93 protein-coding genes, 1 tRNA gene and 3 pseudogenes (1 of these 97 running past the window's edge) are annotated in these 115343 nt (G+C 37.9%); 4 read left to right on the top strand and 93 right to left on the bottom strand.

What is annotated here, in order from left to right:
- The 15 genes from polA to BM086_RS10365 all read right to left on the bottom strand — a co-directional run.
- Nucleotides 1–765: the beginning of a DNA polymerase I gene (polA, locus tag BM086_RS10435; RefSeq protein ID WP_092326046.1), read on the bottom strand. Its footprint begins 1446 nt before the window's first position; only the first 765 of its 2211 coding nucleotides appear in the window; the start codon lies at nt 763–765; the stop codon falls past the left edge of the window.
- A gap of 6 nt (nt 766–771) precedes the next feature.
- Nucleotides 772–1098, bottom strand: coding sequence for an anti-sigma factor family protein (locus tag BM086_RS10430; RefSeq protein WP_092326044.1), 327 nt, complete (start codon nt 1096–1098; stop codon nt 772–774).
- Nucleotides 1099–1299: 201 nt separating this feature from the next.
- Nucleotides 1300–2727: a glycoside-pentoside-hexuronide (GPH):cation symporter gene (locus tag BM086_RS10425; RefSeq protein ID WP_092326132.1), complete on the bottom strand. Its 1428-nt coding sequence runs from the start codon at nt 2725–2727 to the stop codon at nt 1300–1302.
- Between the two features lie 11 nt (nt 2728–2738).
- The gene (locus tag BM086_RS10420; RefSeq protein WP_175560212.1) at nt 2739–4214 is read right to left on the bottom strand and encodes a DUF6937 domain-containing protein; all 1476 of its coding nucleotides are present in this window, start codon (nt 4212–4214) and stop codon (nt 2739–2741) included.
- Between the two features lie 151 nt (nt 4215–4365).
- Nucleotides 4366–5448, bottom strand: a complete 1083-nt coding sequence (locus BM086_RS10415) for an HD-GYP domain-containing protein (protein ID WP_092326040.1) — start codon at nt 5446–5448, stop codon at nt 4366–4368.
- A gap of 331 nt (nt 5449–5779) precedes the next feature.
- Nucleotides 5780–5862: transfer RNA gene (locus BM086_RS10410), tRNA-Leu, on the bottom strand.
- Nucleotides 5863–6082: 220 nt separating this feature from the next.
- On the bottom strand, nt 6083–8563 hold the full coding sequence (locus BM086_RS10405; RefSeq protein ID WP_092326038.1) for a methyl-accepting chemotaxis protein: 2481 nt from the start codon (nt 8561–8563) through the stop codon (nt 6083–6085).
- A gap of 476 nt (nt 8564–9039) precedes the next feature.
- Nucleotides 9040–9645 carry an NUDIX hydrolase gene (locus BM086_RS10400; protein ID WP_092326036.1) on the bottom strand — a complete coding sequence of 202 codons (606 nt, stop codon included), beginning with the start codon at nt 9643–9645 and terminating at the stop codon, nt 9040–9042.
- 18 nt (nt 9646–9663) lie between these two features.
- Nucleotides 9664–9966, bottom strand: coding sequence for a hypothetical protein (locus BM086_RS10395; protein WP_092326035.1), 303 nt, complete (start codon nt 9964–9966; stop codon nt 9664–9666).
- A 120-nt stretch (nt 9967–10086) separates the two neighbouring features.
- Nucleotides 10087–11736, bottom strand: coding sequence for a putative manganese-dependent inorganic diphosphatase (locus BM086_RS10390; protein ID WP_092326033.1), 1650 nt, complete (start codon nt 11734–11736; stop codon nt 10087–10089).
- A 58-nt stretch (nt 11737–11794) separates the two neighbouring features.
- Nucleotides 11795–12946: an ATP-binding protein gene (locus tag BM086_RS10385; protein ID WP_092326031.1), complete on the bottom strand. Its 1152-nt coding sequence runs from the start codon at nt 12944–12946 to the stop codon at nt 11795–11797.
- Nucleotides 12947–12958: 12 nt separating this feature from the next.
- Entirely contained in the window at nt 12959–14689 is a 1731-nt protein-coding gene (locus BM086_RS10380; protein WP_092326029.1) for an ABC transporter ATP-binding protein, read from the bottom strand.
- Complete coding sequence (locus BM086_RS10375) at nt 14686–16410, bottom strand: ABC transporter ATP-binding protein (RefSeq protein WP_092326027.1); 1725 nt, start codon at nt 16408–16410, stop codon at nt 14686–14688. The genes BM086_RS10380 and BM086_RS10375 overlap by 4 nt, the downstream gene beginning before the upstream one ends.
- 53 nt (nt 16411–16463) lie before the next feature.
- Nucleotides 16464–17936, bottom strand: coding sequence for an RsmF rRNA methyltransferase first C-terminal domain-containing protein (locus tag BM086_RS10370; RefSeq protein ID WP_092326025.1), 1473 nt, complete (start codon nt 17934–17936; stop codon nt 16464–16466).
- Nucleotides 17937–18001: 65 nt separating this feature from the next.
- On the bottom strand, nt 18002–18373 hold the full coding sequence (locus BM086_RS10365; protein ID WP_175560211.1) for a metal-dependent transcriptional regulator: 372 nt from the start codon (nt 18371–18373) through the stop codon (nt 18002–18004).
- Between the two features lie 146 nt (nt 18374–18519).
- On the opposite strand from BM086_RS10365, the gene BM086_RS10360 reads away from it, so the two are divergent.
- Entirely contained in the window at nt 18520–19566 is a 1047-nt protein-coding gene (locus BM086_RS10360; RefSeq protein ID WP_175560210.1) for an acyltransferase family protein, read from the top strand.
- A gap of 65 nt (nt 19567–19631) precedes the next feature.
- Here BM086_RS10360 and rny read toward each other — a convergent pair whose 3' ends face one another.
- The 37 genes from rny to BM086_RS10175 form a co-directional block, all read right to left on the bottom strand.
- Entirely contained in the window at nt 19632–21179 is a 1548-nt protein-coding gene (gene rny / locus BM086_RS10355; protein WP_092326019.1) for a ribonuclease Y, read from the bottom strand.
- A gap of 128 nt (nt 21180–21307) precedes the next feature.
- The gene (locus tag BM086_RS10350) at nt 21308–21925 is read right to left on the bottom strand and encodes a regulatory protein RecX (protein WP_092326017.1); all 618 of its coding nucleotides are present in this window, start codon (nt 21923–21925) and stop codon (nt 21308–21310) included.
- 65 nt (nt 21926–21990) lie between these two features.
- The gene (gene recA, locus BM086_RS10345; RefSeq protein WP_092326015.1) at nt 21991–23067 is read right to left on the bottom strand and encodes a recombinase RecA; all 1077 of its coding nucleotides are present in this window, start codon (nt 23065–23067) and stop codon (nt 21991–21993) included.
- Nucleotides 23068–23486: 419 nt separating this feature from the next.
- Nucleotides 23487–24023: a J domain-containing protein gene (locus BM086_RS10340; protein WP_092326013.1), complete on the bottom strand. Its 537-nt coding sequence runs from the start codon at nt 24021–24023 to the stop codon at nt 23487–23489.
- Nucleotides 24024–24110: 87 nt separating this feature from the next.
- The gene (locus tag BM086_RS10335; protein WP_092326011.1) at nt 24111–24509 is read right to left on the bottom strand and encodes a GerW family sporulation protein; all 399 of its coding nucleotides are present in this window, start codon (nt 24507–24509) and stop codon (nt 24111–24113) included.
- 19 nt (nt 24510–24528) lie between these two features.
- Nucleotides 24529–25650 carry a DUF2953 domain-containing protein gene (locus BM086_RS10330; protein ID WP_092326009.1) on the bottom strand — a complete coding sequence of 374 codons (1122 nt, stop codon included), beginning with the start codon at nt 25648–25650 and terminating at the stop codon, nt 24529–24531.
- 1 nt (nt 25651) lies between these two features.
- On the bottom strand, nt 25652–25978 hold the full coding sequence (locus BM086_RS10325) for a hypothetical protein (RefSeq protein WP_242952168.1): 327 nt from the start codon (nt 25976–25978) through the stop codon (nt 25652–25654).
- A gap of 57 nt (nt 25979–26035) precedes the next feature.
- Nucleotides 26036–27472 (bottom strand): peptidoglycan D,D-transpeptidase FtsI family protein, encoded by a 1437-nt coding sequence (locus BM086_RS10320; RefSeq protein WP_092326007.1) that lies wholly within the window; start codon nt 27470–27472, stop codon nt 26036–26038.
- Complete coding sequence (locus tag BM086_RS10315; RefSeq protein WP_092326005.1) at nt 27453–28820, bottom strand: FtsW/RodA/SpoVE family cell cycle protein; 1368 nt, start codon at nt 28818–28820, stop codon at nt 27453–27455. Before BM086_RS10315 ends, BM086_RS10320 begins: the two co-directional genes overlap by 20 nt.
- A 3-nt stretch (nt 28821–28823) precedes the next feature.
- The gene (locus BM086_RS10310) at nt 28824–31109 is read right to left on the bottom strand and encodes a peptidase U32 family protein (RefSeq protein ID WP_092326003.1); all 2286 of its coding nucleotides are present in this window, start codon (nt 31107–31109) and stop codon (nt 28824–28826) included.
- A 182-nt stretch (nt 31110–31291) separates the two neighbouring features.
- Entirely contained in the window at nt 31292–31705 is a 414-nt protein-coding gene (gene zapA / locus BM086_RS10305; RefSeq protein WP_092326001.1) for a cell division protein ZapA, read from the bottom strand.
- 81 nt (nt 31706–31786) lie between these two features.
- A complete protein-coding gene (gene ruvB, locus BM086_RS10300; RefSeq protein ID WP_092325999.1) occupies nt 31787–32818 on the bottom strand; it encodes a Holliday junction branch migration DNA helicase RuvB in 1032 nt (343 codons plus the stop codon).
- Between the two features lie 31 nt (nt 32819–32849).
- Nucleotides 32850–33470 (bottom strand): Holliday junction branch migration protein RuvA, encoded by a 621-nt coding sequence (ruvA, locus tag BM086_RS10295; RefSeq protein WP_092325997.1) that lies wholly within the window; start codon nt 33468–33470, stop codon nt 32850–32852.
- Between the two features lie 30 nt (nt 33471–33500).
- On the bottom strand, nt 33501–34532 hold the full coding sequence (locus BM086_RS10290) for a branched-chain amino acid aminotransferase (RefSeq protein ID WP_092325995.1): 1032 nt from the start codon (nt 34530–34532) through the stop codon (nt 33501–33503).
- A 39-nt stretch (nt 34533–34571) separates the two neighbouring features.
- On the bottom strand, nt 34572–35948 hold the full coding sequence (locus tag BM086_RS10285) for an AI-2E family transporter (RefSeq protein WP_092325993.1): 1377 nt from the start codon (nt 35946–35948) through the stop codon (nt 34572–34574).
- Between the two features lie 40 nt (nt 35949–35988).
- Nucleotides 35989–36813, bottom strand: coding sequence for an Mrp/NBP35 family ATP-binding protein (locus tag BM086_RS10280; protein WP_092325991.1), 825 nt, complete (start codon nt 36811–36813; stop codon nt 35989–35991).
- 44 nt (nt 36814–36857) lie between these two features.
- Nucleotides 36858–37841 (bottom strand): glycosyltransferase family 2 protein, encoded by a 984-nt coding sequence (locus tag BM086_RS10275; RefSeq protein WP_092325989.1) that lies wholly within the window; start codon nt 37839–37841, stop codon nt 36858–36860.
- Between the two features lie 48 nt (nt 37842–37889).
- Entirely contained in the window at nt 37890–38390 is a 501-nt protein-coding gene (gene leuD, locus BM086_RS10270) for a 3-isopropylmalate dehydratase small subunit (protein ID WP_092325987.1), read from the bottom strand.
- 14 nt (nt 38391–38404) lie between these two features.
- The gene (gene leuC, locus BM086_RS10265; protein ID WP_175560209.1) at nt 38405–39676 is read right to left on the bottom strand and encodes a 3-isopropylmalate dehydratase large subunit; all 1272 of its coding nucleotides are present in this window, start codon (nt 39674–39676) and stop codon (nt 38405–38407) included.
- A gap of 80 nt (nt 39677–39756) precedes the next feature.
- Complete coding sequence (locus tag BM086_RS10260) at nt 39757–42234, bottom strand: YfhO family protein (protein WP_092325985.1); 2478 nt, start codon at nt 42232–42234, stop codon at nt 39757–39759.
- 168 nt (nt 42235–42402) lie between these two features.
- Nucleotides 42403–43431: a ketol-acid reductoisomerase gene (gene ilvC / locus BM086_RS10255; protein WP_092325983.1), complete on the bottom strand. Its 1029-nt coding sequence runs from the start codon at nt 43429–43431 to the stop codon at nt 42403–42405.
- Nucleotides 43432–43520: 89 nt separating this feature from the next.
- Nucleotides 43521–44024: an acetolactate synthase small subunit gene (gene ilvN / locus BM086_RS10250; protein ID WP_092325981.1), complete on the bottom strand. Its 504-nt coding sequence runs from the start codon at nt 44022–44024 to the stop codon at nt 43521–43523.
- Between the two features lie 357 nt (nt 44025–44381).
- On the bottom strand, nt 44382–48044 hold the full coding sequence (locus tag BM086_RS10245; protein ID WP_092325979.1) for an SNF2-related protein: 3663 nt from the start codon (nt 48042–48044) through the stop codon (nt 44382–44384).
- A 253-nt stretch (nt 48045–48297) separates the two neighbouring features.
- Nucleotides 48298–49251, bottom strand: coding sequence for an FKBP-type peptidyl-prolyl cis-trans isomerase (locus BM086_RS21930; protein ID WP_092325977.1), 954 nt, complete (start codon nt 49249–49251; stop codon nt 48298–48300).
- Nucleotides 49252–49356: 105 nt separating this feature from the next.
- Entirely contained in the window at nt 49357–50028 is a 672-nt protein-coding gene (locus BM086_RS10235; protein WP_092325975.1) for a UDP-N-acetylglucosamine pyrophosphorylase, read from the bottom strand.
- 6 nt (nt 50029–50034) lie between these two features.
- Nucleotides 50035–52200: a DNA topoisomerase gene (locus tag BM086_RS10230; RefSeq protein ID WP_092325973.1), complete on the bottom strand. Its 2166-nt coding sequence runs from the start codon at nt 52198–52200 to the stop codon at nt 50035–50037.
- A complete protein-coding gene (locus BM086_RS10225; RefSeq protein ID WP_141107731.1) occupies nt 52193–53563 on the bottom strand; it encodes an ATP-binding protein in 1371 nt (456 codons plus the stop codon). The genes BM086_RS10230 and BM086_RS10225 overlap by 8 nt, the downstream gene beginning before the upstream one ends.
- Before the next feature lie 102 nt (nt 53564–53665).
- Nucleotides 53666–54751: an aspartate-semialdehyde dehydrogenase gene (gene asd / locus BM086_RS10220; RefSeq protein ID WP_092325969.1), complete on the bottom strand. Its 1086-nt coding sequence runs from the start codon at nt 54749–54751 to the stop codon at nt 53666–53668.
- 57 nt (nt 54752–54808) lie between these two features.
- A complete protein-coding gene (gene argH, locus BM086_RS10215) occupies nt 54809–56197 on the bottom strand; it encodes an argininosuccinate lyase (RefSeq protein ID WP_092325967.1) in 1389 nt (462 codons plus the stop codon).
- 433 nt (nt 56198–56630) lie between these two features.
- The gene (locus BM086_RS10210; RefSeq protein ID WP_092325965.1) at nt 56631–57938 is read right to left on the bottom strand and encodes an MBL fold metallo-hydrolase; all 1308 of its coding nucleotides are present in this window, start codon (nt 57936–57938) and stop codon (nt 56631–56633) included.
- A gap of 98 nt (nt 57939–58036) precedes the next feature.
- Complete coding sequence (locus tag BM086_RS10205) at nt 58037–59371, bottom strand: ABC transporter substrate-binding protein (protein ID WP_175560208.1); 1335 nt, start codon at nt 59369–59371, stop codon at nt 58037–58039.
- An 80-nt stretch (nt 59372–59451) separates the two neighbouring features.
- Entirely contained in the window at nt 59452–60291 is an 840-nt protein-coding gene (locus BM086_RS10200; RefSeq protein ID WP_092325961.1) for a carbohydrate ABC transporter permease, read from the bottom strand.
- A gap of 27 nt (nt 60292–60318) precedes the next feature.
- Nucleotides 60319–61191, bottom strand: a complete 873-nt coding sequence (locus BM086_RS10195) for a carbohydrate ABC transporter permease (RefSeq protein ID WP_092325959.1) — start codon at nt 61189–61191, stop codon at nt 60319–60321.
- Between the two features lie 18 nt (nt 61192–61209).
- Nucleotides 61210–62253 carry an ABC transporter ATP-binding protein gene (locus BM086_RS10190; protein ID WP_092325957.1) on the bottom strand — a complete coding sequence of 348 codons (1044 nt, stop codon included), beginning with the start codon at nt 62251–62253 and terminating at the stop codon, nt 61210–61212.
- Nucleotides 62254–62446: 193 nt separating this feature from the next.
- A complete protein-coding gene (locus tag BM086_RS10185; protein WP_092325955.1) occupies nt 62447–63850 on the bottom strand; it encodes a PhoH family protein in 1404 nt (467 codons plus the stop codon).
- A gap of 224 nt (nt 63851–64074) precedes the next feature.
- Nucleotides 64075–65988 (bottom strand): glycoside hydrolase family 36 protein, encoded by a 1914-nt coding sequence (locus BM086_RS10180; RefSeq protein WP_092325953.1) that lies wholly within the window; start codon nt 65986–65988, stop codon nt 64075–64077.
- 187 nt (nt 65989–66175) lie between these two features.
- Complete coding sequence (locus BM086_RS10175) at nt 66176–67819, bottom strand: SulP family inorganic anion transporter (RefSeq protein ID WP_092325951.1); 1644 nt, start codon at nt 67817–67819, stop codon at nt 66176–66178.
- Between the two features lie 228 nt (nt 67820–68047).
- Between BM086_RS10175 and BM086_RS20915 the strand changes: the two genes are divergently transcribed.
- Nucleotides 68048–68200, top strand: a complete 153-nt coding sequence (locus BM086_RS20915; RefSeq protein ID WP_175560207.1) for a hypothetical protein — start codon at nt 68048–68050, stop codon at nt 68198–68200.
- Nucleotides 68201–68395: 195 nt separating this feature from the next.
- Here the strand turns inward: BM086_RS20915 and BM086_RS10170 are convergent, their stop codons facing one another.
- Nucleotides 68396–69298: a hypothetical protein gene (locus BM086_RS10170; protein WP_092325949.1), complete on the bottom strand. Its 903-nt coding sequence runs from the start codon at nt 69296–69298 to the stop codon at nt 68396–68398.
- Nucleotides 69299–69687: 389 nt separating this feature from the next.
- A complete protein-coding gene (locus BM086_RS10165; protein WP_092325947.1) occupies nt 69688–70125 on the bottom strand; it encodes a hypothetical protein in 438 nt (145 codons plus the stop codon).
- Between the two features lie 355 nt (nt 70126–70480).
- Between BM086_RS10165 and BM086_RS10160 the strand changes: the two genes are divergently transcribed.
- Nucleotides 70481–72058: a helicase HerA-like domain-containing protein gene (locus tag BM086_RS10160; RefSeq protein ID WP_092325945.1), complete on the top strand. Its 1578-nt coding sequence runs from the start codon at nt 70481–70483 to the stop codon at nt 72056–72058.
- A gap of 77 nt (nt 72059–72135) precedes the next feature.
- Here BM086_RS10160 and BM086_RS20910 read toward each other — a convergent pair whose 3' ends face one another.
- The 38 genes and pseudogenes from BM086_RS20910 to BM086_RS21390 all read right to left on the bottom strand — a co-directional run.
- On the bottom strand, nt 72136–72312 hold the full coding sequence (locus tag BM086_RS20910; RefSeq protein ID WP_175560206.1) for a hypothetical protein: 177 nt from the start codon (nt 72310–72312) through the stop codon (nt 72136–72138).
- 108 nt (nt 72313–72420) lie between these two features.
- Nucleotides 72421–75672: a carbamoyl-phosphate synthase large subunit gene (gene carB, locus BM086_RS10155; protein ID WP_092325943.1), complete on the bottom strand. Its 3252-nt coding sequence runs from the start codon at nt 75670–75672 to the stop codon at nt 72421–72423.
- A 72-nt stretch (nt 75673–75744) separates the two neighbouring features.
- The gene (locus BM086_RS10150) at nt 75745–76593 is read right to left on the bottom strand and encodes a DegV family protein (protein WP_092325941.1); all 849 of its coding nucleotides are present in this window, start codon (nt 76591–76593) and stop codon (nt 75745–75747) included.
- A gap of 233 nt (nt 76594–76826) precedes the next feature.
- A complete protein-coding gene (locus tag BM086_RS10145) occupies nt 76827–77423 on the bottom strand; it encodes a low molecular weight protein-tyrosine-phosphatase (RefSeq protein WP_092325939.1) in 597 nt (198 codons plus the stop codon).
- Between the two features lie 158 nt (nt 77424–77581).
- A pseudogene (locus BM086_RS21925) lies at nt 77582–78782 on the bottom strand (tyrosine-type recombinase/integrase).
- A gap of 105 nt (nt 78783–78887) precedes the next feature.
- Entirely contained in the window at nt 78888–79085 is a 198-nt protein-coding gene (locus tag BM086_RS21920; protein WP_092325937.1) for an excisionase, read from the bottom strand.
- A 474-nt stretch (nt 79086–79559) separates the two neighbouring features.
- Nucleotides 79560–82352 (bottom strand): tetratricopeptide repeat protein, encoded by a 2793-nt coding sequence (locus BM086_RS10130; RefSeq protein ID WP_092325935.1) that lies wholly within the window; start codon nt 82350–82352, stop codon nt 79560–79562.
- 22 nt (nt 82353–82374) lie between these two features.
- The gene (locus tag BM086_RS10125) at nt 82375–83796 is read right to left on the bottom strand and encodes a hypothetical protein (RefSeq protein ID WP_092325933.1); all 1422 of its coding nucleotides are present in this window, start codon (nt 83794–83796) and stop codon (nt 82375–82377) included.
- An 18-nt stretch (nt 83797–83814) separates the two neighbouring features.
- On the bottom strand, nt 83815–84219 hold the full coding sequence (locus BM086_RS10120) for a tellurite resistance TerB family protein (protein WP_092325931.1): 405 nt from the start codon (nt 84217–84219) through the stop codon (nt 83815–83817).
- A gap of 689 nt (nt 84220–84908) precedes the next feature.
- Nucleotides 84909–85193 (bottom strand): hypothetical protein, encoded by a 285-nt coding sequence (locus BM086_RS10110; protein ID WP_092325928.1) that lies wholly within the window; start codon nt 85191–85193, stop codon nt 84909–84911.
- Nucleotides 85194–85345: 152 nt separating this feature from the next.
- A complete protein-coding gene (locus tag BM086_RS20900) occupies nt 85346–85501 on the bottom strand; it encodes a hypothetical protein (protein ID WP_175560204.1) in 156 nt (51 codons plus the stop codon).
- A 316-nt stretch (nt 85502–85817) separates the two neighbouring features.
- Nucleotides 85818–86600 carry a hypothetical protein gene (locus BM086_RS10105; RefSeq protein ID WP_092325926.1) on the bottom strand — a complete coding sequence of 261 codons (783 nt, stop codon included), beginning with the start codon at nt 86598–86600 and terminating at the stop codon, nt 85818–85820.
- A gap of 49 nt (nt 86601–86649) precedes the next feature.
- Nucleotides 86650–86955, bottom strand: coding sequence for a hypothetical protein (locus tag BM086_RS10100; protein WP_141107730.1), 306 nt, complete (start codon nt 86953–86955; stop codon nt 86650–86652).
- 53 nt (nt 86956–87008) lie between these two features.
- Complete coding sequence (locus BM086_RS10095; protein WP_092325922.1) at nt 87009–87794, bottom strand: hypothetical protein; 786 nt, start codon at nt 87792–87794, stop codon at nt 87009–87011.
- Between the two features lie 46 nt (nt 87795–87840).
- On the bottom strand, nt 87841–88047 hold the full coding sequence (locus tag BM086_RS10090) for a hypothetical protein (RefSeq protein WP_092325920.1): 207 nt from the start codon (nt 88045–88047) through the stop codon (nt 87841–87843).
- Between the two features lie 4 nt (nt 88048–88051).
- Nucleotides 88052–89926, bottom strand: a complete 1875-nt coding sequence (locus BM086_RS10085) for a KAP family P-loop NTPase fold protein (RefSeq protein WP_175560203.1) — start codon at nt 89924–89926, stop codon at nt 88052–88054.
- A gap of 719 nt (nt 89927–90645) precedes the next feature.
- Nucleotides 90646–91206 (bottom strand): DUF2087 domain-containing protein, encoded by a 561-nt coding sequence (locus BM086_RS10080; RefSeq protein WP_092325916.1) that lies wholly within the window; start codon nt 91204–91206, stop codon nt 90646–90648.
- Nucleotides 91207–91220: 14 nt separating this feature from the next.
- Nucleotides 91221–91577 (bottom strand): hypothetical protein, encoded by a 357-nt coding sequence (locus tag BM086_RS10075; protein ID WP_092325914.1) that lies wholly within the window; start codon nt 91575–91577, stop codon nt 91221–91223.
- 61 nt (nt 91578–91638) lie between these two features.
- Nucleotides 91639–92616, bottom strand: coding sequence for an aminopeptidase (locus BM086_RS10070; RefSeq protein ID WP_175560202.1), 978 nt, complete (start codon nt 92614–92616; stop codon nt 91639–91641).
- 245 nt (nt 92617–92861) lie between these two features.
- Nucleotides 92862–93422: an AAA family ATPase gene (locus tag BM086_RS10065; RefSeq protein ID WP_092325910.1), complete on the bottom strand. Its 561-nt coding sequence runs from the start codon at nt 93420–93422 to the stop codon at nt 92862–92864.
- A 1-nt stretch (nt 93423) separates the two neighbouring features.
- Nucleotides 93424–93603 (bottom strand): hypothetical protein, encoded by a 180-nt coding sequence (locus BM086_RS10060; RefSeq protein WP_026487987.1) that lies wholly within the window; start codon nt 93601–93603, stop codon nt 93424–93426.
- 360 nt (nt 93604–93963) lie between these two features.
- A complete protein-coding gene (locus BM086_RS10055; protein WP_092325908.1) occupies nt 93964–97668 on the bottom strand; it encodes a hypothetical protein in 3705 nt (1234 codons plus the stop codon).
- A 14-nt stretch (nt 97669–97682) separates the two neighbouring features.
- Nucleotides 97683–100973 carry a DEAD/DEAH box helicase family protein gene (locus BM086_RS10050; RefSeq protein ID WP_092325906.1) on the bottom strand — a complete coding sequence of 1097 codons (3291 nt, stop codon included), beginning with the start codon at nt 100971–100973 and terminating at the stop codon, nt 97683–97685.
- 47 nt (nt 100974–101020) lie between these two features.
- A complete protein-coding gene (locus BM086_RS10045; RefSeq protein ID WP_092325904.1) occupies nt 101021–102166 on the bottom strand; it encodes a protein kinase in 1146 nt (381 codons plus the stop codon).
- A 49-nt stretch (nt 102167–102215) separates the two neighbouring features.
- Complete coding sequence (locus BM086_RS10040; protein ID WP_092325902.1) at nt 102216–102410, bottom strand: hypothetical protein; 195 nt, start codon at nt 102408–102410, stop codon at nt 102216–102218.
- 154 nt (nt 102411–102564) lie between these two features.
- Nucleotides 102565–102996, bottom strand: coding sequence for a hypothetical protein (locus BM086_RS10035; RefSeq protein WP_092325900.1), 432 nt, complete (start codon nt 102994–102996; stop codon nt 102565–102567).
- A gap of 10 nt (nt 102997–103006) precedes the next feature.
- Complete coding sequence (locus BM086_RS10030; RefSeq protein ID WP_092325898.1) at nt 103007–104176, bottom strand: restriction endonuclease subunit S; 1170 nt, start codon at nt 104174–104176, stop codon at nt 103007–103009.
- A 41-nt stretch (nt 104177–104217) separates the two neighbouring features.
- The gene (locus BM086_RS10025) at nt 104218–105123 is read right to left on the bottom strand and encodes an AbiJ-NTD4 domain-containing protein (protein WP_092325896.1); all 906 of its coding nucleotides are present in this window, start codon (nt 105121–105123) and stop codon (nt 104218–104220) included.
- Nucleotides 105124–105138: 15 nt separating this feature from the next.
- A complete protein-coding gene (locus BM086_RS10020; RefSeq protein WP_330391579.1) occupies nt 105139–106638 on the bottom strand; it encodes a class I SAM-dependent DNA methyltransferase in 1500 nt (499 codons plus the stop codon).
- Nucleotides 106639–106650: 12 nt separating this feature from the next.
- A complete protein-coding gene (locus tag BM086_RS10015; RefSeq protein ID WP_092325892.1) occupies nt 106651–107709 on the bottom strand; it encodes a Fic family protein in 1059 nt (352 codons plus the stop codon).
- Between the two features lie 693 nt (nt 107710–108402).
- Complete coding sequence (locus tag BM086_RS10010; RefSeq protein ID WP_141107729.1) at nt 108403–108756, bottom strand: hypothetical protein; 354 nt, start codon at nt 108754–108756, stop codon at nt 108403–108405.
- Between the two features lie 76 nt (nt 108757–108832).
- On the bottom strand, nt 108833–109267 hold the full coding sequence (locus BM086_RS10005; protein WP_092325888.1) for a GNAT family N-acetyltransferase: 435 nt from the start codon (nt 109265–109267) through the stop codon (nt 108833–108835).
- A gap of 27 nt (nt 109268–109294) precedes the next feature.
- Nucleotides 109295–109780 carry an NUDIX hydrolase gene (locus BM086_RS10000; RefSeq protein ID WP_092325886.1) on the bottom strand — a complete coding sequence of 162 codons (486 nt, stop codon included), beginning with the start codon at nt 109778–109780 and terminating at the stop codon, nt 109295–109297.
- A 59-nt stretch (nt 109781–109839) separates the two neighbouring features.
- On the bottom strand, nt 109840–110301 hold the full coding sequence (locus tag BM086_RS09995) for an NUDIX hydrolase (protein WP_092325884.1): 462 nt from the start codon (nt 110299–110301) through the stop codon (nt 109840–109842).
- 45 nt (nt 110302–110346) lie between these two features.
- A complete protein-coding gene (locus tag BM086_RS21395) occupies nt 110347–110607 on the bottom strand; it encodes a hypothetical protein (RefSeq protein WP_242952167.1) in 261 nt (86 codons plus the stop codon).
- Between the two features lie 152 nt (nt 110608–110759).
- A complete protein-coding gene (locus BM086_RS09985; RefSeq protein WP_049946219.1) occupies nt 110760–111419 on the bottom strand; it encodes a flavin reductase family protein in 660 nt (219 codons plus the stop codon).
- A 79-nt stretch (nt 111420–111498) separates the two neighbouring features.
- Nucleotides 111499–113061: pseudogene (locus BM086_RS09980) on the bottom strand (PDDEXK nuclease domain-containing protein).
- A 6-nt stretch (nt 113062–113067) separates the two neighbouring features.
- Nucleotides 113068–113412 (bottom strand): annotated as a pseudogene (locus BM086_RS21390) (tyrosine-type recombinase/integrase); the annotation flags it as partial.
- Nucleotides 113413–113724: 312 nt separating this feature from the next.
- On the opposite strand from BM086_RS21390, the gene BM086_RS21245 reads away from it, so the two are divergent.
- On the top strand, nt 113725–114651 hold the full coding sequence (locus BM086_RS21245; RefSeq protein WP_207650979.1) for a CPBP family intramembrane glutamic endopeptidase: 927 nt from the start codon (nt 113725–113727) through the stop codon (nt 114649–114651).
- Between the two features lie 46 nt (nt 114652–114697).
- Here BM086_RS21245 and BM086_RS09965 read toward each other — a convergent pair whose 3' ends face one another.
- A complete protein-coding gene (locus BM086_RS09965) occupies nt 114698–115015 on the bottom strand; it encodes a CPBP family intramembrane glutamic endopeptidase (RefSeq protein ID WP_092325880.1) in 318 nt (105 codons plus the stop codon).
- Between the last annotated feature and the right edge of the window lie 328 nt (nt 115016–115343).

The following is a 115343-nucleotide window of genomic DNA, read 5'->3' as shown; positions in this document are numbered from 1 at the left end:
AGTACATTTAGGCGTTGCATCAAAAGCTGCTTTATTTTCAAAAGCCGCCATATCAAAGCCTTCCGTTCTGATCTTTATTTCATTTGGAGTAAATACTCTGTAACTCTCTTTGATATCAAAGGTAACAAGAGATACCTTCTCACTTAAGGCTTCAAGCTTTTTCCCCAGATAATCAGCAGTGATAAAATTCTCAACCCGAATAAAAAAGGCCTCTTCTTCTCCAAAACACAACGACATTCCAATAATGTCTTTTCGCTTATTGTCAGAATTCTGAACAACATCTGTCAAAAAATAATATGATACGAAGTTGTCTTTTTTACTTCCTGTTTCCATGGCATTTTGGAACAACGCATCTACTTCGCTTAAATCAGAAGTAGCCTTCATCTTAAGAGTAAACTGAGGAACTGCCTTTGCTTTTCCGTCAGGAGAAAACAGGTTAAGTTTCTCTTCAAGACTGCTTATGAATTCCTCATTTACAGGAACAAGGATTTCCTCTTCACTTACTGAAAAAAGCTTAAGTATCTCCTTAAGCTTTTCAACCTGCAATCCAACTGCTGCACTGTCCTTGTTTAAAGCATCCTCTGAGCCTTTTTCAGCTACTCTCATCTGCTCAAAGTCACCGCTTTTTAAAACATTTATCAGCTTAAACAAAGTTCCATAAATTCCGCTTATCTGATTACCGTCAGCATCTGTAAACACAGGAATGCTATTATAGGCATTACTCACATATTCATTCAATGAAATCTCTAATATTTTTTCTGACATAATCTCTCACCCGATTGCTATAGCTAATACAACTGTGGATACCGCAAGCGCTGCAACTAAGAATTCAAGGATAAGGCTGGCAAAGAAAAGATATCTTCTCATATTCAGCCTTTTTCTCGCATCACCTAGCATATTATCAAGCTCATACTTAAGGTTGAAATTATTTCCATCCTCAAGTCTCTTCATGCCAACTTTAACGAGGAACTGAATTGTCAGTTCCTCCTTGCACTCCGGGCAGTTATCAATATGATTCAAAAAATCTCCAAGTTCTTGATTATTAAGATCATCATCCAAAAATTGTGTAATGATCTTATCAGCATTTTTGCATGTCATAGTATCACTCTTTTTGTTGTGATTCTTCCAATATGTTGTATTAAAAAATGGCTGTAAACATATAGTGAACACCAGATATATCTGACGTTTACTATAAAACACTACAACATATAGAATACAATAAAACGCATAAAATTAAAAGGGTGGCAATCTGCGCACCGCCCTGAAAGCATTGGCAGAAACCACCCTTTTTTTGAAGGATTACATATCCTTAGTTTTTCTCTGAACAAGTTCAACTGATATTTCCTGAAGCTTTTCATCAGTCAGAATGTATTTTTTCTTAAACCAGAAGATTGCAAATACAAGACCTGCAATAGGTATAAGAGTCATTGTCATTCTAAGTCCCATCTTCTGAGCTGTATCAACACCAAGTGAATAGTCGATTGCTGTTGCAGAAGCTTCTGTGTCATTAGAAAGTGCAAGTACCTGAAGCGCAAGTGCAGCGATAAATGCTGATACACCGGAAGCAAGTTTTACAACGAAGGTCTGCATTGAGAATATAACTGACTCATCGCGGCGATTATTCTTAAGGTCACCGTAGTCAACAGTGTTTGCAAGGAATACAGTTGTGATTACCGCAAGCATTCCGTTAGCTCCAAAGATAAAGAATCCTGGAATAAAGAGTAATAATACATTAGTCATAGATGTTGATGCCAATACAAGAAGTGAAATATATCCGCAAATTGCCATTCCCATACTGATGAAATAAATCTTTATTGATGTAAAGAACTTTCTCAGGAATGGATACAAGAGCATCATTGCAAGTATCTGTATTCCACCGCCAAAGGTTGAGAACAGTGTATAATCATCTCTCCAGCCTGCGCCGCCAAAATCATATTTAAAGAAATAGATTACAAGGTTTGATGTAATGTAGATTGAACAGTTTACAATAACAATTGCTACAACTACAGCCATAGCCTGGTCATTTGAGATAAGTGCCTTGAACATTTCTCCAACAGTTGCAGTCTTCATATCAACTGTTGATTTCTCTTTTACATTAATGCAGCAGATTATTGTAAATAAAACAAACAAAATCGCTATAGCGATTGCGAAGTAAGAGAAACCAATTCTCTCTACTTCACGATCACTTATTCCTGTTCCGCCAAACATATGGCCAAGTGCAGATACTGATTTGACCGTGATGATGGTTATAACCGCGGATCCAACGCCTGCGCAGGAACGAGCCAAAGTTGTAAGGCCTTCTCTTTCCTTACCCCCTTCAGTAAACGCAGGAATCATTGACCAATATGGAATATCCATCATTGTATATGTAACACCCCATAAGATATATGTAACAGCCGCATAAGCTACCATGCCACTGGCATCAAGTGCAGGCGGAGCAGAAAACATAAGATAAAGAATTATTGCATTTGTAACAGTTCCAATCAAAAGCCAGGGTCTGAATTTTCCCCATCTTGTCTTTGTCTTGGCTACAACTGCACCCATGATCGGGTCATTAAATGCGTCAAACACACGGGCAACCATAAGAATAACACCCATTGCTGCAGCACTGACGCCTAAAATATCCTGAAAGTAATAAAGTACATATGATGCAGACAGCATGTACACCATATCTTTACCAACCGCTCCAAGACCATAGGATGCCTTGGCTGCACCTGACAGTTTCATTTTTTGTTCCATTAGTTATTTCCCTCCTTAAGCTTCATCGCAAGCTCTACTACTTTTTTCGCCCCATCATAAATACCCATTTTTTTGTTAAGAACTATGGATTCACACATCTCATCCAGAAGCTCTGTTTCAAGGAACTGGTCAAGCATCTGTACTGTATGCGGAATATCTCTGCACTCCAGTGTTCCATCCCCAATCTCAGCAGAGTGGATAGCCCCCCACATCTCATGCTTACCAACTCTCTTTATAAAGAGCTTCGGAACCGGATAAAAAGCAAGTTCACTAGGCTTTGTAACAAGGACGTCACAGCTTCTCATCAAAAGGTTTGTTGTATAAACAGCTTCAAAGATGTCTTTGTGATAAAAACCATGTATACCCGTAATGTTCTCTTCCGGATTCAATGCTTTTTCTGTGAAAGCAAGAGTATCATTCCAATCATCCATATGCTCTGTCTTTAAAGCAGCCATATCAGGAATCTCATTTATAAGCTGATCCCATACATTTCTGTAATCACCAACGTTGATATAAAGCATTGCTTTATTCTGTTTGATATAAGGAATGAGATGCCTTATTATCTCAGCAAATATTTCCTTCTGAGCTCCTGCTCCTCCAATTGTAAGAAGGAAACGCATCGGTTTTCCATTTTTCTTTCTGTTTAATCTCTCTTCACAGTCTTTTTCTATATTGCTGACAAGTTCATAATCAATATAATGACCTGTGTAAACAAGAGACTCCTGTGGCATAGGCTGACATACATTCTTTTTATTCATTCCATTTAAAATGCGGTAACCCATATACGCATTTTTACACTGAATTGTATGAACGCTTCCTTCAGACAAATGAAGCGCCATCGGCCAGTTATCAGGAATTGCATTAACTACATTCTTCATTCCTGCATGAATTGCAGCCTGTGCAGGCCATACATGAGTTGCAATAACCGGAATATCCTTAGGCACATCTTTATAAACAGGTGCCATAAGCTCTGCATTCTTCTGATCCTTTGCATTATAGGTCAGTGCTCTGAAGCCTTCGTAATTGGTAGGTTCCCACACCAGTTTATTAAAAATCGGATTCTTGGAAAGTCTTGAACCAAGTGAATAAAGCTCATTCTGATGTCCTATGACCTTGGTACATGTTGTCTCAGGATATGAATTAAGATCCATCCAGTAAGGTGTATATCCAAGATGTTTTGCATATGATGCCATAGCCATTGATATTCTGTAATGCCCAAAGCCCATACGGATATTTCCAACAATGATTCCCTTATCAGGATCAATTGCCTCGCCGGATGTTTTTTTAGAAGAAACTACTATATTCTTAACGCCAAGAAGGGGTCCTATTACGCTGTTATCCGTAACATTAGCCTTATAATCTGTGGCAGAATCATCACCATATTTTTTTATGTAGCCTTTTTTAGATTTAACTGCGCTATTATAGTCTTTGTCGCTAATCTTATTACCAAAAATAATTCTCGATCTGTCAGTCATGTTTTCTTCCATTCTGCCAACTTTGGCAAGTGATTATTTGGTTAAGGAAACCAAAACATATTACTTAGTTTCCACAATGAAATAATAACATCACTGGCTTAAATACTGCAAGAAACGCTTTTTACAAATTTCGTTTCCCGCTTTTGTGCAATTATACCAACGAGATAATGGATATACCTTTTTTAGCCTGTAGATCAATGTATTCAGTACCGCATTTGACCACAGGTTTAGAAAGATGAGTAGGATTAATAAAGATAATGTCTCCCACCTGTCCGGTGCTCAGCATTACACGATTAGCAATAAATGTATTAACTATATTAGAAAGAAACGTCATGATAACGTTAGGATCAAATTTTTCTATTCCGACTTCCTCAAACATCTCAATTACAGTGAAAGGACAGATTGCCTCTCTCGATGATCTCTTTGAAGTCATTTCATCATAAATATTTGCAACAACAACTATTGATGCAATGTCATCTATCTGCTGAGTCTTAAGTCCCAGGGGATAACCTGAGCCATCTCTTAACTCATGATGCATCAGCACACAATTTTTAATATGACTGTCGATATCTTTGTGAAGTACAAGCTCATAGCCTTTTTTTACATGCTCTCTTAGAATCATCTGCTCCTGCGGATTAAGAGGAGTTTTTTTATTCAAAAGATTCTGTGGCACCATAAGCTTGCCTATATCATGAATAAGGCCTCCTGCAGTGGCAAGCTGCACCTGTTCTTCAGGCAGTCTCATCCACGTAGCTATGGTATTGCTTATAAGTGAAACATTTAATGAGTGCATGTAGACAGCGTCACTGTTGTCTCTAAGATTATGAAGCATATCAAAAATGCCTGCTGTTCCTCCCCCCTCTACAAAAAGATGATAAACAGGATCAGTAAGTTTTTCGATATCCAGCTGCATAGTGCCATTGGCAATCATCCTGAAGGATTCTTCAAGCTTTTCTGCGTTTTCCTCGATATGCTCTTTGAATTTGATAAATTGCTCAGATCTTTTGAGTTTCTCAAGATAGGACAATTCCTCCTTAGGCTTTTCATCCTTTGGAGGCGGATTTCTTTTATAGTCCTCGACGAATATATTGTAAAGAGAATGTGCTTTAATACGGGCAATGTCCTTATCGTCAAGGACAGTCCCCTTAGGAAGCACCAAGCGGTCATCAATGGTATATATATTCTCGGACACAACCAGTCCAGGCTCTAATTTATCGACAGAAACAAGCTTCATGCAATTTTTCCCATATGTAATACCGAATCAATTTATACAGCTGTGCGTTACTATTATAACACTTTTGCGTCAAAATCGCATTAGAGTATTTGCATGAAGGTGGGAAAAGGATTTCGAAAAAGGTGTGATTTTTTTACCGGACGCCATATTACGGCGTAAGATCCAGAATTGAGCTTTTTTATGTAATAGGACTTATTCAAGGACAAAGAGTTTCTTTGCAACTCTTTGTACATCAATCGCGTCCATAACGGAGCATTTTCATTTCATAGGAGTGTGAACCAATTTCTTATAAAACAAAAAAACTCAGCAAAACATTGCTGAGTTCTAATAGTGCCGGTGGTGGGACTTGAACCCACACGCCCTTGCGGACAACAGATTTTGAGTCTGCATCGTCTGCCATTCCGACACACCGGCATATTTAATTATTATCGCCTAACATCTTGTGGCGTACAACTTCTTTAATATATCACAAGTATTGTATTTATTCAAGTATATAATTTCAAAAAGTAAAATGGGTCAAATGAACAGGTAAAAGGCCTGCTAAGTAACGCAGAATCTTAGCAGGCCTCTTGGGAGGGGGGGTACAAATATGCGTATCAAAAAAGTTTAAAGCTTAGCTTTGTACTTTTACTGATCACTGATTTTTTATCTTAAAGAATTCAAGATTTTCTTTAAGTTCTTCAGCAAGTCTCTTTAGTTCTGCAGATGTATCTGCAAGCATGGCTGTTTCATTGTTAAGCTGATTCATTGAAGTTGAAGCCGTCTCAGCTGAAGCAGCATTTTCCTGTGAAATTGCAGAAAGATTTGTCATAAGGTCAACCACTACTTCTCCTGCTTTATCACAAGACCTTGCCTGACCAAGAACATCCACAACAGATTCTCCGGTAAAGTCTATTCCTGTGCTGACTATACCAAATATCTCATTTGTTGAGTCAATATTGTTTTTCTGCTCTTCAATTCGTTCTGTGACTTCATTGATTGTTGCAACTGTACGATTTGATTCTTCAGACAGATCTGAAATAATGCCTTCGATAATTCCTGTAGACTGATTAGTCTGATCTGCAAGTTTTGAGATTTCACTGGCAACTACAGCAAAGCCCTTGCCCGCTTCTCCTGCTCTTGCAGCCTCTATGCTGGCATTAAGTGAAAGCAGATTTATCTGATTTGCCACTGAAGAAATAAGGCTGACTGCTTCCTGAATTTTGCCTACAGAATCATCTGTCTTTTTAACCTGCTCAACAATTCTTGAAAAGGCCTCATTTGTGGAATCACTTGATTTTGTCAGTCCTTCCATATTGCCGGTAGCTTCTTTTCCCTTCGCTTCCATATCAGCAGCCTTATCAGAAAGAGTTGCTACACTTTCAAGGATTTGCTGAATGTTATTCCTGATGTCAACAACCCTCTGAGAAGATGACTCGATATCCTTAGCCTGCTCATCAGCACCTTTTGAAATATCACTGATGGTCCCGTTTATCTCACTTGCAACGTCCTTGGTTCGCATTGCGCTTTCTTCAAGGGAAATACCCGCATCCGTCAAAACATCTGTTACTTTCTTTACATTGGAAATAGTATCTTCCAGTGTATCCATAAAATCATTAAGACTTGATGCAAATACCGCAAATTCGTCTCTTCCTGAAGAATCAGCTCTTGTTGATATATTTCCTGACGCAATCTCATTAATTGCCATGTCGAATGATTTAACGCTCTTGTTGATTCCGATACTGACTCTTGCAAGTATGTAGACAAGTATAACAATACCGATAATAAGGACAACGATGATGATGACATACACACTTGACCTGACTGCATTCATATTTTCTACAACTTTGCTCTGCATAAGGCTGCAAAGCTGATTCAAGTCAGAATTGATCGTACTGTTTTCTGATTTTATGGAAAGAGTCTTGGCATCAATATCTTTTATCTCATAAAACAGTGTTTTTAAAGAGCTTAAAGACTCCATGGATATATCAGCCAAAGCCGGGTCTGTTGTATACTTAGGGATATTTTCTTCAAGTTCATTGATTGTGCTCTCTATCTCATTTAGATTTGACGAAATATCTTTTCCTTCTACAACAAGTTTGGTATATGTCTTTATCATGTTTTGTAAGTCTGATAATCTTCCTGCAAAGCCATACACACCTGAAACCGCGCCACCATATTTTACTTCTACATCCACAGGAAATACTCCCTGGTCAAAATAAATATCATACTGAAGTATAGGATACGCAACCGGGTCATACTCTATCATGGAAAGAGTTGTAGATACTTCTTCCCATCTACTATTTTCAGCATCAAATTTGCCTGTGACTTTTATAGCTCTTTTGCCGTCAAAATCTGCCATTTCAGCATTTTCAAGGCCATCTCCTGCTTTTTCCATCAGTTCAACATTTGTAAGGTCAACAGGAATTGTTTCTTTTCCATTCGAGAGTTCTATATTCGTGATGTAATAGTTTGCTTTGTAGGTAAATGTTCCGCCCACACGAAAGATGAGGTTATTTCTTTTTCCGACTTCAGGAAGCTTATGCTTATAACTGACCTTGGAATACTCTTTGCCATCAGCCTTTACAACAGGTCCACTAAGACCAGCGGAAGCATTTTCCCACTGAATCTCTACCCAGTCGTTATTATTTACAAGGCTGGTAAAACTTGCGCCCAGTTCCTGATATTTATCTGATAATTCCTTGTATTTTCCAATTGAATCATCATAACCTCTTGAAGAATGAATACTCAGAATCTCATTATAATTTTCCTTTAGCTTATTAACATTTTCAATTATGGTATCAATGGAGGAACGATAACTTGCATCTGCTTTTTTCTCAAACTCTAATGACTCTGACTGCATTTGTTCCAGATTAGAGAGTGCATCATTTATATACTGTTCATCAACATAATATTGATATAATACGTCATCTGCCTGATTCTTGGCCTGAAGAAGATTTATATCATCGATTATTGACGCAAGTTCGCTGTTCTTTGCATTCTTAGTAATTGAGGTAACTCCTACCAAACCAATAATAAGTGCTGTTGCAATTCCCAAAGCACCCATTACAAATATTTTGCCCTTAACAGAACTTAAAGAACTCGCTTTCTTACTCTTCGTCTGATTTCCACTCATAATTATTCACCTCTCATATATGCGCACAGAAACATAATTACACCAGAATCACAAATTCCCCTTTATTACAATATTGTGTATTTATATTCAATATACAATATATCAGACATAATTCATAATAAAATTTCTGTGATTTTTTTATTGATTATATCGAAAGAAAACGCCACTAAATACTGATTAAATCTCATTTTAACAATTATGTATGATTATTCTCTCTCTATTCATTAATTGACCTAATATACTGTGTATTGATGTATATTTATACAATTGTTTGTATATATTGTATTTTTAATACACTTGTACTTCTGCAACATAATCCTATCACGGGAGTGAGCATCCATATTGGAACATTTTATTTCATAAGAAACCCAGCGTAATTTCGCATAAAACAAAAAGCAGTTTTGACTCATCCATCAAAATGATGAACACATCAAAACTGCTCTTTTGCATTCTTATTCTTTTATTATCTTTTTCTTTTATTTGCTTTTATAGATGTAGTATGCCAAAACGTGAAGAGCCTGTTTAAAGTCTCCGCCATTTATTCTACTTACAATATCCTGTTCAGTTAGTAGCTTGACATTTAAAAACTCAGTATCATCAAGATCCTGATCTTTTATCTTCCTGCAATTCTTAGCCAAATATATATGCACTCTACTATTTGACAATGTAGCATGAGCAGGCACTGTGAAAAGATGCTGCCACTCATCAGATATATACCCTGTTTCCTCTGCAAGTTCTCTCTTTGCAGTATCAAAAGCATCTTCCTCTGTAGCAATAATATTGTCGTAGGTAATATACGGAACATCGCTCTTTTCCTGAAACTCTATCCCGCCTGCAGGAAATTCCGTAGTTATTTCATCGATTCCATGCCTGTACTGTCTTACACAGATAAAATTACCATTTTCATCAAGCGCTACTATAATAACAAAACTATGCTTTGAATAATTGTAAATAGAACCTATTATTTCTCCATTGGGAAGAATATATTCGCATCTTCTAAAGTCAATCCACTCATCCTGAGCAAGATGCTCGACCTTAGATTTCTTCCACTCAAGATTTTCACCATTATTAGTTTCTGACATCTACTAAAACCCTTTCAATCAATTTAAAGATATGTTTAGCTCTCCTTCAGCAAAAAGTTCTTTTCCGTTAAAATTCACGTCCGTCACACAGGCTCTAAATCCCTTTTTGCCCAAAGTCTTTCTTCCGGTAAGTATCAGATGAATACGTTTATCCTCAGTCATGTATTCCTCTGACACCTCATCAGCATTATCTCTTTTTTCAAGAACACTCTTAAAATCCGAGATAAATGCCGGGATAATTACAGCGCCAATACTCTGTCCCTGATTTGGGCCATAAATTCCCATAATTTCATGTAGCATTCTCATTCTTAATTCGTCCATATGTACCCCCATACATTGTCAAATTAATTGTTCCTTCTCTATCACAAAGCTTTCTTTGTGCTTAACAATTTTTTTAAACAAGAAAAACTCACGCAAATATTTAGTTATTTGTTTACCAGATTACTGCTGAATTGTCTCAACTATTGATGGAAGAAGCTGTTTCTTACGAGATACAACTCCGCGCAGATACGCACTGTTTTTGCCGGTTTCATTTATTCCAAATGCCGCATTTAAAGTATGCTGAGCCTTTGCTCCGGAATAAACAACTTCAGATGATTCATCAATAATGTTTGTAAGCATAAAGAACAGCATATCAAGGCCGTCATCGTCTGCAACACTGTCAAGGTCCGGCATAATCTTCTCTTTGATCTCTGATAATTCCTCAGCGCTCATAGAGTTTATCTGCCCAATTCCGATGGTCATATCATCAACAGTAAATTTCTTGAAATCCTGATGCAAAATTTCTTTTGCTGACTTACCACTAAGATTAGAACCGGCATGGAACATCTCTTTTGCAAAGGATTCATAATCTATTTCTGCTATTGCAGCAAGTTCTTCACCAGCCTTCTTGTCAATTGCTGTGCATGTAGGCGATCTGAACATCAAAGTATCTGACAGAATTGCCGCTAAAAGCAGTCCTGCGATAGTCTTGTCTATCTCTACCTGATATTCTTTATACATCAGATAGATTATCGTACAGGTCGAACCAAGAGGCTGATTTCTGAAAAATACAGGGCCTGCTGTTTCGATGGTACGAAGTCTGTGATGGTCAATGATCTCAAGGATTTCAGCACTATCCGCGCCATTGACAGCTTGATTTTTCTCATTGTGGTCTACCAGAATAAGCTGTTTTTTCTTTGCTCCCAAAAAGTTTCTTCGGCTGATCATTCCGATATAATGATTATTCTTATCAAGAACCGGGAAGTATCTGTGTCTCATCTGAGCCATAGCTTCCTGAATATCTTCTATGAAATCATCCATATGAAAGCTTACAAGATTATCATGCTTCATGACATATTCAATTGGCATACTCTGGTTGATAAGTCTGGCAACAATAAATGTATCATATGGAGTCTTGATAATCTTAGTTCCATGCTCTTTTGCCTGAATCTGTATTGTTCTTGCCACTTCAGCGCCTTCACATACTATGATGCAGCCTGCATTCATCTCAATGGCACAAAGCTGCATGTCATATCTGTTACCGAGGATAACAACGTCTCCTTCCTCAATGACATTCTCCATCATATCAGGATTTGCAGCAGCTATAACTACTTTTCCTTTTGTCAAAACATCGTCGATTTCTCCTACAATAAGTTCTCCATCTATAGTCTCAACAATATTTCTGTAACAGGTGTGAGCCTGTGAAAGAATCTTTGGATCGATCACATCCATATAAGTTTCTACAATATCATTTGTAGTAACTATTCCTGTAAGCTCATCACCTTCAGTTACACAAAGTGTTACTACTCCGGCATCTCTCATCTTGGACCATGCATTTTTTAAAGAAAGATTTCTGCTTGAACCTTCAAGCATTCTTATCTCCATGTCCCTGACCTGTGTTCTTACATCCTTGACATAAGCAGGTGTCTCCACTCCAAAATGGTTAAGAACATACTGGGTCTCTTCATTTAAGTGTCCGGCTCTGCAGGCAATGTATTCACCACCTGTAACCTTTCGCTTAAGATTTGCATAAGTAATAGCCGCACAAATAGAATCTGTATCCGGATTCTTGTGTCCCATGACAATAACGGGTCTACTCTGATTATTCATAAAACAATTATTCTCCATATTTAAAAAACAAAATTTACACAAATAAAATATCAGGACTTTAATGTTGGTCATTATCATATTCATCAAGAAAATGATGTCTGTTTCCATCCTTGTCCTTATAACATATTAACGCATTAAGATGAACATTTTCTACACTTTTAAAAATATTTGCTTCAATAAAAGGACTCTTTTCACGAAGTTCTCTTATATAACTCTTTATTTCAGCTCTTTTGCTGCCTTTTTCAGTACCGCCACAACTTGCACAGCTTTCTGTCAATCTGCAGGCACATTGGATAAATTTAAGCTTATTATAATTCATCCACTTAATGATGTCTTCTTCCCTAACTAAATATAACGGCCTTATAAGCTCTAAACCTTCAAAATTAGTACTATGAAGCTTTGGCATCATGGTCTGAATCTGGCCACCATAAAGCATTCCCATCAGTATTGTTTCAATAACATCATCATAATGATGACCAAGTGCAATCTTATTACATCCTAATTCTTTTGCCTTACTATAAAGCGCGCCTCTTCTCATTCTGGCACATAAATAACAAGGTGAACCATCTTCATTAGCTACAATATCAAATATATCCGATTCAAAAACCGTAATAGGAATATTCATAAGTCTGGCATTGGATAATATGGTTTCATAATTGATGTCATTATATCCGGGATTCATAACAAGATAAACCACATCAAAATTATTTTTTCCATGCCTTTTTAATTCCTGAAAAAGCTTCGCCATGAGCATCGAATCTTTACCGCCAGAGATACAGACAGCTATCTTATCCCCCTCTTTTATAAGCTCATAGGTGTTGATTGCTTTTGTAAACTGGCTCCACAGCTGTGGTCGAAACTTTTTAATTATGCTTCTTTCTATATCTTTGCATCTTTCTTCGTTTTCAGCTGCTTCAAAATGCTCGATTTTATACCTGATATAGCTGTAAAATCCGCCTTCTATACTATATATCTTGTACCCAAGCGGTCCAAGTTCCTCACATATCTCCATTGAATGTTTTCCATTGTAACATAAAAGATAGATTGCCTTTTCTTTTTCAACTTTATCAAGATTATCCATAAACAGATTCCAGGGAATGTTTACTGCTCCCTCATAAGAATCCACATTAAAATCTTTTGTCTCTCTGATATCTATTATCTGTTTTTCAGATGAATCCGAAATCATCTGTTCAATAGTTTTTGTATACATATATTATTCCTATCACGCAAATTGCGAATTATAAAGCTTATAATAAAAGCCTTGTTTTTCAAGAAGCTGGTTGTGATTTCCCTGTTCAATAATATGACCATCTTTCATAACAAGAATCACATCTGCTTCTCTGATTGTCGACAACCTATGAGCAACAATAAAGCTTGTTCGCCCTGCCATCATCTTATTAAAGGCTTTCTGAATCCTTATCTCTGTGCTTGTATCAATCGAAGACGTTGCCTCATCAAGGATAAGCATGGGCGGAATGCTGAGCATAACTCTCGTAATGCAAAGAAGCTGTTTCTGTCCTTGTGAGAGGTTTCCGCCGTTTTCAGAGATAACTGTATCATAACCATTAGGAAGTCTTTTTATAAAGCTATGAGCATGGGATGCCTTTGCAGCATTCACAATATCCTCATCGCTAAAGCCTTCTCTACCAAGAGTAATGTTGTCTCTTATAGTCCCATTTCTTAACCATGTTTCCTGAAGCACCATTCCGAAACTGTTTCTTAAGTCAATTCTCTTGATGTCGCGAATGCTACGTCCATCAATAGTAATAGCGCCTTCATCAACATCGTAGAATCTCATAAGGAGATTTATAAGTGTTGTCTTACCACTTCCTGTAGGTCCTACAATGGCAACTCTTTGTCCCTTTTTGATGTCAAGGTTAAGATTTTCAATAAGTTTCTTACTCTTATCATAGGAAAAAGAAACATTATCAAGTTCAACATCACCATTTGCTTCAAAATATGCAGGCGCATTTCCAGAGTCAGGAATTTCCGTACTTTCTTCTATAAGCTTAAATACACGTTCTGCGCAGGCAAGAGCATTCTGAAGTTCAGTTACAACACCTGATATCTCATTAAAAGGTTTTGTGTACTGATTTGCATAGCTTAGAAAAATAGTAAGTCCACCGACAGTCATTCCACCTGAAATACATGCAAACGCTCCGAAAAGCGCAACAGCAGCATACACAATGTTGTTAATAAAACGAGTGCTGGGATTTGTCAGTGAGGAAAAGAAAGTTGCCTTAACACTGGTCTTTTCAAGTCTCTCATTTACCTCATCAAAATATTCCATGTTTTCATCTTCATGGGCAAATGCTTTAACTACTGACAGGTTACCTATCATCTCATCAATAAATGCAGTCTGGTCAGATCTAGCTTCACTCTGCTGTTTGAAAAGAGAAAATGATCTCGATGCAATAAACTTAGCCACAAATAGCGACAGTGGAGTCAAAAGCACTACAACTATTGCAATTTTAAAATTAAGATAAAGCATGAAAACTATCGTGCCTATGATAGTAACCACTCCTGTGAACAACTGGGTAAAGCCCATAAGAAGTCCATCTGAAAAAAGATCTACATCAGAAATGATCCTGCTTACAATCTCACCTGTCTGCTTATTATCAAGATACTCAAAAGGAAGATTCTGAAGTCTGTCAAATGCCTCTGTACGCACATCCCTTACAACCTGAAATGTGATTCTATTATTTGCCTTATTCATTATCCATTGAAAAACCGAGATAAGAATAACAGTAACAACCATTTTGGCAAGAATTGAAACAACCTTGGTAAAATCAACCTGCCCCTTGCCTATAAGACAATCAACTGCATTTCCGGCAAGAATCGGTACATATAATGTCAAAAGGGCTACTGCAACAGCAAGTAGCATCGACAACAATATAATCAGCCTGTATTTACCAGCATATTTTAATACTTTTTTTAACGTACCTTTTTTCATACTGCACCCTCCTTCTTAAACTGTGAATCATAAATTTCCTTATAAAGCTCACAGCTGTTAAGAAGCTGTTCATGAGTGCCTATTCCAGCAACATTACCATTATCAAGAACGATGATCTTGTCACAGGTCAAAACTGCAGATGTTCTCTGTGAAACAATGAAAGTTGTAGGAGCATTATCCATTGTTTCAATCGCTTCTCTTAATTTTTTATCAGTAAGATAATCAAGAGCTGAAGCGCTGTCATCCAGAATAAGAATATCAGGAGACTTTACCAATGCTCTTGCTATTGTAAGTCTCTGTTTCTGACCACCGGAGAAATTCTTTCCGCCCTGAGCAACCATATAGTCAAGTCCATTTTCTTTTCCCTCTACTATTTCTTTAGCCTGGGCGATCTCAAGAGCCTTTAAAATCTGCTCATCTGTGGCATTTTTATTTCCCCACTTCATATTGTCTCTTATAGTTCCATGGAAAAGAACCGCCTTCTGAGGAACAATACCGATTTTTTCTCTCAAAAGCTCTAACTTATATTCTCTTACATCCGTTCCATCAATCACTACGCTGCCTTTTCTGACATCGTAAAATCTCGGAATAAGATTTATCAAAGATGATTTTCCGCTACCTGTTCCACCGATAACGCCAATCTTTTGCCCTCTCTTTGTTGTAAAGCTTACATTTTCAAGGCAGTCTTCACTATCTCCGGCGTATCTCATAGAAACATCATTAAACACTACATGGTCTTCTTTTCTCTCAAAGGCTGTTACGTTTCCATCCTTCATGGATGATTTAAGTTCAAGAAGCTCCTGTACACGATTTCCTGATGCAATAGCCTTCGTCACAGTAAGAATAAGATTTGCAAACTTAATAAGTTCAACAAGGATCTGTGACATATAGTTATACAAAGCTACAATCTGTCCCTGAGAAAGCTCACCGGAATTAACATAGATAGCTCCTTTATAGATAAGATATGCAACAGAAAGATTAAGAATTGCATAAGTCACAGGATTCATAAGTGCGCTTACACTTCCTACAAACTTCTGCAGCTTCATAAGTTCATTACTCTTTGCGTGAAAGCGCTCTTTTTCTTTGTTTTCAAGACCAAATGCCCTGATAACACGCACACCGGTGTGATTCTCTCTGGTAAGTCTCAGCAATGTATCAAGGCCGCCCTGAATCTGGCCATATCTTGGAATGCTCCATAACATAATGATTCCTACAACGATAAAGAGCAATACAATTGTTACAAGAAAAATAAGAGCCTGGCGCGCATCAATCGTAAATGCCATGACCATTGCGCCAAAAACAACAAATGGTGAACGAAGCAAGAGCCTTATAGTCATATTGACGCCCTGTTGAACCTGGTTCATATCACTTGTCATTCGCGTTATCATCGCTGAAGTACCGACACTATCCATATCAGCGAAAGACAGCTTTTGAATATTGTCAAAAAGAGCTCTCTTAACCTTCTTGGCAAATCCGGCTGCCGCTTTTGCAGCAAAAAACTGCGCTGTTATGGCACTGATAAAGCCAACTGCGCAGAGTAAAAGAAGCAGAAGGCACATTTTTATAACGTAACCTTTGTCTCCACCGGAAATACCGTTATCTATCATTGCGGCGATTACAAGCGGAACCATAAGTTCAAAGGAAGCCTCAAGTAGTTTAAAAAGAGGCCCCAATATTGTTTCTTTTTTATAATCCTTCAAATATACTAAAAGCTTTTTCAATTATTCTCCTCTTTTGTGAATTACTTCAAAATATCAATTCACTCATTGTTCTTCTAATAATTTATCCTAAGACCCTTAGGATAATGATTTTTGAGCATACCACCTGCAGCCTTAGCCCAGCCAATGCTATATCCGTCAGCAGTGATGAGTGTCCAGCCCTTGGAAGCTTCACCATCTACCCTGATGGTCTGACCATTTAAATACATACGGATTTCATCAGAATCAGCAGCAAAAGATTCTGTATTCTTTACATCCTGTTTTTCTAATGCAAGCGCAAGAGCGTGTGACGGCTCAAATCTGTCTTTCTTAATAGTTCCAAGATGTAATCCGGGTCTCATGACCTTAAGTCCGCTTATTGATGGAAGTAAAGGATCTGCCAAATACAGCTGATCACCAAAAGATATTATATTTCCATCAAGGCTTCTACCGCTTTTTAATACTTTTTTATCTTCATCTGAAAAAGAAAATGTCTCTTTTGCAAATTCCCAAAAGATTCTTATAACGTCTTTCTTGGCAGTAGGATTCTTGCCTCCAGGGACAAACTTATCATTAACACTATTTAACCTCTCTCCTTCACGCTTTAGAACACACAAGAAATGGCCTTCACCCTTAAGCTTATGTGGCCATAATCTAATAGATGATCCAACCTGAGAGAGTGCTTCTTCTTTTTTTTCTAAAGAAACATCAAATTCTGACCTGCACTCATCAGACACCCAATCGGGATTGCCATTTGCCATGCCTTCAAACAGTTCAACTTTCTGTACTGAAAAATCCGGATGTTTTAAAATAAATCTAAATATGCTCTCCTCGTTTTCAATAGGAGCAAAGGTGCAGGTAGAAAAGACAAGTGTTCCACCCGGCATAAGCATTCTTGCAGCACCTTCCAATATCTCAGCCTGTCTTAGCCCACACTGTTTAACATTTTCAAGGCTCCATTCACCATAGGCCTCTTCATTTTTCCTAAACATTCCCTCACCGGAACATGGAGCATCAACTAAAATCCTGTCAAAATAACCTTCAAAAATTTGTGACAGATGCTGCGGTGTTTCATTTAAGACCAGTGCGTTTCTTATTCCCAGTCTTTCCACATTCAAAGAAAGGATTTTGGCCCGTTCCCTGTTTATCTCATTTGTAACAAGTATGCCTCTACCCTTCATTCTGTCTGCAATCTGAGTTGTCTTACCACCCGGAGCTGCACAAAGATCAAGTATTTTTTCACCAGGCTGAGGATCAAGATAATGAACAGGCGCCATAGCGCTAGGCTCCTGAATGTAATACATTCCAGCCTCATGGAAAGGACTTTTTCCTGGAGCAAAGGCATTGTCATAATAATAGCCATTTTCTTCCCATCTGACTTTTTCTAAAAGGCCTTCTACCTTCTCTTCAAATCCTTCATCAGCCTTAAGAGTATTGATTCTTAAGGCATGATATCGTTCCTGATCATTTCCAAAGCTTTCTATAAAACTCTCATATTCTTTGTCTGAGAGCAGATTTTTCATTCTATCACAAAATAATTCTGGCAGCATTCTATTTCCTTACAAAAGCCACTACTCTAACATCAATCTTAAAGTAGTGGCTACTTAAACAGCAGTTATGATTCTTTATGTTCCTTAATGTAACGCTTAATTCCCCTAAATGTTTCCGGACTAATGATATGCTCGATCCTGCATGCATCATTCTCCGCAATTGTCTCATTTACCCCTGTTGTCATCATGAGAAATTTAGTCAGATTGGTGTGTTTTTCATAGACACTTTTCGCTTTTTTCAGACCGGCTTCTGTTAAAACCAGTTCCCCATCGCTCTCAACAGTAATAAGTCCATCTTCCTTTAATATACCAACCGCCCTTGAAACACTGGGTCTGGAAAAATTAAGTTCATTCGCTACATCTATGGACCGCACTAAACCTTTTTTCTTTTTAAGCAGATATATAGTTTCGATATAATCTTCGCCTGACTCGTGCATCACTTATCTCCTTCTCTTTGTTTTATCTTTAATGTATTAATTCTATTGAATGCCCTGGCTTTTTGCAAGCATATAAGGCAAATATTGAAACTTTGTTCACATATGTTGTATTATTTTATGAGCAAACCAGAACGGAGTCAATGACTATGAAAAAAAGATATAACTTCATGAATGTTTTACGAGTACTGTCAATGGTAGCGATAGTCTTCTATCATATGATATTTACTCTTTATATATACGGAATCAGACAGCTTTCAAGTATAAGCTTTTTCTTCTCAAATGCAAATATGCATATTGCCAAAATTGGTGTCGGACTATTCTTCATGTTATCCGGTGCCGGTCTAATGCTTAGCAGCAGCAACAGTTTTGATTCAAAAACCTTTTATAAAAAGCGATTTATTAAAATTCTTATCCCATTTTACATCGTATATATCTGTTATTTGTTTTTTTTGTTGGCATCAAGGCAAATATCCATCAGCAATCCATTCGGTGACAGAAATGTAAATCCGCTCAGTTTTATATTCACGATACTTGGAATGGATGCTTATGTGGACAGTTTTGGAATCCCAACCTGTTCTCTTGGAATTGGCGAATGGTTCCTCGGATGTTTGATTATTATTTACCTGCTCTATCCCTTTCTTAGAACTGCCATGATAAAAAACAGAATTCTCACAATGGGAATAGCAACTATTTACTATGTGCTTATACTTATTTGTTACAGCTACATTCCATATGTAAATAAAGTTCCCATGTACACAAATCTTCTTGTAAAGATATATGACTTTATATTAGGAATGTTTCTTGTTCACTACATAGATAGAATTCCGAAATTATCGGTCTTTATAAGCTTAGTTACTTGTGCAGCTTTCTTATTTATTCCTGTCACTCTACCAGGGATAAACAGTTTCCAAATTCCGGCGCAATGTGTGGCTGTATTTATAATATTTGCTGCTTTGGATAAATATTTTGCCAAAGCTCCTAAACCAATGAAGATTATTGAAAAAATCAGTAGTATCAGCTATGAATACTTTCTTATTCATCATTGCGTAATACTCGAATTATCCAGGCAAGGCCAAAACACTTCCTACAGCAACATGAACATAGCAGTTCTGTTTTTGGAAGAAATAATTGTTACAATCCTTCTTGCACTTGTATTAAAGAAAGTATGTGAATTAATAACAAAAAAGCATTGAAAAAAGGCTATCTCAAAAATGAGATAGCCTTTTTAATACATTCATATCTAGCAGACAATTATCAATTATTTTGCATAATCTGTAGCTCTGCTCTCTCTAATGATATTAACCTTAATCTGACCAGGATATTCCATTTCATCCTCAATCTTCTTCGCAATATCACGAGCCATAAGCACCATATCTGCATCAGAAACCTGCTCCGGAACTACCATTACTCTGACTTCTCTTCCGGCCTGAATAGCAAAGGAATGATCAACTCCCTTAAAGCTATTGGTAATTTCCTCGAGTTCTTTTAATCTGGATGTGTAAGTTTCAAGTGTTTCTCTTCTAGCACCAGGTCTTGCAGATGATATTGTATCAGCTGCCTGAACAAGAACTGCTATTAGAGATTGTGGTTCAACATCACCATGATGAGCTTCAACTGCATTGATGACAATCTGTGATTCCTTATACTTCTTACAGATATCTACACCAAGCTGTATATGTGATCCCTCAAGTTCGTGATCAACAGCCTTACCAATATCATGCAAGAGTCCTGCTCTCTTAGCAACTCTAACATCAAGACCTAATTCTGATGCCAAGAGTCCGCATAGCTGAGCAACTTCAACAGAGTGTTTCAAGCAATTCTGACCATAACTTGTTCTAAATTTCATACGGCCAAGAATTTTAATAACTTCGGGATGAAGTCCATGAACACCTGCCTCAATAGCAGCATTTTCACCTTCTTCCTTAATCTTCGCAGCTACTTCCTTCTGTGCCTTTTCAACCATTTCTTCGATTCTTGCAGGATGGATACGTCCATCTACAATAAGCTTCTCAAGTGCAATACGAGCAACTTCTCTACGAATTGGATCAAAGCCGGAAATAACTACAGCTTCAGGTGTATCATCAATGATAAGATCAACACCAGTCATAGTTTCAAGGGTTCTAATGTTTCTACCTTCTCTACCAATGATTCGCCCCTTCATTTCATCATTTGGTAACTGAACGACAGATATTGTAGTTTCAGAAACATGATCTGCTGAGCAACGCTGAATCGCATTGACAACAATTTCCTTTGCCCTCTTATCTGCCTCTTCTTTAGCCTCAGCCTCCATGTTTTTAATCATGACAGCTGATTCATGTTTTACATCATCTTCTACGATTTTTAAAAGATACTCTTTTGCCTGCTCGGAGGTTAAGCCAGAGATTTTCTCAAGTTCCTGTAGCCTCTGTTCATTCAGCTTAGCAACCTCTTCACTCTTCTTGTTAAGCGCCTCTTCACGAGCATTAAGACTTTGCTCTTTCTTCTCAATCGCTTCCGATCTCTTTTCGACGTTCTCCTCTTTCTGCTGAACCCTTCTTTCAGAACGCTGAACCTCATTTCTGCGGTCCTTCACTTCCTTCTCAAGGTCATTACGTGTCTTCAGAGCTTCTTCCTTAGCTTCCAAAAGCTTTTCACGCTTTGTCTCCTCAGCAGTCTTGAGTGCTTCGTCGATAATCTTTCTTGCCCTTTCCTCAGCACTTCCGATTTTCCCCTCAGTTACCTTCTTGTGGTATGAGTTTGCCAAAAACCAAGTCACAAGTACAGAAATGACAAGAGTTGCTACTACTGCAATAATAATACCTGGCATTACAGGAGCACCTCCTTATTCAATTTTCATTGTACAATATTTTGTATAGTGTACTAAAAAAATACTAGATAAGCACACCTAAAAACAATTTTACAACACTTAAATTTTACCTTTTATAACATACAGTGTCAAGAAGTTCGCATAGCTCTTTTTATATCTGAAAGCTTATATCCTCTCCTTAAAAGAAAAGCAATGATTTTCTGTTGTGCTTTAATGTCGATTTCATTAGGATCATAGTGCTTTTTTATTAAAAGCTTCTGTATCTGCGCTATTTCTATATCCTCATCTTCTTCACCGGACACTTCATCTAAAATATCCAGGCACAAGCTTTTATCTATGCCCTTGGCCGAAAGATCCTGAATAATCCTGTTCTTGCTTCGTGAGGATATGTGATAAGTTATATAATCCCTTGCAAATCGCTCATCATCAAGATATCTGTAGGATTTTACATAATCTATCGCATCATCCACAAGTTCAGGCGGATATAAGCCTTCTGATAGTTTGTCTCTTAGCTGCTTTTCGGTATAATCTTTCTTCTGCAATAGATTCATAGCCCTTAGCCTTACTCTTTTCACAAGTAAAGTTCCAACTATTTCCTGGTAAGAAACATTGCCTATCTCGTGCTCTATTTCTATACCGAATTTTCTCAATTCACTATCATATAAAACAAAAGCAAATTCGCCGTCTATATAGACCTTACTGCGTTTCTTATCAAGCTTAACTATGTCTGATACAACCAAATTCATCCTCCTGCATAAATGCCCCGCAATAAATTGCGGGGCATACAATAATCTTAATACTAATTATCCTATTACTTTGATGCTTTTGCTTTCTTTGGTGTTTCCTTCTCGGCGCCATCACCGGTTTCCTTAGCAGGTACAACTGCTCCATTTGTTGGAAGACCATAATGTGCTCTTACCTTGGCATCGATATCAGCAAGAATTGCAGGATTATTCTCAAGATAAAGCTTAGCATTCTCACGTCCCTGGCCAATCTTCTCGCCTTCATACTGATACCATGCACCGCTCTTGTTAACAATATCTACGCCGGCAGCAAGATCCAAAATATCGCCGGTTGCAGATATTCCCTTTCCAAACATGATATCAAATTCTGCCTCTTTGAAAGGAGGAGCAATCTTATTCTTCACAACTTTAACTTTTGTTCTGTTACCGATATTCTCTCCATTCTGCTTGATAGCCTCAATACGACGAACATCCATACGCACTGATGAATAGAATTTAAGTGCTCTACCACCGGTTGTAGTTTCAGGGTTACCAAACATAACACCAACTTTTTCTCTGAGCTGGTTGATAAAGATAACTGTACAATTAGACTTACTTATAACAGCAGTAAGCTTTCTGAGAGCCTGAGACATAAGTCTTGCCTGAAGTCCCACATGAGAATCTCCCATATCTCCATCAATCTCTGCCTTAGGAACAAGAGCTGCAACTGAGTCTACAACTACTATATCGATAGCTCCGGAACGAACCATAGTCTCAGTAATCTCCAAAGCCTGTTCTCCGCTATCAGGCTGAGAAATATAAAGATTATCAACATCCACACCAATATTCTTGGCATACACAGGATCAAGTGCATGCTCAGCATCTATAAATCCTGCAATTCCACCTCTCTTCTGAACTTCTGCGATCATATGAAGAGTAACGGTTGTCTTACCACTTGATTCCGGTCCATATATCTCAATTATTCTTCCCTTAGGGATTCCACCAAGCCCAAGTGCTATATCAAGACTAAGTGAACCTGTAGGAATTGTCTCTATATTCATAGTATCTGATGAATCACCAAGCTTCATCACAGCACCTTTACCGAACTGCTTCTCAATCTGTCCAAGTGCTGCTTCTAATGCTTTTTGTTTTTCTTCTCTTTCCATACCCGTCTCCTTTAAGAACATCCGTTCTGAACTGTTTATATAATAAAACAAATGTTCGGATGTGTCAACTCAATTTTTTATATTTTAAAATAATGATTTCACCGGCAGAAATGCCAGATAATGACTCTGAATTAATTATGTAAACTCTCAAAGATAAAAACTTCACAAAAAATCCAAAATCAGATAGATTCCCCGCTTATAAAGCATGCCAGGCATATTCTGCACTAGCATTATTTTTTCAATCGAACAGGCTGACTACTACTGAATCATTTTCTCACGAAATGCACAGCATAGTTCTCATTTTTCGTCTGAATAGTAACAACTCCTGCTCAATTCCATACACAAACACATACAAGTCATTGCCTTAATTGGCAACGACTTGTATACAATACCATAATATAATATTCCACGCAACAAAATTAATTTATCATTGAAATATCAAACTGTCTGCAAAGAGTTCTGTATTCCTGGTTAATGAGCTGAACCATTTCCTGGTCACCGCTAATATTATCCGGATGGAACATCTTCATAAGATCCTTATATCGCTTTTTGAGCGCAATTGGATTATTGACGCCTCTAAAAAGAAGATCTAAAGCATCAAATTCGTTTTCTCTTTGATATGACTTTTCTCTTTCAAGCTTTATATATTCATTCTCAAGTTTCTTTTTATCTGCATTGAGCTGATCGAATCCGTTATTCAAAATACGAAGCCTCTGTTCAAAGAGAGCTTTGTCATTATTTAATTTTTTCTTTGCTGCATCCAGTTTAATCTCTTCAGCTTCCATTCTCTTTCTGAATGCTATTTCGTCGCGCTCAAGCTGCTTGTATTTATCTTCCAGAGCACTCTCATGGTTTTCCAATCGAACACTCTCTTTAAACAGCCATACACGAAGCTGTGAAAGATCATCCTCATTTCCGTTAATTATGATCTCTTCAATATTTTTTCTTTCTTCCATAAAAATCCCCCTAATGCAAAGAAAAAAGTACCCTCATTTACTTCTTATCATGCGGAAACTATCTATTACGTTCCTGTCATGACATTATTACTGCTCTTTTTCATCGTTCGGAAAAGCTATATCCACTGCTTCCGAATCCTCTACCATATCTTCTTTTTTTGCAGAAAAATGGTTCACAATATCAGGCACCATATCTAGAACCTTGGTAACAGCATCCTGATTTTTGATATTAACAAGTTTGGTGGTTCCGTCCTTTATAACAAGCACTGCGCTAGGTGACATTTTTGCAGCAAAACCTCCGCAACCACCATTCTTTTTATCTGCACTGCTTGCTCCTGCCCCTACTCCAAAAGAAACATCAACAAGTGGAACAATTATTGTATCTCCAACTTTTGTTGCCTCTCCGACAACTGTCTTAGCAGCCATGATCTTATTCATTCCACCAAGCAAAGAATCAACAACTTCATTAAAACTACTCACTCCCATACCTCCAAATCACCTGCAATCAGGACTTCATTATTTTCTTAAATCTCTTAATTACTTTTTTCACATCCTTATTAAAATAGCACACGCCCGCACAGTACAAAACTGTAAACATTGTAATATGCCCTTTAAGATGAGCATCGGCATAGACAACTTTTCTGTCAAAATCAGGACTAAGTCTGACTTTATCATATAGAACCGGATACATCATTCCATACACAGATATGATATTTGCAGTATCCGCCGGATCACCCATTCCAAGCTTTAAATCTATATCTACCTTATCCGGAAGAATCATTTTCATCATCCGAATAAATTTGTCTTTTACAACATCATACGCTCTCTTAAAAATCTCGTTATCAAGCGTTGTTTTAATCATTCCAATCTTATCACAAACTCTAGATATTGTATATCGGATTTTTGATAACACATTTTGTGGAGTCTCGATTATACGTTTTATCTTATTCACAATATCATAAAAGATCTCAATGGCAGCCTTATCATTAGCCTCTTGAGATTGTTCATCAGTTTCATTATTACAAGAGTCCCTATTCTCAGACCTATTATTCTCTTTTACATCTTCTGTATCATTATCATACGTAATAGCTTCCTCTGCATCATTGCCTTCTTTAGCAGAATCTTCTATAATCATATCCTTTTCATCAAAATTATTCGTAATAGCATCTTTCAGACTAGTATCGTCAATAATTGCATTTTCTTCTTCACTTACAACCTCACTATTATTATCGGAATCTATCTCTTTTTCATTACCTTTTTCTTCTTTTTGATCCCGATTTTCATTATCGCTTGTTTTTGCGACGGAATCTGCATTATCTTTTTTCTTGTCATTCTTGACTTTATTAGTTGAAAAAAGCTTGAATCCAAAAACTTTTACATAAAACTCTTTATTCTTAGGCAGTTCTATCCCACCGCTTACAATATGTAACAGCCATGAAAACCTGGCAGAAAACATAAATTTATTCATATCAAAACCATTGTCCGGATCAGTTTCAGGCACCAGTCCGTCCAACCGATATCTGACAGGAACGAACAAAATAAGTAAAAGAGAAATCAAAATCACGCCCAATAATACAAGCAGCGTAATTCCTATCACCTTAAGCACTTTTAGCAAAACAAAAAGCATATCAACTCCCCAAATAATCAATCAATCTTCCATCCATACCGGCATTTGAAGCTTCCTGAGATATCTTGAGAATGATATCAACTGCTTCATCATAACCAGAGGCAATACCATATATCATTACCGGATGCGCCTTATAATATAATTGCCTTAAAAAGGCGCAATGGATAATTTCAAGCTGATCACTTTTTCCCAAAGCCTCTGTAATGCAAAAAATCTTAAACTGCCCTCTTCCTGTCAGTAATTTCCACTTGACCAAAGAGTGCCATTTCACACTCTCTCCCCAGTATAGATGCTTATAAAAACGGCAAAAGCCACCTTCTATTTTCACAAAATCGCTCCCAACAAAGATAATAAGAACCAACTATTCATATATTAACACATTTACTTACTCAACTCCAAAATAAGCATCAAAAATTCTTTTTGCTATTGGAACAGCATAACTTCCGCCACTTCCGGCATTTTCCACGATGATAGTAACGCATATCTCAGGATCTTCAGCCGGTGCATATCCCGTAAACCAGGCATGGGAATCCGATGTTGAATCGGTAAACTCAGCAGAACCGGTCTTACCGGCAGCTGTATATGAAAGGTCTTTTAGCTTTGATGCCGTACCAGACAAGACAACCTGCTCCATCATCCCCTGCAGAATCTCTGCCTCTTTTTCTGACAATAGTCTCTTATACCTCTCATCAGAAAAAGCTTTTACAACTTTCCCGCTGTCACTTTTAATCGAAGATACCAGATATGGTTTCATAAGTACACCATCATTTGCAATAGCATCTGTGATCATGTTCATATGAATAGGGGTCACCTGAGTACTCCCCTGACCGATAGAAATCTGCATGACATCGGAAGTCTTAGTATCAAGTTTTATATCAACGCTGCTCTTTGAATAGTTCATGCTAAGTGGAAGCTCTGAATTAAACATAAGATCGCTTATGGTAGTCTTAAATATTTTTTTCTCAATACTAATTCCCATATTTGCATAGGAAGAATTACATGATTTGGCAAAAGAACTAATAAAATCAACATTGCCATGATTTTCACCATGGAAGCATTTTATAGTCTCATCTTCATACGAAAAACGGCCATTGCATGAATACCTGTAGTTCTTATAATCCTCCGGATGCTCTTTGATATAAGCCAAAGAAGTCACGATCTTAAAAGTAGACCCCGGGGGATATAGTCCCTGAGTTGCCCTGTTTAAAAGCTTTGCGTCCGTAGAAGTATCTGCCAGTAAACTGTTCCAGTCTTCACTTATTGTATTTGGATCAAAATCCGGTTTAGAAACAAGCGCAAGTATCTCACCTGTCTTGGGATTTGTGGCAACAATAGCTCCTTTACGAGCAGAAAGCGCATTATAAGCAACTTCCTGAAGTTTCACATCAAGCGTGGTATAAACATTATCTCCCGGAAATTTAAGTTTCTTTTCCTCAAGCTTAGCCTTTTCCTGAAGTTCTATGTTTGTATTTATCAGATAATAATTATAGTTACTCTCAAGGCCTGCCTTGCCGTTTGTGGAATATCCAACAACATGGGCAAATTCTTTTCCAAAGGGATAAACACGTTTTTCTTTTCCGTTTTCATCTGCTGTAGTATATGCCAGAACATCCCCATCACGGGATAATATTTTTCCTCTGGTATTTTGTGCCAAAAGAATCTGTTGTCTGGTGTTATAGCTGTTATTTAAGAGTTCCTGCTTGTTATTATATGCGTAATGGCAAATATAAATAAGCAACAGCCCAAATAACACAGAATAGAAAGCGCTAAGCACTATTATAGGATAAGACCTTTTCTCAGGTCTATGCTTCTTCCTCTGCACGCTGTCTTGCCTCCAATCTTCTGCGTTTCTTTTCCATAGCTTCGTAATGCTCTTCACTTCTTATCATGCATACGCCTTCCGCAATCATCATCATTATTATCGTGGTAAAAACAGACGTTCCACCGTAACTGACAAGCGGCAAAGTAACACCTGTAAGCGGGATAAACTTTGCGCCTCCGCCAATAGTCAAAAATGTCTGAAAAATATACGCAACAGCTATACCACTTACAATAAATCTGTAGAATTTATCAACAATATAATAGCCTTCTCTCATAAGCATGAGAAAAGTGCTGATACATATCAAAGCCATAAGCACAGCAAATAAAACCCCAAGTTCCTCTGCGATAGCTGAAAAGATAAAATCCTGTTCAACATAAGGTATCGACTGGGGCGAACCGCCATAAAGCCCAAGTCCGAACCAGCATCCACTACTTATTCCAAACAAAGACTGTGAAAGCTGATATCCGGACCTTTCTATATCCCCAAAGGGGTTGATAAAGGCTTTTACCCTGACCTGAATATGAGAAAAAAGCTTATAAGAAACGATACTTGCCAATATTCCAAAAGCAAGTCCAAGTGATAAATACCCTAAATTTTCAGTTGAGATGTATATGAGCGCAAGGTACACCACAAAAAATATCAGTGCGCTTCCCAGATCTCTTGAGAGAACAAGAATTATAACATGCACTGCAGCAGCAGCAGATATTAAAAGCAGGTCAAAAAAACCTTCTGCTTTATACATTGCAGCTGACATAAAAAACAAGAATATTATCTTAACTATCTCAGAGGGCTGAAACGTAATTCCCCCAACAGTATATGAAATCTTTGAACCGTTTGTCGCAGCACCAAGGATAAGCACAATACCAATTGCGGCAATTCCGGCTGCTGCATAAAGCCAGGTAAATCTTTTTAGAAAATTAAATCTAAAAACAAGCTCCGGCACAAAAAATCCGATAATAAATGAAAATGTAATGATAAAAAACTGCTTTATAGCCTTATCATAAGATAATCTTGTAACGATTATCAGCCCTATCATCAAAAGCATACAGCAGTTGTTCATGATAAGGCGATTTCCATCAGGATATAAGATATAAAATAGTGCAATTGCAGATGAAAAGATTATTATCTGAAAAGCAAAAAAGAATGCATATTTAATCTGTCCCGTCCTTGCAAGTATCTGAATAAAGCACGCCATCTGCATTGCAAACATACTTACAAGCTGCCCTACATACAACCATTTTCTTCTTTTTTCCGTCCTATATTTAAACGTCAGAAAAGCAAGGACTGTATATGAAAAAATAAGAAAAGTAATTACGTATTTGGATATTTCAGTCACATATATTTCCATTAGTCATTCTACTCCGCGCTTAAAGTGACCTGTGGTATATTCCATATCATCAAGTATCTTTCTATTTTCTTTGTTATCAGAAAGGAATGCATCCAGAATCCTTTGACTTTCCTTATAATCCTCAATAGAAAAATCAATTCTAAAATGGTCAAATAGCTGCATATTCCTGATATTATCAAGCTTTTTATGAAGTGATGTGGGAGCTGCATTCCAAATAATGTTATAGCAGTTGCGGCAATTTGTAGTAATCCTGATATCATTACCCATCCTGTCAGTCATTGACAAATTTTCTTTATTAAACTGATTCAGTTTCCCGCTGCACTTATCCATAGTCTTTTTAACACAACCGGCTGATATCATCATCGGAACACGCCCGTAAATCTGATAAGAAAGAGGAATGTTCATGTTTTCCCTAAGCCTTCTTACGAGTTCCTTACTCTCATGGATAGTTAGTTCGTAGGGCATCGTAAATTCTGAAATCTCAAAATCATGATTTTCAGGTAATTTATTGCATTCCATCAAAAGCTCAGCAGCCTGCTCATTCCAGACATATACTCCATAATCCGGAATAACTTTGCCGCTAAAATCAATCTCACTTAATATACCAAGCTGTTCGATATTCCTTACAAGAACACCGCAAAACCCTTTTTTCTCAGCATTTTCTGCAATAGAAATAATATCCTTAGTTCCGTCAAAGTTTTCTTTTCTGGTAACAAAGGGAAGTGCAACTATAAATTCGATATTCTTTTTGCCCATATCTAAAGAAAGCATCTCAGCAGTTTCCTTTTCCATTGAGAAAAAAAGATCGCTGTCCACGTATATTCTTGTGATATCTTCATATACCAAAGCCTTATCTACTGCAGCTTTTAACTGGTCACGTGTATTTACAAGAACATGATAATCATTCCTGCATTTTATTTCAGTTGATTTAGTGTCAGAACTATTTTCCGGTCTGTTTCCTATTTCAAGTGAAGCCTCACTGCTATTATCCAGAAGTCTTTCCAGCATCTTATCTGTAAGCGTTCTTCTAAGCTCGTTAAGTTCACTCACAGGAACAAAAATACCTGCAGGATTTCCCTTATCATCTATTGTGACACTAATCTCTTCAGCCTCAAAAGCTGTCCCGCCAAGTCTTGACAGTTTTTCCTTAATTGCGTCCACATCCATCGGCCTCTTTGAAGCAGGCATGATAATATTTCCTTGGATATGCTCTTCTAATTCTTCACCATTCCTGACAATGCTCATTGAAAGAGATAACGGTTCACCCATAGTAGCATCACAAAACAGTCTACACTTGATCTTAAGCTGGCTATTCAGATACTTGTCCTTAATATCTTTTAAAACCTCATCAGAAGTCCCATTATATGCAGGAGAAGATATTGTCACCATGTTTTTGCCATTGTGCTGATGATAATAACCTTCGCTTATTCCTGTCCTTAAATATAACGATTTAAGAATCCTTAAATCTTCATCCGAAACCTGTATTTCTTTTTCCGGATCAGCATAATAAAGGTCAATGTATTTTCTGTATAAAGAAGTAACTCCCGCGGCATATTCAGGTCTCTTCATTCTCCCCTCAATCTTGAAAGAATCTATGCCTGCTCTGATAAGTTCGGGAACCATATTTATCGTGCACATATCCTTTAGACTTAATGGATATACTTCTTTTTTATCAGATGACAATCTATATGGAAGTCTGCATGGCTGAGCACATCTTCCGCGATTACCACTCCTGTTGCCTAGCATACTGCTAAAAAGGCACACGCCGGAATAGCAGTAACACATAGCGCCGTGGATAAAAGCTTCAACTTCAATATCAGCCTGTTCCCTTATTGCCTTCATCTCCAAAAGGCTAAGTTCTCTTGCCGGGACCACTCTGCAGCATCCAAGCTTTTTCAAAAGTCTTGCGCCATTGACGCCCGTCACAGTCTGCTGAGTGCTGGCATGAAGCTCAATCTGTGGGAATTCATCTCTGATAAAGCGCATAACTCCCAGATCCTGAACAATAACACCATCAAGCCTGTTTTCCGCAAATGGAAGCATAAAATCATACAACTCATTAAACTCTCGTTCCTTAACAAGAGTATTAACGGTCATATATACTTTCTTATCATGCAGATGAGCATACCTGATTGCCTCAACAACCTGATCCTTGTCAAAATTGTCAGCATAAGCTCTAGCTCCAAACTTACTGCCGCCAAGATATACCGCATCAGCTCCCGCATTAAATGCGCCAACCATTGTTTCATAACCACCTGCCGGTGCTAATAATTCAACTTTCTCAACCATAAAAATTCCTCTTATAAATCAAAGGGTTGCCTTGCAACTCTTTTCGCGCCGAACGCAGATGTTTTACATCATCTTCATTTCACGCGAGTGCGCATCCATAACGGAGCGTTTTTTTTAGAGGAAATTCATAGAATTATCCTCCGAATAAAAATGAGCTGTCACACGGACAGCCCACAAAATCTTTATTTTTTACTTCCTGTGCCTTTAATCTGCGTCTCAAGCTGGATTATCTTCTTCGAAGAATCATCTAACTTGTTCTGCAGGCTCTTGCCATTTTTCTCAGTATTCTCAAGCTTTATCTGAGTAGCAATAAGTTCATGCTTAAGCTCATATAATTCTTTTTCCTTCTCGGCAAGCTGCTCTTCCATAAGCTCAATCTGCTTCTTTGATTTAAAATAATCATCAGCAATATTAAGCTGTAAAAGCACATTCTGGGTATCAACAGGCTGCCTCTTAAAACCATCAATCTTATTGTATTCTGATATCTTATTATTTATGTAAGAAGCCACCTTCTGAAGGTACTCCTCACTCTCATATCCGCTTAAGGTAAAAACTTTTCCCCCAATAATTACCTCAGTATCTGTCTTAGATGCCATAAATCTCCCCTCACTGCCTGTTTTGATTAAAATGTGCCAAAAACCAAACTCAAAAGCACATCCGCCCCTATTAATATAAAATTATATATCAGCACCGCCGGGTATTTCAAGCCCCAAATGCTGATAAGCAGCCCCAGTAACCACGCGGCCTCTGGGCGTTCTATTGATAAATCCGTTCATGATAAGATAAGGCTCATATACATCTTCAATCGTACCCGAATCTTCTCCGATAGCTGCTGCAAGTGTATCAAGTCCCACAGGTCCTCCACCAAATTTTTCTATCATAGTAAAGAGTAGATTCCTGTCAGTATGATCAAGTCCCATTTTATCAACATCCATAAGATCAAGAGCTGTAATGGCTATTTCCTCTGTTATCCTGCCATCATATTTTACCTGGGCAAAATCTCTGACTCTTTTTAAAATACGGTTAGCAAGTCTCGGCGTTCCACGGCTTCGTCTTGCCATCTCCATTGCTCCTTTTTCATCAACATCAACAGAAAGAACATGAGAAGATTGCATTATGATAGAGCAGAGCTCATCCAAATCATAATACTCCATCCTATGTATCATGCCAAATCTGTCACGAAGGGGAGCTGATAACATTCCCGCTCTTGTGGTTGCGCCTATAAGAGTAAAATGCGGAAGATCCAGCCTGATAGATCTGGCTGTCGGTCCTTTTCCAATCATGATATCGATTGCATAGTCCTCCATCGCCGGATAAAGAACCTCTTCCACCTGCCTGTTCAGTCTGTGAATCTCATCCACAAAAAGAACATCTCCTTCCTGAAGATTATTCAAAATAGCAGCCATATCTCCGGGCTTTTCTATTGCAGGTCCACTTGTTATCTTAATGTTCACACCCATCTCAACGGCAATGATTCCCGCCAATGTAGTCTTTCCAAGTCCGGGCGGACCGTAAAATAAAAGATGATCAAGACTGTCTCCTCTTTTCTTGGCAGCCTCGATGTATATCCTCAAACTCTCTTTTATCTTTTTCTGACCTATATAATTATCAAGGCTCTTGGGGCGAAGTGATCCTTCTATTTTTGCATCTTCAATATTTGCCTTTGTATCTACCCCGCGAGCTGTCGTTTTAATCGTTCTTTTTTCCATACCCGTAAATCTGTAAAAATCTCCTTGCCGCTCAGAACATTTCTTTAAGAGCTAATTTCAAGAGTTTCTCGGTATCTTCTGCGGCCTGCGGATTTGCAGACAACACCTTCCTAACCGCTTTTAAGGAATCCGAGGAATTATAACCAAGCGCCACAAGTGCAGCTACTGCCTCGTCTCTTGCAAGGCTTGCGCCATCAGAGCTCACATCAGAACTGCTTATATTAGACTCTGAAAGCATATCATCCTCAGACATTTTAATCTTATCTCTAAGCTCTAAAGTAATTCTCTCGGCGGTCTTTTTACCTATTCCGGGTGCTTTTGAAATAGATGCACTATCACCTGACATTATTGCAAATCTAAGGTCATCAGGACTCATTACTGAAAGAATGGAAAGGCCTCCCTTGGGGCCTATTCCATTCACAGTGATAAGCATCTTAAATAAATTTAGTTCATCTCTTGAAAGAAATCCAAATAATGTAAAAGCATCTTCTTTTACATTTGTGTAAGTATAGAGCTTAACAGTTTCGCCGATTCCCGGCATCTTGTCCATTGTTGAGCCGGAAACAAAAACATTTACTCCTATGCCATTAACATCTACAACAGCAAGTCCTTCTTCCAAATACTCAAGAATTCCATTTACATAAGCTATCAAATCGTTATTCCATCCTGCTTAAAACTTTTATTACTCAATAACGTGAATCCAGCCTTCAGGTGCTTCTACCTTGCCCATCTGAATTCCAGTAAGAGTATCATAAAGCTTCTTAATAACCGGCCCCATCTCTTCCATTCCGTTTGAGAAGCAGATTTCTTTTCCGTGATCGTTAATCTTTCCTACAGGACTGATAACAGCTGCTGTGCCGCAAAGACCCATTTCAACAAAATCTGATACTTCTGAAAGCTTAACAGGTCTTTCTTCCACATTAAGTCCAAGAATCTCTCTTGCTACATAAACAATTGATCTTCTTGTGATTGAAGGAAGAATAGAATCGGTATGTGACTTAGGAACAACAAGTCCACCATCCTTTGTTACAAAAATAATGTTAGCTCCGCCAGTCTCTTCAATGTATGTTCTGCTCTCAGCATCAAGATAAACGTTCTCAGCAAAGCCTTCTTCATGAGCTGTAACTATTGCATGAAGGCTCATTGCATAGTTAAGACCAGCCTTGATATTTCCTGTTCCATGAGGTGCTGCTCTGTCAAAATCAGAAATCTTTACAACGATAGGCTTTGCACCTCCCTTGAAATATGGTCCAACAGGCGTAACAAAGATTCTGAACTGATATTCATCAGCAGGCTTAACACCGATAACATTGCCGGTTGCAAACATAACAGGTCTGATATAAAGGGTTGCGCCACTTCCATATGGAGGAACCCAGTCCTTGTTTGCAGCTACTACTTCTTCAACAGCCTTGATGAATCTGTCTTCAGGAAAAGGAGGCATTTCAAGTCTTGTAGCTGAATCAACCATTCTCTTAGCATTCAGATCAGGTCTGAAAGTAACAATTTTGCCATCCTCTGTCTCATAAGCCTTAAGGCCTTCAAAACATTCCTGCGCATAGTGAAGAACTCCCGCATCTTCACTCATCACAATAGTGTTGTCTGTAGTAAGAGTTCCTTCGTCCCACTTTCCATCCTTATAATTGGAGACGTATCTCTTATCAGCAACCATATAGCTGAAACCAATATTTGCCCAATCCAAATTTTTCTTGCTCATTTTTAAGCTCCTCCCTTTCTATTAAAAAACAATACTGGATTATTGTTTTTTGTCTTTATCTGTTCTTTTATTCTTAAGACCATCAAAACGGAAAATCATCTTAAATGTTGACATATTCTTCCTTGCATTATGCTTCATATTGGCTTTATCACTAAGAAGTTTATACTCGCCATTTTCTATGTAAGCAAGATCGTTGTACTTGTTTGTATCTGTATCAAGTCCTTTCTTGATGAGAAGAATATTGGTAAGTCTTGAAATAAGCGCATAAAATACTGCAAATATCGGAACGCCTACCAAAAGTCCGATCACTCCCCACATTCCGCCAAACAATGTGATTGAAAAAATAACCCAAAAGCTTGAAAGACCTGTGGAATTACCCAAAATAGTAGGTCCTAAGATATTGCCGTCTATCTGCTGCAATATAATTACGTAAATAATGAAAACAAGTGCCTTGACCGGACTTATAAGAACCAGTATAAATGCTCCTAAGCCACCTCCAATGTATGGACCAAAGAATGGGATTATATTAGTAACACCAACAATAACAGAAATCAGGACAGGATAAGGAATCGCCATGATCTTGCATCCGATATAACAGATAATTCCAATTATTGTGGAATCAATCAGCTTTCCTCCGATAAAGCCCTGAAAAGTGTATTTTACAAATCTAAAGCCACTTATAAGTTCATTTGCAAAGTCTTCCTTAAACACTGCATAAGCAATTTTCTTGCCTCTTGTGCTAAAACGTTCTTTTGCATTTAGAACATATATTGCAACGATAAATCCTACGATCAGGTCAAAGAGCACTTTTATCACTGAAATAAAACTCTGCGATGCAAAACGGAAAATTGTATTTGCGTTGCTCGGAAGAAGTGGCAAAAGCTTTTTGGTCACATAAGAACTTAAAGTCTCATAATAATTATCAAGCTGTGAATCAATAATGTGCTGAAGCTCAGGATTATTAGTCAAAAATAAGTTTGAATACTCATCTACATTTCTGATATAAATAGGAAGATTACTTGCAATCTCACGAATACTGCTCACAATCTGAGGAATGATGACTCTGAAAAGACTGTAAGCAAGTGCCATGAAGATGATCATCGTTATAAGTATCGAGATTTTTCGCATCTGCGCTCTTTTTTTCGCATTTGCGTTGGCGCTTATTGATACATCTATTCCTCTTTTACTGTATATGGGCTTTAGTATTCTATTCTCTATTCCTTCCATCAAAGGAATCAGAATAAACGCAAATACAATACCTATGATTATCCCTGATAAAGTATCTCCTATCTGGGAAATATTCTTAACAATGGTCTTGCCATCAAAAATTACATAATATGCAAGCATCAGGCAAACACATACAACAAAAATTGTTATTCCCCATGTTACCTGATTTTTTTCCGGCTTCATCTTCATACCGCACTACTCCCAACTAAAAGTAGAATTCTTAAAATATTTATTCTGCCTGAAGCATTCCTTCAAGTACATATACCAGGCTGTCAAGATACTCACCCTCAATATCCTCAGCCTTTCCATTATCGCATAAGCCTGCAATTTCAGGATCGATTGGAATTCTTCCCAAAACATCTATGCCTTTTGAAGCCGCATATTTTTCTATTCCGCTCTCCCCAAAAACACTTATTGGCTTTCCGCAATGAGGGCAGTTTAAATAACTCATATTTTCAACAATTCCAATTACCGGAACCTTCATCATCTCAGCCATATTGATTGCTTTTTCAACAATCATTCCAACAAGCTCCTGAGGTGTTGAAACAACAATTATTCCATCAACTGGAAGTGACTGGAAAACCGTAAGCGGAACATCGCCTGTTCCCGGAGGCATATCAACAAACATATAGTCAACATCCCCCCAGTTAACATCTGACCAGAACTGCTTAACGATTCCTGCTATAACAGGTCCTCTCCAGATTACAGGGTCAGTCTCATTTTCAACAAGCATATTAAGCGACATTATCTTGATTCCGCCATCTGAAGATGCAGGTAAAAGACCTGTCTCATCTGCATAATTAGCTTTACCAATTCCAAACATCTTAGGAATAGAAGGTCCTGTAATGTCAGCATCCATAATTGCTGTCTTAAAGCCCTTTTTGTTCATAGCGCATGCAGCAAGTCCTGTAACAAGGCTCTTACCTACACCGCCTTTGCCGCTAACAACACCGATAACCTTTTTAACATGTGTATGTTCGCCCGGAGCTACTTTGAAATTGTCCTCCATCTGCTTTTTGAAGTCTTCCGGCTTTTTGCCATGTCCGTTTGCCATTATAAAAAATCTCCTAACTAAGTTATTTATTTTTTGAGTGCTTTTTATCTGTGATCACAGCTTTCAAACACTTTTTCATCCTTTTCATCTGCAAGGTATTTTTCAATTATAAATCTCGGCCTGTTCTTGGTCTCAAGATAAATCTTGCCAATATATTCACCAATAATTCCCTGTGAGATCATCATAAGACCTCCGATTGCCCATACTGAGAGAACCGTGGTAGTCCATCCGGGAATCGTATGACCGGTAAAATGTCGTATAAGACTATATATAAATACAAGAATGCTGACAAAAAAGATAAAAAAACCCAATCCGGTAATGAGCTTTATGGGCTTTGTGCTCAGGCTTGTAATTCCTTCAACAGCAAAAGAAAGCATTTTCTTCAGAGGATACTTGCTTTCACCGGCAAACCGTTCTGCCCGCTCATAATACACTGTTTCTGATCTGTATCCCACCATCGGTACTATGCCGCGAAGGAAAAGATTAACTTCACCAAACTCAGAAAGTCCTAAAAGTGCCCTTCTGCTCATAAGTCTGAAGTCGGCATGATTGTAAACAGTTTTTGCCCCAAGAGCATTGACAAGTTTATAGTAGCTTTCAGCGGTAAAGCGCTTAAAAAATGTATCTGATGCTCTGCTTGATCTTACGCCATATACAACATCAGCGCCATCATTAAACTTGTCCACCATTTCATCGATTGCATTTATATCATCCTGAAGATCTGCATCCATTGATATAGCTGCATCACACAAGTCCTTGGCTGTCATAAGTCCTGCCAGAAGCGCATTCTGATGCCCCATATTCTTAGACAGATTGATTCCCTGAAAAATAGGATTTTCCTGATGGAGCTTCTCAATGATATTCCAGGTATCGTCCTTGGAACCATCATTAACAAACACTATTCTGCTATCGTCTGAGATTTTTCCGTTCTTTATCAGGCTCTCAAGCTTTTCTCTTAATCTTTTGGATGTCTCGGGCAATACCTCCTGTTCGTTATAACATGGGATCACACAAAACAATCTGCTCATTAAAAAAACATCTCCTAACAATAAATAATAGTCTGACAGGGCAATTTCTTAATTTGTTGCAGCACCTGAATTAATATAATTTATAAGGCCCTCAGAATCAATTATCTTCTGCATAAACGGAGGAAATGCCTGTCCCTTAAAGCTCTCACCTGTTGTTTCATCGGTAATTACACCTGTATCAAAATCAATTGTAACAACATCTCCCGCCTTTATTGCATCTGCGGCCTCTTCACATTCAATTATCGGAAGTCCAATATTTATACTGTTCCTATAAAAAATTCTGGCAAAACTCTTGGCTATTACGCAGCTTACACCTGAAGCCTTGATTGCAATAGGCGCATGCTCTCTTGATGAGCCGCAGCCAAAATTTTTATCAGCTACTATAATATCACCATCCTGGACTTTTGTCGCAAAATCTTTATCAATATCTTCCATGCAATGTTTGGCGAGCTCGCCTGCATCAGTGCTGTTTAAGTATCTTGCAGGAATAATAACATCAGTATCTACATTATCACCATACTTAAAAACTGTGCCTTTTGCTGCTTTCATCTCTTTTTTCCTCCTTATAATCCCAACTCACAAGGCTCAGAAACCTTACCCGTAACAGCACTTGCAGCTGCAACTGCAGGAGATGCAAGGTAAATCTCGGAATCAATAGCGCCCATTCTGCCTACAAAATTTCTGTTAGTGGTAGAAACACATCTTTCCTTGGATGCCAGAACTCCCATGTATCCGCCAAGGCAAGGACCACAAGTAGGTGTTGAAACAATGGCTCCAGCTTCAATAAATGTCTTTATAAGCCCTTCTTCCATAGCCTGTAAATAAATCTTCTGTGTAGCCGGAATCACGATGCATCTCATACCCTCAGCCACATGACGCCCTTTAAGGACTTCAGCAGCAGTTCTAAGGTCATCAATTCTTCCATTTGTGCATGAGCCGATGACAACCTGGTCGATGGCAATATCATCAATTTCATCGAAAGTATGAGTATTCTCAGGAAGATGAGGGAAAGCAACCGTCGATTTTAATGTGCTAAGGTCAATAGTATATTCCGCATCATATTCAGCATCTTCATCTGCCTCATATACGACATATTTCTTTCCTTTTGCATGTTCATTCATATATTCAATCGCAATATCATCAACAGGGAAAATACCATTTTTACCACCTGCTTCAATTGCCATATTTGCAATTGTAAATCTGTCATCCATGGAAAGGTTCTTTATTCCTTCGCCGACAAACTCCATGGATTTATACAATGCGCCGTCTACACCTATCATTCCGATAATATGGAGTATCACATCTTTTCCACTTACCCACTTTGAAGGTTTGCCAACGATATTGAATTTGATTGCTGACGGCACTTTAAACCATGCTTTACCTGTAGCCATTCCGGCTGCCATATCTGTAGAACCGATTCCTGTTGAAAATGCTCCAAGCGCACCATAGGTACAGGTGTGAGAATCCGCGCCTATGATCAGATCTCCTGCAACAGTAAGTCCCGATTCAGGCAAAAGAGCATGCTCTATGCCCATCTGGCCTACTTCAAAATAATTTGTTATATTATTTCTTTTTGCAAATTCTCTTACGCATTTGCAGTTCTCTGCCGATTTAATATCCTTATTAGGAACAAAATGATCAGGAACCAGTGCTATCTTATCTTTGTCAAAAACACCTTCTTTAGTGAATTTCTTTAATTCATTGATTGCAACAGGACTGGTAATATCATTTCCAAGAACAAGATCAAGATTTGCCTCAATCAGTTGTCCTGCATGTACTTCATCAAGTCCCGCATGTGCTGCCAAAATCTTTTGGCTCATGGTCATTTTGCTCATAAAATCTCGTCTCCTTAATTAATATCAAATTTGTTATAGCAAATATAACATAGCACTATAATTTAGAAAACATAACGAATTTAATCACTTTTTGAATCATTTTTCTTGATATTTTTTAACACAATCAGCAAACATATTATAATCAGAACAAGCCCAAAGGAACTCAGGATAAGACCTTCCTTGAATCCTTCCGGAGTATAATCAACTCTTATCTCATGGCTTCCACCGGAAACAGGAATAGCCATAAGACCATAATCTGCTTTAATAATCCTGGTATCAACGCCATCTACAGTGCAGCTAAAACCTTCAGTGCATGGCACTGAGAAAAATACAAGAGTATTATCCCTCAGCATAGTGGTCTTTGCAGTAAAGCCATATGTATCAGTCTTAAACTCCGTGCAGGCGCTCTCAGCTCTTTTCGCACATTCATTAGTAAACTCAAGATATGACAAAGGCTCATCCGATAAATCCTCGGCCTTTAATTCTGTCATAGCCAATTTGTCGCCAAATTCAAGCGCATCCTCATCAGAAATGATCAGTGTTCTCACAAGGTCATAATCGTGCTCTTCTGCTTTTAAATCTTCCCATTCTGATTCGGTTATATAATAATCAAATGTAAATCCCATAGGAATAAAATTGAGATTTTCAAATACGTCAAATCCATTTTCATTTTTGAGGAAATAGTATCCGTCTGTTCCCTCTCCCTCATTAAAAATGCGGTTCTTGCTGACAAGTGCATTTTCAAAATAATATCTTCCCGAAAGTAGTGCTCTTGCTCCCGTCCTGCTGATCGGAATATTAGTTTCTACAGTGCGGGTTATCCCAAGACTTCCGTACAAAAAGTCAAAAATCTCTGAAGGAACTGTACTTAAAAAGCAGTGTAGGGACGGTATTCCCCAAACAATATCATAATTAGTTGAAGTACTATCAACTTCTCCTCTGGCAAAATATTTATGATCTATCTCCACTTTGTTAAAGAGCATTTGATTCTGCCATTTTTCTTTTCCTTTATCGCTTATGATACTGCTTCCGTTCTTTATAGGTATATAAGTTGAAATAACGCAGCTAATAATCACTGCAAAAAGTACAATAATATCTCTTATAACACTCTTTGCATGTTTAATGCCCTTTTTTTCTGCCAGTCTATATCCGAAATTCTTGGGAACCACAAAAACAACCAAAAGAAGTAAAAGGCATAGAATCGCAGTTCCTACCGCATCCCTGAGAAAAATGGCATTATTTTCTGTCATATTAAACAATACTGTGTTACCGGCATCATCCTTTGAAGGCAGAAAATATACTACGATAAATAGCAAAAACATAAGTACAGCAATGATCGCGCCTTTTTTAATCTGAGGAGATTTGCCTCTCTCAGCTGCCTGCGCAGTCATAAGGCACATAACAAGGATGGGCATATAATACCACCTTGCATAATATGCTGAATTAAACATTGAAAATGCTGAATTTAGTACAGGAATAAATGCTGTAATAAAACAGATTATCAGCATTGTCTTTTCCCAGTTTTTCTTTTTCCGGTTAAGCATAAAGTATGCTATGACGCCGGACATTCCAAACATAGGAACATAGGCTGCCAGGGATGCATTTTTTACGGTAGTTGTGTAAAAAAGTGTTCCTTTTCCAATGATATCAGGAAGCATTGACACTGCTTTTAGCATGTCCCATAACATTTTCATGCTGGGATAAATAAGCATATCATAGCCTTCTATATAATTATCAAGTCTGGTATTTCCTTTAATACCTGCATATGCCTGCAAAAGAAAGAATCCCGCAAGCATGATTCCCATAACACCGCCAATTAAAGCCTTGTTAAACATTCTGAGATTGTTGGCAAGTGTATTATGAATCGCATATCTTACAACATAATAGATCAGTAAAAAGACAACCTGTCCAAAGAAAAAGTAATAGTTGACTATGGACATAAAAGCTGTCATTAGCGCAAATGCAATAAGTCTTAATCCAAAAGGCTCTCTGTCTTCATCCTTCCCATCATCCGAGTGCATCAGATTTTCAAAGCATAATAGGTACAGCGGAAAAAATGCAACTGAATCCGTAAAGTGATTAAAAACAATGTTACATGCATTAAATCCCGAAAAAGCGTACAGATAACCGCCAATCATTGCATAACTTATTTTTCCAATATATCTTCTGATGTAAAGAAATGCACAGCACGCGGCAGTTGCATATTTTAAAGCCATTAAAAAAGGCATCAGATACGGAATTGCGCTCTCGTCAAAAAGCATCGTAATCCAAAAGAACGGACTGCCCCAAAGGTAAAACGAGAAATCGCCCGCCATGGTACCGCCAAGGTCAATATTCCAATTCCAAAAAAAGTCTCCGTTCTGAACCGCTCTGTGAGCTGCTATATAAAACGGTATCTGCTGTACGTTATAATCGCCGTAATAAAAAAATGGTAAACCTCTTTTTATAAATATAGGAAGGACTGCCAAAACATACATGAGAAATGAACTTGCAAACATAATAAGCGGTGTCTGCCATCTTCTCTCTTTTTTGTTGTAGTCCACAAAAGAAACTGTCATTCTATACTCCCGGAAAACAAAACCAATACCTTGTTTACTATTGAATAAAAGAGTGCCATTGCATGATGACACTCTTTTTATATTAGTCTAAATTTCTAACATTTTCAACGTAAGGGAGATTATGAAAATATAAGTCACTTTTTAGTCGGCAAAATAAGCAACTTGTTATTAGTTGTTGATAAGCTTGTCTGATTCATTGTTCCAGCTGTAAAGCTTTCTGATTTCTTCACCAATCTTCTCTGATGGATGCTCAGCGTGAAGCTTTCTCATAGCCTGGAAGTGAACCTGTCCGCCAGCCTCAGACATATCAAGAAGGAATTCTTTTGCAAACGTACCATCCTGGATGTCAGCAAGGATCTTCTTCATAGTTTTCTTTGTCTCGTCTGTGATGAGCTTAGGACCTGTTACGTAATCACCGTACTCAGCTGTATTAGAGATAGAATATCTCATTCCCGCAAAGCCTGACTGATAGATAAGGTCTACAATAAGTTTCATCTCATGTACGCACTCAAAGTATGCATTTCTTGGGTCATAGCCTGCTTCAACAAGAGTATCGAAACCAGCCTGCATAAGTGCGCATACACCGCCGCAAAGAACAGCCTGCTCACCAAAGAGGTCTGTTTCTGTCTCTGTTCTGAATGTTGTCTCCAAAAGTCCTGCTCTAGCGCCACCGATTCCTGCGCCGTATGCAAGTGCAAGATCAAGTGCCTTTCCTGTAGCATCCTGCTCTACAGCTACAAGGCAAGGTGTTCCCTTTCCAGCCTGATACTCAGAACGAACTGTGTGTCCAGGAGCCTTAGGAGCGATCATAGCTACGTCAACATCCTTAGGAGCCTTGATAAGTCCAAAATGAACATTGAAACCATGAGCAAACATAAGCATGTTTCCAGGCTGAAGGTTTGGCTCGATATCTTCTCTGTACATCTTAGCCTGCTTCTCATCATTTATAAGAATCATGATGATATCAGCCATCTTTGCAGCCTCTTTTGTATTGTAAACCTTAAGTCCCTGAGCTTCTGCCTTAGCTTTGCTCTTTGAGCCTTCATAAAGACCGATAATTACGTTGCAGCCTGAATCTTTTAAGTTAAGAGCGTGAGCATGTCCCTGAGAACCATAACCGATAATAGCAATAGTCTTGCCCTCAAGTAATGATAAGTTGCAATCTTCCTGGTAAAAAATACGTGCTTCCTGTGACATCTTTTTTCCTCCAATAAATTTAATAAGCTATTTAAGTAGCATAAATAACTGTGACAATATATCTTAATCTTGCAAAAGCAAAACTAAAATCATTCATCCAAATATATGATATGGTCTGTTCCTCTTCCAAGTCCTGCAATACCTGTCCTTGCAAGTTCAAGAATCTCTCTTCCCTCAAGAAGCTTTAAGAATGCATCAATCTTGGACTGGTTACCTGTAATTTCAATTATCAATGAATCCGGGCTTACATCAACAATGTTTCCTCTGAAAATATTGGCTGTTGCAAGTATGCTCTGTCTGTCTTCCGCTTCCGCTCTGACCTTGACCATTGCAAGTTCCCTGTAAACACTGTCTTCCGGGATGAGTTCATGAATATCTCTGACATCTACAAGCTTGGCAACCTGCTTCTCAATCTGATCCAGAATAACATCATCTCCGGATGCAACTATCGTAATTCTCGTAAATCTCGGATCTGCAGTTATGCCTGCTGTAATACTCTCAATGTTGTAGCCTCTTCTTGAGAATAAACCCGATATTCTTGATAACGTACCGGGATTATTATCAACCAAAAGCTGAAATACTTTTTTTCGCATTTTTGCTCTCCTTTGAGCCTTGATTTGTTCAGTAATTCCGCTTGTGCTTTTGCACTTTAAAGTGCAAATTTGTGACTATTGTTTTTTGTGTGATTTTTGTGATTTTTTGAATTGCAGTTGCTGAATCTGAACTAATTTAAGATTGATTATACCACTCTATTCGAACATGTCAACCATTTAATCTTTTAAACTTTAAATCGTAAATACTTTACAGTGTTAAAGTGTGGTCTGAATAATAAAAAGAAGCATTTCAAGTCTTACATTGCTTAGTTCAAAAACAATGCAGTCCTGAAACACTCCTTTTTCTCTTTTTTCAAATTTTAATTAACCAAACTATATGCTTGCAAATAAATGCCATCACCCTAAAAGTTCCATGAGCTGATCCTTTGACATATTCATGAGAGACTCGCTCTCACCATTTAATATTGCATCCGCAAGGTCTTTCTTTGCATTCTGCATTTCTATTATCTTCTCTTCAATTGTATCCTTTGCAATAAGCTTGAATACAGAAACTTTTTTAGTCTGTCCGATTCTGTGTGCTCTGTCTGTAGCCTGATTCTGAGCCGCAAGATTCCACCATGGATCATAATGGATCACCACATCTGCTCCAACGAGATTAAGCCCTGTTCCTCCTGCTTTCAGTGAAATAAGGAACAATGGAATGTCATTTTCATTAAATGCATGCACAAGCTTTATTCTCTCTTCCTTGGAGGTCTGACCGGTTATTTTGTAATACTCTATTCCTGCCATCTTTAGGTCTTTTTCCAAAAGCTCAAGCATTGATGTGAACTGTGAGAAAAGAAGTATCTTATGTCCGCCATCAATCGCGCTCTGCACAAGTTCGATGCAAGACTGTCTCTTAGCCGATTCTCCCTTATATCCTGCAGTAATAAGTTCAGGATCACAACATATCTGCCTTATCTTGGTAAGTTCAGCAAGAACTTTTAGCCTGTCTTTTCCTGACTTGTACTCTTCGCTTTCAAGAATGCGTTTCATGTGAGTTACCTGTGCATCGTAAAGCTTTCTCTGAGCAGAATCAAACTTAGAAAATCTCACTTCTTCCATCTTATCCGGAAGGTCTTTTAACACATTCTCCTTAAGTCTTCGAAGAATAAATGGTCCAACCATATTCTTTAGCTGCTTCGTGATCTCTTCATCCTTGTATTTGGTGATCGACGTTTCAAAATCACTCTTAAATCTGTCATAAGTATAAAGAAATCCCGGCATCAGGTAGTCAAATATGCTCCACAGTTCGCTTAATCTGTTCTCGATAGGAGTTCCGGTAAGTGCAAATCTATGGACACTTTTTATCACCTTGACTGACTTACTTGCAGCTGCAGATGCATTCTTTATGTACTGTGCCTCATCAATGATCTCATAATCAAACTCAAGGTTCTCATATAGTCCTATATCTCTTTTTAACAGATCATAGGAAGTTACAAGGACTTCAGGCATAGTCTTGCCTGATAAAAGCTTCTTTCTCTCTGCCTGAGTTCCTGTGACAGTCGCAACTTTTAAGTCCGGTGCAAAGCGCTTGAATTCCTCTTCCCAGTTATAGACAAGAGATGCAGGGCAAACTATAAGTGACGATATCTTTTTCTTATCTTTTTTGGCAATTTCCTTTTTGCTAAGTAAAAGAGTTATTACCTGCAAAGTCTTACCAAGTCCCATGTCATCAGCTAAAATACCGCCAAATCCAAGTTCTGACAAAGTGGAAAGCCACTTAAATCCGTATTCCTGATAGCCTCTAAGCACCTTTGTAAGGCTTTCCGGCACATCTATGTCAGCATCTTTTACAGCATTGAAGTTTCTCACCAGATTCTTAAAGTTTTTGTCTCTGTCAGATGCTATCTCATCATGCTCTTCCAAAAGCTTATTGATATAGATTGCACGATAAAGAGGCAGATGCAGCTTTCCATTTGTAAATTCCTTAGCAGAAATACCCATAGCCTGCATAGTTGCCACAAGTTCCTCTAAGGTATCATCCTGATCAAGCTTTATGAATTCACCATTACCAAGTCTGAAGAATTTTTTCTTTTTGCGATAGCTCTCAAGAAGCTCCAATAATTCATCCTCTGACATATCATCTGTTGAAACATTAAGATTCAATATCCCACTTTCAACAGAAACGCCCAGTCTAACTGTAGGAGTTTTCCTGATCTTAAGCTTTTCAAAGTCTTTGCTTGCCTTGATTTCTCCGATAGCCATCAGATTCCTAATCCCATCGCTGAGAAAATCGAAGGTGTTTTCGCCTGTCTTCTCACAGAAAAAAGACTCGCCATCATCGGTTGAAGGAAGATGCTCCATAAGCACTTTTATAGCCTTTTGTTCAAAGATAATGTCCCTGTCGTCCGGAAGCGGATAATCAGAATCACAAAGGCGATGCAGTTTTATCTCTTTATCATCGTAGCTTGCAGAAACACTGCCTAAGATATTATCTTCATCCACGTCAAGATAATAGGTTATATTGCACTCCGGTGGAAGGGCTTCATGCAGCTTTTGGGGATTTTCCTCTATAACTTCTATCTCAGGCGCTTCCATCATCTGAGGCAATATGCGGTAATAGAATTCTGAGATATTTTTCTTTCCAATGTTAAAAGAAGCCTTTGAATTATGTGCATTTTTCATAAGCAGCTTCATTATTGGAGACAGCTCATTAATTCTAAAAAGAACTCCTTTTTCTTCATCAATGATATAATTGTAATCCTTCCCCTTAAACATCTGAGGAAGAGTCGCATTAACGCTTATTCCTGTAAATCTCTCATTAGCGTCAGTGATGTTCTCAATATTTACCTGACATTTAGCTTTTCCATCACCGATAGACAGCTTTGACAGCACCTTTTCCCCTGCCCTCGAGTAACCTGTTATCTCATACGTTTTTCCATAAGCAATATCATAAAACTTGTCGAGAAGTTCAGGTGAAAGCTGTATCTTATCCTTAAGTCCGGCTTTCTCAAAACCATACGAAACCATGGTTTTGAATCGTTCCATAAGATAGTCTGCCTCAACCTTGGCATCTTCTATCAGGTCATAGATTTTTTCAGCATCTGCATCAAGATCAAAATCCATAAAAGAAATTGAGCTACTCTTACCAAGTTTTAAGCTCCCATATTTATTCCTGGCATCCATAAGCTCCGGAATACTCTTTAAAACATAAAGTTTTTCTATTCCAACTTTAAAGCCCAAAAACAAATTAAGATGATTTTCAAAAGAGCCGACTGAAATCTTAGGTTCAAGCCTTATCACCTTGCCTTTTTCTACATTTTCATCAATATTTTGAATGCTTGATATCTGCTTATAACCAGCTAGTATTTTTTCACCAAAAAGATCCGTGTCATCTCCGGGATTATATTTGGCAATATATTCATCCGCAAGTAAGAGAAGTGCCAACTGATGCTCACAAATATTCTTGTAAAAGCTGCTATAATACCCATAATAATCGTGATTGTTCTTATGGGCACCAAAACAATCTGAACTCATTATTTTTTCTTTTGAAAAAGTAATCCTTACAGATATAGGATAAGCTCTGTTGTCTGTAACTTCGCCCTCAAATCTGATTACAAGGTCTCCCTTTGCTTCATAATATGATTGCATGTAAAAAAGATCTGTATGTTTGATCTTTATCTTATTTTTCTTAATAAGTTCCCTTGCATCTTCTAACTTTTCGGCAGAAATCTCGGCAGATTCAAGGATATTTCTTATATTGAAATAGGTATTTCCATTATCAGATTTAAGATTCAGGTCATCAAGCGCACTATCAGGATTTTCATGGTCCCAATGAAACATAACTGCCGCTTCATGCTTGCAACGAAAGCCATCCCTTGCATAAGCGCAGTCACATGAAAATCTATATTTGCCTGTATTTAATCCATCAATTCTCACATTATAGACATGTGTTCCGACTACTCTTGCAACACAGCTATTACCAGTCTGTGCAAAGCCTTTTACTCTTCCATTATTATGATAATTGTTTCCCCTGTCTAAAATCTGGGACGTAAAATACCTGTTCCAATCTTTCATTTATTCTTTCCTTCGCAAACATTCAATATAACGTGCAATTCTTACACACAAGGGCAATTATATCATTTCGACAATGAATATTAAAGAAAAAGCTTCCGAAAAAGGGAATGAGATAATGAACGTTCTCACTCCTGAATCATTTTCTCACGAAATGTGAAGCATAGTGCACATTTATGTCTGAACATTAACGATAATAATTCAAAAAATGCCTGCAACAGAAAAACTCTATCGCAGGCATCCTAAAACAATTATTTTATTCTACAACTTCTACAAGTTCGATATCGAAATTAAGCTCTTTTCCAGCCATTTCATGATTAGCATCAAAAGTAATCTTTGTTTCGTCTTTCTCTTTGACAGTAACAGGAACAGGACGTCCATAGATGTCCTGAAGATAAACTTTCTGTCCAACTGTAAGATCTTCTGAACCGGGAAGCTCTGAAATATTCATGGTAACTATAGCATCAGGATCAAACTCGCCATAAGCTTCTGCCGGTTCTAAATGAATGCTCATTTTTTCACCAACATTCATATTTGCAACAGCAGCATCAAATCCATGAATCATCATTCCCACACCGCATACAAATTCAAGTGGAGTTCCTCTGTCATAAGATGAATCAAAAACAGTTCCGTCATTAAATGTTCCCTTATAATGTGTACGACAAGTCTTTCCAACATTCTTGCCTTCCATTATTGGTTCCATATGACAGCCACCGCAGCCACCACAACCACCGCCGCAGCCTTCTTCATCATCGCCACAGCTACCACAGCCTGAGCATCCATCTTCCTCGCTGTCGCCACAGCTGCCGCATGAACCCTCGTCATCATGATTTCCGCAGCCATGTCCATCATCATGATTTCCACAAGTATGACCTTCTCCATGATGGTCACAGTTCACTCCTGAGCTTTCAAGCTCGCCGCGAAGATAAGCTTCCACTGCCTCATCAGCATCTCCAGATGCGCCGGCGCATACATCTATGCCATTTTCTGTAAGAGCTGCATAAGCACCGCCGCCAAGACCGCCACAGATAAGTGTGTCTATTTCTTCTCCTGCTAATAGTCCTGCAAGAGCTCCGTGTCCGTTGCCATCAGAACCTATTATCTCTGATGAAAGCACTTTTCCATCCTCTACATTGTAAACCTTGAACTGCTCAGTATGTCCAAAGTGCTGGAAAATCTGGCCATTATCATATGTTACTGCTATTTTCATTAAATAAAAACCTCCAAATAATGCACTACAATCAACTACAAAATATCTGAATCATTTTCTCGCAAAATGCGCATAACAGTAACAATAATCTCAGATTTTCATTGATTAGTCAACCTTTTTTACAATGTGATCCTTATCCTTAAAAATGTGATAAGCAGGAATGCATCCACGAACAGAAGAAAGCGGATAAATATTGCACCATCTTCCAATTACAGTTCCTGGATTAAGAACACTGTTACAACCAACTTCAACATTATCTCCAAGCATGGCACCCATTTTCTTAAGTCCGGTCTCAACCTGATCATCAGCTCCATTCTTAACTACTATAAGTTTCTTATCACTCTTGACATTAGATGTGATGGAGCCAGCTCCCATGTGGGCCTTGAAACCAAGAATAGAATCACCAACATAGTTATAGTGTGGAACCTGAACCTTATTAAAAAGAATGACATTCTTAAGCTCTGTTGAGTTACCTACAACTGCTCCTTTTCCTACGATTGCGCTTCCTCTGATGAAAGCACACTGTCTAACCTCGGCATCTTCATCAATGATGCAAGGTCCTCCGATAAAAGCTGAATCAAACACCTTTGCACTCTTGGCAACCCAAATATTCTCGCCTCTCTTTTCATATTTATCAGAAGGAAGTTTATTTCCAAGTTCAATGATATAATCCTTGATTCCTGCAAGAAGCTCCCATGGATACTCCTTGGTTTTCATATAATCCGCTGCAATAGTTTCGTTTAAATCATACATGTTTGAAATCTTGAATTCTTCCATAACTTATTATCCTTTCTCCTGTTCATCTTTTTTCTTACTCTTTGTTCTTGTTTTTGTACTTTTCTTGGTTGCATCTTCCTTATAATTCGATGATACATAAGCAAATCTTGACATAAGCAGATTTCTGTAATCATTGTTTTTTACAAGATTTGTGCGTTTGCTTACAAAATCATCAAGTTTACTCATATATTCTTCTTCCGAAATATTACCCTCTGCAACGCCTGTGAGACCTTTTTCCCAGCTTGCTGTAAGTGCCGGATTAAGCATTGGTTTCATTGAACAGGCAACAGTCTCATAAACCATTTCTCCCATCTGAGTAGGTGTGATTATCTGAGTTTTCTTATTAAGATTTAAGTATTTTATATTTACCAGTTTAGTTAATATTCCTGCTCTGGTAGCACTTGTTCCAATACCAGAACCTTTTATCTGAGCGCGCAGTTCCTCGTCTTCTATGAACTGACCGGCATTTTCCATTGTAAGAATAATTGTTCCGGAATTATACCTTTTGGGAGGAGAAGTCTCACCTTCTTTTATACAGAACTCAGAAAGTTTTAGTAAATCTTTCTTTTTCAATTTCTGAAGATATTCAAATAATTCCTCATCAGTCACTGTCTGTTCCTCATTGTCCTGAGCCTGCGTATTTTCTCCATCGTCTTCGTTTCTCTTCTTATTCTTAAAAAAAGAATAATCCATAACATGAAGATATCCCTTGGCAGTAAGTATCTTAAAGTTAGCAAAAAAGTGCTCTCTTTTTCCCGGATTTGCAATATTCTCGGCAGATACTTCAAGTGCCACCTTCTGATAGGTCGCCGGTGGATAAAAAATAGCAAGAAATCTTCGAACAATTATCTCGTACACCTTCGCAGATGTCGGGCTAAGTGTAGAAAGCGCAGAGAGTCCCTGTCCTGTAGGAATTATCGCATAGTGGTCGGTAATAGCCTTATCATTTACATATCGGCTTTTTTCTATTCCCTTATGTGCCTCATGCTGAAGAATGGACTTTGCAAAAATACTGCAGGTCTCATACGAAGTAAGTCCCGAAATATTCTTATCTATCACCTTTGCAATTGCACTTGAAAGCACTCTTGCATCAGTTCTTGGATAGGTAGTCAATTTTTTCTCGTATAATTCCTGAGCCACAGCCAGCGTTTCATCCGGATTTATCTTAAAGAATCTCGAACAGTCATTTTGAAGTTCCGCAAGATTGTATAAAAGAGGCGCATTCTTAACTTCTTTCTTTTTCTCACATTTTTCTACAGAAACATCAATAGGAGTCTGAAGTGCCACTTCTTTTCCATCACTGTCTTCCTTAAATTCAGCTCCGTTCATGCCAACTAAAGATGCAATCAGTTTCTTTGCACTTTCCTCTGTCTTAAATCCCTTTTCACTATATAGTTCCGGTGAATTGTCAAAATAGGAATCCGGAGTAACTCTCCACTCCGCATCACATTTTTTACCATTAATATCCACGCCGCCTATAACGCGGTAAAATGGTGTTTTAACAAATTCTCTGATTTCTCTTTCCCTGTCTACAACTATTCCAAGCACACAGGTCATTACCCTGCCGACAGAAATAACACACTTTTCTATATTCAAATAGTTTTTTATCGAATATGCATATTTTAATGTAAGAGCCCTTGAGAAATTGATTCCCATCAGATAATCTTCTTTTGCCCGTAAAAAAGCTGCTGCACCAAGGTTATCATATTCACTGTCATCCTTAGCTTCTCTGATGCCTCTTAGGATTTCTTCTTCAGTCTGAGAATCAATCCAGACTCTCTTTCTTACCTTGCCTGTAACTCCTGCCTGCATGTCAACAAGACGATATATATATTCACCTTCTCGTCCTGAGTCAGTGCATATATATATCGTCTCAACATCAGCCCTATTAAGTAATTCCTTTACTATTCTGAATTGCTTAGAGACATTTCCAATGACTTCATATTTAAAGTCAGTCGGAATAAATGGAAGGGTGTCAAGTGCCCACCTCTTATACTTTTCATCGTAGACTTCCGGGTAGCTCATGGTTACCAGATGTCCAACGCACCATGTAACTATTGCCTCGTCAGACTCCAGGTAACCATCTCTCCTGGAAAAATTGATTTTCAAAGCGGCTGCAAATGCCTGTGCGACACTTGGTTTTTCCGCAATATAAACTGATTTATTAGCCATTTGTTAATTCATCTATGCCGATCAACTTAAGACTTTCAGGTGATTTCACGGCAGCATTCTTCAGCCATGAATCAAAGCCTGTCGTTGAAAAAAGATAGATCACATCTCCCTCAAGTCTTGCTTTTCTTGCGTCAGAATGCAATTTAACATAATCCGCATGGGTAGCCATTCTCTCCCAGAAACTCATTCCGAAAGCAGTGTCACCCACATCGCTCTGTGCAACAAAATCTATGTTGCCTTCCTTGCCAAGCCATGGACCCTCATCCTCAATATTAAAAGGAAACTGTCCCTGCTCTTCAATGTTCAGGATATATTCTCTGCAGACATTCTTGAAGTATTCACTAACATAAGTTTGCATTCCCGCAGATATAAATATATCATAAAATTGCTCCGGTGGCATTAACATAAGATTACTTTCATTCGGATAGATAAATTTAAAGTAAAAATCTATCAATGGATCAGCAATTTTGTACACACCTTTCATAACATTTTCCCTGCCGGCATTTCCAAATGAAAATGCTTTGTACGCAAAGTCATGATGAATAAGTGTCTTAATATAAACTGAGATCTTCGCACGGGAAAAACCTGTCGCATGATAAATATCATTCAGTTTATTAACTCCCCTTGCCATCTCTGCCAAAAGAGTATGATAAACAGAGGTTTCCCTTAAATTCTGCTCAGTAAGCCTTACAGCCTCATTTCTTAAGAATGCTCCCTCACACAAAAAATTCTTACAAATATTTTCTTTAAAAGAAAGAGCTTCATCAAAGAAATCCCAAAGTCCTGTCTGACCGCCCAAAACAGAGTAGGTCATAACAGCATCCAGATAAGACATATTTGGAAAATATGCTCTCATCTCCTTGAAACTAAGAGGTTTTATTTTCTTAAAACCAGCGATTGAACCTGCCAGATCCCCAAGCTCGGAAACCATATTGTTTTCAACCCAGTTTATATCATTGCTGATAAGTAAAACAAGAATCTGCTTCTTATTGTTCTTCACGAAGGAAACCATTTTCTTCATGAACTGATCAGAACCTCTAACAATATTTTCAAAATTCCTTATCATCAGCACAAAAGAATTGGTATCGGATTTTTTATCGATAGCGTCAAAAATATCATTAAAATCCGGGTATTCGTCGAGTATCGCTCCATCATTGCCCAGTTCTTTCCCCCATAGATAAAGTTGCTCTTTGGTCGAAGCAGATCTGGCAGAATAAAAGCAATAACTCTTATCCTCGATAAAAGAAGTAAGTAAAGTAGTCATATCAATATTCTTGTGTCCGTAGACCACAAGAATATTTGATACTCCACTTTCATAATATCTGTTTAGAAAATTAAGGTCATTTTGTCTTAGTGCTTTCATACGCGCGCCCAACCATGCTGTAAAACAATCACACACAAACAGATGATCTCTTGTACTGACACATACATTTTAAAAATCACAGCACACTAGAATCTGCAACCATCACTTTTTATTTATATATCCACTTGCCTTCAATAATTCTGCACATTCAACTGCACCACCTGCTGCACCGCGAAGTGTGTTATGTGAAAGGCCTACAAACTTCCAATCGTAGATTGTATCTTCACGAAGTCTTCCGATACTTACTCCCATGCCGTTCTCATAGTTAACATCCAAAGTAATCTGAGGTCTGTTATCTTCCTGCATATACTGAATAAACTGCTTAGGAGCGCTTGGAAGTCCAAGTTCCTGTGGAAGTCCTGAGAATTTCTCAAGTTTTTCGATAAGTTCTTCTTTTGAAGGATTCTTCTTAAACTTAACAAATGCTGCAGCTGTATGTCCATAAAGAACCGGAATTCTGATACACTGACATGTAATCTTAACATCATCAGCTGGTACGATCACGCCGTTTTCAATCTTACCCCAGATTCTGAGAGGCTCTTTCTCAGATTTTTCTTCTTCTCCTGAAATAAAAGGAATAACATTTCCAACCATCTCAGGCCACTCTTCGAAGTTCTTTCCTGCACCTGAAATTGCCTGGTATGTTGTTGCAACCACCTCATATGGCTCATACTCTTTCCACGCTGTAAGTGCCGGTGTATAACTCTGGATTGAGCAGTTAGGCTTAACAGCAATGAAACCATTTGTTGTGCCCAGTCTTTTTTTCTGATACTCAATAACATCCATATGCTGAGGGTTGATCTCAGGAATGATCATAGGTACATCAGGAGTCCATCTGTGTGCAGAGTTATTTGATACAACAGGTGTCTCTGTCTTTGCATATTCTTCCTCGATGTGTTTGATCTCATCCTTGGACATATTTACAGCCGAGAGAACAAAATCAACATCTTCAGAAACGCCCTTTACATCTGTAACATCTTTAACAACAAGATTCTTTACTGAATCAGGAATAGCGCCATCCATCTTCCATCTGTTTCCTACAGCCTCTTCATAAGTCTGTCCTGCGCTACGTGGGCTTGCTGCAATAGTCTTAACTTCAAACCATGGATGGTTATTAAGAATAGAGATAAATCTCTGTCCTACCATGCCTGTTCCGCCTAATACAGCTACCTTTAACTTGTCACTCATAATAAAACTCCTCCTAATATATGATTATTCTTTTATTAACAAAAATTAGCAAAACTCTTACGACAAACTAAAGCTTGTCAAAAACTCATCATTTATACTCATAACCTTTTTCATTGCATCAGGACTTGGAGCGCCGATTGTCAGACGCTTCTTGACGCAAGTTTCAAGGCTTATAGCATCATAAATATCTTCTTCAAAGCTTTCAGAAAAAGTCTTAAGTTCCTGAAGACTAAGATCATCTATCGCACATTTTTTATCGATGCAGTGAAGAACAAGTCGGCCAATCACCGAATGAGCATCTCTAAATGGCATGCCCTTATTAACAAGATAATCAGCTGCATCGGTTGCATTCGTAAAGCCCAGCATCGCGCTCTTTTCCATAGCAGCCTTATCAAATTTAAGTGTAGCAAGCATATCTGTAAAAAGAGTAAGACAATTCTGTGTATTATCAATCGCATCAAAGAAAGCTTCTTTATCCTCCTGCATATCCTTGTTATACGCAAGTGGTATTCCCTTCATAGTTGTCAAAAGTGACATCAGATCACCATAGACGCGGCCTGTCTTTCCTCTTACAAGTTCAGCAATGTCCGGATTCTTTTTCTGAGGCATTATGCTGCTTCCTGTAGAATATGCATCATCTATGATCACAAAATGATACTCATTGGAATTCCAGATGATTATTTCCTCACTAAACCTTGAAAGATGCATCATCACAGTAGAAAGCGCAGCCATAAATTCTATAAGGTAGTCCCTGTCAGATACTGAATCCATACTATTTAAAGTCGGACCGTAAAAGCCAAGAAGCTCTGCAGTGTACTCTCTGTCAAGCGGATAGGTTGTTCCTGCAAGTGCACCTGCTCCTAGAGGACAATAATTCATTCTGTTTAAGATATCCTTCATTCTAAGAAGGTCTCTCTTAAACATTTCAAAATATGCACCAAGATGATGCGCAAGTGTTACCGGCTGAGCCTTCTGAAGATGAGTAAAACCAGGCATATATGTCTCAAGATTATCCTTCATCATTCCATCAAGAACTTTGAGGACATTTAGTAAAAGTTCGGACATTCTGATAACTTCAGACTTGGCATACAATCTCATGTCAAGCGCAACCTGATCATTTCTGCTGCGGCCAGTGTGAACCTTCTTGCCTGCATCACCGATTCTCTCAATAAGATTTGCCTCTAAGAAACTGTGAATATCTTCATATTTGTTAGTGATCTCAAGCTGACCGTTTTGTACATCAGTAAGTATTGAATCCAGTCCCTTGCAAATGGCGTCCTTCTCATCATCACTGATTATTCCCTGTTTAGCCAGCATCTGGGCATGTGCTTTGCTTCCGGTTACATCTACTTCCAAAAATCTCTTGTCAAAGGATATTGATGCATTAAAATCCCAAGCCAGTTCATTAATACTGCCGGTAAATCTTCCACCCCAAAGCTGCGCCATTTCTATTCTCCTCAAAATGTTATATTCAAATATTTCTCTTAAAATGTATAAAAGATGAATAATCCAGCACTTGTTCTGTATACATATTCATTTTTGATACTTTTATGAGTTAAAGTTCTAAAAAACTATAAAGAAAACTTAACATATTCAAAAGCGCTAAACAACCCTAAATATTGCACAAATCTTTTTAATATATATACAAATTATTGTGAATAAAAACAAATGTCCGCCCACAAAAGACATTTTATATGTTTTTAAATACGTAATATGTAAGAAAAAATACATACCATGAAGTTGCAAGCAACTCTTTGCACGCCAGTCGCATCCATAACGGAGTTTTTTTATTGAACAGGCATTTCCTATTCAACAAAAAGACAGTTATACCCGACACAGTTCTTTATATGAACCGGGTATAACTGTCCTTTAATTAAATTCAGAGTGAAATAACATCACCAATTTCAGGAAGTATTATTTTCCCTGCCTTCTCAGACTTAAGCTGTTCAGGTCTAAAACTATGAAGCGGTATAAGAATCCTGGGCTGTATTTCATCCACAGTCTTCCTGAGATAATATGGTTCAGCATGACCTCCAAGTCCACATCTTTCAACATTTATCCCTATAGCATCAAGCATCTTGTAAAAAATTCCAAAGGAAGGATCGTAATCTCCAAGCGGAGCGCCATCCATATGCAAATACTTTGATATAACTGGCGCAAGGTCAAAGAGTTCATAACTGTCCTTGTAATCCTGCTGAAGGACATATGCTTTAGGATTTTCCAAAAGATCTTTTCTTGTAACAACAGGATGATCTTTTATGCGTGGAGCCGATATTGTTCCGCCTTCAGGTAAATAAACAGAAAAATCATCCTCATAGAATGCTGCAACATATTCAGCCTGGATCTGATCAAGCACCAGAGTTCTGCCATTTTTCTTTATAATCTCGCAAAAATGATGAACTCTCTCCACATTACGGTTGTAATTATTTATGACGATAAGTCCCTCTTCATTTGCAGAATAGTCAGCCACTTTCTCAAGTAATGTATATTCACTGCTCTCTCTTTCAGGTTCTGTAAGGGAAAGAGTATCAACATCAGCAAAGCTGATAGTAACGCCTTCACTTATCATAACATCGGCGCCTTTACATTTCTCAGCAAAACCTCTGCTTATTTCAGGATGGTAGCCGTGGAAACGGTAGTCTCCCGTGTAACAGATTTTTCCTTCTTTCGTCTCTATCAAAAATCCACATGCGCCAATAACATCATGGTCAACCTGGACACATGTGACCTTAATATCTTCAACCGTAAATGATGCGTCGTAATCAACCGGAATCACATTTGAGTGTTCCCTGTACTCAAGCTCACCCATAATTCCCATTTCATGATATAGAGTTGCAGAATCACTGCTCATATAAACAGGCAGTTCCTGCGCCAATGCGCCAAGACCTCCCATATGATCAATATGCATATGTGAGATTATCACAAAAACCTGCTTATCAGTGTCGCCATAAGCTTTTTTGCCAAGCTTATCTGCAATATTTTTTTCATAGACACCATCAAGTGAATTTAAAATTCCAAGCTTTATATAATCAAGTACCTCATTTCCTTTTCTGACAGATACCTTTGAATCAATTCTGTCAGAATTGGAATAACCAAAATCAAAAATACAGATTGCCTTGTCTGTCTCAACAGCAACAACTGTTCCGCCTATTTCCTTTAATCCACTATAAAATCTTAAATTAGTCATTTATTTTCCTCATAAGTAAAAACTTAAACAGAAAAGGGGAGCTAAAGCTCCCCTCCCTAAAGATGTAAAAATACCGAATCCATCAGTATTTGCAATAATTAATACTGAGCGTTGATTGCACCAACTACAGTATCAAGCCATGTCTGAGCATCAGCCTTGTCATAAACAAGTGATTCAACAGTTGAAGGAACTGTGCTTCTGATATCATTTGATGCATCAAATGTAGGTGAGAAGAAGAAGTCCTTAGCCTGTGCATAGCAAGCAGCTGCGCAAACATTCTCTTCCATGTATGCCTTGTAATCAGCTGTCTCATAAGAAGACTGTCTGATTGGAAGGTAACCTGTTCCTACTGCCCACTTTGTAACTGCATCTGTGCTTGTGATGTACTTGAGGTATTCCCAAGCTGCAAGCTGCTTGTTTGAATCCTGTGAGAACATAACAATGTTTGTTCCAGCCATGTTAGCTGCCTTCTGAACGTTTCCTGGAAGTGGAGCTACACCAAGATCCCATCCTTCAGCCTTGATGTAAGAAACACCTGCTGAAGATCCAACATAGCTAGCGATCTGCTGGTTGCTGAGAACGTTTGAGAAGTATCCATCCTCACCAACAAGACGAGCATAACCATTGTTGTAAAGACCTGAAAGGTATGTAAATGTCTCAAGACCCTTATCATCGTTGAACTTAGCACCTGTTGCATCAACATAGTCGCTTCCGTTCTGGTGAAGAGAAGCCTCAACTGCACCAGCAAGGTCATCATAACCGATGAAGGCAATGTTCTTTGAATCCATAACTGTCTTAGCAGCAGCCTCAACATCAGCCCATGTCTCAGGAACAGCGATTCCTAATTCATCAAGCATTGTCTTGTTGTAGAAAAGAACATAAGTTGACTTATTGTAAGGAACAGCGTGGATGAATCCGAATTCTGAACACTCATCACGATATGCTGAAACGATGTCATCCCAGTTGTCAAAATCATTTGCTACAAAATCATCAAGCTTAACGATTTTGTCAAGGTAAGGTGTAAGCCAGTTATTATAAGCCTGTGCAAGATCTGGAAGAGCATCTGCTGCAGCGCTTGCCTGAAGCTTTGTCTGAAGATCGCCATATGCGCCCTGGTTTACAAGAGTAACCTTAATTCCATATTCGTTTGAGTTGTTGAACTCATCTGTGATTTCTGAAAGAACTGACTCAAGATTACCATTCATAGCATGCCAGAAAGTAATTTCTGTTGCCTCAATATTCTTAGCCTCTGTTGTAGCTGCAGCCTCTTCTGTTGTAGAAGCTGTATCAGCTGCTGGTTCAGCTGTCTCAGATGTCTGCTCTGTTGCCTGAGTGTCTGTTGTTGTCTCAGCAGCAGTTTCTCCGCAGCCTGCAAGCATTGATGTTGCCATAGCCATAGCAAGAATGCTTGCACCGATTTTTCTTAACTTCATTTTCATAATCCTCTCTTTCTTTTGTGAAGCGTTAAATCTATCATAAAAGGCATAAAGCCTTAAATGAACAAATATATATTTTATCCCTTAAGTCCACTTCTTGTAACACCTTCAATAATATATTTTCTAAGGAAAAGATAAATAATTATTATCGGCATAACAAGCATGCAGGATGCAGCCATTATAAGCTCTGTAGAAGATCCTGCTTCTGTCTGGAAACGAACAAGTCCGTTTGAAAGGACACGCATTTCCTGAGAATTAGTAACAAGCAATGGCCAAAGGAATGCATTCCATGAACTGATGATATTAAGAATGGCAATTGAGAAGATAGCCTGCTTGTTCATTGGAACCATGATCTTGATCATATATTTAAAATCGGAACATTTATCTACCTTAGCAGCAAGATACAGTGATTCAGGAACCTGCATAAAGAATCTTGTAAGAAGATAAATATAAAAAGCGCTTGAAACCCACGGAATGATCATAGCCTTGTAAGAATCAATCCACTTAAGTTTAATAATTGTCTCGTAGTTTGTTATTATAAGCATTTCACCGGGAATCATAAGTGTTGCAAGGAACAGTGAAAAGACGGTCTTCTTTCCCGGGAAATTAAGTCTTGAAAAAGCAAAAGCTGAAAGCACTGTAGTAACAAGGACACCACAGGTAGTGCACAATGTCACAATAAGTGTATTAATAAAATATCTTGCGAAAGGAGCTGCAGCCCATGCTTCCTTATAGTTACCCCACTGAGGAACTGCAGGAAAAAGTGATGGTGGAACCTGCACAAGTTCTGATGGAGTCTTAAGAGATGATGAGATCATCCAGATGAAAGGCAACACTGTAAATATTGAGCCTAAGATAAGCACTGTGAATTTAAGCACTACGCCTATGACATTAGCTATATTTCTTTTACTTGTCATTTTTATATCCTCATTTTACTAAAATAATTATTTCTTATTTCCGCCTGTAACTCTAAGCTGAATTCTTGTAAATATCAGAATGATCACAAAAAGTACCACGCTACCTGCAGCAGCAACGCCATATTTATAACTGTTGTAGAATTTGTCATAAATATAATAAACAATTGTCATCGCCTTATTTGCAGGGCCTGCTTTTCCCTGGAAAAGAGAAAAGACTTCATTATATACCTTGAATGCACCAATCATACCAATAACACTTGAATAAACAATCATTGGCGCAAGCTGAGGTACAGTAATACGTGTAAACACCCTAAGCTTAGGAGTTGAATCAATTCTTGCCGCACGATACAAATCCTCAGGAATAGTCTGAAGACCGGCAAGGAAAATAAGGATATTGAAAGCCATACTCTTCCATATAGCAAAGATAATAAGAGCAGGCATAGCGTACTGTGGAAGATTCAACCACTGGATAGGGCTGATTCCAACAAGTCCTAACATAAAATTGATAAGACCGTAGTTACTGTTAAACATCCATCTCCACACAATACCAATAGCTATTACACTGGTAACATATGGAAGGAAATATATAGTCTGAAACAATGCCTTAGTCTTTTTACAACTATTGATAAGTACCGCAATGATAAGGGAAAGAAAAATTGAAGCCGGTACAACGCAAATAACATAAATAGTTGTATTCTTTAAAGACATAGCAAAATCAGGATCAGCAAACAATGCTTTGTAGTTCTCTATTCCAATAGAAGAATAACTACCATTGATAATGCTGTAATTTCCAAGAAAACTCATGATGATTGCTCGAACCAAAGGATAAATGGTAAAGCAGAACATGATGATCATGGAAGGAAGAAGATACAAATATCCCTTAAAACTCTTTTTATCCATTATGCACTCTCCTCCAAATCAGAATCTGCCAATCAGCTTCTCATCCTTGTCAAATACAAGGATATGGCCTTCACGAACCAAAGCTTTGATTGAATCGCCTTCTGAAACCTGCATATATGAATGAACAAGAACACGAACAACAGACTGACCAAGCTTTGTGAACAAAAGAAGGTCTCTGCCTGTCATACGAAGGTTGTCAACTTCGAAACTAATTCCACTATCATCAATATAGAAAGATTCAGGTCTGATTCCTGCATGGTAATGACCATCAGCAAGCTCAGCACCCTTTCTAAGAACAACATCTCCTGCACTGATAACTCCATCCTTAACATCAACTTCGATGTTATTGATCTCAGGAGTACCAAGGAAATTTGCAACGAACTCATTTGCAGGATTAAGATACATAACCTGCGGAACCTCATACTGCTGAAGAACGCCTTCTTTCATAACAGCAATACGGTCAGATATACTCATAGCCTCTTCCTGATCATGTGTTACAAAAATAGTTGTAATCTTAACCTCCTGCTGGATACGTCTGATTTCCTCTCTCGTAGCAACACGAAGCTTAGCATCAAGATTAGACAATGGTTCATCTAGAAGAAGAACCTGTGGCTTCTTAACCAAAGCTCTTGCAATAGCAACTCTCTGCTGCTGACCACCTGAAAGCTCACTTGGCTTTCTGTTCATATACTGGTCAATCTTAACAACCTTGGCAATCTCAAGTGCCATTTCTTTTGCTTCAGCCTTTTTTACACCACGATTAATAAGCGGGAATGTAATATTATCCTGCACTGTCATATGTGGATAAAGGGCATAGTTCTGAAAAACAAGTCCAATCTCACGGTCTTCCGGAGCAATAGATGTTACATCTTTGTCACCAAAATAAATTCTTCCATCCGTAGGAGTTGTAAGTCCCGAAAGCATGAAAAGCGTTGTTGACTTACCGCATCCTGAAGGTCCAAGAAGGCCTACCAACTCACCATCTTTGATGTTGAGATTCATATGGTCAACTGCATTAAGGTTGCCATATGTCTTTGTTAAATTTTCAATCCTAATGTCCATTTTTACCTACCTACAATTCAAAAAAATCACAATTACAAAAATCACACACAAGATTATACTATATAACATTAAAATATAAAATAATTATTAAAAATTTATCAATAATTGTTAAAATAGGACAAAAAAAGCGGGCGAAACTCTCTAGGTTTTCGCCCGTTTCCACAAAAGAGATTTTGTAAAATATTATATTACATCAAGAAACGTTTTTAAAATCGTCTTTATCTTTCATTCTGTTTATCGCATCCATTGCAAGCATACTTCTCTCACACTCAGAAGATGAAAGAGATATCTGCCACGTATAAGGACTGCCCTTCATATGTTCTGATGCATAGGAAAGACCATTTGTCCTCTCATCAAGGAAGGGCCTGTCTATCTGATTAGGATCTCCCAAAAGAATTATTTTTGTATTTTTACCTGCTCTTGTGATAATTCCCTTTGCCTGCGTCGGAGTCATGTTCTGCGCTTCATCTATAATAAGGAAAGTCTTAAGAATAGATCTTCCTCTAATGAAGTTAAGAGCTTCACATTGCACGATTCCTCTTTCAAAGACCTCATCAGTCTTTCCCTGAAGCTCTTTTTCATCTTTATACCGTTCTTCTTCATTGGAATCTATCAGCTGCTCAAGATTATCGATTATAGGTCTCATCAGCGGAGATATCTTCTCCTGCTCATCTCCAGGGAGAAATCCGATATCATCATCAAACTGTGAATTCGGCCTGCATACAAGAATTCTCCTGTATTCCCCTGTTGGTCTGTTTATCATCTTCTCAAGTCCAACCGCCAAAGAGTAAAAAGTCTTCGCTGTACCCGCCATACCCTTTACAATTACAAGAGGAGCCACATCAGCAGGCTGCATAAGCGCTTCCTGTAAAAAATATTGTCCTGCATTTCTTGGCTTCACACCGTAGGGCTGGCTCTTTTCGTAATCAAGTTTTTTAATCACATTTCCGCAAACTCGCCCCATCTGTGTCTTTCCAACAGACTGGTCTGCTCTTACTATGACAAACTCATTTTCATAAAAAACAGGTGAGTATTTTTTCCCGGATTCATCACAACAGTATACCTTATCGATAGGTATCCCTTTTTTCTTAAATTCCTTAAAAGCCTCCTCAGGAGCAAAAACATCTATTCTTCCGCTATACTGCTCATTTTCTCCTGCCACCTGCTCAGTGGTAAAATCCTCTGATTTCAAGCCAAGAATCTGTGCTTTGATGCGCATCAGAATATCTTTTGTGACAAGAATAACCTGTTCTTTATTTGTCTCGCTAAGTCCCTTACATACTTTAAGAATACGGTTATCAGATTTGTACTCTGCCATATCCTTGGGAAGTTCAACATCCTTACAGTTCTTTTCAACTCTTAGAAAGCCCCCGTTATCCAGCTTGACGCCTTTGATCAGGTCGCCTTTTCCCCTTAGCTGTTCCAGAATTCTAATAGTTTCTCTAACGTTGATTCCCCTCTCACCTTCGTCTCTTTTGTGTGCATCAAGTTCCTCAAGAACAACCATCGGAAGAACTACTTCATTATCCTCAAAGCATTTGAGAGAATTTGGTGACTGAATCAAGACGTTAGTGTCCAAAACGTAGATTTTCTTCATGCACAGGCCTCCCCGCTATTTGTATAATTTGTAATATCATTATACCATATGTAGTGGTTTGTGGATTATTATTTCATGGTTAAGCCCTCAGTTTTTTATCAGTCATATAATCACTCAATCGATCAATCTTGTCCAGTAGTCCCTCAACCATGCTAATTTTATACAACAACATCAAAGAGCATGTCCAATTACTAAATTAGTCTTCCGTAAAGCAGGAAAATCCATCAAGCATTTTCATCTACCACAATTGCCTGCGCTGAGAAGTCACAGTGCGCATCACCATATTTAGAGATTATCTTTCCTTCAGGAATCTTGATTCTATTATTCTCAGCAAATTCCTCCATAGATACAGAAGCTTCAAATCTATGATAAATAAGAAGGCTTCTACTTTCATAACTTCTTATCACAAGCTGCCCACCTGTCGGCTTATTGTAGCTCTTGGTTTCTGCCTTAATAACAATAGTCTTTCCGTTTTTGATAATGTCAGCAATCTCTTTATAATAGCTGATAGCCTCATCAATCAGCTGCCACTGATGATCATTCATATCATAAATATCGCCGCTAAGCCCCATTCTTCCAAGGAATGTCGCGCACATAGAATAAAAAATTCTCTCATCCGAATCTTCTTTTCTCATAACAGCCCATATTTGGCTCTGTTCAGGTCTTATAACTCTCTGAACATTTGCAGCTATTATAGGAAGAGAAAGTGTTTCGTGAGCATCAGAAAAGCTTGCCATGGACGCTTTTTCCATGAAAGCAGGCTCAAGTCTGTGTCCTCCGCTTGAACAGTTCTCAATAACAAGTTCCGGAATCTCTTTTACCATGCGTTCAAAGAAATCAAGGCTTCCCTGTACCTTATTTCTAAGATTTTCTCCCATAGAATCAGGCCCATCACAGCCGATTCCCATGGTGTCATTATAATCAACCTTGATATATCCAAAGCCGTTCTCTTTAAGATTATCAATGACATTTTTCTTTAGATATTCCTTGACCCATTTATCTTCCATATCCCAAAATCTGGTTGAAGCAACAGACAACGGAAAACCATCTTTTTTTACCACATGATCAGTCTCTGCATAGGCAGGTGCAAGGGGCGATACAACTTCCGGCTCGAACCAGATTCCAGGAATCATTCCTTTGGATCTCACATAATCAGCAAGTTCCTTAAGTCCATTTGGAAATCTCTTCTTATTGATGCTCCAATCGCCTCTGTTTTCCCACCATTGTCCATTATCATCAGCGTACCAGCCAGAGTCCATAACAAGGTATTGAATTCCTTTACCTTCAAGCTTATCTGCTATTTTCTTGAGATTTTCAATCGTAGGCTCTCCCCAGGTTGTGCAATACTCATTAAAAACAATCCCCATATGATCATCGACGGGACTAATATGAGGCTTCTGCGCTCTGACAAGTTTATCGCATACATCTTCAAGAGAAGTACCTTCTGCTATCAGCGCCCTTGGTGCAGTAAAAGACTCACCTGCTGCAACTTTCTTAGTCCACTGTCCAAAATCTCTGTCCGCTATTCCGCCTGCAACAGTTACCACATCTCCGGTCTTTACCAGAATCTCAATCTGCCAGGAACATGGAGCATACATCTCTATGCCGATGAACTTTCCTGTCTTGGTATCTTCAAGGGCAAGGAAAGGAAAATACTTTCTTACCGGCATTGTTCCCACATTTCCAAACTTTTCTACTCTGTAACCATGGTTGCTCCAGGAGTGCTCCATATTTAGATCAACGAGTTCATCAAATTTAACTCTGCCCTCAGCACTCCAAAAAGACTCTAATCTGTATATCTTATCTGCCGGAATATCCTTAAGCTTAAATGATGTCATATATTCAAGAGTAACTTCTTTTTCCGTATTATTGATAAAAGATGTTACAACTTCAGTTGCTTCAGATTGGTCACTCTCTACGTTCTCAGAAAGAAGCAACAGTCCATCCTCTGATTCGTTTTTTACAATAATCCCTCTAGAAACAGTCCCATTTTCAGCATTTGTGCTTCCACCAAAAATGTCTTCCCTTGTCTCATGCATTCTCTCTGCAGTGCCACTCCCAAGCATAGAGAGACCGCATGAATAATTCCCCGCGTAATCATCACCAATTATCTTAATTTCACCACTACTTATAACCATACATTTCACCCCATTTAATCATTTAATAATAAAGAAAGTCCCTCAAGATATTCTCGCACTTTTATTGAATTGATATTTCAATAAGAAAGAATGTCAATAACGGAACTCTAGCACTTTTATTGAATAGGTATTTCAATAAAAAACAACCAGCTATTATTATAAAATAGCCGGTTGTTTTAAGTCTATATTATATTTGAGCAGCTCTCTTTAACGCGTCATCGATATGAGGCTGGAAGTTATCTCTTCCAACAAGATCTACAAAGCCATCTTTTTCCATGGTATTCATAGGCTGTTCATTAACATGTGAAAAGACAAGCTGAACGTTATTCTTTTTACATTTATCATAGAGCTGTTCCAGAGAATGCATCGCTGTAGCATCGATGGCAGGAACACCACGCATACGAATAACCAGTGCTCTTGTGAAATCTTTAAAGCTGATCTCTGCAATCTGCTCGGCATCACCAAAGAACATCGGACCACTTATCTCATAAACACGAACGTGCTTAGGAATATCTTTAAGTCCAGGACCATCCGGGTCATCTTCAGGATCATAGTATTTCCAGCCGCGAACCCTTGATTCTTCGCTCATTCTCTTCATGAAAAGAACGCATGCTGCAAGCATTCCGATTTCAATAGCAACTACAAGGTCGAATACAACTGTAAGAACAAATGTTATAACAAGAACAAAAACATCACTCTTAGGAGCTGTTTTTAATAAATGTATGAATGTTTTATACTGGCACATATTGTAAGCAACCATGAAAAGAATCGCTGCTATAGTTGGCATTGGAATAAGCGCAGCATAAGGCATAAGGATTACAAGCACAAGAACCAGACAGATTGAGTGGATCATACCTGCAATAGGTGTTCTACCGCCATTCTTGATATTCGCTGCCGTACGGGCAATTGCTCCGGTTGCAGGGATACCACCAAAAAGAGCTGAGCCAATATTACCAACTCCCTGCGCAACAAGTTCCATATTTGATCTGTGCTTGCTGTCGATCATACTGTCAGCAACAACGCATGAAAGCAATGATTCAATAGCTGCAAGAATAGCGATTGTAAATCCGTCGCCAGCCACAGATCTAAGAGTGTTAAAATCAAATGAAGGCAATGTAAGTGTAGGAAGCTGTCCCTTAATCTCATACAGATCGCCAATAGTATTTACATTAAGGCCAAGCAATTTTACCATCAAGATACCAACGATAACTGCAATAAGAGAACCCGGGATTTTCTTGCTTACCTTCGGCCAGAAAATCTGAATGACAAGGCAGATAAGGCCAACGATAAGTGCCTGATAATTAAAGGTTCCAATATTCTTTATTATAGCGGATACCTTTTCAGTAGTTTCTACTGTAGATGTTCCCGCAGGATAAACAAGTCCAAGAAAGTCCTTGATCTGTCCAATTGCAATTGTCACCGCAATACCCGCTGTAAATCCGGTAGTAATTGTATAGGGAATAAATTTAATAAGAGATCCGAGTTTAAAAACTCCCATTAATATAAGAAGAACTCCGGCAAAAATAGTTGCAAGAGCAAGTCCGCTCATACCCTTGGTAGCCACAATTCCTGCAACTATTGTAGCAAAAGCCGCCGTTGGTCCGGCAATCTGTACTCTGCTTCCGCCAAGGAATGAAATAATAAATCCAGCAACAATCGCAGTGTATAATCCCTCTTCAGGACCAACGCCTGAAGCAAGCGCAAGAGCAATTGATAATGGCAGTGCTATAATAGCTACAATAATTCCGGAAACAAGATCCTGTGCAAATTGCTTTCCGTTGTACCCTTTCAGCACCGTAAACAACATCGGTTTCAATTTTTCGTTTTCCATAATTTCCTCCATAAAAAAATCCATCAAACAAAAAAATAATAGGGATTCTTTTTTGCCAAATGGTATTATACGATTTATTAAAATAGCGGTCAATTATGATTTTTATCTAAACCAAATGTTAAATTTGTTTAAAAATGTATCATTTTTGTAAGATTTGTTTACTATCCTGCTAAACATATGTATCATTAATTATAGATTCATTAACCTTACAAGAGAGGGGGCGCCATAATGAAAAAATGGACAGAACCAGAGTTTATCCTTGTTGATGTAAAAGAGACAGAGGACATGATTCGAAGCAGACTCGCATTAAATCTTGGTACTCTTGTACCTCCTGCAGATGATCAGGTAATTCCTTTATCCGGTCAAAATGATGGTATATGATTAAGCTTTCGTGATCAGTTGAACTATTTTTATATTATAATTAATGAATTGCATAGTAGGAATTATTCTTTTTGATTTGTTATAATTCAAAAAGGGTAATTCCTATTTTTATGCAAACTCCTATTATTCTATTGGTAAAAAAATAATACAGTAAATTACGTAACATGTTTCTAAAGCAACTGATTTATCAAGCGGTTACATCATACATAATTTCTCAATCATGCCAGTCACTTCTTCTATTGTATCCCGTTCTCTTGGTCGGATGATAAGGTATACCGGAAGTAACGAAGAAACCAGTAAACACATTCTGGTGAACTCTTTCTCATTCTCCCATCCCCCTTTTAGAGGATGGATAAAAAGATTACTTCTCAACAGGACAAAATGCTCAAAGCCTGTCAGTTTCTCCATGACTATATCTTTTACATCTCCGGTCGTTATAACAACCAAAAAACGGATAAACTGCGGATGCTTTTCAAAATCATGTTTTACCGGTACAAGATATTTATCTCTTTCTTCATTAATATTAATAATTTCCGATACATTTATATTTCTTTTTTCGATTTCATTAAAACACAACTTTTGATAAGGAAATGTATGATAAACTAATGGCTTATTATTCGCTATCGTAACAGCAGCAACATCATCTGCCATAAATCTATATCCCTTTTCCAAAAAATTTCTGGTCACAGTCGACTTGCCTGCCCCGGAATTTCCCGAAATAAGAATTGCTCCCTTATCATTAGAAACAACACTGCAATGAATCGCCATAATATTTCGCTGAAATAGAATAATCGAAAAGCAATAACCAAGAATAAAAGTCACAGTTTCCATAAATGAGTGGTCTTCACTTCTCTTATATTTGATTTCATTTCCATTTTGTATCAGAAAGAAACCATATTCACAAGAAAATGCGGTGAACTTCTTTGTAATATAATATTCTCTGTGTAAAGAACCATTATCTTCTATGAGTCTGTTAACTTCTTCTGTTACATCTTCCTCAAAGATATTAACGTCTATATTGCCTGAATCAGTTCTGACCAACTGAGGGATTTCCTGCTGCGACTGAACAACCAATCCATATACTAAATATTTGTGCATGCATGCTCCTTAAGCCCTTGTGAAATAATTGAATATATACTTATCCATTTTTTATACCAGTAAACGTTTGAAATAAATAAATATACATATTTTTTTCACATTTTTCTTAGGATTGTTCACTTTTTGAACACATTTAGGGTTTATAGTATTAATCAAGTTAGTGATGTAACTTGGCTCGAATTCCTAAGAGAGCCTAATCACTATCTCCCCCTCATAAGAAAATCGCAGGCACTCACGTCCCCCCGTGGGTGTTTTTGCGTTATAGGAATAATTTTAAAAAATTTATAATTATTCATTGTGGTAATTCTCTACCATGGTAAAGTACCAGATGACAACTACCAGTATATATATCGAACTTGTTCCCCCGTTTTATTACCATTCAGTACTCATTATTCTCCATATTTCCCATAAAGTTTCATAAGTTCTGAAATTTCTTCTGCTGTAAGATTGTCTGCGGCATACTTTACAAGCGATTCCTTATCTCCATTCGTAACATACCCCATGACTTCTCCAACAGTTTCGGAGTCCATATGATTCTCAATTATCTCGCTAACCACCTGCTTGTCTTCTTCCGTCAAAGACTCCAGAACCTCAGCAACCTGCGGATTTTCCACTGCTATTTTCTCTGCATTTTTTGTGATCATATCCACAGTTTTTTCAGCTGCAACTTTTTTCGCTGAATTTTTTATTACCGGCAAAGCATAATTTATGAACATCAAAATAACCACTCCGGCAATAATAAGTGTGATCATAACTTTCTCAAAACAGCTCTTGTTTACTGGCCTTGCAGGTTTTGTACATACTTTTTTACGATTATTTTTTGACATTTTTTCTACTTCTCCCACTCTTTTTTTAGAATAAGTCATATTTCTTTTATAGTTCAGTCACAATTTGGAAACAGTTACCATGTATTATATACATATCAGAAGGAAATAACTTCTGAACCCCCAACAATACTTTTTTTCATACACGGGTTGTCTGGTTCCCCACTAGACAACCCCTCCTCCCAAAACACACCACCTTCTTAGTAAGGTGGTTTTTTTATTATACTCCATTTTAATATATATTTTCCTTCTCTGATAGTCTGATAATATGAAAATTTTTCGCTATTTTTGGTATAATTATCTCTAGTGTAGATGCTTTTTTCAATATTATCACAGTTTTTTCAGAATGGAGAATGGTATGTATAAAGAAGGTAAGATCTGGGTGGCAAACAATGATAAGGATGAAAATGTTTTTCTTTTGCCCAAAATGGCTAATCGTCATGGGCTTATTGCCGGCGCTACCGGCACCGGAAAAACAATATCATTAAAGGTTCTTGCTGAATCATTCAGCGATATGGGAGTCCCTGTCTTTCTTGCAGATGTCAAGGGCGACTTATCAGGCATGGTAAAAGAAGGCGTCGATTCAGAAGACATGCAAAAGCGAATTAAAAAATTTGGTCTTGAAGAAGCCGGTTTTGATTATAAAAAATATCCATCCACATTTTGGGATGTTATGGGCAAAAACGGTATTCCTCTTAGAACAACCGTCTCTGAGATGGGGCCGCTTCTCCTGTCAAGAATTTTAGGGCTCAATGAACTTCAGAGCAACATTCTTTCTATAACATTCAAAATTGCCGATGACAACGAACTTTTGCTGATAGACACAAAAGATTTAAAGGCAATGCTCAATTATATTTCCGAAAACACTAAAGATTTCGCAGCAGACTATGGAAATATCAGTAAAGTCTCCATAGCTGCAATTGTTCGTGCCATTGTTGCTCTCGAAATAGAAGGCGGTGATAAATTCTTTTTTGAACCGGCACTTGATATAAAGGACTTCTTCACTGTAGGTGAAGGCGGACGGGGCATGATCAATATTTTAGACAGCACAAGTCTTATAAATAACGGAAAGCTATACGCAACTTTCCTTCTCTGGCTAATGTCTGAATTATTTGAAACACTTCCGGAGGTCGGCGACCTTGATAAGCCTAAGATGGTCTTTTTCTTTGACGAAGCTCATCTGCTCTTTGACGATGCTCCCAAGCTTCTCATGGATAAGATTGAACAGGTGGTAAAACTCATCCGTTCAAAAGGTGTTGGCATATACTTTGTTACTCAGAATCCAAGAGACATCCCGGATGGTGTACTTGCTCAACTTGGAAATAAAATTCAGCATGCGCTTCACGCTTATACTCCTTCCGATATGAAGGCGGTCAAAGCCGCAGCTGATTCATTTAGAGAAAATCCTGACTTTAAAACAGCTGATGTTATTCAGCAGCTCGGAACAGGCGAGGCTGTATGTTCATTTTTACAGGAAGATGGTACTCCCGGCATAAGTCAGAAAGTCAAGATTCTTCCCCCTCAGAGTTTTATGGGAAGCATAGATGAAACCACTCGTGAAAAAGAGATTAAAGGAAATGTTTATTACACTAAATACTTTGAGCCTGTAGACCCTGATTCCGCCTACGAATTCCTGCAAAGAAAAGGCATTGCTGATGCCAAGGAAGCTGAAAGGCTCAAGGAAGAAGCAGAAAAAGCGAAAGCAAAAGAAAAAGAAGAAGCCGCAGCTGCCAAAGCAAAGGCTAAGGAAGATGCTGCCGCTGAACGCAGAAAAAAGCAGGCAATGAAAGCTGTAGGTAACTCAGTTGCCGGCACAGTCGGACGCGAAGTAGGAAAAACTGTGGGCGGCAAATTGGGTAAATTTGGAAAAACTCTGGGTGGAAACCTGGGTGCAAGCCTTGGAAGAGGCATTCTTTCCACATTCTTCAAATCCTGATCAAAATAACATAAATAGAAAAGGGACAATCCTTTCGATTTCATGCAATCGCAAAGTATTGTCCCTATCTTTTTCCATTATTTTTTGTCAGCAATCATTGCAAGGGTGAGTGAAATATCATTCAATGTCTGAGTCATATTCTGAATCATAAGCTGCGTTTTCAGCTGATCTGATATATCCTCTTTTTTAAAGCGATCTGTCATCTCTTTTATTCTTTTTTGTTGTAATGCTGAAACCTCTGAAACTCTGCTCATTATTGCACCACCTTTCCAAAAAATGATATAACTAAACGAATGTCCATTATTTTCTATTCGTTATCATGATTATTATACCATGTTTTGGGATGGAATTGTGACCAAAGATCAAAGCTGCTGATGATACTCCTGAAGTGAGCTTATATTACTGCATCCCTTTTCTTTCACCTCTGAAATGCCTTCTGCAGCGGCCTTTGCGGCAGCTACAGTTGTAATATATGGAATACGTGCCTTAATGGCAGCGCGCCTGAGATATCCGTCATCATGCTCAGCATCACGCCCTATTGGAGTGTTGATTATAAGCTGAACTTCTCCATTTTTTATAACGTCTTCAACGTCCGGACGGCCACCCTCGTAATTCTTCATTATTCTTGTCGCCTTGATTCCGGCTTCTGTGATGATCTCATACGTTTTTCCGGTAGCATAGATTGTAAATCCGTTATCCGCAAAGCTCTTTGCAAGGCACGCAGCTGAAGGCTTATCCTCATCGTTTAGTGAAATAAGCACTGCCCCTTCAAGAGGAAGTTTAAGGCCTGTTGCTTCTTCGGCTTTAAAGAATGCTTCGCCGGATGTTTTGGCAAGTCCAAGGACTTCTCCTGTTGAACGCATCTCAGGTCCAAGTACCGGATCAACTTCAGGGAACATATTAAAAGGAAATACAGCTTCTTTTACCCCATAATAAGCAGGTTCTGCATTCTTCTTGCTATTTATCAGATTCTCGACAGGTGATTTACGTCCTGTAAGCTCTGATGTAATAATATCCGTTGCAATCGGAACCATACTTATTCCGCAAACCTTGGAAACAAGCGGAACTGTGCGGGATGCCCTTGGATTAGCTTCAAGAACATAGACAGTATCATCCTCAATGGCATACTGCATATTCATAAGTCCGACAACGTTCATCTCAACAGCTATTTTTCTGGTATATTCCTCAATTGTCTTTAAGTGTTTTTCAGAAATGTGCTTTGACGGAATAATGCATGCTGAATCTCCTGAATGAATACCGGCAAGTTCAATGTGCTCCATTACCGCAGGAACAAAAGCCTGTTTTCCATCACTGATGGCATCAGCCTCACACTCAAGGGCATTATGAAGGAATCTGTCGATAAGGATTGGTCTGTCAGGAGTAACTCCAACAGCAGCCCTCATGTATTCTTCCATGCTCTCTTCATTTCTTACTATCTCCATTCCTCTTCCGCCAAGGACAAAAGAAGGACGAACCATTACCGGATATCCGATTCTGCCAGCTATTTCTTTTGCAGTATCAACATCAGAAGCCATTCCTGACTCAGCCATTGGAATCTCAAGTTTTTCCATCATCATTCTGAACTGGTCACGGTCCTCTGCAAGGTCAATAACTTCAGGTGTTGTTCCTAAAATATTAACGCCTTCCTCTTTGAGCTTGTCAGCAAGGTTCAGCGGAGTCTGCCCACCAAATTGTGCAATAACGCCAAGAGGCTTCTCGTTTTTGTAAATCTGAAGAACATCCTCAAGGGTAAGCGGCTCAAAGTAGAGTTTATCTGATGTATCATAGTCTGTCGAAACTGTCTCAGGATTGCAATTGACAATTATCGTTTCAAATCCCAGCTTCTTGAGCGCCATGGCAGCATGAACACAGCAATAATCAAATTCAATGCCCTGCCCGATTCTGTTTGGTCCGCCGCCAAGGATCATTATCTTTTTATTGTCAGTAGTTTCACTTACACGCATCTGATTTTCAAGTGAAGCGCCATCCTGATAAGTTGAGTAGTAATAAGCGTTTCCATCAGTACCGTAAACATGAACTCCATCCCATACTTCATTCATCCCGGCATTCTGACGCTCTTTTCTGATAGCATCCTCAGAAACCTTGAGAAGCTTTGCCAGATATCTGTCGGAAAATCCATCTCTTTTTGCCTTAATAAGAGCTTCACCCTCAGGAACTTTTCCTTCAAATTTTGATAAAAGATCTTTTTCCTCATCCACAAGTTCTTTTATCTCATTTAAGAAATAATGCTTAACCTTGGTAATCTCAAAAAGTTCTTCTACTGTGACACCTTTTTTCAAAGCTTCGTACATAAGAAAATATCTTTCAGAAGAAGCATTTTTTAAGTTGCGTAAAAGATCTTCAACTGACATTTTCTCAAACTTCTCGATGCAGCCAAGTCCAAAACGGTCTTTTTCCAAAGAACGGATTGCTTTCTGAAAGGCTTCCTTGAAATTCTTACCGATACTCATTACTTCGCCAACAGCTCTCATCTGTGTTCCAAGCTTATCCTCAACACCTTTGAATTTTTCAAAAGCCCAGCGTGCAAACTTAACAACCACATAATCGCCATTAGGTACATATTTATCCAAAGTTCCAAACTTGGAATCCGGAAGTTCTGCCAAAGTAAGTCCTGTGGCAAGCTTAGCTGAAACTAAAGCGATAGGGAAACCTGTTGCCTTACTGGCAAGAGCTGATGAACGTGATGTACGGGGATTGATTTCAATAACGATGATACGTCCGGTCTTAGGATCATGAGCAAACTGAACGTTGGTGCCACCAATAACACCGATATGCTCAACAATCTTATATGCCTGACGCTGAAGTTCTTTTTGAAGCTCCTCATCTATAGTGAGCATAGGAGCTGTACAAAATGAATCTCCTGTGTGAACGCCAACAGGATCAACATTTTCAATGAAACATACTGTGATCATATTGTTGTCTTTATCACGGACAACTTCAAGTTCAAGTTCTTCCCATCCAAGAATGGATTCTTCAACCAGAACCTGATGAATAATGGAAGCCTGAAGGCCACGTGCGCAGACTGTCTTAAGTTCCTCCTTATTATATACAAGGCCACCACCGGCGCCGCCCATAGTATATGCAGGCCGAAGTACAACCGGATATCCAAGCTCATCTGCCTCTTCTAAAGCCTCCTCAATGCTATAGCAGGCTTTGGAGCGAGCCATTTCTATTCCAAGCATATCCATTGTATTCTTGAACTCGGTCCTGTCTTCTCCACGCTCGATGGCATCAACCTGAACACCGATTACTTTTACGCCATATTTATCAAGAACGCCTGCCTTATATAATTCTGCGCAAAGATTTAGTCCTGACTGTCCGCCAAGATTAGGTAAAAGAGCATCCGGCCTTTCTTTTTCAATGACAGCTGAAACACGTTCAACGTTAAGAGGTTCAATATAAGTCTTATCCGCCATCTCCGGATCGGTCATTATTGTAGCCGGATTTGAGTTGACCAAAACAATTTCATAACCAAGACTTCTAAGTGCCTTACAAGCCTGTGTACCAGAATAATCAAATTCACAAGCCTGTCCTATTACAATCGGTCCTGAGCCGATGATCAGTACTTTATGTATATCAGTTCTCTGTGCCATGATGCTCCTCCACTATTCATTTTTTCATTATCTTTTCCATTTTATTATTCTAAAGAAAGGAATACAAGATAATTATTTCTCAAAATATGCAAAAGCTATCGCCCCGGGACCTGTATAGGTTCCAATAGTAGCGCCGGCTACAGCATACTGAATATCATCTTCATGCCCTTCATACAAAGCTTTTGAATCCTGGACATATTTTTTTAACATCTCATCAGAAAATCCGGAATATGCAAGGCAAGTAGGTTTATCATAATCAATTCCGCCTGTCTTCTTAACAAATTCCATCAACATGTTGTGACCATTCTTGGAACCTCTGGCTTTCCCTATGACTTTTACCACGCCGTCCTCAATTGTTATTACCGGCTTTATCATAAGAATATTTCCGGCAAAAGCAGCAACTGAAGATATTCTTCCACCAAGTTTCAGATATTCAAGCGTATCAAAAACAGCTATAACATGCGCTTTCTTTATCTCAGGCTCCATGATTTCCAAAATTTCTTTTGCATTTTTTCCCTGATCTCGTAATTGAACTGCTCTCTGCACGATCACATATTCAGAAATACAGAACTGCTTCGAATCCACCACATGTATATTTTCCGAAAAGTCCTGCGCTGCAAGGCATGCGCTCTGATATGATCCTGATACTCCGGATGAGAGAGAAAAATAAATCAGTTCATCACCGCATTCATCGGCCTTTCTAAACTCCTCTGAATATACAAATGGTGAAATCTGGCTCGTTTTGGGCACTTCATCAGTCTCTATCAGTTTTTTATAAAAATCTACACTTGATAAAGTCACTCCGTCCAAAAACTCTTCATCCCCAAATCTGACCGTTAAAGGAAGCACCTTGATTCCCCACTCTTTTGCTTTCTCCTGAGGTATATCACTTGCTGAATCTGTAATAATCCTGACTGCCATTAAAAACTCCTTCCCAAAAAGCATTTAACTCTTATATAACAATTTTATCTAAACGACTTGTTTGCGTTGCATTAGTCAATAAACTATTGTATGCAATGCAGTTTCCGCATATTCATGTTATATTGCCATTTAACTAATCCGAATGTCTTTACGTTTCCAAACTGCCAAACAGAATACCATAAAAAAATAAGGGCTGCAACTAAAATAGTTACATGCCCTTATTAGTTAATGTACTAACCTCGTGGAAAATCATCATATCTTTGAAAATCATTTTTGTATGTCATATCATCGTCGAAATCATATGAAACATCTTGGTTATAAGACAATTCATCCCTAAATCTCGGATCAACCATTATTTGCCTGAGCAGTCCATGACAGCCTTCGCTGCAATCATTCCATGTGGCATCAAAATTTCCTGTATACCAGGGATCTGCAACATCGCCTTCCCTCCCGGCAAATTCAAGCATTTTTCTGACCTTTCCCTCCGGGTCACCCCTGAACAAACTATTCAGATTTCTGATATTTGCGCAGTCCATTCCTATAATGAAATCAAATTTGTCATAGTCTGTCCTTGAAGTAAGCCTGGCTCTCTTCGCACTTACACCAAGTTCATTATCTTTTGTCCCAATACCATGCTCCGCCAACTTGGCTCTCGCAGGCGGATATACCGGACTTCCAACGCCATTCCATATTTCATCAGTATGTGTGGCTGATGATTCAATATGAAATATGTCTGATAATCCTTGTTTGTTTACAATGTCTTTCATAATAAATTCTGCCATTGTGGAACGGCAGATGTTGCCGTGGCAAACAAATAAAATCTTAATCATTGCTAAACTCCTGTATTTTCAACATTCTTTAGTTTTTATATACCTTTTAACTCGGCATATAATACGCATAAATCGCATATTATTTCCAGCAAAAGTATAAAATGAGGTATAAAACATTTCATTTTATACCTCGGTTTTTTCTTGAAATAATGGACTTTTTACATGACTTTTAATCTGGCGATTTCTGCTTTTGCATCATCAAAATTAACATGTGTGTATACGTTCAATGTTACGCTAATATCTGAATGTCCCATAAGGTATTGAAGAGTCTTGGGATTCATACCAGACTTAGCCATATTGGAGCAATAAGTGTGCCTACATACATGAGGAGTAACTTTAGGCATCTGCACCTTATAGATACCGTTATACTTATCAACTATATGCTTAAAGTAATGCTCCCAATGCAGCGAATAGGTTATACTTCCTGCTTTATCAAAAAATAAAAAGCCTGTATAACCATTAACCATCGGTTCAACCTTTGGTGGTTTTCTATTAGCAATAATCTTTCTAAAGCATTCCTCAACATCTGGTAACATAGGCAGTACCCTATTGCCACTTAACGTCTTAGTTTGTTCAATGTAATAACCAACACCAGATTTCTTCTGGAGCTGACGGTTTATATATATCTTATGCTCATCGAAGTCTATATCATTAACAGTAAGTCCGCAAAATTCCGAAATTCTCAATCCAGTATTAAAAAGAATGTAGATGCCTTCATAGTATCTGCAAAAATGTCTATCCTCTTTTACAAACTTGAGAAATTTACGTTCCTCATCTCTAGTAATAGCTTCACGCCTAACACTATCGTTTACAACAGCATCCACAAGTTGAAAAGAAAATGGATTCTTTCGAATCAAGTCATCATCAACAGCAAGCTGAAAAGCTGGTCTTAACACACCTCTAATCGTATGTATGGAGCTATAACTACGCCCGTCTTTCTTTTGTAGTTTTATTAACCATGTTTTTTGCATCTGATATCCTTACTGTATCAATTCGCTTTTTCCCAAAAGCATCCTTCTTCAGAATATTAACGACAGTTTTATACCCCGCTCGTGTTGTAGGCCTAACCCCCGTCTTTGTTGCAATATACTTTTCAACAAGACTCAGAACAGAAAGATTATTTCCCGCTGGAACAATATGGTCAAATATATCTGCTTGAATCTTCTTTTCTTTTTCACGCAAAGAAGTATCACGTTTCTTGCCTGCTGGTGTCGCATCATTATGGTCTAATCTCCAGCTATAAACAGCTTTTTCTTTACCATTTTCGTCAACATACTTGAACCTATAGCGTCCATCGTACATTTGCATCTCGCCATTATGTAAAATACGTCCTCTTTTGTCTCTCCTTCTCTCACTCATAATATAAGCCTCCTTTCCAAAAAAGAAGACTATCTTGGTTATCTTACAATTCTAACATCAGATAGTCTTCTTTGCCATAGTGCCACGTTCTTTATGCCAGCTCTTTTATAACGTTGTTGTATTATTAAGAAAATCTTCAAACAAAACTCTTTTAATCCTATAATGTGAGCCAATCTCAAGTAAAAAATCCTCGTTCTGATTTTCTCTAACAATCTCATATAATTTCTTAATACCGATTCCATAATATACTGATGCCTCTTCAATATTTAAAGAATATTTACTCCAAATTGAAACATGGGTCAATTTTAAGTGTAAATCAATAATATGTAGGTAAAAAATAAATAATTAATATCAGCTATTGACGGTAAATAATAATTAAAACGAAAAAAGAACCTTATGGGTTAACCACAAGGTTCATAATCACAAGCATTATTCTTTTCTATAACTATGCAAAGCTTTTATTGCATCTTCAGCCGTTTCATAATAATCATGAACATAATCTCCTGCAATATAGTAGCCCGGTTCTGGATAATCACCACTTCTTTTACTACACCTTATCGAAAAAACTAATATCATCTGTGCTACCAAGAAAATCGATAGGAAACTTAGATAATTGTTTCCAACATAATAAACTCAATTAAGACGACACTATAATTATTCATAATTCTCCATTAGAAAAATCCAGAGCGTTTCATGCACTCTGGATTCTTAATAAAATCACGGAACCATACTAGTTCCAGTTCACTTCTAAATAATATAAAACAGCATATAGCTGCGTTAGCCAAAAAGGTTTTGAAGTCTTTCTGCTGCGCCTTTACCCCCGCCATTCGCCGCCTTTTGATACCAATATCTAGCCTTTTTCAAATCTTTTGTTGTTCCTCTACCATAATAATAGCAATCCCCTAGAAAAGCTTGCGCCTGTACATGTCCCATTTCTGCAGCTTCTTCAAACCATAGAAATTCTTGTTCTTTATCAGCAGGTACTCCTTTTCCATCATAATACATAATTCCAATCATATAAGCCGCATTGGCAATATTGTGTTCTGCTGCCAAATTATACAATTCTATGGCTTTTTCATAATTTGTATTAGTTCCATTACCATTATAATACATATTTGCCAGATTATACATAGACCAACCATATCCGGCTTTGCACCCTATCTGGTAATATTCCATAGCTGATGAGTAATCAATATCAACCCCGAGTCCTCTATAATACATATTTCCTACTTCGTTTGCCGCTCCTGCTGAGCCTTGTTCGACAGCTTTTTTATAGTATAAAAGAGCTTCTCCATTATCCTGAGGCAGACCATTTCCATAATAAAAATGGTCAGCTAATTTCTGAGTTGATCTCCAATATCCAGCTTCTGAGCTTTTTCTTAACCATTCAATTCCAGATGAAATATCTTTCACATCCTCATATGCTCCAAAATATAAGTCTGCTATTTCATTCTGAGCAAAAGCATCTCCCGCTTCCGCCAGTTTTAACAATTCATCGAAGTTATCTTTAAATACCTTCTGTCTATCTTCTGACTGCTTCGGATAAGTATATCCAACATTAATTCTTGCCAGAATATCTCCCAGCTCTGCCCCTCTTAACCTACATTTTTTTGATTTAACTGGGTTTTGGGCAATATGACCATAAGGCTGAATATAATACTCTCCAAGAAAATACATGGATCTTGAATTTTTGTACTCTTCTCCTAAAGTCAAAAACAGCTCAAACGCAAGATCAATCTGTCCCTTTATAAATAAGCTTTCTGCCATCGAAAGCAATTGTCCTTCATCCATACTATCCGAAAAGATTTTTGCCTGCGTTTTTGCTATCGCCGGATCATAATCTGATGTATATCCTGATTTTAATCTAACGACTCGTTCTAAATCTTCCTGTATGTCTTCACCACCATTATCAATAGCTTCACGGTAATATTTTTCTGCAAGCTCATAATCTAATTGTTCTTCTGCAATTAAACCAAGGAAATAAGTAGAATCAAGATAACCATTTGCTTTAGCTCTGGAAAACCACTCTTTTGAAATAGCTAAATCTCTCTCTGGTACTCCATCTCCAACAAAATAGTGCAGACCCACCATATGTTGCGCGTAAGAATCATCTTGAAGCGCAGCCTTCATAAACCACCTTAATGAAGTCTCAAAGTTTTGTTCGACGCCATCACCATTATAATATATCATTGCCAAATTAGTCATAGCACCCACAGAACCATGATTGGCAGCTGATGTATAATATTTTATCGCGAGATCGTAGTCTTGCTCTACGCCATCGCCAAATTGATAGCTAATAGCCAGATTATACTCAGCCTTACAATATCCGTTTTCGGCACCAATTTTATAGTAGCTGATAGCTAATTCATGATTTCCTCTGTCGTAAGCTATATTCCCGAGTTGCTTTATGGCCTCCTGATTTCCATTATCAGCAGCTCGCTTATAATATTTTTCTGCTTCATCGATATCTTTATTTTTTCCATTTCTTCCAAAATATAAATCATCTCCAAGCGCAACAAGACTGTCAACTTCTTCTTCAATTTCATCAGTCCAAGAGTTTTCGTCGAGAGTATCTTTGATTTCCAGCATTTTGCAAGATGTTTCGCTATAGGTTGAAAACGCGTCATCCGCCAGCTGTCCATTTGTAGTCAAAATTGGTGTATCAACAATACTCTTTGTTGCACCAGCCAAAGCCCTTGTTACTGCGATAAGTGCTATTTCATCATAGGTAAAATCTGAACTTGAAAGAGTATCCGAATGTGCTGAAGCGCACTTTTCTTCAATAAGTCTTCCTAATTTCTCTGTACACATTGAAAATTTTTCATCTAACGCAAGTAATAATGCGCTAAACATTTCTGATCTTTCTTTTATCGCATTACACAATACAATTGACATATTGATTTTCTCAATCGCTGCATCAGCTTGTGCTTCAATTTTTCTAGCCTCTAGCATGTTATCATCTGCTTTCATGCTGGCCGAAATACCAGTAAAAAGGACAACCGGTGCTGCAACTGCTGCCAACGGTGTTGCAGAAATGCCGAATGCCAATGCCGATCCTGCAATTTCAACTGCTGCACCTATTTCACCAAAGGTCAAAAAAGTCCCCGCTAATCCTAGTGTACTAGTTACCAAGCCCAATGACCCACTTGCAGCCAATCCCACAAGTGTACCCGCTACGGCACCCATTGTCCCACTAGACAATGCATTAGTATATATATTGCTTATTTCCTGTACTCTAAGAGCCCCAGCCTCATCAATCATCATATTTGATAATTCATCCAGACCAATGGAATCAGATATTTTTACATCTTTTATCTTCTCATACGCCTTTAAAAACTCAGTCATTGAACTGTCTAAAATGTCTTTTTTATTCTGCCCCAAATTCACCAAAGCTGTCTCAGTTAAACCTCTTTCATTCTCAAGCTTCTGCTTCGCATTCTCATAACGGCGTTTTGCATTTTTAACTTTATACTCTGCGGCCTCATTAGTTTCTTTAGCACTTAAGTGGCCACTCACCCCAAAGACACCTGCTCCAATAGCAGCAGCTCCTAATAAAATAGGTAATGGCATAATCTAAATCCTTTCAAATTATTTAAAAAACATCAACTGTATCTGAATCCAAAAAGTTCTTAAACTCAGATACTGTTCTATACTTTACACTACCACCCAGTTTTTCTGTTATTTCATTTGCTGCAGCAATTACTGCATCTGAATCCCCTACATCAAAAGCGAACTGCATTGAAGACAAAGCATCATCAAAGCATTGTCTGTTCTCCGCAAAATACCTTTGCAAATAGGCTTCAAGTTCTATTCTATACTGTCTCGTCTGCTCTGCAGCCTTGTGGCATTCTGAAATAATCCTTTCCCGTTCCTCGTTCGCAAGTTCTCTTGATTTCAGTTGATTTATAAGATTTTTATAATAAGAACTTGTGAGCATAGATCCCACCAAAGCACCAATTGCACCGCCGACTATGGGAATCGGAATAAGTGTCTGTCCAACAGCCATGGAATATCCCATAGTAAACATGTTTAATCCTTTATCACCAAGCTCTATCAAACATTCTTCTGTTGAGATCTCTCCAGTCCCATATCTTCTTAGCGTATTTCCAGTCACAACAACTGCAGTAATGACTTTTCCGGGAATATTAGAGTTTGCCAAGCTACGGATCAATTCTGAAGATGAATCCGATAAAGTATGTGAAACAACAGTCAGGCCGCCACCCATTACATAACCAGTTCCAGCGGCGACGCCTACAGCTTTCGCTGTATCTCCCAAGGCTTCTTCCTTGGTTTTTTCCCCTTTAATAACAGCCACAATATTCATTATTCCAGATATTGTTAACGTCGTAATTCCAGCTTGCTCTGCACCGGCTATTCCTGCCTCATGTCCAGTTTTAATAATATTTGAAACCTTAGATTTTTTGAGCTGAGCTTTTATGGATTGTTGTGCTTGTTTATCATCACGGATTGCTTGCTCTTTTCCACCTTCTGTAAGTTTGACACCTTTCTTTTCTAAATAGTCTTCATCCTTCACATACACATCATTAGTTCGACTTCTTTTCGCATTATTAAATCTTCTGGAAACAACCCTAAGGTTATCATCACTATTTGCAGCGTCTCTTATGTCATCTGTAGTGTTCCAAACATTGTGCCTTGTTTCTTCAAATATTTTTTCCAACGGCCTTACATGATCTGATTCAGCCAAATGTTTTGTCCATTGGTCCCCATATAGTGCTTTTGCCTCTTTTTTCGTTAGACACAGCCTGTCGCCAGTATACGGATCATATACATCCGTCCCACCACTAAACATTTTATTTTTTGCCAAAAGTTTAGCTTGGCCATCGTCATAAATTGTGCGATTTCCAGTATAAGTTTCTGGCTTCGCATAAGTTACTGCCGCTTGCTGAGTGGATTGAAAAGCGCTTTCCGTTGCTGAGTAACCAATTCCTACACCGATTCCATTTTGATTCGCAGTCTCTTTTTCTTTTTGCTCGCCTTTGGTAACCATTTCCATGCTAACCCTTCCATCTTTTTAACCCAGCACCAGCTGACTGATTTTGCTTTGGCAGTTAAGATATTCATTTACGACCGACTCACATTCTGAATCATATCCATCTTCAAGTCCGAATTCTTCCAGCATTGTCTTTATGAAGTTTCTTTCTGTAACATGGTAATTACCATCTGCCAATGCCAGACCAATCAATTCAAAGACCACAATCCTTTTCGCCTCTATATCCGATATCTTGCTCATTTCCTCAAGAAGAACCGAATTACTTTTAACCATGCTCGTTTTGTCAAAAAAGATATGCATTTCATCGCAATAAGTTGAAATCATTGCCTTTTCACTCTCGCTATAATCCCCATCGGTTGTTGCAAGGTTAAAGGCTAATCCTAAAAATATTGCCTTCTGCTGATTGTTTAACCTTGAAAGATACATACTAAATTTTCTCCTTTTCTTTTAGTAATCTACATGCTTGTTTATTTAATTCATAGTACTGCGGTCTTGATATTATTTCTGCATAACAGTTCTCATACATTGCATCAACATTGCATATTAATGGTCGATGTTCATAAACTTTACATAATCGAGTAGCTTCATCAAAATATTTACAAATTCCGTCTCCACGATCCAACCGAGCATATATTTTATTCAGTCTTAAATTTTGACAGCAAATGCCACATTGATCACATTCGAACTTCATAATTTAGATACTCATACTTTCTTGGTTTCCATTTTTCAGCTTTCGACATACACTTTTATACGGTGCTGCTTCAGCCGTAAGATCGACTTATCCCCTTTCAAGGAGATTTAAAAATTTCTATAATTTTAGAATATCCTCTCTTGGGAAATTAGCTATATTTCTTCAATTTCTATGTTATCAACTGATTAATAAGTTTTAATAAACTCATTAACAAATCTTTATTAAATTGATTTCAGAAACATCTAATCACTCCAATCTCATCAATACAAAACAGCATGCCAGTTTGGCATGCTGCCATTTGATCAAGCTCTTTTCTTAATTTAACCTGTCAATTTTTTATATGTTGTAAATCTGTAGAACGCAACATATGAATCATATGTTATCTACACAAAAAGCACCGCCATAGCGATGCTTTTCGATTTTTTCACTTTATTCCAAGTAGTATTTTTGCCATTTCCTTGGGATACAATCGTCTATCCTCAAGTATTTTGAAAACCTCTTTGGAATCCGGATCCTTCCTAAGATCAGAATACGCTGAATGCTTCCTAATGACTTCGACCATATACATCAGCTTATCTACTACCCCTTCTAAAGGTCTAGCCCCACTTAGTATCTCAGTTGCATCCTGTACCGCCACAATTGCATCTGCAGCAATAATGAGGTTTATCATATCCTCAAGGTCGATAGTGGTATTTTTGACATTTTTCATTGTGAACTCCTTTCGAATCTTGTTATAAGTTGCAACAAGTATTTCAGCCTTATACAAGAAAAGAAAAACCGAGTAAAAAGCAGTTATTCATCCACGAAAAAGACACCTCCGAAGAGATGCCTTTCCGTGGATGTTTTTAGTTTGTGTATTCCTTACTTCCTACTTGATGAATAAGCAGAATTGTTAGGATTACACTGATTGCTATGATTGTTCATGCCAGCAGTGTGAGCAGAATTATTCGGGTTTCCCTGATTGGAATGGTGATTATTCTGGCTCACTGTATGGCTAGAAGTGCTGTATTTACTCATTTCAATACCTCCTTCTTAATTTAGTGTGCCTTATTCCCAATCTCATGAGGGCCGAATTATCACAGATGAAAACATATGCGTCTCCATATAACCCGGAATCCTTCAAACTGTCCTAAGACAATAGAAACTACAAATTTATTCTATCACTTTTTGCCATAAGCAATCACATTGTTTTAGAAGGTTCCTATTTGGGCCATCTTTTATTATTGCCACCATATAACACTCTTATTTCTTCTTTTTACTCCAAATCAGCTTAGGCTCCCTTTCAGATGCTGTAATTCTCTCACTTTCTTTGTATTGAATCTTGGGTTGTTTGTCACTTGATAAGTTTTAGTGAACCATTCGCCGTAATGATTTTTAAATTGTATGGCAATAGGAAGTAGAATGTCTCCTCAGTATAATCCTCCGCGCTAACACAGAAATAGTTGCCGCCAATTTCTGTTAATACTTTATTAGGATCATACTCCATTGGGGAAAGAATTCCTAATGAATCTGGTGTGCCATGCTGTCCTGAAGTAACTGTTTTAGATTTGTGTTGCCTATAGTCCTCAATATTGTATATCTCATTCTTAGTTATCGTGGATATATCTTCATATTTATCATAATCAACAACAACTTCTCCATCGATATCTTTTATATAAGCTGGGAAAATTGCGTAATCATATTCTACGCCTACAGAAAGTGACCAGTCTGGTTCTTCCACCAACTGCTCCTTAATTTCGTCCTTTAACTGAATTCTGTAATCTGTTACGTATCTGAGTTTTTTTACACTCCCATATGCATCCAGATCTCTATAATCTTTTAACACTAACCCTATATCATAATAATCTAAGATATTATCAGGAGTTAAGTCTATAATTACAACAGCAGGCTCTGGACGTAATTCGTCAATATATTTAACCGCCCCATCATAATCATCAGACTCTAACATGTTAAAAAGCTCTTTGTATTTTGAATAATCATCAGCAGTAGCTTCTGTCGTGGGCGCTTCTGTGGTCATTACTTCTTCCTGCGACATTTCTTGATGTTGCGGTTCTGTTCCGCATCCTACCAATACAATTGAAACTACCATTGATAATATTAAAGACAGCTTTTTCATTTTTCTCCTTATATACTTACAGCATTTTCAAATATGGTTATCTACATATTTACTTTGCATGATCAATATTCACTCTGCTAAGCCATTCATGCATGACGTCATGAGCCACTTCCCCGTAATCACAGTATCTTAGATAAATCTGACAAAAATCAGAAAGCTCTATATCTGTCTCTTTATCAACTGCCATCTGGTAGTATACAGAGCCATCCTTTACAGGAAAGACATAGTCATACGCAAGATTTGTTTCTCCCCTTTTAAAACAAAGATATTTTGATGCCATGTCAAGAAAAACGCTTCCAACAAATATATTTGCAAAATCATCTATCCATGAACCGCCCTTTGTCTGCTTTATCATCCTGCATACGTTATCTCCATTATTTACAAAAGACGTTATCATTTTATGATTGTTTACTCAATTTTTGACCATCTACCTCTTCCTAGTTTTTTAGCCCCCTTAAAGAAATACCAAACCAAATGATCAAAACCATTCCTACTTATTTTCTCTTTAGATTGCTCAATAACATCATCGATTGCCTGTCTATATACCACGTAATCAGTAATATCTGTATTATTTAAACCATAGTGCTTCAAATATTTTGGCAGATTATCCCTAATAACCGAATCATATATAGGGTAATTATCCTGGTACTCGTCGCCATCAAACATAAAAAAGCACAAATAGTGGCAAAATTTGCTGGCAAAAGATGGATTAACCCTTCCATGATGCTTTCCATCTTTAGGATTTGTTTTCTCCGATATTCTATCAAACAATTCGAAATTGGTATCCTCTGGATACTTCAAATATTCAAGTAATGTCGGTATTTCTATCTCAACTATCCTTTTTGTAATTTCTTCTCTTCCTACTCCATCTGAATTGATATGAGTACTATTCTCGACATCTAATCGTTTTACAATCTCACTAATTATTCCATTATATCTCGCATCATAAGAACCCCCACTATTATCTATATATTCTTTCATTTTTGTAATCATATACGCTGATGATTGTTCGTTTTGGGGATTACTTGCTGCACTGTATGCAGAATCTGTATGAAACATTGCTTCAGCTCTGGCAACATTATCAGGTGTCAGTCTGACAAGACGATCTCCAGTCACTTCTGAGACAAAAGAATCAAGCATATAATCTTTAGATGCTTCAAGCTCCATCTGTATGAGATTATTTGTCTTTTTCATTGTTCTTTCTCCAAAATTAGCTTATTCCCAGAATCCTCACAACATTTTAACTATTATATTGTGACCATTGTTCATACTTATTAGCACAATGATAGCTTGCCTTTGTACTCTTATCATGCTGCATGCTTTTCCTATTTCCACATATTCCTTCATCAGAAGAACTCTTGCATCTTACACCATTTCTTGTAGTTTCTCTGCTTCCCTGCCAAAACTCACAGGTTCCGCAACACTTCCTATCAAGTAATGTACTCATATAATCACACCTTTCTAAATGCACATTTTCTTTTACTCATCGAATCAATTTCATCGTCACTAAAGACAGTTATTTCTTTTTCAATCATTTCTGGATTTATTTTTATATATTCACCCAATTTTAGCAGATTGATCATTTTATCAATGGAAGTTTCGCTCCAATATCTGCTGATAAAATATGATTCCCCCTCATATTCTATCGGAGGGAAAGTAACTTGCATCCCATCAACCCCGTTTTTAAAGGATGGAAGTCCATTTAGTTCTTTTATGCAATCCTTATAATTCCACACAAAATAATGAGTTAAGAAATGTGAAAATCCTTCATTGTTGTCCTTGAAAACACGGTTCACATCGGATCCAGCCATTATTGTAGTTTCATCATCAATTAACCAATCCCCTGAAATTCGATTATCAGATAATTGTTGCTTGAATTCTTCCATCGCAGGATGATTTGTCATAAGATACTGTTTAATCATCACATAAGCAAGTGAGCCTAGCATTGCTGCATTTCTTAATTGGCTTCTAAATGAAACTGTTTCTATTTTTGAAAGCGTTTTAATTTTAGCGTAGTAATAGGTACGTTCTTTAGATTCTGCTCCAGTAGGCTCAGTATCTGTAGCTGTAATTGAAGAAAATTTTAGCACATCCCTAAATAGCCCTATCTCTTTGGGATCAATGCCACCTTTCCCATCAGAATCAATGGTTTGATACATAAACTCTGCAAAGTTTATAAAAGAAACCTTAGCCTTATCATCCAAGCTAAATGACTTGAGCAAATCACTTTCCTCATTTTGGAAGTCTTTAAGCATCTCTGCATCAAAATCGTCCTTATTTCTTATCATGTAATTGTATACATTTTCATAACGGCTCTGTAGGCACAACAACACAAAAAGCATATTCCGCTTAACATGATCACCAAATATTTCAGGCGTAATCTGTTTTAACAAGAAAAATGAATTAAATAATCGCTTCATGCTTCTGGGATTACTGCCTATCGAAGTCCCTATTAGGTTTACATATAGTTTTAGTGATGTTTCATCTACACTAACCCCGATATGTTCAAGATTTATTCTCACATACTCTTTGATATCATAATCAGAAACAGGCATCTTAAAAGGAACCTGTATGATTTTGTCGAAGAAACTCTTTCCTTTTTCTTCGTCAAAGTCATTTCCATATTTCTTTCGAACTCCTCTAACAACAACACCATAATCTATAGCAAGAACAAATACACAATTCTCGCAATCCAGAAAATTCTTCATAACCTCAAGTAGTTCAACGGCCTTTTCAGGTGCTAATCGATCAAGGTCATCTACAAATATCACAACTCTATCAGCTTGTGATTCCTCAAGGTTTTTTTCAACTATCTTTTCAAAAATCTTATTCATTCGTTCAAGAGATTTTGTAAAATCTTCTTTGAATAGTGCATCAGTTAGTCTGCTGGAATCGGCTGCGCCTTGAGAAAAAACACCTGAGGCAATATTGATAATTCCTGCCAACACATCTTTTGCAGAATTTTTCAGTGTCTCCGTATCCTTACCACCAAGCCCAGTAATTAATTTGCTCATCATAAGAAGTGGAAGCTTTTCACCCAAATCAAATTGAGAGAACTGCCATGTATTAAACCAGATACAATGCTTTTCTTTATCATCCTTTGTCTTATCGCTGATCTCGTTGTAAATCATCTGCATAACACTGGTTTTCCCTGTTCCCCAATCTCCCTGAATTGCAATCGTCATTGGGGTTTTACATTCCCAAATAAAAGATGTTAACCCATTAATGTATTTGCTGATATTAAACTCATCTTCAACTGCTGGAACATCTATACATCCATTATTGGTTGATGCTAATTCTTCTTTTTTATCTTTTTTCCAAGACATTATGACCTCCAAAAATGTCATCTAAACATTTTTCAGCTTTAGACATACACTTTTATACGGTGCTGCTTCAGCCGTAAGATCGACTTATCCCATTTCAAGGAGATTTAAAATTTCTATAATTTTAGAATATCCTCTCTTGGGAAATTAGCTATATTTCTTCAATTTCTATGTTATCAACTGATTAATAAGTTTTAATAAACTCATTAACAAATCTTTATTAAATTGATTTCAGAAACATCTAATCACTCCAATCTCATCAATACAAAACAGCATGCCAGTTTGGCATGCCGTCATATGGTCAGGTTCTTTTCTCTCTTCATTTATTTGTTGTAAATCTGTTGTACGTTCATTGTTCAAGCTTAAAAATCCCACGTAAATACAGCGTTTCCGCCTTCAAGTTAGTACCCTGCCGTGGCAGACGAATAGAATTCTTATCATTTATCTATGCTCCTTGAAATTCCTAGATATTCCCTGTAATGCGCACCGTTGCGGGATAAGAAAAGTGTTCATATATCACGGTGACAGAACTATAATATCACAGTTTGTGTAATAACTACGAATATCTAGGAAAATCATGGACATCAAAAGTAGTCAAAAAGTAGTAAGTCACATTTTTGATTCTGAGATATCCGGAGAAATGAAAAAGAGACCGTAATGGTCTCTTTTCTTGCTTAGCAGTTTGACTTCATTTGATATTTTCTTTCTTCTTATAATATGAATCAATCCTTCACTCTATTGAGAATATACGCCCCGTCTTTTCTCTCCAAAATTCCTTCTGCAACCATATCCCTCCTGATAGTGCAAAAGTCATCATGGAAATCAGCGATGATCAGATTCACTTCTTTCTTCGTATATTTTTTGCCCTTCTTAAATGCTTTTCCAATTTCTTCAAGAACAATCTTTTCTTTCTTGCGCTGACTGGGGATAGATTTTAGCTTGCCGTATTCAAAGAAAGCATCTATTACCTTTTTGCGGTATGCATCGTCGCGCTCTTTTTGCAGTTCACTTTCAGATGTCTTTTGACTCAATATATCAATGATATTCACCTCAAAAAGTTCCTTATTAATGGAGTACATAGTATAGTACTGATCTTTGTAAGACTTAACCGCCCCGGCATCTTCGAGTTTTTTCAGGTGAAAAGAAACTGTGGCAGAGGTCAGTTCAAGGCGCTCTGCAAGGCGCTCAACGTACATGTCTTCTACCATAAGCGACTTTAGTATTGACAGTCTTGACTTATCTGCAAGGCACTTAAAAAAAGCAATTGCTTCTTTATCTGTCATGAATACCTCCCGTTTCAAAACAATTCATCAAATTTCTCAATAATGCTGTCAGCTACTTTAAGCTTAGCTTCTTCAATCATGATCTTCTCTGCATCATTATGCTCTTTAGCTTTAGACAGAGAATTTCTCCACAGCGCAGGGACATTAACAGATAGCTTTTTAAAGCCGTCTATGAAGCCTCTCTCATCTCCGGCCGCCTGCTTATATGGCACATCTATGAGTGAAGTAAAAACATCATAAATGTTAAGAGCAGCCCTATATGTTCTGGCTTCATCTTCTCTGTCGTCAGCAATTAGATTGTCTATCTGCAACTGTGTTTTCTGCTTTTCATTTGCCATAAATTCTTTTAATTCTTTAATCTTGTTTTCCATAATGTAAATTTCTTGTACCTCATAATTTCTATTTTTCAGTAGATAACCATTTGTCCGGCTCTTAATAAACTTCTCCAATATCTACAAAATCCATATGGAACCTGGCCTTATTAGTTCCACCAAACAAATAGTTCATCCCTAGTCCGATATGAAATGTTCCAAGTGCGTCCTCATCAAGAGCAGCCCCTTTTCCGGAATATGTAACCGCCGGATTCATGCCAATTCTTAGCTCGCCGACTATCCTTGCCCCTTCTTCCTGCCCGGAAAGAAGTTCATTAAGTGCGTCACAGTCAGAGTCTGTTACTCTTCCATTCTTTATTGTTATTGTTATATTGTCAAAAGAGCCAACATCTTCAATAAACAGATTCTTATAAAAAACAGTTCCGTTTGTCTTATCTTCTGATGGCGCTATATAAATCTCGCCGCACGGAAAAGCGCCTTCTCCCGCATCGATGATCCACTCTCTTCCGGTAACATCCATAGTAAGTGTACTATCTTCACCGGTTCTTATTGTTATGATATTTGAAGTAAAGCTATCGATCTTCTTCTGGCATTCTAAAGCAAGTGCTTCGTAGTCAATATTCAAAGCCTTATCAATCCTGACCTTATATTCTTCATAGTCTTCTCCTGCAAGTGCAGCATTAGTCTGTGACGGCATAGTAATCTGAATAAGCTTTTCGTGACTGCTCATGAATGAAAAAAGTGATCTAAGAACCATAGAAAAATCTGCATATTTATCTTTTTCAAGTCCCCTTGGCGGCATTCCGGCAGGTCTTTGAAGAACATCTATGACCATTGTACAATCTTTAAACGGCTCAAAAAAGCTGTCATCTATATTTTCAGAGCCTTTACACGCAAGCTCTATAAGGAATTCCTCTGTGAAGCTCAGCGTCTTGTATTTTATTCCTTTACTATTTAACTCGTTTTCAAACAATTTAAGGTCACTATCATCTCCCTCACTCCAATAATTGAGCAGGACTACATCGTCAGCAGCTATCTTCATAGCGTTTATCATTTTCTCAATAGTATTTTGATTCATGTCTATTCTCCAATCCATTTCCTTTTCGATACTTATCTAATTATTATATTATTTTTACATCAATAAATTTAAGTTGTCAATTTTATTTTGATATCTATCTAATTATTTGCATTAAAAAAAGGCCAATCCTAAATCAATTTGGATTAGCCTTCCTATAAACTGCGTTTTATCAATAATATTAGGTTTTCTTTATTAAGAGTTTTCCAAGAATAGCTATCGCCAAAGCCTCTTTTTACCCGACATTATTATATGCAAACTTTTTCAAACCAGTCCGGAACTTTATGAGATTTTCTTACAAGCATACCATCTTTATAAATTGCAAATCTCCTAAACCCTTCAGTGTTATCATAAAGAGCGACCAAGTTGCATATTGGAATAATCTTTATTAGGTTTTTAAAAGATTGCTCATATCTTCTTTCTATATCCGCCTCACTTACTCCATGGCCTCCATTAGCAACTCTTTTCGCAACTCTTTCTTTTGCTAGTTCAGCACTGGATAGTCCAATATAATGCACCTCAATTAAGTAACCATTATCTCTCGCCTTTGCGATATTATTAAGAATAGAATTGCCACAAAGCGTAGTCTCCTGATTGAAGCTTACACCATCCTCTATATAATGCTTTAACCTCTCTACTGCTGTTCTACCAGCATTCATCACGTCAGAGGCATTCCTCCAATCACCGCCAGCTTCTACTAATATTTCATCAGCATTAACTCTATATTCAGATTTCTGAAGCTGTTCTGCATCATAAAGAGTAGTTTTTCCCGCTCCGTTGACGCCAGCAACAATAGTGTACTTTTTCATTTCAGTTTGTATTCCTCTCTAGTACTTCTTGCTGCTTTTTTTGAAGAAGATAGTCTCCTATCATCTCATAGAAATCCTTCTCGTCTTCTGTCTCGCTCTCTAGCACAAGCTGTAATGTATCTTGAGCATTAAGCTTTATTATTTCCTTGTAAATTTCTCCATATTTCTTAACATCACACATAGCATTTACCTCGCATTTGCTATATTTTACCATAAATATTATTCATAATGTCGGAAACAATTTTCAATCAACCCAAGAGTAGTTTTTTGGTAGTCTCCTATGCACAAAAGCACGTTAATTCTGCGCCATCCCTAAATAATCCAGCTTATCCTTTATCAACTTTACCCTTGCCGTGGCAGACGAATAGTATTCTAATCATAGCCTAAACCCTCATATTTCCTTACTATTTTTCATGTCCTTATACAATTTAATTTGGCATATGATACTCAAAAAATTGCATATCATGTCACCCAAACGGTATAAAAACAATGCCCAAGATTTGTTTTATGGTGACCTGGTTCCCCGTATCCAAGGAATCCTTTACGCATAATCAGCCTCTTCAAGATACTCCCTTAGTTCGACCTTTCTTTTATATGCCTCCAGGTCTCTTCGATATTCATCGATGTATTCCCTATGCTCAATATAGGCAACACCCTTCATTTTGTCTGTGAGACCCTTAAGAAATTCTATCTTGTCTAATATCAAAGGCACTTCACTACCTGACCACGAAGCTGACATTGGAAACAAATGAATCTTCTTGAAATCTTCAATGCTCTTGTTTCCCTTAATATACTCAAGTATGAACTCCTGTTTCCACTGAGGCATAACGTTAACTACCACGTCAATTAGCTTGCTACATTTATCTACATCCGCATAATTCTCATGCAAACTATCAAGAAGCCACTGCCGCTTTCTGTTTTTAACAACATCCTCTTCTCGTTCTGCTCGACCAAAAAGCAATCTAGCTGGATGCTCTATAAAAAAAGCCATGTCATCATCTACAATAACCGAATATGCATAGTCGATACACTCTTTCCACTTCTCAGTATCCCAAATCTGATCAAATATCTTTTGTTCATATCCATCACGACGTGAATGGTCTTTTACCCAATCTACATACTGTTTCCATATGCTCGGTCTTTGTTCAAAGATTTTGATAAACAGTTTTCCACCGTAATCCAAATGATCACTAATTTCAAGAGCATTCATGTAGATTTGGGATAGTGTATCATAATTATCTTTGAATAGATCCAAAATAGCATTTATATCATCATCCCGATAAGCATATCCCAAAAATGCTGCTGACAGGCTTGCTTTTTCTGCTATTTGGTTAAGAATTCTATTCTTTAGTCCATTATCTCTTTCACCATACCTTAATAATACCCTAACCGAAGGTACTATTGGATTATTTCCCGCCAAATTCTTTTCTGAAAAAGCGTTGTAATCACTAATTACTGTCTCTGTGATATCATTATCGTTTATACACTCCCAAATCAGAGACAACCATGTATCTTTCCCCCGATAGTCGGCTCCGTTCAGAATAATATATGTTTTGTCGTACCCAATATTTGAAAGCAAAAATCCAACTTGCCTATAGCCATTTAATCTGAATGGAGCATTATTTCTGAAATACTCTTCGATAACATCTACATAAAAATCTGGCTTTGTTTCCAATAATTCAAAAACTATATCCAGGCCCCTGCTTATAGACCAGAGATTGTTTTCGCCAAGCGTATCCTGTAAAAAATTGCATATTTTAAACAACTCAGTATAGTCTTCGAGACTATATGAATCAAATTCCGCAGATATATTGGTCTTCCGAATTATTTCATCTTCTTCAATAGTTCTACCGATTAAATGCTCTTTCGATAAAATCCTGTACAATCTGAATTCACGATTATTCTCGGCACTCAGATATCTTTCATCAATCGGACTATTTATCTGACCAGCAACTTCTCTGTATCTATCAATTATTCTTGCAGTATAGAAATCAATATCATCTTTTTTTATCACCCCTGTGAAAATCGTGTCAAAATCAGATTGTAAATAGGCAATGGAATCCTTCTCATCTAAACCATTAAAATGAACCTCAGAAAGAATATCATTGACTAAGTCCCTGTAAACATTTTTAGAGCGCAGAACTCCCAATGCCATCCATATCTTATTACGTAGCATCGCTATTTCTTTGCTGAACCCAATCGTCACTCTAATAAAATTAAAAGCTCGGCGATTTCTAACTTCTTCCGTATATGAAAACTCTGTTTTTAAGGCATATTGTGCCACATGGATGTATAGTATACTGAAATTATAGTTCTCCCCCTCCTCAGTTGCTTCCCAAAGCTTATCCATTAACACATTTTCATTTTTATATTTGTTGTTCCATGAGTATTTATCATAAAGAAGCTGCTCGCAAATCACAAAATAAAAATCCATTATTAAATCCGGCCGCTTTTCAAAATATGATACAAGAAGCTCTATCGAATCATAAAATGATTCTGTGTACTTGAATCCTCCAAGAATCCCAATCTCTTTTGTCGAAATATCATGAAAGTTCTTCTTAGAATCCACATTAAAGCTACGCATATCAAAATCCACATATTTTTCTTGCTCTATCTTCTTTTTTATAACGCTCAATGCTTTATCCGGATTGACCTGGTGAAAAGCTTCTAAATACTCCATGTCGTGCCCATCAGGAGCATTATCCCACGCAGAAATAATGGAGTTTTCCACACAGCGTGCAACATCCTCAGAATTAAAAATATCTATTAAAGTTTTTAATGCATAAACAGCTTTATTCTTGTATCGTGGGAACGAAATAGCTATTAGACCTTCGATGCTCACCCACCTTTTTTCAAACAAAACGTAGTATAAAATATAATTACCAAGACTTTGGTCTGAAATCTTTGTTATTTCGTTTTTAAACCAATCAACCAGTTCAAGAGAATAAAGCTTTTCTACTATTTCATTCTCTCTAATTTCGGAACAATACTGATTTTTCAAATCAGTATATAGTTGATTCTCTTCTCCTTTCACAGGACCCGCAACCGTGATTAAGAAAAGCATCATGACATCATCTTTAGTTAATTCAGCATCACTTAAGATACGACCATAATAGTTTCTAAATATATCTTCAGCATTGCGAATAGCCTTGTATCCTTCTTCAACAGATCTGATGCCTGCCAAGAACGCCAGTCTTGCATTACCATTAGCTATCTCTGATATTTTTTTCAAATATTCAGGATTAAGAATTCCCAAATCTGTTTTCAAAATGTCCTTAATCTCTTCATCAGTGAGTCTTCCTATCTCTATTACTTCTGGAGTAGAATACTTTGATACTGTAGAAATCACTCGTTCACGAGCATAATCACGTACTGTGATCAGTATTTTAATTTCATACCCATCAGGAAGCGTCAAAAGAGTTTGTAAAACATTATCCAAGCTGACTACCATATTGGCATCATCAAGAAATATCACGTATTTCCCAGGATCATCGATATAAAACTTTATATCTTCATACAAAAAATTACCGTTGCTTCGAACGCAAAAAACCTTATATTCTTTGTCATCCTGTGCACGGCATGCTTCAATCGCCAATCTGGTTTTCCCTATTCCAGACGGTCCTGTCAAAACTGTAACTGTATTATTGCTGATGCTCTTACATGTAGCATCTATTTCTTCTTTTCGATGCAGGAAATTGCAATCAATCGGCGCATTGATACCATTTGCATCATAAGCTTTGACAAAATCCTCAATATCAAAAAACTGATTTGTATCAATCTCTACACCTAGCTGATTCTTGGCTATGTGCGGATATATTAATGCCAAATCATGAGAAAGTGTATCAATTCCAATAAGCTCTATTTCAACCCCTTCTAAAAGCTCCTTAATGCTATTAAATTGTTCTATATGTATATTTGTTGAACAGTGTCCACAGATAATCTTTTTGATTTTATCTTTCTCTAATGATAATTTGGCAGTATTGAAGCATGACAAAATATCAGCCCGTATTTTATCTGCGGGCTGAGAACTTACGCTTCCGTAGTTAATCAGTATATACTTCCCATCTTCCGTCAACACATACGCATCCGGAGTTCCTTTTGTCGGCTTATTAGTCGCAGTCTGCACGCCTAAAGTTTGAATATTTGTAAATTTATATTTTTTATAAAGATACTCATCAAACAACGACTGAAAAGCTCCACCTTCCAGCTGCATGATTTTACTTTGTATAGTATTCACATTACCCAATTACATACACCTTCTTACGCTGCTATCGCGTTATCATTTATGCTTTCAATAACTTTCCGGATTCCCATCCAGACATTTAGATCTGTAAATATCTCGACCACGCTTCCCTGATCCGTAAACGGAGATTCTTGAAGCACGGACAGATCTTTCATCATGCCATTGTGAACTATATACTCGACAATCTGGTTCACAAAGTATATCTGCCGGCTATCAAGATTGTTGCTCTCCAAGTACTCTGAAAATGCCGCCTTAGCTGCATTCATATCAAGACCGACAATCTCACGTACAAGTTCTCCCAACGGCTTAGAGCCATATTCCTGCTCGTATTCTTCCTTTGTGCCAAGTTCTGACCAAAGAACTTTTTCCAGAACTTCTATGTCGTCGTGAGACAGCGGAATATTGGACTTAAGCTTCTTAATTGCCTCATTATCCTGATGTTCACGGATATAATATTCCGCTTTTGCTTTGTAATTCTTCAAATCATCATTTTCAAGCTCCGACTCGTTCCATGTAACATCAAGGATATCATCCTTAAAGTTTGTATCATAACGAAGCTTGTTATGAGGAATATACTTCATAAGATTACGGAGTTTTTCTCTGATTTCCTCAAACTCATTAATGCCGCAGTTTTCGATATAATCCGTATGAAGGATCTTATCAATAAGTTCTGCCTGCACCTTTATTTCCGGTATGTTTGCAACGCTGGCTATACCCCTAACGCGCTTATACAAATCGCTGCGGGCTTTTCCGTATTTCTTACCCACAAGGTATGCAAGTTCTATTCCATACATAAGGGCGTCAAAGCGAACCGCACTTGCCTCGTCATCGTTCGGAAGAATCAGAGGAGCAAGTTCTTCACGTACTATCAAAGTATCTTCATACGTCAGAATCTGATAATTCGCCTCATTTGAATACAAGTCAACATATTTCAGGTGCTGCCTTACCGCAAAATTTTCACGCGGAAGTTCCTGCACCTTACCGGTCATCATTTCTACCAAAGCATTACGATATGCTATAAGCCTGTCTACCTGATATTCCAGATCCTGTAGCTTATATGTAATCTCGAACTGCAGATTAAAGATTGCTCCTTGAAGCGCAATCATATTAGCAGTAGGTTTTCCCTTGCTCATGCGGAAGAACTCAAAGTTGCCGCAGAAATCAAAAATGTAAAACTTGCTTTTGTCTTCTCCATCAATAAGTCCCGGACATAGTCTGGTACCGCGTCCGATCATCTGCCAAAACTTAGCATAGCTCATTACCTTCTTAAAGAAGACAAGGTTCAATACCTCCGGTACATCGATACCGGTATCCATCATATCGACAGATATTGCAATTTGAGGCAGTTTATTAGGTTCAGAGAACTCATCAATAAGAGTCTGGGCATAGTTGATTCTATTGTCGATTACCTGAGCAAACCCGCTCAAATGTGGGTAGTCCTTATTGAAGATTTCAAGGATTTTTTCGGCATGATCATGATTCTTTGCAAAGATAATAGTCTTTCCAAGCTTCTGACCATAATCTATCTTGATACCCTCTGTCATAACGGTATGAAGAACCTGACGAATGGTATCTTCGTTAAAAATCCATGAGTTAAGTGCTGATGAACTTATAGCTTCCGGAACATCTCCGTCTTCCATCTCAAAAGTACTTTCATAAATTGCTTTATCTTCCTCAGAAAGATCTGCGTACACGATTCCTTGCTCTATGAACTTAAGCTTTGTCTCTACAGACAAGAAATCCACAAGATATCCATCGGTTACAGCCTGTCCAAGCTCATAACCGTAAGTCGGAACGCCGGGTTCCAATTCAAATATCTCATATGTATTCTTATCGATATCATCCTTAGGTGTAGCCGTAAGACCCACAATCGGCGCATCAAAGTAAGTTAAGATATCTCTATATTTGTTATAAATGGACCTGTGCGCCTCGTCACATATTACGAGGTCAAAATGTCCGCTAGTAAACAACTTCTGGTCTTCAACCTTTACCGAATCAATGCAGTTCATCATTGTCTTATAGGTTGAAAAAACGCAATGTGCATTATAGTTATCCTTCTCTTCACAAAGGTTTGTCACCGAAAGGGATGAATAGTTGTTTACAAACGCCCTCTTTGCCTGAGTTACAAGCGATGTCCTGTCCGCAAGGAAAAGGATATTCTTAATCCATCCTGCATCAAGAAGCACATGGCACAGTTCTATTACAGTTCTTGTCTTACCGGAACCTGTTGCCATGACAAGAAGGGCTTTTCTGCGGTTCTTCTTATCGAAGCTGTCACATACAGCTTTAATTGCAGCTTCCTGATAATAGCGACCGGCAATCTTCTTATCTACATTTATATGATCAAGGGATGTCCGCATTCTTCTGAGATTGAACATCTTTTCAAGGTCTGCCTTGGAGTATATGCAGGCAACCTTTCTCTCCGGATACTGTCCATCTATAATTCTTGTTTCAAAACCATTAGTTAGGAAAACACACGGTCTTCTCTTATACTGTTTCTCTAAAAGATCCGCATAAAGCTTTGCCTGTTGACGTCCTTTAGATACATCGACGCAGGTTCTCTTTGCTTCTATAACAGCAAGCGGCTTATGAGTATTGTCATAAAGAACATAGTCCGCATAGCCGACTTCGGATTTATTAGGCATTCCCGGAAGTTCTACTTCATTGATCCAATCGGAGCCTTCCTTCCAACCGGCATCCATGAGCATAGCATCAATATATATCTTACGGGTTTTGTACTCGGATAAATCAAGCGGCTTCGGAACATAGGTCTCGGCCTGCTCTTCGCGGCGGGATGTCAGTTCTTTCTTTAAAGCAGAATTCTCAGCAATCAGCTTTTCTATATCAACATCAGGGAAATCTTTTTTAACCTGCTCCGTTTCATTCTTTGCGAGTAAAGACTTGTCAAAGGTATGTTCTTCGTATTCATCAGCATAGCAGTAACACACAAAGTCAAAGAAAATATGAAGGTTCTCAAGGCAGAGTATCGCCTGGTCTTCCGTGATCTTCTTGCCGGAATGAGCAGCATTGTTACCCATCTTGCGGATGAAGTCCATACGCTTCATAAGGTCTTCATCGATGATATCTCTGAATTCCTCTGTGCTCATAAGACTTATCAGATTATCCTGATACGGCATGGTAAGTGATGCGTCAACCGAATACATCCACTTTATTGCAAACTCCATCGCCCTCCGGCAGTTGATGATGCAGGAAGACAGATCTATATACAATATTTTCTCTGCCGCAATCGCTACATCGGAAAACGTGTCAAATTTCGGTTCTTTTTGAAGATAATCGAAGTTCGTCATAGCCACGAAAAACGCATGACCGTGGAAAAATATCGGGCGGTCATGCGCTATGCCTCCTTCCCATCCAATATCATACGCGCTCTTTCCTGAATCATCCTACTGATCAATTTCAATCTATCTGAAGAATAATTATACGCACCTGATTTTTTCAAATTATATGTCAGCAACTTTCTTAACTTTTCTTTTAATCTGCTGTCCATTACATTTTTTGCCTCTTCCATATAATCTTCATATACACAAGGAAGTAATGTCTCGGCATATTCCTTAAGTAGTTTCTCATCTGCCCAGTTTTCTTCTCCTGCTAGATTAAACAGGGAATTTCCATGGTCAAACAATGGTGCCGGAGCTATTATCTTATTTGTTTTACTATCCACAAGCACTCCGAAATTGCCAAAGTGCCTGTCAGTATTGTAGATCACTGCATCTAACACTATCATATCGTTAAGTGCATCTACATATTCAGATCCAAGTTTCTCATAATACTCTCGTACTGCCCTCATCCCACCTGTTTTTACTACCCGACCTATAGGAACAAAAGCTATATCTTTACTCGTAAACAATTCACATGCAGAGCACAATTGCTTCTTCCATTTTGAAACCTTGTAAGGAACAACATTCATACCCAAGGCTGTCCCTATCTCATATGCATATAATTCCGAATACGGTTCATTCCCCGTATTGGATGCTCCCGATGTAGCTCCTTTATAAAGATAAACTTTCCCGCTAATTCTTCTCCAACATTTTGGAAGCATTCCGTTTGTTGTAAACTCCGGAGAAGATGCCAATGAAGATCTGGCACTGCTCCCATATCCGGTAAAAGCAATCATGGCAAGCACACGGCTGAAATTATTCTCATAGAGATTATTATCTCCAAATGTTCCTGCAAATCCTTCTTCCACTACCCAGTATGAATCATTTAAGGATAAACCTCTGCAAACTGAGATTACATCCATAGGCCTGTTGGCATTAAGACCACACTTTGCAAGGAAGGCATTAACATAGGCTCGGTTTTTTGGAATAGTTCTGTTCTTCAGCCAAGAAGCAATGCCTTTGTCGCTTAGTTCCATACCTAAAGGAAGCAGATGCTTTTTCTTTTCATTTATCCATGTAATCTGTAACACAGGATCAGACAAGTTCTCAATAATTTTAAATTTAATTAAATCTACGTCAAATAGTTTTAAAATGTATTCCATAAAAAAACTCCCTATTGGGCATTTAAATTAATCAGGTTCGCTATTATATTCACCGTCTAAAATACCGGTCAAGTAATTGACAAAAGTTTGCAAAGCCGACAGTGCCAAGTAATTCTTCCGCCAACTTTTGTTGCTGAACAGGAGCAAGCAGTCGTATTGACTCTATTGCCTTTAGCATATCGCTTTTAGCCTTTCTGTACGCATCCGCTGGCTCAATTTCAACTGAAATCTTATAATCATTCATGGCCTTCCCTCCTTCTTTTTTTGATAGTAAAGCCTTACCTAAAGATAAACAATGAAGTTTTTATGACATTTTAGTGCAGTTTTCGTAACATCTCAAGCAACTATTTATATCGCCAAGTATCATGTATGCTGTGATAGTCATAAACAAACCTCATTTACAAATCACTTTCAAACATCCCTATAGTCAAATCAGTTCTTATCTTGTATTTTCTTTTATAATTATCATGAATGGTAATATCTATCTTATCAGCCGGATTGCACAGCTTTTCCATTCCAGCCTTATGATAAGACTGTACTACACTGCTTCCATTAAAGGTAATTCTATCCACTCCGCTTGGTTGTATACAGAGTTCCTGCAATCCATCACGGATATCCACATAAAAGACTTGAGTATCAATGCTAAACACTATTTTAGTTATAATCACAGTCCGCATAGAATCATTAGTTGCATATATCACAAATCGAGGTTCAAACTCTGCTTTAATTAGCAACTTCTTTGTTTTTTCATACAAATTTAACCATATGCCAATGATTCCGACGCAGGTAGCTCCGATTGTTCCTATTCCCGTTATTGCATCCCAGTTCATAATCTTTCACCTATCCAAAATATTTCTGCATTAGACTATCGAAAAGAGTCTGTGTTTCATCCAGTGCCTTCTGCAAGGCAACTTTTGATTTGTCGACTTGTTTTACAAAATCCGCAAACTCCCCTTGTTTCTCTTTTGGAGGAAGAGGAATTGGTAACTTTAAGAAATTTACAGTAGTAAAACTAGCTTGATTAACCGCTGGCTGGATTATGCTTTGCAAATGTCTATAATAATAATCACTCATAGCAAACCAATTGTAGTAGTATTCATTACAATTATCGGCAAGTTTCATTCTGAAAATATTTGTAGTATAAATGCAATCACGCCCTGTATCACGATATATAGCTGTCTTACCAATCTGTGATGAACTATTAATAAAATTCACCAAAACATCACCGTCATTGAGAATATAATCTTTAGTATTTGCACCCTGTGGATCGTCAATATACCAATATTTCACATCATCAAATATAAATTGTCCGTCTTGTATATTTCCAGATCTTATAACCGGTAAGCCTATATCATCATCTGACAATTTTCGTGACAGTCCACTTTTTAGAAATGTAGAGACATCCGCAATTGTCATAACTGGCCATCCTAATGGATTTTCCATCAAATCGCCAAAGAGCTCGACAAATCGGGCTTTGATGAGATTGTCTAATTTCTGCAGTTCTATTCTTCTGCTATCTATTATCCCCGCCAATTTATCAAGAACATTGCTGATATGCTGTTGCTCTTGATACGAATACTTTGGGATAAGCGCAGATCTAACAATCTTATCACTGACCGCTGGATAGCTCGCTCCTGTAGCTTGTGACACCATGTCATCTATAAAAGGCTTAGATTTGCAGAAGTTGAATATAAATCTAGGATCAACATCATCTTTGCTCTCTAAAACGCAAAAACCTGTAGAAGCGACTGAAACATTTGGAGTATCTTCTTCAAGTAATGCTACCGCATTTAGATTCGGCCTTACTGTTGAAACCAGAATATTTCCACGTTTAACAGCTTTACGTGCTCTGCTCGGAGATTCTCCAAATGTGATTGTCTGATACCCAGTAACCTTCTTAGTTTCATTATCCACGGCGGAGATATCTATATAATCAATAAGAGTATCTTTATCTTCTTTTATCTGTCTACCACTTGGCTTACATAAATCACCTAACTTTATTTTTTCCATTTATCGTTCCTACAAACCTTAATTTGTGGTTTGCCTTTCTTTTAATCTGCACAGATTGCCGTAAGATAATTGACAAAAGCGCAACATGCTATCAACATAAACTTTGCTTCTTCAAATGTTGAAGAAGGGCCGCCAATATCTCCTGCATGTCTTATTCCATTGGCATCAGATGTGTAACCATACAAAATATTAAAAGCTGACTTCAATCCTTTATGAATCTCCACCCCATTCTCCTCTAGTTTTTTAAGCATGTTACCCAGAGTAGCTTCTTTCCCTTTTGTTTCGGTTATTATTTCGCAAATAGCTTCTACAGCACTTATACTCTCTTTTATAGAGTTTTCATAATCCGGATTTTCTCTATCTGCTAATAATTTATTCGCCTTCGAAATATGCTCATAAACAGGCTGATATTCATTTTTCAAAGTCTCATTAACGGTTTCCACCTCGTAAGAGTCGCTTATCGGGACAATTATTCCATCTACAAATCTATACCCGACATATTCTTGTTCAAAATGGGCATTTGCCACTTCATAAATTGATGTCTCATGATAAGTATTGCTATACTCATCATAATACTGATAGCCCCTGTTTTCCTTTAGATATGAATCCCAATACTGAACTAAAGCCTCTACTAAAGTGAGGACTTCGTCATAATCTCCATTAAGAATCGTGTCATTTATCATCTTAATAATTGGGTCATCATCATATGTTTTTCTAGTATCAATTGTCTCAGAATATACCGTTCCAAGAACAAATCGTATAAACTTTTGAATATAAGGTCTCCCAAAATACAAATCATGATCGTATACAGCACTATAAAAATTGCTAATCATATTTTGCAACTGAACCCTTGTCCTTTTATCAAAGTCATGCAGCTGAATTTCTACATTCTCTGGCTTAATTGCGTTTCGGTCGGAAAAACCTCCTCGTTTACTTACTTTCTTCATTTACAATCTCCAGTTTCACTCAGATAGAAGCTTTTCAAGTTCATCCATCTCCTGGCTGATCTGCTTCTCGATTTCTCTGATATTTGCCATAATCTCTGACGTTGGCGGATACTCTACCGCTACATATTCAACTTCTTTGTACTTGTTGATAGAGAGATCATAATCATTATCAGCAATTTCCTTCTTAGAAACCATAAAAGACTTGTCCGTACGTTTTCTGTCTTTTTCAGCTTCAAGATTTTTGAAGCGGCTGATGATATCAGGGATATCGTTATCCTTGATTTCAGTACGCTTATCATCAAGACTGAAGCCATCGGCAGTCATATCATAGAACCATACATCATCTGTTCCGCCGTGGCCGGTCTTGGTAAAAATAAGTATTCCGGTAGAAACTCCGGCATAAGGTTTAAATACACCGGAAGGCATGGAAATCACCGCTTCAAGTCGCTGATTTTCTACAATTTCCTTTCTTATAGCCTTATGTGCATTGGAAGATCCAAAGAGCACTCCATCAGGAACGATACAAGCGCATCTTCCGCCAATCTTAAGCATTCTTACAAACAGCGCAAGGAACAAAAGCTCTGTCTTCTTGGTTTTGCATACCTTTTGAAGGTCTGTTGATACGGTGTCTGCATCGAGGTTGCCCTTAAACGGCGGATTCGCCAGAATAAGGGAATACATATCCTTATCTGGATTCTGATCGGATAAGCTGTCACGGTACTCAATAAACGGGTTCTCTACTCCGTGAGTCATCATATTCATGGCGCCGATTCGAAGCATAGTTCTGTCCATGTCATATCCGTGGAACATATCATTCATGAAGTGATTTCTGTTCTGTTTATCAAGAAGTACTTCCTTCTTGTATTTTTCTCTTAAGTAGTCTCCGCTGGTTACAAGGAATCCTGAAGTTCCGCAAGCCGGATCGCAGATAAAGTCTGTAGGCTTCGGATCCATCATCTCTACCATCATACGGATGATGTGTCTCGGTGTTCTAAACTGACCGTTAACGCCAGACTGAGCAATCTTAGAAAGAAGGTACTCATATACATCACCACGGATGTCTGTCTGGTGTAGTTCTTCCATCATGGAATATATTTCATCCATAGCATCAACAATCTTGGAGAGCATCAAAGGAGTGTTTACCTTAAAGATCGCGTCATCCATGTATTTGCTATAGGCAGAGTTCTTGTCTCCGTGAAGATTCTTTATAAAAGGGAATACCCATTCCTGGACAACTGAATACATTCTCTGCGCTGGGAAGTCGTGGAAGGTAGACCACTTAAGCTGATTACCATCAACCTTACGGTCTCCGATCTCAACTTCATCTGCAAATATGCTCTTGTAAGAAAGCCCAAGCATGGCTGCTTCCTTTGCGCGGAGGTTATCTGTATCATCCAGATCCTTTATAAACATGAGGTATGTCATCTGCTCAACAACATCGAGCGGATTTGTGATCCCGCCGTTCCAAAAGATTTCCCACAAACTATCAATCTTATTACCAAGTTCTCCGGTCATTATCGTTCTCCTCTATTCCTTATCTCTGTTCCAAACGTATTTTGTATATCTGCCGCCACCAATCTTTATTATGCTTTCCGATGACAGAAGTTCTGACAGTGCCCTCTCAACAGTTATGCGGCTTATGTCAGGGCATTTCTCCATGATCTGCGACTTCGTGATCTCGCCGTAAGTATTTTTTATCAATTCAGCCACGCGCTCCGGTTTTGAAAGGCCGCTGGTAACCAATGTCTCTACTCTATCAGAGAAATCTCTGTATGCGGCAACTACAACGCCGAGCATATATTGTACAAACGGAACATAATTATTCTCTTCCTCATACCAGTTAAGAGAGCTTTCCTGCAGACACTCATAATATGATGTTTTAGTCTTTTCAATCAGATGCTCGATACTGATGTACTTTCCTACGATGTATCCAGCCCTGTACAGCATCAGCAATGTAAGCAGTCTGCTCATTCTTCCGTTGCCGTCATTAAACGGATGGATGCATAAAAAATCCAGTATAAACATTGGTATCAGAAGAAGCGGATCTATTGTTCCGGTTCCGAGAGCTTTGTCAAATTCATTACAAAGATTCTCGATTGCCTCGGGCGTTTCCCATGCAGAAACCGGTCTGAATCTTACAAATTTGTTGCCCTGTTCATCCTCTTCCTCAATGATGTTATCCGCTGCTTTATACTTCCCACCGATATCATAACCTTCAAACTTATATAAATCTCTGTGAAGCTGAAGGATCATATTCGGTCTTATCGAGATGTAATCATGACTCTCATGGATTGTATTAAGTACATCCCTGTATCCGGCAATCTCTCGCTCGTTTCTCGTCTTAGGCGTAGTCTTATCTTTAACTAGCGCTTTCAGTCTCGCATCAGAAGTATAGATACCTTCAATCTTGTTGGATGCCTCTGTACTCTGGATCTTTGCAATCTCCACAAGCTGTGTCAGCGCATCTGCCTTCGTTTCTATAAAAAATGACTGCACACCTTTATACTCATGAATCTGCGTAAGCAGTGCCACTATTTCCGGAGTCAGTAGTTTTTCCCATTTTTTACTGTAATCAAAATTTTTCATTTCAATATCCTCATTCAAACATCAATTCACTCATGAGTGGATAAAATGATGCACTTAAATAATACCACTCAATATACTCATCGTCAACGTTAACTGCATCAATTTTGTGGAAATGATGCAATTAGGCAATTGATGATGTAATTAAACAGTTTATCTATAAAATAGTTAGGTCGTATTAGATTCCGAATTGATTGCTAAGGATCTTCAATACGACATTGTTGTAATATAAACCGACATTTATACCGACATTTTTGCAATATAAACCGACACTTTTGTTTTTACTACGCATCATATCTGTTCTCTTTTTGCTACCTTATTTGCTACTTTATTTGCTACTAACCTAAGAAAAAGCACCCTGCATCACACAGAGTGCTCTCGTCATTCATCGGGTAGCTCACCTTCAAAAGGTGTAAACGGGGTGTAAATCAGATACCACTCCGCCCATAAATGGCTTATTTCCGCCATTCTTTGCTTTGGCATTAAATCCTGCCGTGGCAGACGAATAGAATTTTTATCATAGGTTTGTTTATCTCCTTTTTGACTTGAAATGCCTCATTTTGCAAGGCTTTCCAGGATTTTTACGAATTACTCTGAAATGACAAATCGTTGCAAATCAGAGCAAGTTTTAGCATGTTATTACTACCTGTTAGTAGTAAATGGAAAATGTTTACTACTAAGGTTTTATCATTCCTACTACCTGATTTCCAATCTATTTTGTTCTTTACATTCCATGAATAAAGCCACAAGAACAAGCAATTTTATCTCTGCATAGTCCATATTATTTACATCAATAAAGACCCACTTTAAAGCAAACTCATCATAAAATGCTTTTGCCATTTTTAATCCCCACTCCTCATTGCTTCCATTAGGCACATACTTACTCTTTTCTATTAGATAGGAAAAAATCTTTTCAAGTTCGTAATGTGCCATTTGATGTAATCCTATCGGGTTGAATACGTCAATTTTTCGTTCTTGCTCATACTGTCCGGCACTATCTAAGCTTTCTATACAATCACATAATTTGGGAATTGTATCGATTAAATACACCTTTAAATAACACCCTGTCGATAATATCATCAGTAAGGACATCTTTTGTTAGTTCTGAAATGAGCATATTTTCACCTCAAACCATTTCTAACGCTTTTGTATAATAATATCTTTTCCCTGAATATGGATATTCATCAAGCCTGAAAACTTCATTATATCCATGCTTCTTATAAAACTCTGGAGCCTGAAAAGAAAAAGTATCTACAAAAGAATATTTACATCCGCGCTTCTTAGCTTCATTTTCTGCAGCTTTCAGAATTGCACTTCCAAGACCTTTTCCTCTAAAATGTTCATCAACAAAAAGATAATGAATGCATAACCAATTACCAAAGGTTTCACCCGTAAGGCCTGCAAGTTTCTTTTTATTCTCATCTTCATAAAAAATACCAATAGGGACATTCTTAGATTCTTCGCGATTAGTAAGGTTGTACTCTTTCAATAGCTCAAATATTTCCTCGATGTCCTTTTCATTACCATCTTCTGTTATCCGTAATTCAAAGTTTTTATTCACTTTTCCAAGTCATCCTTTGCCTGTGTTTTATGTCAGTTCCTCAATAAAATTAAGCTGACGCATTGTAGCTAGCTCATTTCTGGACATGCTGCGCAGTTTCTTAGCAGTAACCCATTTAAATGCAGATGTTTCTCCATCTTGTAAAACAACACTGTTCTTATCTGCATCCGTAATGCAAAGATAATCAACGTAGTAGGTCTTGTGACTGTAGTGTAACACTCGTCCAATCTCGATTAGCTCGTCAGACTCAATTCCAGTCTCTTCAAAAAGTTCCCTGCACGCACAACTTAATGGGTCTTCCCCTTGCAGCGCTGAACCACCAGCTGTAGCTTCCCACATTCCGCCAAGGTGCTTTCTCTTATCTCTCTGCATGATAAGGTAAGTTCCATCTGTGTGTCTTACTATAATCTCACTGCACAAATGAAAGTAACCATCTGGTATCTGCTCCCCACGAACTAATGTCACACCATCTATCTTATTAAGCTTACTATCGTAAGCATCCCATATTTCCATTAAAATTATTTCCTCCGCATGTAGTTGAATTCTTCATACTTTTTCTGTATTATCAGTGTTTAACGTTTACAGAATACGTTTTTTGCAATAGCAACATCGCACTCATCCACATAACCAATATCTTCCTTCATATCCCAGAGCCTTATTTTTGTCATCTCATCAGAGTCTGAATAAACATACGGAGCAAGTTCATCTAATTTTCCAACATAAACTGCCTGATACTTTTCTGTGCCATGTGAATCTGTCACTCTGAATAGTCCTTTAAACTCCAAGTCATTTACTTCTTGGTGAGTTTCCTCAAATAATTCCCTAAATGCAGCTTGTCTTGCTGTCTCTCCTGCATCTATTCCACCAGCAGGAAATTCCCACTGATCTCGCCAATTATTATAGCCAATTAAGTATTTATCCTTAATTTTTATGATTGCATATGAACCTGTGACATTCTTATATTTTCCAATATCACCTTCTGAAACATCTAAATATTCATGAACAATCCATCCGCTTTTGTTTTTGGCTAACAATTATGAGCCCTCCATCTATTACTATTCCTTAGATAATTGCTTTCTTCATAGGAAATCCCCAATCTCCCCAAGCTTTTTGCCAAGACTGTGATATTTTCCGGAGTAAATAACTGGATCCAATACTGTCAGATCAATGTCGAAGGTGTCTTTTGGAGACAGTCTCTCATCCATCTGAACATTTCTTATATGGCAAAAAAATGTTGTGGACTCACCTGTCTCTGGCCCAATAGGTTCCCATTTATCTTTATACTTATCCTGCAAAAGCCTTTGCATTTCCTGCATCTCATTTATAGAAAAATCTGCCATAGCCTGCTAAACTTTGCCCCATTATGCAAAAGCTTGCATTATCATCCCTTCGGAGTGCCGTGGCAGATGAAAAGTACCTTTATCATTTTTCGTATCCTTTACATTTCAGAATTTTTTTCAATCGTAGTTTTGCGCATATATTTCATATCTCATCAATATTCGTAGGATTGATTTACTTTCCTAAGTGCAGCCACATAATCGCAACCTTTTTCTTTCACGTCTTCCGGATTTATCGGATAATGGACATTGTAAAGAACCCCTTTATCTCCAAACATATCCTCCATATAATCCTTCTCTATATGCCCGCCTACGACTTCAAGGCAGATCATAACATGATCATCACCCGGTACAATTTCTTTCTCCCACAAATACCTACACTCAAGGTTCATGAAACATTCAGCGACCATCGGCGCTTCTACCCATGAAGCTTTCTCCGCAGTAAGCCCTGACGAAGTTATCTCATCCGCCTCGAACTGATTGTTCTGTATTGTCTTCATGCAGGCTTCGTATAAATCAGATGACATGAAATTTAGCACTGCTACCTTCTTTTCATTTAAGCTTTGGTAAAGATGTCCTCTCTTATTCACGCTGCATAGAATCACGTAATACCCGCCTCCATGATTCGCACTCGTAAACCCTGCCCATGACTGCATCGTAGCATTTGGCTGTCCATTAGATTTATAGGTTGTGACAAGAAACATGGGTGTCGGTATTCCCATTATAAATTCTTTCCAATCAAATCCGAAGTTTTTTGCAAATTCTCCGTATGTCCCACTCATAGATTCAGGCATTTCTTTGTATTGGTATTTCATCTTTTTTCTTCCCTCCTTACAAAAGCCAACATAAGAATTAACTTCAGTCTTATCGACAACCTTCGACTATTCGAGCTGATCAAACTACATACTGAAGATCTTTTTTAGCGTTCACCACCACGTATATTTCTCCCGTTCTGGAGTCTGTTTTCTCCTCAGACCTGTAGTCAAACTTAAACCCGCATACATCCTGCAATCTTTTTGAAGCCAGATTCTTTTCACGATAACTACAGTGAAACTCCTTCGCACCTTGATTTCTTGCCTCATCGCACAATGCATTTAGAATCTGTTTTCCATATCCTTTTCCGACAAAGTCCGGTCCAATGGCGATTCCCATATCCTCATATACACCAGGATTGACCTCACGCATGGATGCCCATCCAATGGCCTCTAATCCGCTTTCCGTTTTCAGATATACGGTAAGCGCATACTTTTCTTTACTTTGAAAATCAAGAGTCCGAAGCATCCTGTCCTTTGATTCTTCCTCAGAATCATCGATCTTCCATAGCATATATTTGGCGGATTCTGGTCTGCTTGTTATATTCCGGTACAGCTGTTCCCAATCATCAAATACAGCTTTTTTCATGATCAAATTGCTTGTCTCTATCACGACCTCTGAATAATCCGGCATAAGATCCGATAATTCATACTCTGATATACCTACGGGGGCATTGGAACTGTTCACCGCATACTGTGCCAATACATTATCTTTGTTTTTACATACAAGCAACCCTACGGTAGGAGCATCGCCTTCCTTTCTGAGAATACCATCGACAGCAGCTACATATGTACCTATCTGCCCCATATCTCCAGGCTCAAAAGCTCTGATCTTAACCTCTATCACAACATAGCAGTGCAGGGTAATATTGTAGAAAAGCATATCAATAAACTGCTCTGTATCCCCTACTTCCAATCGATACTCTCGTCCTACAAATGCAAAACCTGTGCCCAATTCCAGTAGGAACTGAGATATATTATTCATAAGAGCATCCTTCAACTCTTTCTCGTAATATCCCTCTGTTATAGTAAGGAAATCAAAATTATACGGATCTTTTGTCATTTCCTGTGCAAGGTCACTTTGCGGTGCAGGCAATGTTTTTTCAAAATTTGAGATTGCCTTTCCCTGTCTCTCATAAAGGTTAGTATCAAGAAAGTTCTGAAGTACCGCCCTGGACCAGTTATTCTCCAATGTCTTTTCAACATAGAAAAGCGCTTTGTTCCGATCATCTTTACATTTATCGATAATAAACCTGTGATGTCCCCACGGAATCATAAAGATATTCATTTGCGCCACATCCTGTGGCGTAATCTCAACCTCACCTAATTGCGCCACAGCTTGTGGCGTGATTGTCTCTTCAGAATAAAGCCTATAGAACTGATGCATGTATAATAGGTTTCTTGGCGAAAATGATTTTACATCCGGCAATTCCCGCTTGATATCGTCACTAACAGCTTTGTAAAAGCCTGTTCCCCAATCATACTGAGTTTTGAGGATTTACAGGTTCCGCACCAGTTCCCAGTAGAATATCAGCATTTCCCGATTAACAGCTGATGCAGCTTTAATCTGACTACTGCGATATCTTTTCTTAAGTGAAGATATCCAGTTATTATATGTTTCATCCGTTTTAATAATGTTATTCATTATTCTTACTCCTGACTTTGCCATATTAGAACAATAAGTATGCCTGCACACATGAGGTGTAATCTTGGGAATCCGAACAATATAAGTCTTATTGTACTTCTGAATAATATGCTTAAAGTAATGTTCCCAATGCAAAGAGTATACCACGCTTCCATCTTTATCAAAATAGAGGAACCCTGTTCTTCCATCAATCATAGGCTCTGTCTTTGGAGGCTTTCTGTTGTTGATGATTCTTTTGAAACACTCCTCTACATCAGGTGTCATTGGCAGTACTCTTTTCCCACTCTCTGTCTTAGTTTCTTCTATATAGTATCCGACAGTAGCTCTCTTTTGTAATTGATGCCATATGTGCCTCCTTAATTAGGTTGGTTGATAGTTAACAAATCCTAATTAATTGGCTTTTTTCTGATTGATAATCAGAAAAAAACCGCACATTTGTGGCATTATGTCAAGTATATATGTGAGATTTTTTTGAGTTACTGGTATCAAAAAACGGAATCCTATATTTTTATAGAATTCCGTAAAGTGAATGACATTGCCTCTGAACAGTAACCTTAAAAGTTTAATCGCGTTTATCTAGGCGGAAAAACCTTAAATTTTTAACGGTATTATGTGCTACAATTATATATGTAGAAATGATTCACTTGAAGAGAGGACCTTAATATGGCAGAAAACAACAACGAACAGAAAAACTTTTTTAAGAACCTGCACACGGATCAGTATAAATGGAATGATTTCTTTCTTATTCCGCTTATAGTGACAATTGTGATGATGTTTGTCGGGCAGACGGGAGTTCTCGTAATCTCTAAAATTTTAATGAAACCGATTATCAACGATAACAATGTCGATTTCCTAACAATATTTCAACAATATTTAACCTTCCTGGGAGTTTGGATTATAGCTTTACTTTATTGCTACTTTACCCAAAAAAACAGACCAATAATTAATGCTTTTACATCTTTTTGCAAAGGAAATACAGTGAAATACCTGCTTTTAGGTCTTTTAATTGGTTTTGCTCAAAATGCATTTTGCATTATGGTGGCTTTGCTGCATAAAGATATCCATATTTATTTTGATTCATTAAATCTATTGCAGGTAATACCACTTTTTATAGTTGTATTTATTCAGTCCAGCGCAGAAGAATTACTTTGCAGGGGCTTTCTGTATCAGAGACTAAGAAGGGGATATAAAAATCCTGCTATAGCGGTTGTAGGAAATGCTCTGCTGTTTTCACTGCTGCATGCAGCTAATCCTGGATTGTCTCCACTTGCTCTTCCTAGTATCTTTTTTGCCGGACTTCTCTATTCACTTATGGTTTATTATTGCGATTCAATATGGATGCCGATGGCAGCACACGCAGCCTGGAATTTCACCCAGAACATTATATTTGGACTTCCAAACAGTGGTAACGTATCGCCAGTTTCAATCTTTAAACTAGATGCATCTACAGCCATGGATAGTTTTGCATATGACGTAGGATTTGGTGTTGAAGCTACAATAGTAGCTATAGCACTTATAATAGTAAGTTGTATAATAGTTTATCTATGGGGAAGCAAAAATAATAAAAAGCCAACTGAAATCTGGAATTAAAAGCAATGCGCCGAACTTTAGTTCGGCGCATTATATTTATCACGATTTAATTCTCTTTACCCCATTTCCGGTTCCAGGTTTCCATAATTTCATCCCCTGCCGATGGATGTAAAAGATATATCGCAATAATGATCTGTAAAACAGATAGAATCATATTGAGAACTATATCAGAGGTTTTTAAAGTGCCTTCCATTACTCCAGCTTCAGAAACCAGATCCAAATTCATAAAAGCATAAACATCATTTATTGCATGCATGAGCATTGAAGGAAGTAAACTTCCGCTCCTGATAAATAGTGCACAGAGCAAAAACCCTGCCGCACTGGCTGAAATAACCTGTAAAAGTGTAGTCCCGCATTTTAGCATTCTATCCGACCGCAAATAAGCGGTGAATTAATTTCTGAATATCTGTTTTTTATCTATATCAAAGTGCTGTGTATTACAGCACTCTTTTTTCGTATACTTAAGATAGTAGTTTCCTATAAAACAAAGAGGAAGAGCCACATCCTGCAAGACACGCTCTTCCTCCTATGCATGTAATCAATACTGATATACATCACACAATGCTATGATACGGAAGAACCTGATAAATAGCAACCTCATTGTAATAAAAAAATCCGGAGAGGTACTCTTTCAGGAGTACATGTCTTCTTTTTGTCCTGACAGAGAACAGTGCCCATACTGCAAGGCAAGA

Origin of the sequence: Butyrivibrio sp. YAB3001 (assembly GCF_900112195.1) — a bacterium.
Lineage (GTDB): Bacteria > Bacillota > Clostridia > Lachnospirales > Lachnospiraceae > Butyrivibrio.
This window is presented reverse-complemented; position numbering and strand designations above follow the sequence as displayed.

Excerpts from the sequence above, each read along its gene's own strand:
- BM086_RS10430 (WP_092326044.1), bottom strand. The coding sequence starts at position 1,098 with ATGACATGCAAAAATGCTGATAAGATCATTACACAATTTTTGGATGAT.
- BM086_RS10425 (WP_092326132.1), bottom strand. The coding sequence starts at position 2,727 with ATGAAACTGTCAGGTGCAGCCAAGGCATCCTATGGTCTTGGAGCGGTT.
- BM086_RS10420 (WP_175560212.1), bottom strand. The coding sequence starts at position 4,214 with ATGACTGACAGATCGAGAATTATTTTTGGTAATAAGATTAGCGACAAA.
- BM086_RS10415 (WP_092326040.1), bottom strand. The coding sequence starts at position 5,448 with ATGAAGCTTGTTTCTGTCGATAAATTAGAGCCTGGACTGGTTGTGTCC.
- BM086_RS10405 (WP_092326038.1), bottom strand. The coding sequence starts at position 8,563 with ATGAGTGGAAATCAGACGAAGAGTAAGAAAGCGAGTTCTTTAAGTTCT.
- BM086_RS10400 (WP_092326036.1), bottom strand. The coding sequence starts at position 9,645 with ATGTCAGAAACTAATAATGGTGAAAATCTTGAGTGGAAGAAATCTAAG.
- BM086_RS10395 (WP_092326035.1), bottom strand. The coding sequence starts at position 9,966 with ATGGACGAATTAAGAATGAGAATGCTACATGAAATTATGGGAATTTAT.
- BM086_RS10390 (WP_092326033.1), bottom strand. The coding sequence starts at position 11,736 with ATGAATAATCAGAGTAGACCCGTTATTGTCATGGGACACAAGAATCCG.
- BM086_RS10385 (WP_092326031.1), bottom strand. The coding sequence starts at position 12,946 with ATGTATACAAAAACTATTGAACAGATGATTTCGGATTCATCTGAAAAA.
- BM086_RS10380 (WP_092326029.1), bottom strand. The coding sequence starts at position 14,689 with ATGAAAAAAGGTACGTTAAAAAAAGTATTAAAATATGCTGGTAAATAC.
- BM086_RS10370 (WP_092326025.1), bottom strand. The coding sequence starts at position 17,936 with ATGCTGCCAGAATTATTTTGTGATAGAATGAAAAATCTGCTCTCAGAC.
- BM086_RS10365 (WP_175560211.1), bottom strand. The coding sequence starts at position 18,373 with ATGCACGAGTCAGGCGAAGATTATATCGAAACTATATATCTGCTTAAA.
- BM086_RS10360 (WP_175560210.1), top strand. The coding sequence starts at position 18,520 with ATGAAAAAAAGATATAACTTCATGAATGTTTTACGAGTACTGTCAATG.
- rny (WP_092326019.1), bottom strand. The coding sequence starts at position 21,179 with ATGCCAGGTATTATTATTGCAGTAGTAGCAACTCTTGTCATTTCTGTA.
- BM086_RS10350 (WP_092326017.1), bottom strand. The coding sequence starts at position 21,925 with ATGAATTTGGTTGTATCAGACATAGTTAAGCTTGATAAGAAACGCAGT.
- recA (WP_092326015.1), bottom strand. The coding sequence starts at position 23,067 with ATGGAAAGAGAAGAAAAACAAAAAGCATTAGAAGCAGCACTTGGACAG.
- BM086_RS10340 (WP_092326013.1), bottom strand. The coding sequence starts at position 24,023 with ATGGAAGAAAGAAAAAATATTGAAGAGATCATAATTAACGGAAATGAG.
- BM086_RS10335 (WP_092326011.1), bottom strand. The coding sequence starts at position 24,509 with ATGGGAGTGAGTAGTTTTAATGAAGTTGTTGATTCTTTGCTTGGTGGA.
- BM086_RS10330 (WP_092326009.1), bottom strand. The coding sequence starts at position 25,650 with ATGCTTTTTGTTTTGCTAAAAGTGCTTAAGGTGATAGGAATTACGCTG.
- BM086_RS10315 (WP_092326005.1), bottom strand. The coding sequence starts at position 28,820 with ATGGAAATATATGTGACTGAAATATCCAAATACGTAATTACTTTTCTT.
- BM086_RS10310 (WP_092326003.1), bottom strand. The coding sequence starts at position 31,109 with ATGGTTGAGAAAGTTGAATTATTAGCACCGGCAGGTGGTTATGAAACA.
- zapA (WP_092326001.1), bottom strand. The coding sequence starts at position 31,705 with ATGGCATCTAAGACAGATACTGAGGTAATTATTGGGGGAAAAGTTTTT.
- ruvB (WP_092325999.1), bottom strand. The coding sequence starts at position 32,818 with ATGGAAAAAAGAACGATTAAAACGACAGCTCGCGGGGTAGATACAAAG.
- BM086_RS10290 (WP_092325995.1), bottom strand. The coding sequence starts at position 34,532 with ATGAGCAAGAAAAATTTGGATTGGGCAAATATTGGTTTCAGCTATATG.
- BM086_RS10285 (WP_092325993.1), bottom strand. The coding sequence starts at position 35,948 with ATGAAGATGAAGCCGGAAAAAAATCAGGTAACATGGGGAATAACAATT.
- BM086_RS10280 (WP_092325991.1), bottom strand. The coding sequence starts at position 36,813 with ATGGCAAACGGACATGGCAAAAAGCCGGAAGACTTCAAAAAGCAGATG.
- BM086_RS10275 (WP_092325989.1), bottom strand. The coding sequence starts at position 37,841 with ATGAGCAGATTGTTTTGTGTGATCCCATGTTATAACGAACAGGAGGTA.
- leuD (WP_092325987.1), bottom strand. The coding sequence starts at position 38,390 with ATGAAAGCAGCAAAAGGCACAGTTTTTAAGTATGGTGATAATGTAGAT.
- leuC (WP_175560209.1), bottom strand. The coding sequence starts at position 39,676 with ATGAGCAAAATGACCATGAGCCAAAAGATTTTGGCAGCACATGCGGGA.
- BM086_RS10260 (WP_092325985.1), bottom strand. The coding sequence starts at position 42,234 with ATGACAGTTTCTTTTGTGGACTACAACAAAAAAGAGAGAAGATGGCAG.
- ilvC (WP_092325983.1), bottom strand. The coding sequence starts at position 43,431 with ATGTCACAGGAAGCACGTATTTTTTACCAGGAAGATTGCAACTTATCA.
- ilvN (WP_092325981.1), bottom strand. The coding sequence starts at position 44,024 with ATGCGAAAAAAAGTATTTCAGCTTTTGGTTGATAATAATCCCGGTACG.
- BM086_RS10245 (WP_092325979.1), bottom strand. The coding sequence starts at position 48,044 with ATGAAAGATTGGAACAGGTATTTTACGTCCCAGATTTTAGACAGGGGA.
- BM086_RS21930 (WP_092325977.1), bottom strand. The coding sequence starts at position 49,251 with ATGAAAATAGCAGTAACATATGATAATGGCCAGATTTTCCAGCACTTT.
- BM086_RS10235 (WP_092325975.1), bottom strand. The coding sequence starts at position 50,028 with ATGGAAGAATTCAAGATTTCAAACATGTATGATTTAAACGAAACTATT.
- BM086_RS10230 (WP_092325973.1), bottom strand. The coding sequence starts at position 52,200 with ATGGCTAATAAATCAGTTTATATTGCGGAAAAACCAAGTGTCGCACAG.
- BM086_RS10225 (WP_141107731.1), bottom strand. The coding sequence starts at position 53,563 with ATGAAAGCACTAAGACAAAATGACCTTAATTTTCTAAACAGATATTAT.
- asd (WP_092325969.1), bottom strand. The coding sequence starts at position 54,751 with ATGAGTGACAAGTTAAAGGTAGCTGTATTAGGCGGAACAGGCATGGTA.
- argH (WP_092325967.1), bottom strand. The coding sequence starts at position 56,197 with ATGGCGCAGCTTTGGGGTGGAAGATTTACCGGCAGTATTAATGAACTG.
- BM086_RS10210 (WP_092325965.1), bottom strand. The coding sequence starts at position 57,938 with ATGACTAATTTAAGATTTTATAGTGGATTAAAGGAAATAGGCGGAACA.
- BM086_RS10205 (WP_175560208.1), bottom strand. The coding sequence starts at position 59,371 with ATGAAGTTAAGAAAAATCGGTGCAAGCATTCTTGCTATGGCTATGGCA.
- BM086_RS10200 (WP_092325961.1), bottom strand. The coding sequence starts at position 60,291 with ATGACAAGTAAAAGAAATATAGCTAATGTCATAGGCGTAGTGCTTAAA.
- BM086_RS10195 (WP_092325959.1), bottom strand. The coding sequence starts at position 61,191 with ATGGATAAAAAGAGTTTTAAGGGATATTTGTATCTTCTTCCTTCCATG.
- BM086_RS10190 (WP_092325957.1), bottom strand. The coding sequence starts at position 62,253 with ATGGACATTAGGATTGAAAATTTAACAAAGACATATGGCAACCTTAAT.
- BM086_RS10185 (WP_092325955.1), bottom strand. The coding sequence starts at position 63,850 with ATGAAGAAAATCTACGTTTTGGACACTAACGTCTTGATTCAGTCACCA.
- BM086_RS10180 (WP_092325953.1), bottom strand. The coding sequence starts at position 65,988 with ATGGTTATAAGTAGTGGTGAAATTAAGATAATTGGTGATGATTACGCG.
- BM086_RS10175 (WP_092325951.1), bottom strand. The coding sequence starts at position 67,819 with ATGGAAAACGAAAAATTGAAACCGATGTTGTTTACGGTGCTGAAAGGG.
- BM086_RS20915 (WP_175560207.1), top strand. The coding sequence starts at position 68,048 with ATGAAAAAATGGACAGAACCAGAGTTTATCCTTGTTGATGTAAAAGAG.
- BM086_RS10170 (WP_092325949.1), bottom strand. The coding sequence starts at position 69,298 with ATGCACAAATATTTAGTATATGGATTGGTTGTTCAGTCGCAGCAGGAA.
- BM086_RS10165 (WP_092325947.1), bottom strand. The coding sequence starts at position 70,125 with ATGTCAAAAAATAATCGTAAAAAAGTATGTACAAAACCTGCAAGGCCA.
- BM086_RS10160 (WP_092325945.1), top strand. The coding sequence starts at position 70,481 with ATGTATAAAGAAGGTAAGATCTGGGTGGCAAACAATGATAAGGATGAA.
- BM086_RS20910 (WP_175560206.1), bottom strand. The coding sequence starts at position 72,312 with ATGAGCAGAGTTTCAGAGGTTTCAGCATTACAACAAAAAAGAATAAAA.
- carB (WP_092325943.1), bottom strand. The coding sequence starts at position 75,672 with ATGGCACAGAGAACTGATATACATAAAGTACTGATCATCGGCTCAGGA.
- BM086_RS10150 (WP_092325941.1), bottom strand. The coding sequence starts at position 76,593 with ATGGCAGTCAGGATTATTACAGATTCAGCAAGTGATATACCTCAGGAG.
- BM086_RS10145 (WP_092325939.1), bottom strand. The coding sequence starts at position 77,423 with ATGATTAAGATTTTATTTGTTTGCCACGGCAACATCTGCCGTTCCACA.
- BM086_RS10130 (WP_092325935.1), bottom strand. The coding sequence starts at position 82,352 with ATGCCATTACCTATTTTATTAGGAGCTGCTGCTATTGGAGCAGGTGTC.
- BM086_RS10125 (WP_092325933.1), bottom strand. The coding sequence starts at position 83,796 with ATGGAAATGGTTACCAAAGGCGAGCAAAAAGAAAAAGAGACTGCGAAT.
- BM086_RS10120 (WP_092325931.1), bottom strand. The coding sequence starts at position 84,219 with ATGTATCTTTCAAGGTTAAACAATCAGCAGAAGGCAATATTTTTAGGA.
- BM086_RS10110 (WP_092325928.1), bottom strand. The coding sequence starts at position 85,193 with ATGAAAAATGTCAAAAATACCACTATCGACCTTGAGGATATGATAAAC.
- BM086_RS20900 (WP_175560204.1), bottom strand. The coding sequence starts at position 85,501 with ATGAGTAAATACAGCACTTCTAGCCATACAGTGAGCCAGAATAATCAC.
- BM086_RS10105 (WP_092325926.1), bottom strand. The coding sequence starts at position 86,600 with ATGAAAAAGCTGTCTTTAATATTATCAATGGTAGTTTCAATTGTATTG.
- BM086_RS10100 (WP_141107730.1), bottom strand. The coding sequence starts at position 86,955 with ATGATAAAGCAGACAAAGGGCGGTTCATGGATAGATGATTTTGCAAAT.
- BM086_RS10095 (WP_092325922.1), bottom strand. The coding sequence starts at position 87,794 with ATGAAAAAGACAAATAATCTCATACAGATGGAGCTTGAAGCATCTAAA.
- BM086_RS10090 (WP_092325920.1), bottom strand. The coding sequence starts at position 88,047 with ATGAGTACATTACTTGATAGGAAGTGTTGCGGAACCTGTGAGTTTTGG.
- BM086_RS10085 (WP_175560203.1), bottom strand. The coding sequence starts at position 89,926 with ATGTCTTGGAAAAAAGATAAAAAAGAAGAATTAGCATCAACCAATAAT.
- BM086_RS10080 (WP_092325916.1), bottom strand. The coding sequence starts at position 91,206 with ATGACAGATAAAGAAGCAATTGCTTTTTTTAAGTGCCTTGCAGATAAG.
- BM086_RS10075 (WP_092325914.1), bottom strand. The coding sequence starts at position 91,577 with ATGGAAAACAAGATTAAAGAATTAAAAGAATTTATGGCAAATGAAAAG.
- BM086_RS10070 (WP_175560202.1), bottom strand. The coding sequence starts at position 92,616 with ATGAATCAAAATACTATTGAGAAAATGATAAACGCTATGAAGATAGCT.
- BM086_RS10065 (WP_092325910.1), bottom strand. The coding sequence starts at position 93,422 with ATGAAAAAGTACACTATTGTTGCTGGCGTCAACGGAGCGGGAAAAACT.
- BM086_RS10060 (WP_026487987.1), bottom strand. The coding sequence starts at position 93,603 with ATGTGTGATGTTAAGAAATATGGAGAAATTTACAAGGAAATAATAAAG.
- BM086_RS10050 (WP_092325906.1), bottom strand. The coding sequence starts at position 100,973 with ATGACGAACTTCGATTATCTTCAAAAAGAACCGAAATTTGACACGTTT.
- BM086_RS10045 (WP_092325904.1), bottom strand. The coding sequence starts at position 102,166 with ATGGAATACATTTTAAAACTATTTGACGTAGATTTAATTAAATTTAAA.
- BM086_RS10040 (WP_092325902.1), bottom strand. The coding sequence starts at position 102,410 with ATGAATGATTATAAGATTTCAGTTGAAATTGAGCCAGCGGATGCGTAC.
- BM086_RS10035 (WP_092325900.1), bottom strand. The coding sequence starts at position 102,996 with ATGAACTGGGATGCAATAACGGGAATAGGAACAATCGGAGCTACCTGC.
- BM086_RS10030 (WP_092325898.1), bottom strand. The coding sequence starts at position 104,176 with ATGGAAAAAATAAAGTTAGGTGATTTATGTAAGCCAAGTGGTAGACAG.
- BM086_RS10025 (WP_092325896.1), bottom strand. The coding sequence starts at position 105,123 with ATGAAGAAAGTAAGTAAACGAGGAGGTTTTTCCGACCGAAACGCAATT.
- BM086_RS10020 (WP_330391579.1), bottom strand. The coding sequence starts at position 106,638 with ATGACCGGAGAACTTGGTAATAAGATTGATAGTTTGTGGGAAATCTTT.
- BM086_RS10015 (WP_092325892.1), bottom strand. The coding sequence starts at position 107,709 with ATGAAAAATTTTGATTACAGTAAAAAATGGGAAAAACTACTGACTCCG.
- BM086_RS10000 (WP_092325886.1), bottom strand. The coding sequence starts at position 109,780 with ATGGAAATATGGGATGCTTACGATAGTAAGCTTAATAAGATAGATGGT.
- BM086_RS21395 (WP_242952167.1), bottom strand. The coding sequence starts at position 110,607 with ATGGCAGATTTTTCTATAAATGAGATGCAGGAAATGCAAAGGCTTTTG.
- BM086_RS09985 (WP_049946219.1), bottom strand. The coding sequence starts at position 111,419 with ATGAAATACCAATACAAAGAAATGCCTGAATCTATGAGTGGGACATAC.
- BM086_RS21245 (WP_207650979.1), top strand. The coding sequence starts at position 113,725 with ATGGCAGAAAACAACAACGAACAGAAAAACTTTTTTAAGAACCTGCAC.
- BM086_RS09965 (WP_092325880.1), bottom strand. The coding sequence starts at position 115,015 with ATGCTAAAATGCGGGACTACACTTTTACAGGTTATTTCAGCCAGTGCG.